Origin of the sequence: Devosia sp. RR2S18 (assembly GCF_030177755.1) — a bacterium.
Taxonomy (GTDB): Bacteria; Pseudomonadota; Alphaproteobacteria; order Rhizobiales; family Devosiaceae; genus Devosia; species Devosia rhizosphaerae.
Window position 1 is genome coordinate 2,034,646 of the sequence record NZ_CP126539.1, and the last position, 115,343, is coordinate 2,149,988.

Sequence of the window (115,343 nt, forward strand, 5' to 3'; positions counted from 1 at the left end):
ACGAGATGGGGTTTGCGCGTCAGGTAGCCAACCGGGTGATTTTCATGGACCAGGGGCAGATAATCGAGCAGAACGATCCCGACGCATTCTTCTCCAACCCGCAGCACGAGCGCACCAAGCTCTTCCTCAGCCAGATACTGCACTAGAACCGAGCGCCAGCCGCTTCCAGCTGGCGCCGCGGGCTTGTCGAAAACACCAATTGTTCAGCAGGCCCGGCTTGACCGGCGATGCATGCCTGCCAATATGCGCCGGCGAGTTAGGAAGGCCGGGTTGACTAGGCGTTTGATGAGAGTTTTGGCCGGTGCGACCGCGCTGGGGCTTGCCCTGGTGTTGCCCGCCCTGGCGGCAAATGGCGATACGCTCCAGGCGGTGCGCGAGCGGGGTTTCCTTGTTTGTGGCGCCACCGATCCATTGCCGGGATTTGCCCAGCAGGATGCCGATGGCCGGTGGTCGGGATTCGACGTTGACCTCTGCCGGGCAGTGGCTGCAGCGGTGTTCGGCGACCCCAATCTGATCGAGTTCCGGGCGCTGCGAGGTGAGGGTCGGTTCGCGGCCCTGCAGAGCGGGGAGATCGACGTGCTGGCCCGCAACGGGCCTTGGACGCATCGGCGCGATACCTCCTATGGTGCCACCTTCGTGGCAGCCAGTTTCTTTGACGGGCAGGCCTTCCTCGTCCCGCAATCGTTGGGGCTGGTCTCGGCCTATGAGCTCGATCAGGTCAGCATCTGCGTGACGGATGCGACCGGCGATCTGCAGCGTCTGCGGGAGTTCTTCTTCGAGAACCAGGCGGCTTTCACCAGTGTCGTATATGAAGACGTTGCCGATTTGGCGGTGGCCTATCAGGCGGGGCGTTGCCAGGTAATATCGGCCGCGGGGCGCCAGCTGCAGGCGATCCGGCGACAATTGCCCGATCCCAATGTCCATCGCATTTTGCCCGAGCGGATTTCAAAGGAGCCACTGGGGCCAGTGGTGCGGCAGGGCGACGATCAGTGGTTCAACATCGTCGAATGGACGCTGTTCGCGCTGATCGACGCGGAGGAGGTGGGGATCACTTCGCTTAACATCGAGTCCCTGGCAGCAACGCGCACGCCCGCAGTGCAGCGCATTCTAGGGCTGAACGAGGACTACGGATCGGCACTCGGGCTGCCGCCCGACTTCATGGCTGATGCCATCCGTGCAGTGGGCAATTACTCCGAACTCTACGACCGCCATTTTGGGCCGCAGACCGGCGCGGCGCTGCTGCGGGGGCAGAATGCCCTGTGGTCCAATGGTGGGCTGCTCTATGCCCCGCCAATCCGTTAGCCCTCAGCAAAGAGCAGGCTGACACGCCGGTTCTGCTTACCCTTTTTCTCGATTTTGCCGAGCTTTAAGCGCCCGATTTCAGCCGTCGACTGCACATGCGTGCCTCCGCATGGCTGCAGGTCCACATCGCCGATGCGGATGAGGCGCACGCGGCCATGTCCCATCGGAGGCTTCACGTTCATGGTCTTCACCAAGTTCGGATTGGCCGTCATTTCTTGATCGGTGATCCACTCCTGACTGACTGCGTGATCTGCCGCGACAAGGTCATTCAACCGGCGCTCAAGTGCTTCGGTGTCTTCCGGAACGTCCGGCATATCAAAATCCAGCCGCCCCTTGTCCTCGCCGATAGAGCCGCCGGTGACGGGAAACGGCAGGACGACGGAGAGGAGGTGAAGTGCTGTGTGCATGCGCATCAAGCGGTGGCGGCGGTCCCAGTCGATGCTCGCGATGACCTTCTCCCCAGGTGGCGTGGCGGTAGAGTTGCCGTCCACTACATGGGCGATGCGCGCCTTGTCGCCTTCCGGGTGGATGGCCGTTGTCACAGTAAGCATGGTCCCATCCGCCAGTGTGATGGTGCCGCTGTCTCCGGGCTGCCCACCGGAGGCTGCGTAGAACACGGTGCGATCCAGCACGAGGGCGCCGTCGGGAGTGACCTCCAGGATCGTGGCATCTGTTGATTGCAGGTAACTATCGTCGCGAAACAAGAACTGGGTCATCATGGCCTCAGAGTAGGGGAGAGAGCAGGCGCGCAGCCTGAGCGATAAAGCGCATGGGAACCGAGCGATTTTCAACTTCCTCCTGCGTCACCACACGGCAGCCAGCGAAATCCTTTTCGAGCATCTCTTCCACCGATTTCAGTGTCTCCTGATCGGTGAACCACAGCGTGATTTCGAAATTGATGGCGAACGAGCGGTTGTCGAAGTTGACGCTGCCGATCGAGGCGATGTGGTCGTCCATCAGCACCACCTTCTGGTGCAAAAAGCCATCCTGGTAGCGGTAGACAGGGATGCCGTGCTGAACCATCGAGTCCGCATGCGCGATGCTGGCAAACCAAACTACCTTGTGGTCTGGCACGTTGGGCAGCATCAACCGCACGTCCACACCGCGCAGCTTGGCGGCGAAAAGTGCAGTGCGGATGTCGGTGTCGGGCACGAAGTAAGGGCTCACGATCCAGATGCGCTCGCGTGCCCGGCCGATCAGGTCAGTGTAGGCAATAGCGCATTCTTCGAGCTTATCAGCCGGACCGGTCCCCATGACCAAGACAGATTTGTCTCCTGGTGTATTGACGGTTTCGGGCGGGGTGGAGGGCAGGACTTCCCCGGTGGCCCATTCCCAGTCCTCGCGGAAGAGCAGGGCGCAGCCGAGCGCAGCCGGGCCCGACACCCGAACATGGGTGTCACGCCAGTGGCCGAGGCGCGGGTCCTCGCCGAGATATTCCACGCCGACATTGTGGCCGCCGGCCCAGGCATGTTCGCCGTCGACGACGACGATCTTGCGGTGATTGCGGTAGTTGATACGTGTCGGGCCGAAGATGCGCAGAAACTTGTGGCGCTGGTTGAACCCGGCGACTTTGATGCCCGCTGCCCGCAATTGCGTACGATATGCCTTGGGCAGAGCCGTGCTGCCAACATCGTCATAGAGCAGATAGACACTGACGCCGGCATTCGCCCGCTCGATCAAACGATCAGCAAGCTCACGACCCAAGGCGTCGTCGCGGATAATGTAGAACTGTACCAGCAGGTAGGTCTTGGCCTGAGCTATCCCTTCAAAGATCGAGTCGAAGGTGGCTTTTCCGTCGACCAGGACCTCGACTTCGTTGCCACTCAGAAATGGAACTTCCGAGACCTTAGTCTGGACCGGCCAGGAATGGCTGGTCTCCCGATCAATAAGCTTGAGGTCCTTGGCGCGCAGCGGACGTGCGGCCCGGCCGTTCCGGATGCGGTCGGTGGCGTAGTCGTCGAACGCCTTCCAGCCGAAGACGAGATAGAGAAAGGCTGTCGGGAAAGGCAGCAGGGCAAGCGACAGCAGCCAGGCAATTGAGCCTTGGGAGGTGCGCGAGTTCATTACCTCGCGGACGGCACACACCATGGCCAGCAGGTAAACCAAGGCCATTGCCCCGGCGAGAAAATGTAGCTCGGCACCAAAGGCGCGGAGGATGTCGTCTATGCCGAACAAAGAACAAGCCCATGACGCTGAAGGAGCCGCACTCTATCAGCGTCGGCGAGATGGACAACTCTCTCGCGTTAGTCGGGATCTCGGACCAGTACGTCGGAAATGTCGATTGCTTCCCGATCACTCATCCAGGGTGGGACCGGCAAGCCCTTGCTTTGGAGGAAAGCCGGGTTGAACAGCTTGGAGGCGTAGCGATTGCCGTAGTCGCACAGGATCGTGACAATGGTCTTGCCTGGACCCAGATCCTGAGCCATGCGAACGGCGCCAGCGATGTTGATGGCGCTGGAGCCCCCCAAGCATAACCCCTCATGCTGCAGCAGATCGAAGATGTAGGGCAGCGCCTCGGCATCTGGAATCTGATAGGCATTGTCGATCTGCAAGCCTTCGAGGTTAACGGTAATGCGCCCTTGCCCAATGCCCTCGGTGATGGAATTGCCTACCGACTTGAGTTCGCCCGTCTTAAAATAGCTGAAGAGAGATGCCCCTTCGGGATCGGCGAGCCCGATCTTTACGTCAGAGCTGCGGGCGCGCAGTGCCTCTGCTACCCCCGCCAATGTGCCGCCGGAACCGACTGCGCAGATGAAGCCGTCGATGCGACCTCCAGTCTGCTGCCATATCTCTGGACCGGTGGTTTCGACATGCGCGCGGCGGTTGGAAACATTGTCGAACTGGTTGGCCCAGACTGCACCGCCGGGCAACTCACGGTTGAGCTTGTCGGCAAGCCGGCCAGAAATCTTGATGTAGTTGTTCGGGTCTCGATAGGGCTTCGCCGGCACTTCAATCAACTCGGCGCCATAAAGCCGAAGGGCATCCTTCTTTTCCTGGCTCTGCGTCTCAGGGATCACAATGACCGACTTGAACCCGAGTGCGTTGGCGACCAAGGTTACGCCGATCCCGGTATTGCCAGCGGTGCCTTCCACGATGGTGCCGCCAGGCTTGAGAGCACCGCTTTGCACCGCATCATGAATGATGTAGAGCGCCGCCCGGTCCTTCACCGACTGGCCGGGATTCAGGAATTCCGCCTTGCCCCAAATCTCGCAGCCGGTGAGTTCAGAGACCCGGTTGAGACGGATGAGAGGCGTGTTGCCGATGGCGGAGAGGAGATCTTTGTGCTTGGCCATATCGCTGTTCTGGGACTTCCTGGAGGTGCTCAATGGTATGGATGGGGTGCGGAGGCGGCAAGCCTAAAGCCTCATGACAGCAGGTCTTTTCTTCGCGAGTGCTTCGCGGGCAATGTAAGCGCGGGGCTGGGTGAGGCTGCGCAAGTCTATTCCGATTTTACGAGCGCCGCCGCAGCCTCAAGCGCACGTGAGCGGCTCGTTCGCAGGTCCACAAGGGGTGGCGGATAGTCTCTTCCGTGTACAATTCCGGCACTCCTAAGAACGTCAGCAGGCGCTTCACCCGGCCGATGCAGCCACCTGTCAGGAAGTCTTGAGAGCTCGGGCACCCAGTGGCGGGTGTAAGCGCCGTCGGCATCGAACTTTTCCCCTTGGGTGACGGGATTGAATATGCGGAAGTATGGCGCCGCATCCATGCCGCTACCGGCCACCCACTGCCAACTTGCCGGATTATTGGCGGGATCGGCATCCACTAGACAGTCCCAGAACCATTCTTCGCCCAGGCGCCAATCGATCAGCAGGTTCTTGGTAAGGAAGGATGCAGCGAGCATGCGCACGCGGTTCTGCATGAACCCGGTGGCCCACATTTCGCGCATTCCGGCGTCCACGATTGGAATGCCGGTTTGCCCACGCTGCCAAGCGGTAAGCTCGCCGGGAGCTGAGCGCCACTGCATGCCCTCATATTTCGGCTGCATGGGCAGCTTGCCGATATCGAGGCGGTGGAAGAGCTGGTGGTAGCTGAAGTCTCGCCAGGCAAGCTCGGAGAGGAACTTCTCGATGGCCCCTTGCCGGTCCGGTTCCGCTTGCGCCAGAGCAAGGGCTGCATGCCAGATTTGCCGCGGGCTGATCTCGCCGAAACGTAGGTGGGGCGACAGGCCCGATGTCGCGCGCCGGTGCGGAAAGTCCCGGCCCTCACTGTAGGAGGCCAGGAGCTGATCGAAAAACTCCTCGAGCCGGCGGAGGGCTGCGACTTCTCCGACGCGCCAATGAGAGGTTAGTTTCGTGCTCCACTGTGGTGGGCGATAATCGCCGTCGACCGCAGGGGTGGCAATCGCCGGCAAGTTCTGCAAGGCGGGCGGTTGGGGAGCAGAAATTGGCTGCTGGCGGAGGGTTTTCCAGAAGGGTGTGAAGACGGAATAGGGCTTGCCCTGTCCGGTCGCGATCTCCCAAGGCTCCACCAGTACATTGCCGGGGAGGGAGGACGCGCGTACGCCTAGTGCTTGGAGCTCTTCCTTGATCAGGTGATCTGTCTCACGCTCCCCAGGAGCGTAGCGACGATTCCAGAAAACCGTGGCGGCGGATAGCTCTTGGGCAAACGCCGGCAACAGAATACGGCTGTCACCGCTCTCCACCAGGAGCTCGACCCCGTTCTCTGCCAGATCAGCGGCAAGCGACCGGAGGCTTTGGTGAAGCCACCAGCGACCTGCAGCGCCAGTCGGGCGCACGCCCTCGGTCTGCTCGTGCACGTAGAGTGCTACGGTTCGCCCGGGCTCAGCTGCCGCTGCGCTCAGGGCGGGATTATCAGCGACGCGAAGATCGTTGCGGAGCCAGACTATGTTGGTTGCTGCCATGGAGCCCTCCGGGGTCGGTACGCGCACAGCGGAGGAGCGGTTCAGCTATTCCATGACTTCGGCGAGGTGCTCGAGGGCGGCGCTCCAAGCTTCCATGGAGAAGATGCGCGACTCTGGGTCGGTATGGGCAAGGCCGCGCTCGGTGAGGGTGACGCGGGTCTGGTCTTCGCCGACGGGCTTGAATTCGACTTCGAGAACAAAGATCAGATCGTCGTCCTCTTCTTCGTCCTTGTGGACCCAGGACATGACAAGCTTCTCGTCCTCGACAAATTTGAGGATCTCGCCGCTCACCACGTGTTCTTCGGGGTCCTCATCGTCGCCGAAGGTCGTGAACTTGTATTCACCGCCCTCGAACGGGTCCAGTTCGGCTTCATCGGCCTGCCACTGCTCGATCAGCGCAGGATCGGTCCAGGCGGAGAAGACGTCGCTGACATTGGCGTCGATGGTTCGCGTGAGGGTGATCTGACTTTCGCTGTCGAAATCCATGCCGTTGCTCATGCCGGTGCCCTTTGTGGATGAAGTTCCTTGCTGCCGGGCAGGAAGATGGTGAGAAAGCCCAGCACAGGCAAGAACGCGCAAAGCTGGAAAACGGCTACGATGCCGATGCGGTCGGCGAGCGCGCCCAACACCGCGGCCCCAAGAGCCCCGATGCCAAAGGCAAAGCCGAAGACGAAGCCGGCAACCATGCCGACTTTGCCGGGCACCAATTCCTGCGCATAGACCACGATGGCCGAAAAGGCGGAGGAGAGAACCAAGCCGATCAGCACGCTGACCACCGCAGTGCCCAAAAGATCCATATGCGGCAGGAGCAGGGTGAAGGGCAGGGCGCCAACGATCGAGCCCCAGATGACTGCCAGGCGCCCGAAGCGGTCGCCTATCGGGCCGCCAATAAAGGTGCCGGCAGCGATCGATCCGAGGAATAAAAACAGGAAGAACTGCGCGTCCTGGGCCGAGAGCCCGAACTTGTTGATTATGTAGAAGCTGTAATAGCTCTTGAAGGTCTCGATATAGACGTACTTGCTCAGTAGCAGCGCCGCGATGACTGCAAAGGCAATGATGAGGCGGTTGCGGGTGAGTTGTGGCTTTGCGATGACGGGGCGCGGCTGGGTCGCCAACTGGCGCTGCCGCTCGGCATACCAGCGTGCCACCTGGCTGAGAATCAGGAGCCCCAGGAGCGCTGCCAGGCCGAACCAGGCCGTGCTGATCTGCCCCAGCGGCAGGAGGAGCATGGCTGCCGCCAGCGGACCAAGCGCCGTGCCGAGATTGCCGCCGACCTGGAAAAGAGACTGAGCGAAACCCAGCCGTCCGCCCGAGGCCAAGCGGGCCATGCGCGAGGCTTCCGGATGAAAGAGCGCCGAGCCGGTTCCCATAACCATTGACGCCAGGAACAGCATGCCGAAGCCGTGGGCGGTCGCCAGCATCACCACGCCGATGCCCACAATTGCAAGGGAAAGCGGCAGCCAGAAAGGCTTGGGTTTGACGTCGCCATAGAGACCGAAGGCCGGCTGCAGCAGGCAGGCGGTGATTTGCTGCGCCAGCGTCAGGAGCCCGATCTGCAAATAGCTGAGGCCGTAGGTCTCTTTGAGCAGCGGGTAAAGCGCTGGCAGCAGGAACTGCATCAGGTCATTGAGAAGGTGGGAGCCGCTGATGCCGAATAGGACAGCGAGGGAGGTGCCGTGCACCGGGCGAACTGGGGGGCTGGCGACGGCAGTCATGGCTCTCGGTCACTGGCTCGGACGCATGGACCAGTGTCCTGTGCGAGGCACAGTTGAGGCTGGATAATGCAGGAAAAAGCCTGCTTCTTGAGCAGGTTACGAATGGCTCCGCGAGCTGGACTCGAACCAGCGACCATTCGATTAACAGTCGAACGCTCTACCAACTGAGCTATCGCGGAACACATTCGGAGGCCCTCGTTTCCGAGAGCGAGGTCCGTGTACCGAACTTGTTTGGGTTTGCCAAGCCCCAATTGCCGCCATGTGAAAAACTCGTGACGTTAGCGGCTGTTGGCGCGGCCTTGCAGGGCGGTGAGATCGACCAAGGTGTTGAGATTGGTGAACGGATCGACAGCGGACTGTTGCACCCAATCACAGCATTTCGCACCCAATTCCGCCAGAAGCGCTCTCGGGCCGGGAGGAGCCGTGCTGGCGGCGAGGCGTTCGGGCAGATCAGCAATGGTCGCGAGGGACCACGCCGCGTTGGTGGGGTAGAAGTTCTCGCCATGAGCGGCGTAGCAGGCGGAGGCGCCCTCGCTACTCTGCGCCATGGTCTCGGCGAATCGCGAGGGGAGAAATGGTGTGTCGACGGCGACGGAAACTAGAATGCCCTCGACTACTCCACTGGTGCGAAGGCTCGCGACGGCTGCAGCGAGGCCAGCGAGGGGACCCGCATGCGGCAGGGGCAGGTCGGGCACGGCGAGTGCGCCATCTGGGAGCTTAAAGCGGTAGCCGTCGGGACCGGTGGAGACCAGCAGCGGTTGCGCGACCGGTCCGAGCGCTGCGGCAACGCGGTCGAGGAGACGGATGCCGCCGATGCGGAGATCGGCCTTGCGAACGCCGCCGAGCCGCTCGCCCCGCCCGCCAGCGAGAATCACCGCATGGGGCAGTGTCATGGCTGGGGAAGTGGCCGGACGCCCAGACGCATCATGGCGAGCATGGCGATGCCGCCGACTAGGCCCCAGAACGGCGCGCCGACACCGATGATGGTTATGCCCGAGGCGGTTGCCACAAAGGTCAGGATCGCCGGCAAGCGTGTTTCCTCCACCGCCAGGGCACCCGCGAGTGCTGCTGCAAGGCTGGAGAGCAGGGCGAGCCCGGCAACGGCCTGGATCAGAAGCGGCGGGGAGGCGGCGATGAAGGCGGCTGCCAGCGCAGCGCCGGGTGCCAAAAGCAGGTAAACCGCTCCAGCGGCAATGGGGGCAGGCCAGCGCTTGTCCGGATCAGGATGCGCCTCAGGCCCCGCGCAGATCGCGGCGGTGATTGCTGCCAAATTGCTGCTGTGTCCGCCGAAGAATGCCGTCGCGGCACTGCCGAGGCCAGTGAGAATAAAAAGGGGCGCAGGGCTGGGCGTGAAGCCATTGGCTTTCAGCACCGCGATGCCGGGCAGGTTCTGGGAGGCCATGGTGACCACATAGAGCGGCAGGCCGATGCGGACGATCGCATCCAGCGTGAACGCCGGCATCACCGGTACGAGGGTAGGCCAGGTGCCGTCGAGGGCGCCGGCGGGCAGATGGGTGGTGGTGGCTAGAAGGATCCCTGTAACCACGACCGCAATGGGAACTGCGTAGCGCCGGGCAAAACGCAGCCCGATCACCCAGGCCAGCAGGACCGGAATGGCCAGTGCCGGCATCTCGGCGACGGCGGTGACCGGCGCCAGACAGAGGCTGAGCAGCATCCCGGCGAGCATGGCATTGGCGATGGCCGCAGGGATGGCGGCGATCAACCGAGCGAGCGGCTTGATGAGTCCGGTCAGCACGATCAAGCCCGCAGCAAAGAGGAACGCGCCTGCAACTGCGGGAAAGCCTCCAACGGGTTCGCCTACGGTCAGCAGGAAGGCGACGCCCGGTGTCGACCAGGCAAAGCTCACCGGCAGTCTGATCCGCGCGCTGACGATGATGTTGAGAATGCCGATGGCGATGCAGACCGACATCAGGCCCGAGCCCGCCTGCTGCGGCGAGGCGCCGGCAGCCGTAAGGGCCGCAAGCACCAGGGTGAAGGTGCTGGCGTAGCCAACAATTGCGGCAAGGGCGCCGGCGATAACGGGTTGAATGTAGTTGGTGCGGCTGGCTGTGCCGGTGGCCTCGGACTGGCTCACGCGTTTTCCTGCTGGCTTGGTAGCAGCTCAGGTACTGAACCGCTCATGGTGCTCTCTTACGAGTGCCACCTCGCGACCGCAACAGAGCACCAGCTGACGCAGTCGGTATTCCGATCAGCCAGTGGGGTTTACGAGCGCATAACCGTTGGACGCAATCTCTGCCTCGATCTCGCTGGAACTGGCGCCGAGCAGCTTGTCATCGGTACGGGTAATGACGAAATGCTCCCAGTCGAGCTCCGTTAGGTGCTTGGGGATGGCTGCCATTGGGCCAAATGGCAGCACAAGCAACGAGTGCGGAGTTTTGCCGTCGTCGCGTGCAATGAAAACATTCACCTGCATATCATGCCTCAAGTAATCGGGCCCGCGCGGTCAGCGGCTGGAACCGAGCGTAGCGACAAAGGGGCGATGCCTCACTGCTCGGTGATTTCAGCGTGTCTACATTGGTGTGCTGGCGCGTGCGACCCGCCAACAACCTCAAGACAGTCGACCGGGCGCATAGATGCTTCATTCCGTCTCCTCGTCGGCTCTATTGAGCCACGCAAAGGAGTTTTGTGCAATTGTTCTCCGCATCAGCAACAATGGACAGTGATTTTTCGGTTTACGACTGGTGTTCTTCAATCTCGAACCGGATTTGCCGAGCAGCCGCCTCGCAACGGGCATCAATCCAGGTGAGCATGCGATGTTCCCCTGCAAGAGCTCTCTCATGGAGCTCCGCAAGCCCGATGCGCAGTTGGTACGCTGCAAGCAAAGACGGCCTATTGAAAAGCTCAGGGTGATGCTCCTCCAAATGCCGCGCCTGAGCCTCCATGCAGGGCAACCAAGGGCGCCAGAAGAATATGTTGGCGATGTCATAGAGCGGGTCACCAAACATTGCCTCGCTCCAGTCGATTACGGCGGTAACCTGGCCTTGACTGACGATCACATTGTTGGAGCCGAAGTCGCCATGCACCAGGTGACGTTTTTCCGGGAACAGAGACCCGCAGTCTCGCAGCAGAGACAAATGAGAGGCCGTGCGCGCCTGGAGTGAGTGCGGTAGCGATTCCCAACGGTAATGGCTTTTGTTAGCGATACTGAGGATGAATGCGCGCCAGCTTGGAAATGCGGCTTCTCCAGCGGAGTTGAAAGGGCCGAAGCCACTGGTCTCTCCTAGAGGAGCGCTGGCGAGCACCTTCATCGTTTGCGCAACAGGACCAACGATGCTGGATAGTTCGGCAGGTCGCAGATCCTGAAGCGTGCAGCCGATGGCGCGGCGAGACATACAGAACGCATGACCCATTAGCTCGCCAATGCGCACAATCGCCGGGATGGGCAGAAGGGCTGAAGCAAAGCGCTCGTGGCAGAAAGCATCTTTCTCAAGCCAGCGGCCCGAGCATTGATGCGCAGGATGAAGTCGTCGGTGCCAAGCCGCACAGAAAGCGTTTGGGAGTCTTCGCCGTCCGTCACGGTTCTCCAGCCGGAGATCGTGCCTAATTCCGCTTCTACGGCAGCAAGAACAAGAGCAATATCGAGCTTGGGCTTCATTGCCTCGGTATCCCAGGTGACCACGTAAATAGCTGTCGCGTCTGTGATAAGCCAGCTATCAGTATGGCCGGCTTCTCGCGGAGGGGGATTCGTGCAGCCTGTCATCATCGCCGAAAATGCCAGCAAGACGTTCACGCAACGGCTCCGGTCGACCGGTTTTGGCGCGGGGATGCGTGATTTCATTTGGCCCAAGACGCGCCCGGTGCACGCGGTGGAGGACATCTCCTTTGGCATAGGGGCAGGCGAGGCGGTGGGCTATCTGGGGCCGAATGGCGCTGGCAAATCCACCATGATCAAGATGCTCACCGGCATTCTGGTGCCATCGAGCGGTCGCGTCGAGGTGCTGGGCCGCAATCCGAGTGCCAATCGTATCGCCAATGCCCGAGATATCGGCGTCGTTTTCGGCCAGCGCAGCCAGCTCTGGTGGGACCTGCCGGTACGCGACAGCTTTGATTTGCACGGGCGCATCTATCGCGTGGAGCAGGGGCGGTTCCAGGCGCGGCAGACCATGTTGGTCGAGATGCTGGAGATCGGCGATTATCTGGATCGTCCAGTCCGGCAATTGAGCCTGGGCCAACGCATGCGTGCCGAAATGGCCATGGCGCTGCTGCATGAGCCCAAGCTCCTGTTTCTCGATGAGCCGACGATTGGCCTCGACGTCATGGCCAAGGATGTGGTGCGGCGGTTCCTCTCCGAGGTGAACCGGCAAGATGGCGTCACCATCATCCTCACCACCCACGACCTGCAGGACATCGAGCAGATCTGCCCGCGGCTGATCATGGTGGACGAGGGCAAGCTGCTATTCGACGGCCGGACCGATAAGCTGCATTCGAGCTTCGGTGCGCGGCGCCGGCTGACCCTGCACTTCGAGCAAGATCCTGGGGAGCTGGGGCTGCTGGGGGTAGAACTTGTGGAGGCTCGCGGCAAAACGCGGGAGTATCTGGTCGATGATCCGGATCGCTCGCTGGTAGACATCATCGGGGAGATTGGCAGCCGCGGCCAACTGCGGGACGTGCGGCTGGAAGAGCCAGACATTGAGGAGGTGATCCGCACTTATTTCCGCGCTCGCCGGGTCAGCTTGGGCTAGCCGATGTTCAGCGCATTGGCACGCATTACCTTCCGGACGCAACTCGCCTATCGCTCGCAGCTTTGGGCGCTGTTATTCAGCGGTTTTATCGGCGTAGTTGCCCGCGTGTCCATCTGGAGCGCGGTTTATGGTGGTCCGGGCGAAGTCGCGGGCGTGACGCTGACCGAGATGATCACCTATGCCATTATCGGTGGGACCGTGCTCAGCAGCTGGGATGCAACGCAGGTGGTGCGCGAAGTGGGCACACTGATCCGCAGTGGAGACATCGCCGCCCACTTGCTGCGGCCGTTCCATTATCCCATCGCACTGCTGGCGGAACAGGTGGGCATACGACTGTTCAATCTGCTGCTCGTGGCCTTGCCGGTGACGCTCGTTTCTATGCTGGTCTATGGCATCGTGCCACCGGCAAGCCCTGCCCATGCGCTGATATTCCTGGGGCTTGTTGCCATCTCGGTGCTGATCATCTTCGCCACCGGCATCATCTTTGCGCTTCTCAGCTTTTGGGTGCTGGATGTGCTGACATTGGAATGGTTCATGCGCGGCATGCTCGCGGTCTTTTCCGGGGGGCTCGTGCCGCTCTGGTTTTTTCCGCCGGTACTTGCCCAATTCGTTGGCGCCTTGCCTTTCGCCTACATCACCTATTACCCCATGGCCGCCTATTTGGGGGTGGAGAGCGTGGGCGACACGGCGCTCATGCTGCTGGGTGGCGTGGCGTGGGTGGTGGCGCTCTCGGCCTTTATCGCCTGGTTGTGGTCGCGGCTGACCCACCGCCTTGTGGTGCAGGGAGGCTAGCCATGCTGCAGACGCTCCCAGTTCTCTGGCATCTCGCGCGGCTCAAGGCCCGCACTAATCTTGAATATCGCTCCGGACTGGTCATCGCCTGGGTGGCACAGGCCTTCGGCTATGCCGGGGTGTATGCCGCAATTTGGATCATCACGTCCCGGTTCGAACGCCTGGGCGGTTGGGTGTGGCCCGAGATCGCTCTGATGTTGGGATTTCATGTGTTCGCTTATGCGCTGGGCGCGTGCTTCACGCTCGTCCAGCTGCGCGGCATGGACGAACTGGTGCGCCGGGGCGGGTTCGATGCCCTCCTGGTACGGCCGATCCATCCCTGGCTCTATCTCGTGTTTTCAGGGTTCAACATCGAATATGGCGGCCATTTCGCGCTGGGCCTGCTGTTGATGTTCTGGGCGATGCCGCTCTTGGACGTGACATGGTCGCTGCCACTGGTGCTGCAGTTTGTCGGCAGCATCATCAGCGCGGCACTGCTGACCGGGGCTCTCCTTACCATGTTGGGGGCGAGTGCGATGGTGCTTGGCCGATCGCGATACCTCTTCGGCATCTATTTCGATTTCTGGGAAATCGCACGCTATCCGCTGACTATCTTCGCGCCGGCGCTGCAGTTGGTTCTGCTCACGGTCGTGCCGCTGGCCTTCATGGCCTATGTGCCCGTCGCCGTGATCCTCGACAAGCCAGTGCCGCTGCTCGGCGGGTGGGCGTGGCTTGCAACCCTTCTGGCGGGACCGGTGGTGGCGCTGCTGGCCGCCTTCTACTGGCGCGCCTGCGAAGGGCGCTACCAGAGCGGTGGCGGCTAGCGTCGGCGCTTCTCGTAGAACTCGTTGCCGCCGGCCATCAACACATAATGCATGTTGTTGTAGGGGAAGCGCAGGCCCGCCGTGTGGAAATGCTGGGCATTGCGCACGCCGGGATGGCGAGCGCCGCGCAGCACTTGGTCGGCCATTTGCGAGGCCAGCAGGGCGCCGCTGTCTGTCATCTTGCGCGTCAGCACGCCGCTGGCAAACTGGTTTTTCTGGCCCACCACACCGCAGACGCTCTTGGGGTAGCGCGGATCGTTGAGGCGGTTCATCACCACCGTGCCCACCGCCAGCATGCCATCAGCGCTGGAGCGGTTAGACTCGAAATACATGGCGCGCATCAGGCATTCCTTGTCGCTCATCTGCACCATGCCGAAATTCATGCCGAAAAAGCTGCACCCGCCCAACGAGGTCGCGACCACAGCTAGTGCGGCGAGGCGCAGGAGAGCGTTCTTGGGAAGAGCCATGGTTCGTCTCCGGTCTGTTGCAGGTGTGCAATAAAGACTGAAAATGGCCCAACAGGCTTAAGGAAGGTCTGATGGAAAGGGTTAGCGAAACGTTAGGGCCGCGCGCCTCTGCTGCCAGGTGCAAAGCTGCTGCTTGCCAGAATGGGGCGGCACTGGAATAGTGGCGCTCAAGTCTTTGTTTCTTGGGCAGTTCACCCTAGTTCCGCCCGAAATTACGAGCAATGCACTTGGAGTGGGGTTTGGCAGTGCCTAGATCAGCCGGAGGTGCTGTTTTGGAGGGTGTGGTGGCGCGCAAGAGTCGGGAACGTCTCAATCGGCAGTTCGACCGGTTGCAGCGCCGCGTGCCGGGGTTCGCAGCCGGCTTTCTGGCGCGTATCCGTCGTCCCGAGGCGCGTTGGGTGCGCATTCCCCTCGGTATCCTGCTGATCTTGGGCGGTGTCTTCAGCTTCCTGCCGGTGCTGGGCATCTGGATGCTGCCGCTGGGGCTGCTGCTGTTGGCGATCGACCTCGTGTTCCTGCAGGGCCCGGTCAACATGGCCGTGGTGCGGGGCGCGCGCAAATGGTCCACCTGGAGCCGCGAGCGGCGCGCCAAAAAGAGCAAAACTCGCTAGCACTCAGACCAGTTCGCCGGCGCCGTACTCGGCTTCGATGCGGTCCACGGCTGCGGCCAGCTTTTCGTCGATGATGTCGAGGTAGCGCGTCCAGTCCTCGACTTGGTGCAGGTCCGATGCGCCATCGGAGATGCCGCGCAGGGCGATCAGCGGAATGCTGAAGGACTGGCAGGCCCGCAGGACGGCGTAGGTCTCCATGTCCACCATCTCGGCTTCGATGCTGTTGTAGCTCTCGCCGGAGACGACATTTGCGCCGGTTGATAGCGTTGCGGTGGGAAAGTCCGTCAGCAGTGGTCGCAGCGGTATGACTTCGGGGATATCGGAGAACGGCACCTTCCGGCGTGGCACGCCGAAGGCGGTTGCGTCCATATCCCGGTAGTCGACCGAACTCGCCTGATAGATCTCGGTCTGCCGGAGCACACGCGAGCCAGCCGAACCGAGCGACACCACGAGCCGGGGCAGGGCTCCGCCACGGGTGGCTTCGGCCAAAGCACGGGTGACAGTCACCGCCGCCTCGACCGGACCGATGCCGGTTATCAGCGGGGAAATGCGAGCGCGCAGGTGCCGGCCGTATTCGGACGGCGAAGCCATGACATAGAGGATAGTCATGCCTGCAGCGTTAGCATGCTATAGGCGCATGCAAAACGAAATCGTTACCCCTTCGGTAAGAGAACCATGTCAGTCTTGTGACACTGGTCGACGCCACCGTGGCGCGGCCGAGATGGAGATCTGGAAGTGCGGTTCGCGGTCATCGAGGGCGGTCTGGGGCAGGCAGGCGCAGAGGCGCCAGGCAGCTTCAGGAGACAGGCGCTTGACGTGGAGGATATCGAGGCGGAGGCCCGCCGTCGGCTCAAGGCAATCAAACTGGACGAGTGGCGGACACGCGAATTCGTTTCCGGCTATCCGATGCCCGCCGATATCAAGCACCTCGCCCTGCAGATCGAATTCGCCGCCCAGGCATTGGCACGGCTCTCTCCCATCCCCGCAGATTTTGACAGCGACGTGTACTGGCCGCAGGTCTGGTAGCGCGCCCGTTCAGGCTGGCTCCACGGCCATGAGGCTGGCTTCCTCGGCGTCGAGCTTGTCCTGCAGGGCAGGCACAAGGCCGAAGCGTTCGGCGACGTCGGGGGCGTAGCGGATCAGATCGGGCCGCAAGCGCACGAGCGCCAGATCCTTCATCTTGGCTTCGAGCATGACGTCGAACTCAAGGCCTGCTGCGGTGCGCATGAAGGTGGCGAACTCGAACGGATTGACGAAGTCGGCGTGGCCGGTCCAGACCGGTGCCATCGGCACGGTTGTCGCCTTGCCGGTCTTGCGGTCCTTGCGCGTGAGTTGGCGCATCTCGGTGCGCGGCGAGGAGAAATGAACCTTGGGCCGCACGCCATCGGGCCAGGTGCCGAGCATCTGGGCCACTGCCTGCCGCATCGGCAGGAGTTCTGGGTTGAAACACCAGAAGTGCTGATGGTCGAAGATCAGCCGAACCCCGGTGTGCTCGCTGATCCACACGACGTCGGCGCAGGAGAAGCGCAGATCGTCGTTCTCGAGCACTAGGCGGCGCCGGACCGGCTCAGGCAGTGTCGGCCAGGTTTCAACCCAGCGGGCGCGCGACGCTTCCTTGTCGCCATAGACCCCGCCGACATGCACGACCACCACGGCCTCCGGGCCCAGTTCCATGGCGTCCAGCATCTCGCATTGGGAAGTTAGGTCCCATACGCTTTTGCGCACCAGCTCCGCATCGGGGCTGTTGAGCACGATGAACTGGCTGGGATGAAACGACAGGCGCAGGCCCAGATGGCGCGCCTTGGCACCGATTGCGGCAAGCTCGGACGCGCTTTCCTGCACCATGGAGTGGAACATGGGCATGTCCGGATGGGTCGCATAGGGCGCAAGGTCCGAGGACATCCGGTACATATGGATGCCGTGCTCAGCCAAATAGTCAAAGATTGTGTCGAGATAGCCCAGTGACACCTTGAGGTGTGGACTGGATTGCGCCCGCCGCGCGTCATGGCTTTTGAGATCAGGCTTGCCCAGGATCTTGACCGGCACGCCCAGCTTTAGGGGAAAGAGGTCCATCCAAGCTTCCAAAGAAAAGCCCGGGCGATGCCCGGGCGGTAAGACTTATTCGGAGCGGTTCTTGTGATGCTCGCTGGCCTGGTTCGCACCGCGCTGGATGGAGCGGTCGCCGGTCGAAATCTCATATTCGCCACCCACTTGGGCTGAGGCAGGTGTTGTTTCGCTGATCGGCTTTTGATTGGTGGGCACATCGGCGCCCTTGGTGTTTTCCCGCTGCTCGAAGATCGCCTTGTCCTGCTCGCGGGTCTGCGAACCGCGGGTGTTCGGTGTTCCTGGAGTGCTGGAGTTCGACTGCTGTTGCGTCATGATGGTGGTCCTCCTTGCTGAGAGGAACCAACGCGAGGCTGTCGCCGTGGTTTCCGATTGTGATCAGAAAACGGGAGCTTGGGCTGACAAAGTGGAAGGGTGTCGTTCTCAACGACACCGAGGTCCACCGGAGCGGCGGTCCCTGGTAAATCGGGCGGACCAATCATTGACCGGTCCGCACCGGTAAAGCTTGCGCGCTCCGCAGAGCGGGGCGCGTTTTCGTCCTAGGCGGCCTTCTTGGTCCGCGTCGTCCGGGTGGCACGCTTGCGCGCCGGCTTGATATTCGCAGCTACGGCTGTAGCCATTTCAGCAACTGCCTTGAACCAGTAAGACTGGTCCTGACCTGCGGGACGGCCATCGGCCTCCCAGAGTTCATAGGCACGGCGCTTGATCTGGTCTTCCATCATGATCCTCGCTGGTGACTTGCCCGGGTGATCGTCCGCGAGCGTGGTTACCGAAAGGTAAACAAGCGCTCGCCAACCCGATCACTTTAATCAAGGGTAACCTGCCGGTCGGTGCCAATGGCGGTCAGGAAGTCGGCATCGTGGCTGACCACGAGCAAGGCGCCGTCAAAGCCGCGAAGCCCTGCTTCCACGGCTTCTATAGCCGAAATGTCGAGATGATTAGTGGGTTCATCAAGGCAGAGTAGGGCCGGGGGATTGTCGCCGCCAATGGTCACGGCAAGGCCGGCACGCATGCGCTCACCACCACTAAGACTGCCCACGTGTTGCATTGCGGCCTCAGCTCGAAACATGAAGCGGGCGAGGGCGGCTCTCACCGTGTTCTCGTTTGAGTCCGGATTGAGCCGGGCGAAGTTCTCGCGAATCGTCTGTTCGGGATCGAGCAGCGAGACCGACTGATCCAGAAAGGCCATGGAGCCTCCTAGTCGTACGGTTCCTTGCAGACACGGCAGGTCGCCGGTGAGCAAGCGCAGCAGGCTCGTCTTGCCCGAACCATTGGGACCGGCAATTGCTACCCGCTCAGGGCCGGTAAGCGTAAGCGAGAGGTTGCGAATGATCGGGTGCTCAGGATCGGGACCTCCGGTTATGCCTGTGGCGGAAAGAACAATCCTGCCGGCGGGAAGACCCGTGGAGTTGAGCTTGACGCTCAGCGGCGTCAGCACTTCCACTTTCGCGCGAGCCGCCGTGAGTTGTTCGGTTGCTTGCGAGCGTTGCTTGTCGGCGAGGTTTTCCACCGCGCCCCCAGACTGTTCCGCCCGGTTCTTCATCATGCCCAAAAGGATGCGCGGTGTTCCGCCCTTCGCGCCCTCCCGCTTGCCCCGTCCATCGCGACGGGCCTGTTTCTCGCGCGCTTCCTGGGCCCTCCGTGCGGCATCATGTTCCTGCCGCTCCGCCGTTGCGAGATCGTGCTGCGCTGCCGCAAGTTCTCTCGCCTTGGCATCCTGGTAGTGGTCCCAGTTGCCGCCATAGGTTGTGGCGCCCAAGGTGGTCAATTCCACTATGGCATCCATCCAGCGAAGCAAGGTGCGGTCATGGCTGACGACAATGGCGCCGCCGCGCCACTGATGCAGCAAGTGCGCCACCGCGGCACGACCGCCGGCGTCGAGATTGTTGGTCGGCTCATCCAGGAAGATGAAGTCCGGCTGCTGCAAAATAAGTGCGGCAAGCGCCACCCGTGTGCGCTGCCCGCCGCTCAGGGTGGCTAGCGGCCTATTTGGCTCCAGGGCCGGCAAGCCCATTTGCGCCACTGCCGCGTCAATGCGGCTTGGCAGCGTCCAGTCGGCGGAGAGAAAATCCTCCTCTTTACCCTCGCCCCGCTCCAATCGATCCAGACGAGCAAGAGCATCGCCGACGCCAAGCAGATCCGCCACTTGGCATACTGTGTCGATATGCTGGCGTAGCATAGCGAAGGTGCCACTGCAGAGCACGGAGCCGCTGGCTGGCTGAACCTCGCCGGCGATGATGCGCAAAAGCGTCGTCTTGCCCGTCCCGTTGCGTCCGGTCAGGCCCGTACGGACCGGGCCGAATGTCAGGTCTAGATCGGAAAAGAGGGTGTGGCCGTCAGGCGTTGAATAGGAGAGTTGCTTGAGCGTAACCGAGGCAGGCATGGGCAGATTCCAGATGAGCGATGCGGATGAGGCAGTCGTTCATCGTGAAATCCATTAGGTACCGTCCGGTCCGTGCTGCAGGTGGGCCAAACAATAGGGCGGCGACGAACGTTGTCAACTCACCTCTGGCTTTTGTGGGGACAGACCGTCTGAGAAGCGAGTGGGTGACAACCTTTATCCGCTTGTGCCGTTTTGCTGCTCATGGAGGGCAGCATGCCGCAAAGTTGGACCGCGTTCGGCAACGCGCTCGAGCGCATCGGGCAGGATCTGGTCGAGCTCTATTGGTCCGAGTGGACGGTAGCGCAGCTCGGCCTGGTGCTGGTAGCCTGGCTGGTCGCGCAGATTGTCGGGCGGTTCGTCGAGAAGCGGTTGGAAGCTCGGGCCCGCTCGATCAAGGGCAATCCGTATCTTCTGCGGCTCATCATTGCGATGATCCGCCGGTCCCGGCTGTTGGTGCTGGTGGTGCTTCTGTTCATCATCCGTCTTGCACTGGTCGCCTCAGGCGTGCCGGATGATATGGTGGCGCTGGTGCTGATGCTGACCGGCGCGTGGCTGGTCCTGGCAGTCCTCACCCGGGTGATCCGCAACCGCGCCCTCGCCAAAACAGTGGCGACGATCGGCTGGATTTATGTGGCTGTGCAAGTGCTGGGATTGAGCGCACCAGTTTCGCAGGCACTCGACTTCCTCGCCTTCAATGTCGGCGAAGTTCGCATCTCGGCGCTGCTGATCCTCAGGGCGGCGGTGGTGACGGCAGGCGTCATTTGGCTGGCACTCTTCATCTCCCACATCATCGAAGGGCGGTTGCAGCGCTCCAATGATGTTTCGCCCTCGGGCAAGGTGCTGTTTTCCAAGCTGGTGCGCATCAGCCTCGTGGTCGCTGCGGGGCTGTTTGCCCTTACGGCGACGGGCGTCGACTTGACGGCGCTGACGCTGGTATCGGGTGCCGTTGGCGTAGGCATCGGCTTTGGGCTGCAGAAAGTCGTGTCCAACTTTATTTCCGGCATCATCATCCTGCTCGACCGCTCAGTGAAGCCGGGCGACACCATCGCGCTGGGCGACACTTTCGGCTGGATCGTCGATCTGCGGGCGCGGTTCGTTTCGGTGATGACACGGGACGGCAAGAAGTACCTTATTCCCAATGAGGACTTCATCACCCAGCAAGTGATCAACTGGTCCTACTCGGACCAGAATGTTCGCCTCGATGTGGATTTCGGCGTCAGCTATAAAAGCGATCCACACCAGGTGATCGAATTGGCCATAGCGGCGACCCGCGGGATAAAGCGAGTGAGTACCTATCGGGAGGCGGTGTGCTGGATGACGGAGTTCGGCTCATCCTCACTGGATTTCAAGCTACGCTTCTGGATCACCGACCCCCAGAACGGCCTCACCAATGTGCGCGGACAGGTGCTGCTGGCGCTCTGGGATGCGTTCAAGGAGAACGGCATCGAGATCCCGTTCCCTCAACAGGACGTACACTTCCGCACCCCGCTTGAGGTTCGCCACAGCGCGCCCGAAAGAAGGCGGACAGATCCTGACTAGTTGGAGGCTGGAACCAAGTGCAACAAAGCTCGTTGGAAACCCTGTGTATGTAGGAGTAAATGCATGAAAAACAAAGGGTTTCCTGCACTTGTCGCCGCGCCTTTAGGTGTGCTCGCTGCCTTCCACAGACACCGCTTCCGAACTTGCCACGGCCGCCCCTTTGTTCCCCCTCGAGCGCAGTGAAGCGCTCCGACCCGCCGGAAGGCAACTGAAGTCGAGGCCCCGCCCAGCGGGGCCTTTTTCCTGTCAGCGCCAATGGCGCAGCTTGGCGAACACGAGAAAGACCGTCGGCCAGATGACCGTATTGAAAATGTCGGTCACCGCGTCGGAAATATCCGGACGTAAATCGCGCACGAGAGCGGCGCGGGCGTCGAGCAGTTCATTGCCGAGCGCTGCCGCTACCACCAGCAGCCAGGCCAGGATCAGCCAGCGTGTAATACCCAGAAACCAGGCCGCACCCACCATGATCAGCAGGCCGATGTGGATATGCAGCGCATCCCGGGTAAGACCCGTCGTCTCCTGCATGGTGTCCTTGAGCAAACCCCACATGTGCCGGTCCTAAAAGCCGTGCATGCGCTGCGCCCATTGCATGCCCACGATCGCGCCCTTGATCGAAGGCAACATCACGAGCGGCAGGACGATGGCGAGCGGCACCAGCCAGGCGAGGTAGACCCAAGGGGCAATCTCGGTTTCGCCCATCTGGAAATGCATGAGGCCAACCACGAGGATGTGGCCCACAATGGTGATCGCCACGTAGGCGGGCAGGTCGTCAGCGCGGTGATGGGAGTAGTCGAGCCCACAATTGTCGCAGCGCTCCGCCACCTTGAGATAGCGGCGGAAGAGCTTGCCCTCTCCGCAACGGGGACAGCGGCATTTGGCGCCGTTCAGCATTGCGTGGCCGAGCGGCCGGTCGACCTGTTCGCTCATGGGGAAGTCTCGGATAAGAAGTAGGCTGGTGATTGCATTGCTAGGCTAATCCGGCAGGCCGCGCCAAGGTTGCGTCGACCCGCCGGAAGCCCTGTGGGATAGCCTCAGGTTGAGATGACGAAGGGCAGATCGGTGTCGCCCGTCTGCTCGCCGGCGCGGGTGATCAGGGCGTGCACCTGGCCGCGATGATGGGTCTGGTGGTTGAAGAGCTGCATGACGCAGAGCGCCCTGGACTTGGACATCTCCTTGCCCACCGCGGCGCTATACCAACGCAGGTCGCCGTCCAGCGCGCTTGGCGGCAGGTTTGCTGCCCAGTGCTCGATGTTGACGTCGAGCTGCTGGCGCTCACGCCAAAGCTCGTCGAAGTCATCGAACACAGTGTCGCTCTGGCTCAGTTTCAGCGCCAGGGGTTCGCCATGGCCGAACCGGGAGAGCCAGGTGCGATCGGCCCAAAACACATGGTTGAGGGTTCCGTGGATGGATTTCCAGAACACCCCGCCATCGGCGCGCCGGGTTTCGTCGGACAAGCGCAGCGCGGCCCCAAAGACGCGGCGGTTCAGTTCGGCGTTGTAGGCGGCCATGGTCTGGACGTAGGCGGAAGTGATCATGTCGAAGGGACTCGCTCAAATGATGGAGCGAGGCTGACGCGTGAACCGGTCAAGATCAAGAGTGCAAAGGCTAATTGCTCCTTTACAGCAACAGCAGCAGGGCCGCGTAACCAGCGGCACCCAGGGCGAACGCCCAGAACCGGCTCTCCCGCTCCTCGGGCAGTTCTTCTTTCATGACATTGAGCACCACGCTGCCGGCGAGCAGGGCAAAGAGTGCGCCAATTGCGAGCTGGGGCAATTCGATGAGCACCCCACAAACCCAGCCCAGCACTGGCGCAGCAGCCAACAGCCAGCGCCCGCGATGATCGTAGATCCGGCCGTGATGATCCCGCAGCGCGTGGTCGTTCACTACGAAGTGCAAGGCCATCGCGACGGCAAAGATAACGAGGCTCTGCAGTCCCGCATCCTCGCGGTGGACCAGCAGATAGCCGATAAGGACGTTGTAGATGGCGAAGGACGCCAGATGCACCCAAAAGGTAGACTCACTGGGCTGGTAGCCCTCGCCCTTTTTTTCCTGGCGCCGGGAGGAATTATGCGCCAGGCGATCCAGCCCGTAGAAGGTGGCAAGTCCGACCAAGGCTACAAGGTAGCTATGGCTTTCGAGGGCAGCGAGGAAGCTGCCGTCCTGTGCGGCTTCGCGGAAGCTCTCCTGGTGGTCGGCGAGTTCGGGCAGGATATGCACGAACACATAGGCGACCGAAACGCCGCCAGCGATCGATAGCCAGATGCTCCGCGGGGTCACCCGGAGAAAGGCGAGCCTTGATCCGAATATGTGCACGGTCGCCAGCAAGAGAGCGATCGCCAGAGAGAGTACCGTCTGCGACATTGGTAGGCCAACGCAGAGCGCTCGGCTTGGTTCGCTCCTGCACTCCTCGAGGTCAGCTATTGCAGTTGCGGCTTTTGCAGGAAGTCCTCGCGGTCGGCGGTCTTGACGCGCACCCAATTCTCGCGGCCGCCCCGGATGAGCCGGAGCGAGAATTCCGAACCGGCGGGGGAGCGGGCCCAAAGCTTGCGATAGAAGTCGCTTAGCCCCTCGACCTCGTCGCCATCCAGTTCGCTGATGATGTCACCGCCCTGCAGGCCTGCCTGTTCGGCGGGGCTGCCGTCGGCGACGTTCATGACGACGACCCCATTGCTGTTCTCGGCTGAAAAGACCCCGAGCCAGGGGCGTGCCTGACGCTGCGCCCGTCCGGTCGTGATCAGATCGTCCAGGATCGGCTTCAGCAAATCGATCGGCACGATCATGTTGATGTCGACGGTGTCGCCGACCTGCAGCATTTGCAGTCGCAGGGAGCCGATCCCGATCAGCGCATTGTTCTCGTCGAGCAGGGCCGCACCGCCCCAGGATGGATGGAAGGGAGCGGTGAAGATCGCCTCATCGAGCATGTATTCCCAATAGCCGGCGAACTCCTGCTTGGCCACGATCTCGGTCAGCACCTCGTCGCCACGACCGTTGATGATAGTGCCGACATCGCCCCGCCGGGCGGCATTCGAGCTGCCGAGGCGCAGGGCAGGCAAGTCGAGTTCACCGAGGGCCTGTACCAGCCCAAAACCGGTCTCCTGGTCGTATCCGACCACATGCGCAGGGACTACCCGCTCATCATGAGTGGTCAGCCAGACTTCTTCGGCTTCGGTGATGAGGTAGCCGATGGTAAGGATCAGCCCATCATCGTTGATCACCGCACCACTGCCTTCGCGGATGGTGCCGAGCGTTGCGGCGGTGAACGCCGTGTCGGGGACGTGCGCGCGTAGGGAAACGATGGATGTCTTCGGATCGGACATGTGTGACCTGGGTCTAGTTTCTTGACCCCTTAGATATGCGGCGCTCAGGGTGATGCAAGGCCGGCATCCGTCACGCTGGGGAGAGGGGCGGCACTTGCGCATCGTCCCGCTTATTGATGGCGCGCCCACCGCTCTTCTCAAACGCAGGCTTCGCCGGCCACTTGTCCAGTTACCCGGGTCGAGACTGAACCTTAGATGCTGCCGCTCCGTTGCTTTGAAGTGAGGCCACGGAGTAACTGAACCTAAATGTTAGATTGGGAAGCCGACCCCTATATCGTGGTTATGACCGGCAGTGGCTTGCTCATCGCCTTAGTGGCGTGGTTGCCACTCGCCTTGCGGCGCCTGTGGATATCTCTTCCGATTGTCTGCCTGGTGATCGGCGGGGTGGTCTTCAATCTCCCCCGCATTGGCACCAATGTTTCGCCCGTCGACTTCCCGGTCATCACCGAGCGAGTGACGGAGCTAGTGGTGATCATTGCGCTCATGGGCGCTGGCCTCAAGATCGACCGCATCTTCAAGTTTTCCGATTGGCAGGTCACCTGGCGCCTGCTTGGCATCACCATGCCCCTGGGCATTCTTGCCATCACAGTCTTGGGCATGAACCTCCTTAACCTCAGCGTTTTCGGGGCGCTTCTGCTCGCGGCGTGCCTTGCCCCAACCGACCCGGTCCTCGCCTCGGACGTGCAGGTTGGGCCTCCTCACGAGGGTGGAGAGGATACGGTTCGTTTCGCCTTGACCTCAGAAGCTGGCCTCAATGATGGACTGGCATTTCCCTTCGTGCACCTGGCAATCGTCCTTAGCGCCGTGCTCGCTACCGGTGAGCCATGGCTCGTCCATTGGACGGGCTACTACCTGATCTGGAAGATACTGGCCGGCATCTTTTGCGGCTGGGTGGTAGGCCAGGTCTTCGGCTGGCTGACCTTCAAGATGCCGGGGGATTCGCTCGCCAGAACGGGAGACGGCTTGATTGCCATCGCTGCTACCTTCGTCTCCTACGGGGTTTCCGAACTGCTGCAGGGTTACGGGTTCCTGGGTGTTTTCATCACCGCTTTGGCATTGCGCCAGGTCCATCACGACCACGATTTCCACCGGGACATGCACGACATCACCGAGCAGGTGGAGCGCCTCGTGATGATGGTCTTGCTGCTGATGTTTGGGGGAGCGCTTGCCGCCGGGTTGCTGCGAGATGTGGGCTGGGTGGAGGTGACCGCTGCTGTGGTAATCTTACTGGTTATCCGGCCGCTGACCGGACTGGTGGCCATGATCGGGATCAAGGCCACGCTCAGCGAAAAGCTCGTGATCTCGTTTTTCGGGATTCGGGGTGTCGGCTCGTTCTACTACCTCGCGTATGGGCTCAACCACGGTGAGTTTCTGGAAGCGAACCGGCTCTGGACTATTGTGGCTCTTGTGGTGGTGCTCTCGATTCTCATTCACGGGCTTGCCGTCACACCGATCATGCATTGGGTGGATCGGCTGCAGGGCAGGGACCCCGACGCCGAAGGAGCAGTGCCCCCTCCTGGGCTTCAGGGTCCTGCTGCCCCGAACAACCATGAGGAGCAATGAGCGGAACTGGGCTCCGGCGGTGATCCGAAGCCCAGATTGGTGCAGCCGGCTTAGTTGGCCGGAAGCTCAGGCGCAGGCCGCTCGTATCGACCCACAATTTGACCCTTGGCGAGGACATGGCCTTCCATGCCCGATAGAACTGTCTCGCGCGGGGAGCCCGGGTCGAGCTCCAGGCTAGCCACATCCAGTGCGAATATCTGAAAGTGGTAGTCGTGGGGTCCATTCTCCAGCGGCGGACGGGGGCCCATGTAGCCGACCTGGCCACGGCTGTTGGTGCCCTGCAGCACGCCTTCGGGCTCCTGCAGGATTAGGTCGGGCGGCAAGCCTTCGCGCAGACGGGTCACATCGGCTGGAATGTCATAGGCGATCCAGTGGGTGAATGGCGTGGGGTTGCTGGCATCGGGGTCATCGACGATGACGACGAAGGACTGCGCTTCCTCTGGAGCACCCGACCATTCCAGTTCCGGCGAGGCGTTGTGCCCCTCCGCAGAGTGAGCCACCGGAATCATCTCGCCTTGCGCGAAGCTGGCGCTCACCTCGAGACTGTTTTCGCCCTCGACGAGATCAAAGGCAATGTTGGAGTCCTGTGCCTCGGGCACCTGACTCTCTGGTTCTCCCATAGCGGCGCCATCGGACTGCTGTTCTCCGGTGTAGCTGATGCGGTAGAGAATGCCGTTGGCGTCATCGGCGAGGATCAAAGACCCGTCCGGCGCTTCGGCCAAGCCCGCAAGCCTGGCGAGAAAACCGTAGCCGCCATCCTCGTTCTCGATCAGCCAACCTTCGGCAAAGCGCTCCCAGCTCTGCGGCTCGCTCTCCTCGAAGTCTATTCGGGTGACCTCATAGCCACTGGGCGGACGGCGGTTCCACGAGCCGCGCATGGCGATGAAAGCATCGCCGCGATACTCTTCGGGAAAGGCGGTGCCGCTATAGAAAGTCATCTGCATAGGGGCGGCGTGCGCGATATAGCCAAGTTCCGGCTCGACGCTCTTTTCGGCCCAGTCCTCAAGCGTGATGTCGCCAGGAGGGCTGCGGTGAGGGCTGAAGTTCGAGAAGTCGTAGATGTAAGGCCAGCCATATTGATTGCCCTGCTCGACAAGGTTGAATTCTTCCTGCTGCTCCTCGTCGCCCAGCCAGTCGGTGCCGTGATCGGCGCCATAGAGTTCGCCGGTTTCGGGCTGCCAGTCGAAACCGATCGTGTTGCGGAGGCCGGTCGCGAAGATCGTGCGGCTCTTGCCGTCCTTGCTGGCGCGCAGAATGGTGGCATTCTCCGGACTGGACTCCTCGCAGGCATTGCAGGTTGAGCCCACGGAGATGTAGAGCATGTCGTCAGGCCCGATGGCGAGCGTCCGGTTGGGGTGCTGCCCGGCCTCTGGCAGATCGTGGATGATGCGCGTGAGTTCACCGAAGCTGCCATCTTCGTTGACCGGTGCGGTGTAGACATCATTGACCGTGGCCAGGAATACCGTGTCGCCGTCAAATGCAATGCCGTGCATGCCCGGGCGTGCAGCAAGAACGGTGTGGTCTTCAAAGACGCCATCCCCATCCACATCATCCAGGCGGATGACGTCGCCTTCGGTTCGACGGGTGACGTAGATGCCGCCATCTTCATGGACAGCCACCATGCGGGTATTGCCCATGTCGCGCGCGACGATTTCGACCTCAAAACCCTCCGGCACCCGAACAAGGGAAGTCAGCTGCTCATCATCGGTGACAATGATGGGTTCGGGCTCCACAACGGAGTTCTGAATAGTGACGTCGGAGAACTCGCCGATATTCCCCACGGCTTGGGCGAAGGCTAATGGGCTGGTGAGCATCGGCACCGTCAGGGCGACGCCCGACAGGAGAGTGCGGCGGATCTGGAGCATCGTTTGTCCTTGCTTGAATCGAGCCTGACAACACCTCAATTCTTCCGTTCAGGAGTCGTTCATCTTGGAGGTTGAACTTGGGAGCCCGGTGCGCCAAAGCTCAGCTACAACAAGGATCTATCAAAGATTTCTGTTGATGGGCCGCGATTTAGCCGGAATGTCATAGGTTACTGCCACACAGCTAACTGAGAAAATTGCTCAGGCGTAGTCGAAACCGAACGCCCTTATTCGTCACAAGAAAAGCTGCGGTAGTGTGAGCTAGAAGCGACTTCTGCGGAACTCTACTGACAGCAAGTGTCGTCGTTTGCGTTTATGATTATGGTTGCAGCGGCGCTTTGGCTCATTTTCGTGCAGGGGCTCGACCCATGAATCCGTTTCACCAGATCCTGGGCAACAATCTCGTTGCCAATGTCACCAATTTCACCGTGTGGTTCGCGGTGACGTTCTGGGTGTTTCTGGAGACGCAGTCGGTTTTCGCAACGGGCATGATCGCCGGCATCTACCTCGTTTTCACGGCAGGGCTGGGCTTCTGGCTAGGTGCCATTGTCGATCACAACCCTAAGAAACTGGCGATGTTGGGCTCGAGTGCGGTGTCGTTCGGCTTCTACGCGGTTTCGCTTGGCGTGCTGTTGCTCGCGCCGACGGGCGCTTTCGCTGATCCCTTTGGTCCTTACCTCTGGGTTTTTGTCTTGATCGTCATGATGGGCGTGATCGCCGGCAATCTGCGGTCGATCGCGCTGCCGACGCTGGTCACCATTCTCATTCCCGAGGACCGGCGCGACAAAGCCAATGGTCTGGTCGGCATGGTGACCGGCATTGGCTTTCTCACCACATCAGTGATCTCAGGTTTTCTTGTCGCCTATACCGGCATGTTGGGGGTGGTGATCGCCGCGCTGGTGTTCACGGCCCTGGCGTTCCTGCATCTATCCCTGGTGGCGATAGACGAGAACCGGGCGCCGTCGGAACCGGGCACGCCGGCTGAACCGAAGCGGGTGGACATCGCTGGAACGGTGCGGGTGATCGCGGCCGTGCCAGGTCTGTTCGCGCTGATCTTCTTTGCCACCTTCAACAATTTCCTGGGTGGTGTCTTCATGGCGCTGCTAGATGCCTACGGGCTGTCTCTGGTTTCGGTGGAGATGTGGGGCCTGCTGTTTGGCGGACTGTCGACTGCCTTTATTCTCAGTGGGATCATCATTTCTCGGCTCGGCTTGGGGAAGAACCCGCTCAAAACCCTGCTTTGGGTGAACGTTATCACGTGGTCGGTGTGCTGCGTGTTCACCATCCAGGCCTCTATCTGGCTGCTGGCGGCGGGGTGTTTCGTCTGGATGCTCCTCGCCCCCTATGCCGAGGCAGCGGAGCACACGACCTTGCAGAAGGTGGTGCCACTGGAGCGCCAGGGCCGCGTGTTCGGCTTTGCCCAATCGGTCGAGCAGGCGGCCTCGCCACTGACCGCATTTTTGATTGGCCCCCTGACGCAGTTCATCGTCATCCCCCTCATGACCGACGGGGCCGGGGCGGTGGCGATTGGCAGCTGGTTCGGCGTTGGGCCGGCGCGCGGGATCGCACTGGTCTTCACCATTGCTGGCCTGATCGGCCTGCTGGTGACGATTATCGCCTTCAACTCGCGCTACTATCGCCAGCTTTCGGCGGCTTACCGGACCGGACCGGATGACAGACCAAGCGACGGTGGCGCAGCGGAGGCGAACCCGGCTTGATCGTCATGCGGTGCGGCACCCCTGAGTGATTTCTTGGTCGCGGCAAGGTGAAGTCGAAAGTGTTGGCCGGAGCGGTTTTCTATTCTCGGACAAAGGTGTAAGCACCCATAGGCGCTTGGAGCGTGGGAGCTGAACTGATTGAGTAATCTCGAACAGACCGATCTTCTGACTGCCGAAGAGAACTGCGCGCGCGAGCCCATCCAATTTCCTGGAAGCATTCAGCCCACCGGGGCGCTGCTCTCGCTGGACCATGCGTTCAATATTCTCCAGGCCAGCGCCAATACGACGGAATTGCTCGGCCTGTCTCCCGATACCATGCTGGGAAAGACAATCCAGGACGCACTTGGGTTAGAGCTCGGTGAGCAGATCCAGCAAGAACTCGTCTCCTCGCGATTGGCCAACAGCAGCACCGCGCTCTTGCGTTCTGTGGTGATCGGGGAGAGCCGTTTCGATGTGCTGGCGCATGACAATGGCGCCCGGATCATCGTTGAGTTTGAACTCTCTTCCGCCGAGGGATCACTGGATTCAGTCTATCCCGATCTTCGCAGCTTCATCGAGATGATTCAGGAGCTGCCCGAGATCGAGCGCATCACCGCCGTCGCGGCAGAGGAGGTGAGGGCGCTTACCGGCTTTGACCGAGTCATGGTCTACCAGTTCGACAAGGACTGGAACGGGACCGTCGTAGCGGAGTCACGCAACGAACGATTGCCGTCCTATCTCGATCTGCGGTTTCCGGCCGCGGACATTCCGGCGCAAGCGCGTGCGCTTTACCGTTCCAACCGCCTGCGGCTCATACCGGACGCGGATTACGTGCCCGTTCCGCTGGTGCCCGCGTTTGATCCGCTCACCACAGGGCCGCTGGACCTCAGTTTCTCAGCGCTGCGCAGCGTTTCGCCCGTTCATCTGCAATATATGCGGAACATGGGAACCCCGGCCTCGATGTCAATCTCGATCCTGGTGGATGGGGAGCTGTGGGGGCTGATCTCCTGCCATCATGCCGAGCCGCGACGAGTGGCATCGCACATGCGAACCGCATGCGATTTCGTCGGACAGGTTGTCGCCATGCAGATCGGGGCGCGATCACGCAGCATGGCTGCCGCTGAACGCGTAGTGAAGCACCGGATTGAATCGCGCCTGCTTGCCCGCATGGCGGCTGAACCCGACTTTATTAGCGGGCTCCATGTTGCAGAAGAGGAACTGCTGTCGCTCGTCAATGCCGATGGCGTAGCATTGCTGCTCGACCAACGGATCATGCTGATGGGCAAGACACCACCTCTCGCGCAAGTGCGGAGCCTTGCCAACTGGATCGCCACGGAACGCGCGGACCAAGAAGTCCTCTGGACGGAAAGCCTTAGCTCTCTGGTCCCGCAGCTGCAGATTGCCACCGAGACTGCCTCGGGTATTCTCGCCGTTTCGATGTCCAAGCTACATCCCAGCTATATCATCTGGTTCCGACCCGAAGTGGTGCAGACCGTTCGTTGGGGCGGTGACCCTCGCAAGACCGCTGATGCGGAAACGGGGCGCCTCAATCCCCGCAAGTCGTTCGAGACTTGGAAGGAGACAGTCAGCGGTCAATCCCTGTCCTGGTCGGCAACCCAGATCGATGCCGCAAATAGCCTGCGCCAGGCGATTGTCGGTATCGTCATGCGCAAGGCCGAGGAGATGGCGGCCGTAACCGACGAGCTACGCCGCTCCAACAAAGAACTCGAAGCCTTCTCCTATTCGGTCAGCCATGACCTGCGGGCACCGTTCCGGCATATCGTCGGCTTCGCAGAGCTGCTCAAGGAGACCGGCGGCATCGAAGCGGATGCGCGGGCGCAACGCTATATCGACACCATCATCGAGGCCGCACACTCCGCCGGCCAGCTCGTCGACGACCTTCTCGGTTTCTCGCAAATGGGACGCTCACAGCTTACTCCCGTGCTCATCGACATGAACAAGCTGGTGGAGGAGACGCTTAGAACACTGCACATGGACACCGAAGGGCGGAAGATCGAGTGGAAAGTGGGGCGCCTGGAGCCTATTTCCGCCGACCTAACCTTCATGCGCTCGGCCTGGCAGAACCTGTTGTCCAATGCGGTCAAGTATACGAGGGGTACGGATCCCTCCACCATCGAGATCGGATGTGATCCGGGCGAGAACGAAGTGACGTATTACGTCAAGGACGACGGTGTCGGCTTCAACATGGACTACGTCGACAAGCTGTTTGGCGTTTTCCAGCGGCTCCATCGAATTGAAGACTACGAGGGTAGCGGCATTGGGCTGGCCAATGTCAAACGTGTCGTGGAACGGCACCAGGGACGTGTTTGGGCAGAGGGCGAACTGGGCAAAGGCGCGACCTTTTTCTTCGCCCTGCCACGGAATCTAGCGAGCGAAGCATGAGCAATATCAACCCAATCCTGCTTGTAGAGGATAATCCCAAGGACCTTGAACTAACGCTTGCGGCCTTGGAGCGGAGCCAATTGGCCAATGAGGTCGTTACTGCCCGCGATGGCGCGGAGGCGCTCGATTGGCTGTTCGCGCGAGGACCGCATGAGGGTCGTAATAGCGGAGATCCGGCAGTGGTATTGCTCGACCTGAAACTGCCCAAGGTCGACGGGCTGCAGGTGCTCGAAGCGGTGAAGCGCGATGCCGACCTCAAGCATGTCCCTATTGTGATGCTTACCGCATCCAAGGAGGAAAGCGATCTGGTCAAGAGCTACCAACTTGGCGTCAACGCCTTTGTGGTCAAGCCGGTGGACTTCAAGGAGTTCTTCAAGGCGATCCAGGACATCGGCATGTTCTGGGCGATCCTCAACGAACCCCATCCGATGCGGCCGCGTTCAACACCCATGAAGGTGACCGAAGCTTGAACCAGGCGCTAGGCGTAATCCGCGTCCTCCACCTGGAGGACAGCGACCTTGATGCCGATCTCATCGATGCGCATCTGCGCAAAGGCGGGGTGATGCATAGTTCCGACCGGGTGTGGACGCGGGAGGACTTCGAGGATCGCGTGACCTCCGGTACCTACGACCTGATCCTGGCCGACTACAAACTACCGACCTTTGACGGCATGCGGGCGTTGGAAATTGCTCGAAGCAAAGCGCCCGATATTCCCTTCATCTTCGTCTCGGCAACGCTGGGGGAAGAAATCGCCATTGAGTCACTCAAAAAAGGGGCGACCGATTACGTCATCAAGTCGCGCCTGGCGCGGCTGGCCTCCTGCGTCGAGCGGGCTGTTGTCGAAAAGCTCGAGACGACCGCCCGGCGCAAGGCCGAAGCGGGGATTGAGGACGCGCAGAAGCGCCTGCATGCGGCGCTGTCGGTGGCTCGGATGGGGTCTTTTGAGTGGGACCCGATCCACAGCGAAGTGCTGCTCGATGCCCGGAGCTGTGAGATCCTGGGCTTGCCCGAACCCGAGCAAATCCGGGTGAGCAGCATCATTGATTTGGTGATCGAGGAAGACCGGGAGCGTTTCCGGGCTGCCGCTGTGCTCAGTGCACGATCCCGGGAGCGGGGTGACATCGAATTTCGGGTGCGGCGAGCCAACGGGCAGACCCGCTATGTGACAGCGGCCTGCGACTGGTTCCAGAAGGCTCCGGGCAAGTTTGTCGGCATCGGGGTGTTGCGCGATATCGATGATCGGAAAATGGCCGAGCATGACCAGAAGCTGGTGGTGCGGGAACTCCATCACCGGGTGAAGAACTCGCTGGCGACGGTGCAGGCGGTGATCAATGCCACGCTGCGGCACGCCGACACGCTGCAGGGCTTTCGCGAGTCCATCGTGCCGCGGGTCGATGCCCTGGCGCGCAGCCACTCGCTTCTGACCGACAATGCCTTCGGCAGCCTATTGCTCAAGGATATGCTGATTTCCGAGCTGGGCGCGTATGACGAAGGCGACCGGCTCGAGCTCAGTGGACCCCAGACCTATGTGTCGAGCGATCTGGCCATGACGTTCAGCCTGGCGCTGCACGAGCTGACTACCAACTCGGCGAAATATGGGGCGCTCTCGACCGCTAGCGGCCATCTGGCCGTCAGCTGGGAAACCGAGAAGGTGGATGGCGGGCGGCTGCTGAAGCTCGCCTGGTGCGAAACCGGCGGGCCACCGATCGAGCATCCGCCCGAGCATATGGGTTTTGGCTCGGTGCTGCTACAGCGCTTGTTGGGCGGATTGCCGGGGGCCAGCGTCGATATTCGCTACGAGCGGGAAGGGCTGTGTGTCGACGTGCAGCTGCGCATGGCTCACGACTAAACGTGCCGCTCATCCTCTTCAACAAGCCCTATGGGGTGCTGACGCAGTTTACCGGCGGGCCGGGCGAGCGGACGCTGGCCGAGTTCATCGACGTGCCGGCTGTCTATCCGGCGGGGCGGCTGGACAAGGACAGCGAGGGGCTGCTGGTCCTGACCGATGACGGGCGGCTGCAGGCGCAGATTTCTTCGCCCCGGTTCAAGCAGCCCAAAACCTACCTGGTGCAAGTAGAAGGGGTGCCGAGCGAAGCGGCGCTCGCCCAATTGCGCAGCGGCGTCGAGCTTAGGGACGGCATGACGCGACCGGCCAAGGCGCGGCAGATAGAGCCGCCGCAACTCTGGGAGCGCGATCCACCGGTGCGGTTTCGCAAGAGCGTGCCCGATAGCTGGATCGAGCTCATCATCACCGAAGGGCGCAACCGCCAGGTGCGGCGCATGACGGCGGCCGTGGGGCTGCCGACGCTGCGGCTGGTGCGATGGGCGGTGGGGTCATGGACATTGGACGGCATCGCGCCGGGCACCTGGCGGGAAGCTGGGCAAGCCCGGTCATAGGGACGTGCCAAAGCGCCGCGTGGGAGCGCTTGGCCTGCACGTCTGTCGCCAGGCTGCGACATGGGGCAAGGTTCACCTCGGTGCCGGTCGTCCGGCGGATAAAAATGAAGCAAGCCTTGCCCCATGCTCCGGAGGCTCGTCGGGTAATGCTGGATGGCGGTTGGTCCCTGCTCCGTGCCGTCGCCGCTTCGTCTTCGCCCTGCTGGCGACGTGGCGGGTGCCGTACCGGTGCAGCCAGTAGGGCTCGACATGCAGCCCGCGGATCACGAGCCCATCCAAACACTCCGCCGACGGAAGCAGAGCGACCGCCGCTTCATCCGGCTCCCCGCACCGACCGTTCGTCGCGACCGCGCAGCATGTGCGGAGATGGGAAGCATCATAAAGGCGCTTGGGGTGCCGGGGATAAGTTTTTGCGGCACGCGCGGGAGCCTTCCGGCCGAACCGATGATAAGCATGGTCATTGTGCCCGGCGGGCAGCACAGCGCCAAGTGCAGCAGGAGACAGTTGTGAGCGTAGCCTTCACCAAGGAAGACAGTGCCCAGACGGCATCGGAGACCATGCTGCCGGATCGGCCGATCCCGCCCGGACCAAACCTGGTGACAGCCGAAGGCCTTGAAGCGTTGGAACGGCAGCTTGCCGAGGCGCGGGCCGCCTATGATGCGGCCATGACCATCGAGGATGTCAACGAGCGGCGGCGCGAGGCCGCGAACCCGTTTCGGGACCTGCGCTATTTCGGCGAACGCGTGCGCACGGCGCAGCTGGTGGCGCCGCCTGCCACAACCCAAACGGTCGCCTTTGGCAGCACGGTGACATTCGAGCGGGCGGACGGGCGCGTCCAGACCTATCGGATCGTCGGCGAGGACGAGGCCAACCCCAAGACGGGGTCGATCTCCTTTGCGTCGCCGGTAGCGCGGGCGCTGATGGGCAAGGGCGTCGGCGATGTGGTCAGTGTCGGCGCAGCCGAAGTGGAGGTCGTTGCCATCGAATAAGCCGGCGCCGGGCGCGGAGTGTCCCTTCAGGTCACGAACGGCATGATGTCGATGGTTTCTCCGGGAAAGGTCTGGATGTGCGGGTGGTCGGCAAAGAGCTGGGCTGCCGCTTCGATGGTCTCAGCCTCGACCACAAGGTAGCCGCAGATAGTGTTGGTGGCGGGGGCGATGCCGGATTTGGTGACACGCAGCGTCTTGCCGACCATGCCGCCGCGCTCGGTGATAGAGGGTTTGGTGCGACTCTCCCACTCGCCCCATTGTCGGATGCCCAGGGCGTCTACCGCGTCCTGATCGGCCTTGGGCATGGCGCGGAACCGGGCGACATTTTCGGCCGGCATGGTGTAGACGGCGAGAAAGCGGGGCATGGAACACTCCCTTACGTGAGAAGAGCCTATGCCTCCCACCGGGCGAAGTCACGCGGCTGTTGCGGGTGCAGTGGCGGCCTAGCGGCAGTGGGCGAGAATGGCGTCGACGACCTCGGGGAGGGGCCGGGTAGCATCGATCGGAATGGCATCGGTGGGGAGATCCTCGCGGCTCGCGTGGAGACGCAGGATTTCGGCGCGTTCAGCGGGTTCGGAGCCCCATTCGTCGCGGCGGCTGTCGATCCGACGCAGGAGTGTTTCCCGGTCGAGCTCCAGGAGAAACACGGCGTCGAACAGGTGGACAAAGTGGTGGCGGTTGCGTGAGGCGCCGCAGAAAAATGTGACGGGATGGGTCTGGACGGCAAGGATGGCCTGGACCTGCGCGACGTCCCAGATGTGATGCGCGTTGATAAAGGCAGGCTCAGTGGAGCGCCGTTCAGGCGGCAACCTTTCACCAGTCTCCGGATCCCCCTGAAACGCGAGCACACGATCTCCATGGATGACGTGGTAGCCACGGCGTTCGAGCTCGGTGGCGACGGAGGTCTTGCCGGAGCCGGAGATCCCTTCGATGAGGTAGTTGCGGTGGGGCATGGAGTGACATCATTACGAGCGCACGGGCTTCAGTTTAGCGACATGGCGCCACACCCACCAGCGTCACCCTCGGGCTTGACCCGAGCGCGTTTCACTTGAAACTACGGCCATGGGCGGCATTGTCTATATCCTGGCAAATATTCGGCGCGGACGGACCTATATCGGGGTGACCAATAATCTCGTCCGGCGCGTGTACGAGCACCGCGAGGGGCTCGCGGACGGCTATACCAAACGAAATGGCATCAAGCGGCTGGTGTATTTCGAGGAACACGGAGAGATCGGGACTGCCATTCAGCGCGAAACGTCGCTCAAGCGCTGGTACCGGTCCTGGAAGATTGCGCTGATCGAGGAGAGCAATCCGGAGTGGCGGGATCTGTGGGAGGACATTGCCAGTTGAAGGTAACGCGCGGTGGGGTGGGGGACGCGGGGACTCTGAGGGGGTCGCTGGGCCATTTGCCGTGGGTTTGTCCCGCCCCCGGCCGTCACCTTCGGGCTTGACCGAGGGGGTTTCACTTCGCGGGTTGAGCGGGTGGCCGCTGGGTGGAAGCGCTTGTGGCGGGCGCTCCTTGGCGTGGTGGGCTATGGGGAGGTTCGCCAGGGAAGTGCAGAGCCCTCGGGTCAGGCCCGAGGGTGACGCGCGGTGCGTGTGGTGGCGGGGCGAGGGGCCTATGAGCGGGTCGCTGTGTGTTTCGTTGTGGGTTCGTCGAACCCGGGTCGTCACCCTCGGGCTCGACCCGAGGGTGTTGCACTTCGCCGGGTGTGAGCGGGTGGCGCTGGGTGGAGGCGCTTGTGGCGGGGCGCTGTTTGGAGCGGTGGGCTTTGGGGAGGACCGTCAGGGAAATGTAGAGCCCTCGGGTCAAGCCCGAGGGTGACGCGCGGTGGGGGTGGTTGGGATGCTGCGCTGCGGCAGCATCGGGGCTGCCCCCTCGTGGTTCAGGCTCCGCTGCGTTCCGCACCTCACCATGAGGGCTACGCCGATGTGCTCGTTTTTCGGAGGAGTACGTGGATTGTCGCGAGATAGAAGTAGAACATCCAAGACAGCCACAAAGCGGCCTCGTATCCCGTCTTCTGCTTGGCATTATGATGTCTGATACCGAAGTTGTTGGCAATGTTGAACAAGTCGTCCTCGTCTTTCCTGTCTAGTATCTCCTTCATCTTGGGGCGGAGATACTCAAGGACATCGGCCAACTCCCTGACAGCTATCCTCCTCTCTTCAACAGAGGAGCCGTGCCGGCGGTACCGTAACACAGCGCTAGCGATGCGAGACTGGATGTTCTCATCATCTGTAGGAGCAGTAGCTTCGAAGATGGGTTGGAAACCCTCCTCTGCGCCTCGAAGGACTTCTCCCGTTGCGGTTAGCTCAAATGGCTCACAATAAAGACTGAGCACCTCGTTCATTCTGCGGACGTAAACGTTCTCGCCTTCGCTCTTGTCGAAGGTGTCCCAATGCATGCCGCAATCGCTGAAGGTATGATATTCTCCGCTTACTGGCTTAGACACGCAGGTATGGTGGTCTGCCCCGCATTTGCGGTCCAAGGTCATTGTTAGTGCATAGTTGGGTTTGATGTCACCACAGGCGGAGTTGATCCGCTCTGGGTTGGCGGCCATCAGATGACCTCTGGCGCCGGCGGTCTGTACCCAAGCGAAGAGTGCGGTCTGGCCACGTTGTAGTGGCACCGCCATGCTTCGATGACGATCCTAGCTTCCTTGAGGGTGTAGAAGATTTCGCCATTGAGCAGTTCATCACGGAGCTTGGAGTTGAAGCTCTCGCAATAGCCGTTCTCCCAAGGGCTACCTGGCAGGATGTAGGCGGTCTTGGCGCCTATGGCAGCGATCCATTCCCGCACGGCCTTGGCGACGAACTCGGGGCCGTTATCTGAACGAACATGTGCCGGGGCTCCGCGCAGGATAAAGAGGTCCGTGAGCACGTCTATGATGTCGACTGCCTTGAGCCTACGATTAACCCGGATGGCCAGGCACTCCCTGGTAAACTCGTCGATCACGTTGAGCATGCGGAACTTTCTGCCACTGTGGGTTCTGTCCTCGACGAAGTCGTAGGACCAAACATGGTTGGGATGCTCAGGCTGCAGCCGGATACAGGACCCGTCGTTGAGCCAGAGTCGCCCGCGCTTGGGTTGCTTTTGTGGAACCTTGAGCCCCTCTCGTCGCCAGATCCGCTCCACTCGCTTGTGGTTCACCGCCCAGCCGGACCGATGCAGCATCGCCGTGATCCGGCGATAGCCATAGCGGCCATATTGGGTAGCGAGGGCAATGATGTCGGCAGTCAGTGCCGCTTCATCCTCGCGGGTCTTTGGGAGCTTGCGCTGAGTGGATCGATGTTGTCCCAGAACCCGGCATGCGCGTCGCTGCGAGATGCCGAACTGGGTGACAACGTGCTCCACGCACGCACGGCGACGAGCGGGGCTCAGTAGTTTCCCCGGGCGGCCTCTGCCAATATCATCTTGTCCAGCGTCACGTCCGATACGGCTCGTCGCAAGCGAGCATTCTCAGCCTCCAGCTCCTTGAGCCGCTTCACCTGATCGCCCTTGAGCCCACCATATTCCTTGCGCCAGCGGTAGTACGTCACCTCCGTCACAGCTATCGCCCGCACCGCCTCCGCAACCGTCTTCCCCTGCGCGGTCAGCACGTCAATTTGACGAAGCTTGGCGACTATCTCTTCAGCCGTAGGCCGCTTCCTGGGCATCTGTGTATCCTTTCAAATGGGACCATTCCCATACTTCAAAAAGGACCCCTTCTGTGGGGGCAGACCACGTTCTGAACAACGCCTTGAGCCTCGTGGGTACCAGCACCCGACTCTGCGAACACAACCAACCAATCAACGCCCTGCGCGGAAAAGTGCCCGAGTTCCAGAAAGCTGCCGTCACTAGCTACCGCATGCCCCAGGTGTTGGGCGTGAGCGCGGACCGCCCTTGTTTCAAGAGGCAATGCTGTAACGATTAGCGCGCGACGCCAACCATTGGCATCCGCCTCGACAAAAATTTCGGTCGCGGTCAACTTTGGTGATGTCATTGGCGAAGTATAGAGGGCGTTTTTGGTTACGCAAAACAATCGGAGCATTTGTGCACGGGCTTGTCGGAATTGTCATAGCGAGCGCAGAGGTTTGCCTCTGCTCGCGGTCCAGCTGCGCGATGGAGCTGGTCGATGGGGCGGGAGAGCTAAAATCTCCCCTGCTCGATGAGGTCCAGGGCAGAGCCGAAGTCTCTCCTGCGTCGTCTTCAGGCGCGAAAGCCTGATGCAGGGGGCCAGGGCGGCATACGGCCTTGGTTGCGATCCAGCGGCGACCGCTGCTCTCCAGGCAAACATCACAGTGTCGCCGGCGGACTCGCAGGGCTAATCTGAAACCGCTTAGCCTCGGGATAAACGTCCGCAATCGCTTCGCGTGACCCAAAGGCTGCCAGGCCGCTACCGGCCCCCTTCAAGTCGTGAGGGACCGGAGGTTCTCCGCTCCGCGGCATGCCGGCACCTGTGCAAAAACAAAGGCCCGGAAATCCGGGCCTTTGTGAGCAGATGGATAAGCCATGCGTCCCAGAATGGAAGCGTTTGCACCCATAATGGAAATTCTACGGGGTACCTCTCAGCATCAGCTGGCTGGCGATCATTTGAGGCGACTAGCTGTCGTCGTCCCCCACCTCTCGCACTTCAAGCAAGCTCCTATTTAGCCAATTGGACCCCGGCGATCATTCAACCGGAGGAGGTGAGGCAAACATTGCCCCGCCTTTCTGCGTCTGATGCCAGGAATCTGGTCAAACCTAATGGGCAGCGACAACCAGCCAGTTCCGCACTCGATTAGCTCAACTACACCCGGTCGTCGTCCCACACGTGTCGCACTTCAAACACGTGCCGTTCCGGACCATCGTAAAATTGTGGCACTCGGTGCACTGGTCGCCCGTGTAGCCTTTCATCTGGGCTTCGGCGCGCAGGACGCCGCTGTCCTTCTGGGTCGGCGGGTTGGGCAGGGGATCGACTTCGGCGACGTTGAGGGCCGTCGGTGCCGGATCGATCTTGAGGGCGGCGGCACTGCGCAGGGCGGTGACGCTCGAGGTCGCGGCGGTGTAGTTGGCGGCCTCGGCCGTGGGCACCAGCATCAGTGATGCATTGGCCGTCTTGCCGCGAGTCATGCCGCGGGAGACAAAGCGCTCGGCGGGCACCGGGGCGGGCGCGCCGGCATTGCTGCGGGCGCCGTGCTCCTCGGCAACGCCCTTGCCGAGCGAAGTGGGGCTATCGGGATTGACATGGGCGAGGTCGTTCCGGTCGAGATAGGAGACGGCCAGTTCGCGGAACACATAGTCGAGGATCGACGTGGCGTTCTTGATCCGGTCATTGCCCATAACCATGCCGGCGGGCTCGAAGCGGGTGAAGGTGAAGGCCTCCACATATTCGTCCAGCGGCACGCCGTATTGCAGGCCCAGCGAGATGGCGATGGCGAAATTGTTCATCATCGCCCGGAAGGCGGCGCCTTCCTTGTGCATGTCGATGAAGATCTCGCCCAGGCGCCCATCATCATATTCGCCCGTGCGGACATAGACCTTGTGGCCGCCCACGACGGCCTTTTGGGTATAGCCCTTGCGGCGGTCGGGCATCTTTTCGCGTTCGCGGGTGCGCTCGATGATGCGCTCGACGATCTTTTCGGCGACCACGGGGACGCGGGCGGCGGCGGGCTGGGCGACCAGTTCCTCGACAATGTCCTCGTCTTCCTCGTCATCGGCAGCAGCCAGCACCGATGAATTGAGCGGCTGGGAGAGCTTGGAGCCGTCGCGATAGAGCGCGTTGGCCTTGAGCGCCAGGCGCCAGGACAGCATGTAGGCTTCCTTGGCTTCCTCGACGGTGGCGTCGTTGGGCATGTTGATGGTCTTGGAGATGGCGCCCGAGATGAAGGGCTGCGCCGCTGCCATCATCAGGATGTGCGATTCCACCGATAGGTAGCGCTTGCCGACCTTGCCGCAGGGGGTGGCACAATCGAAGACGGGCAGGTGCTCGTCCTTGAGGTGCGGGGCGCCTTCCAGCGTCATGGCACCGCAGACATGGATATTGGCGGCCTCGATGTCCTTCTTGCTGAACCCCAGGAAGGCGAGCAGATCGAAGCTGAAATCGTTGAGCTGCTCATCGGTGACGCCAAGCGATTTCAGGAAATCGACGCCCAGCGTCCACTGGTTGAAGACGAACTTGATGTCGAAGGCAGAAGCCATGCCCTTGTTGAGGGCTTCGATCTTGTCGTCAGTGAAGCCCTTGGTGCGCAGGGTCGAGGGATTGACGCCCGGGGCTTGGTTGAGATTGCCGTGGCCAACGGCATAGGCCTCCATCTCGGCGATCTGCGATTCGGAATAGCCGAGGGTCCGCAGGGCCGGCGGCACGGCGCGATTGATGATCTTGAAGTAGCCGCCGCCGGCGAGCTTTTTGAACTTCACGAGGGCAAAGTCAGGCTCGATGCCGGTGGTATCGCAATCCATGACGAGACCGATGGTGCCGGTGGGGGCGATGACCGAGACCTGGGCATTGCGGTAGCCGTGCTGTTCACCCAGCGCCAGGGCATTGTCCCAGGCGAGCTTGGCGCGCTCGGAGAGTGCATCGTCCTTGAGGTTGGCATGGTCGAGCGGCACGGGGGTGATGGACAGCCCCTCATAGCCCTCGGCATTGCCATGGGCGGCATTGCGGTGATTGCGGATGACGCGCAGCATGTGCTGGCTGTTGCGCTCATAATCCTTGAAGGGGCCCAGCTCCTTGGCGATCTCGGCAGAGGTCGCATAGGAGACGCCGGTCATGATGGCGGTGACGGCACCCGCAATGGCGCGGCCTTCGGCTGAGTCATAGGGAATGCCCGAGGTCATCAACAGGCCGCCGATATTGGCGTAGCCGATGCCCAATGTGCGGTATTCATAGGAGCGTTCGGCAATGGAGCGGCTGGGGAACTGCGCCATCATTACCGAGATCTCGAGCACCAGCGTCCAAAGGCGCACGGTGTGCTCATAGGCGGCGGTGTTGAAGGTGCCATCCTGATTGCGGTAGGGCAGCAGGTTCACCGAAGCGAGGTTGCACGCAGTGTCGTCGAGGAACATGTATTCCGAGCAGGGGTTCGACGCGTTGATCGGCCCGGCTGCGGGGCTGGTGTGCCACTCGTTGATGGTGGTGTGGTATTGCAGGCCCGGATCGGCCGAGGCCCAGGCGGCGTAACCGATCTGTTCCCACAGGTCACGCGCCTTGAGGGTCTTGATGGTCTTGCCGGTCTGGCGAGCTGTCAGGTTCCAGTCGCCGTCATTCTCGACTGCGGCGAGGAAGTCATCGGTGACGCGGACGGAGTTGTTCGAATTCTGGCCGGAAACGGTCAGATAGGCTTCGCTGTCCCAATCGGTGTCGTAGATGGGGAATTCGAGATCGGTATAGCCCTGCTTGGCGAACTGAATGACGCGGAAGATGTAGTTCTCGGGCACCAGCGCCTTCTTGGCAGCGCGGACTTCGCGCTTGAGAGCGGGGTTCTTGGCCACGTCGAAGCAGTCATCGCCTGAACCTTCGCAGTTCACGGCGGCCTTCATGATGGCCTTGAGATGCTTGGAGACGGTCTTGGAACCGGTGACGAGGGCGGCGACCTTCTGCTCTTCCTTCACCTTCCAGTTGATGTAGGTCTCGATATCGGGGTGGTCGATATCCACCACCACCATCTTGGCGGCGCGGCGGGTGGTGCCGCCCGACTTGATGGCCCCGGCAGCCCGGTCACCGATCTTGAGGAAGCTCATCAGGCCGGAGGACTTGCCGCCGCCCGAGAGCTTTTCGCCTTCGCCGCGCAGCTTGGAGAAGTTGGTGCCGGTGCCCGAGCCATATTTGAAAAGGCGCGCTTCGCGGACCCAGAGGTCCATGATGCCGTTCTCGTTGACCAAGTCGTCGTCGACGGATTGAATAAAGCAGGCATGCGGCTGGGGATGCTCATAGGAGCTCGTGGACTGCACCAGCTGATGGGTGAAGGGGTCGACATAGAAGTGGCCCTGGCCGGGGCCGTCGATGCCATAGGCCCAATGCAGGCCCGTATTGAACCATTGCGGGGAATTGGGAGCCACGCGCTGGGTGGCGAGCATGTAGCAGAGCTCATCAAAGAAGGTGCGAGCGTCCTCTTCGCTGTCGAAATAGCCACCCTTCCAGCCCCAATACGTCCAGGTGCCTGCGAGACGATCAAAAACCTGGCGCGAATCCATCTCCGAGCCGAAGCGCTCGTCTTCAGGAATGCTGGAGAGTGCTGCTTCGTCGGGAACCGAGCGCCAGAGCCAAGAGGGAACGGCGTTCTCCTCGACCTTCTTGAGCGCCTTGGCGACGCCTGCCTTGCGGAAGTACTTTTGCGCAATAATGTCGGCCGCTACCTGGCTCCAGGTGGCTGGGATGGCGATGTTCTCGAGCTTGAACACCACCGAACCATCGGGATTGCGGATCTCGCTGGTGGCCGAGCGGAAATCGATGCCGGCATAGCGGTCTTCGTTGGCGGTGGTGAAGCGACGTTCGATGCGCATGGGTTTAGTCCCGAAAAGGCTGCTACAGGTGATGTCCTTACCATCGCTCCGATTCCGGTCGGGACACAAGCAATGGTATTTTAGGCCTGGCGACGAACTATCCCTAGTAGATAAGTCCTTTTTATGTGCATTCAAGCGCAAGCGATTGAGCCAACAGCGGTTTTCCCGGAATAACTATGTGGAAACCATGTTTGGCGTCCCGACGGTCACCCCAGCGGAATCGGGCGAGACTCGGCGGAAATCCACGTCAACAGGATTTGTTGCGTCACGCTGATGACGGTTGCGGGGATATCCACAACCCCTAGCACCAGGTGTGCCAAGACGTGCTCACCACGACGCGACAAAGCCAGTTTGGTCTAGGCTCGCGTGGACCTGCATGTTAAACCCGGCGCAAATCGCCTATCCCCATTCGCGGAATCGACAAGTGGCCCAGTCCGGTATCAAGAAATTCCTCTCCGAAATCTTCGTTTGGTGGCAGGGGCAGACCTGGGGCACCCGGCTCTGGATCAAGCGCTTTGGCGTGTATGTGGGTAGCGACGAGTTCGGCAACCGTTACTACCAGGATAAGAAGTCGAACCGCCGCTACGTGACCTATGGCGGGTATGCCGATGCCTCGAGCATTCCCCCGGGTTGGTATGGGTGGATGCACGGTCGCACGGACACGCCGCCCACTGAAGACAAGTATGTGCCGCGTGCTTGGGAAAAGCCCCACCTGCCGAACCTGACGGGCACCGCCCAGGCCTACCGCCCCGATGGCAGCCTGCTCAACAAGGGTGAGCGTCCCCGCGTCACCGGAGACTACGACGCCTGGTCTCCCGAGTAAGGTTCGCTTGAATTTGCCCTGGCGGGCTCAACTTCTACGCAAGCTTTCACGCTTGATGCCTCTTGCGGCACTGGGCCTGCTTGCGGCTGCCGCTCCCGTGGCGGCGCAGCCCGTTGCCAATCCAGTTGCAACCTTGGCCGGACTAGACAAGATCACTGGCCGGGTTACTCGGTTCGATGTCTACATCGACGAGACCGTCTTGTTCGGCGCGCTCGAGATCACGCCCCGTGCCTGTTACAATCGCCCGCCCACCGAAACGCAACGTACCTCGGCTTTTCTCGAGGTTGATCAGCGCAGCTTGACGGGCACATCCCGGCGTATCTTCACTGGGTGGATGTTCGCCGATAGCCCCGCGCTCAATGCCGTCGACCACGCGGTCTATGACGTCTGGCTTATCGAGTGCAAGACGAGCACCGAAGTTCCACCGCCAGACCAGCGGTAAAAGTTTCCATCATTGTCGAAGAGCATCTGTTTCGTGCGTCGAGGCAGGACGCAAGTACGTCCACTGCCAAAAGGAACACGACGATGATGACCTTACCGGAAGTCCAGACCCGGACCGCAACGCCCTATATCTATGTCCCCTTCACGGTCCGCATGGATCAGATGCAAAGACCCGCCGAAGAGGGCTTTCCGCAGATATTCGCGCATATCGAGAAACACGGTCTGAAGCCGGTCGGCTCAGCGTTCTACAATTACCGGCGTATCAACATGGAAGACACGCTCGATGTGGAGGCCGGCATTGCCATCGAGGAAGCGGCACCAGAGGAGGGGAATGTCAAAGCTGGTATTCTCCCCGCCGGGCGCTTCATGGTGCTTGCCTGGCATGGCCATCCGGACCAGTTGATGACCGTCACCGGAATGCTGGTGGGTTGGTCTCGACTGACGGGTCAGGGGTTCGACGTCGAAGAGAAGGCCGATGGTGATCACTTTGCCTGTCGCCTGGAGATCTATGAGACCGATCCAGCCGATGAGCCCGATATGAATCAATGGGTGACCACCTTGGCCTTCAAGCTGCGAGACGGAGCCTAGAAGAGATTATCCAGGGCGCCAAAGTAGCGGTAGCGCTCCTCGTCCCAAGCTGTTCCATACGCATCTAGGAAGCCTTGCACATGCTCCTGGCCACAATTTCGAATAAGACTGCGGCAGGCAAGGGCGAGGTCCTGCCAAGGATCGGCGACGCCCAGGCGTGCGCAATCGACGAAGCCACTGAAGCGTTCGTCTCGTGCGATGATGTTGGGCACACAAGCGTCGCCGTGAGTGACCACTAGGTTGCCCAGGGGAGGCTGATGCGTTTGCACCCAAGCCAGCACCTCGCTGGCGGTCCAGCCGTGCCTTTCCTCGTCGAACTGGTCCTCTCGAATGCGGCCTGCAGCCACGTTGGCCGCAGCGTCGGCCAGGCGTCGGTCCAGACGGTGGTCGAAGGGGCAGGCGGACACTTCCAGCGCATGCAGACGCCGGAGACTGCTGGCATAAACACGGCAAAGTTCAGCGGGTCGATCAGCCATGTGGGTTAGGTCAGATCCGGGGACCGCAGTCATGAGCAGCCAGTACCGGTCCGCTGAAGGTACGCAGTCGATGACCTTGGGCGCCGGGATGCCCGTCTCTGCAAGCCACTGCAGTCGACTTACCTCAGCCGGTATTTCGCTGAGCGGGTGCCGGCGCTCAGCCTTGAGGAACACGACCGAGGAACCCAAGTTGATCCGCCAGACGGCAGCGTCTGACTCTCCAATCGTGAACTCAGTCCAATCGCCTCCCGAAAGCTGCTGCAGTTCTATTGGAAGGTCAGGTGGTGCGCTCACGCGGATTGATCCCACGCAAGCCAGTCTCCTTCAATGAGAAGCGCCTCTGCCAGTCGCTCCTCATACTGCTCGCGAGGAATGTCGATCCCACCAAGGGAAGCAAGGTGAGGGGTGATGAACTGGGTGTCGAGCAGCATGAAGCCGCCGGCATTCAGACGATCGACGAGATGAGCCAAGGCCATCTTGCTGGAGTTGGTGGCGCGATGGAACATGGACTCGCCGAAGAACGCGCCGCCGATCGCTAGTCCGTAAAGCCCTCCCACGAGATCAGTGCCATCCCAGACCTCAACCGTATGGGCTACGCCCCGGCGGAACAGCTCACCATAGACCGACCGGATGGTGCCATTGATCCAGGTGGAGTGGCGGTCTTGACCCACAGTGGCGCAGCCTTCGATGATCGCGTCGAAGTCGGTGTCCACCTTCACAGCAAAGCCAGACTTGCGGATCGCCTTGCGCAGGCTGGTCGAGAGGCGGAAGGCATTGAGGGGAATGATGCCGCGGCGCTCTGGGCTCACCCAAAAGAGACCCTCGTCGGAGGCATCCTCGGCCATCGGGAAAATGCCGGCCCGATAGGCGCGGATGATCAGCTCGGGAGTAATCTCGATATCGAAGGGGCCGGGACGAGCCATGGCAGTTCCTGGAAAGACAAGGGGCGCCAAATGCGCCCCCTGCTGATTAGACTTTGTTTTCCGCCAGATATTTTTCAAGCCAGTGGATGTCGTAATTGCCCGACAGAATATCGGGCTCTTTGATCAGCCGCTGGAACAGGGGCAGCGTGGTCTTGATGCCGTCGACGACGAACTCGTCGATCGCCCGACGCAGGCGCTGCAGGCACTCTTCGCGCGTCCGGCCGAAGACGATCAGCTTGCCGATCAGCGAGTCATAATAGGGCGGGATCTTGTAGCCCTGATAAACCGCCGAATCGACGCGCACACCAACTCCACCCGCCGGGTGGTAGAAGGTGATGGTGCCCGGCGAGGGCGCAAAAGTCTGCGGATCCTCGGCGTTGATGCGAACCTCGATGGCGTGACCCTGGAAGTTCACCTGGTCCTGCGTCATCGACAGCGCCTCGCCCGACGCCACGCGAATCTGCTCGTAGACGATATCGATGCCGGTGATCCGCTCCGTGACGGGGTGCTCCACCTGCAGGCGCGTGTTCATCTCAATGAAGTAGAACTCACCGTTCTCGTAGAGAAACTCGATGGTACCCGCGCCGGCATATTTCAGCTTGCGCATGGCGGCGGCGCAGATTTCCCCGATCTCGTCGCGCTCCTCGGGCTTGATCGTCGGCCCGCCGGCCTCTTCCCAAACCTTTTGATGGCGGCGCTGGAGGGAGCAATCGCGGACGCCGAGATGAACAGCATTGCCTTGTCCATCACCGAGAACCTGCACCTCGATGTGGCGCGGCTTGCCTAGGTACTTTTCCATGTAGACGGAGTCGTTGCCGAACGCGGCCTTCGCCTCAGTGCGGGCCGTGGACCAGGCAACCAGCAGGTCCGCCTCTGTCTTGGCGACCTTCATGCCGCGACCACCGCCACCAGCCGTCGCCTTGATCAGGACGGGATAGCCGATCTCGCGGGCTGTGCGCAGTGCGTCTTCGTCGGTTTCGACGGCGCCTTCGGAGCCGGGCACCACGGGGATCCCGAGTTCGACGGCCGTTTTCTTGGCCGTGATCTTGTCGCCCATGATCTCGATATGGTGCGCGGAGGGGCCGATGAAGGTCACCTTGTGCTCGGTCAGGATCTTGGCAAAGCGTGCATTCTCGCTGAGGAAGCCATAGCCAGGGTGCACGGCATCAGCCCCGGTGATCTCGCAGGCTGCAAGGATCGAGGGAATGTTCAGATAGCTGTCTTTGGCGGCGTTGGGGCCGATGCAGACGCTCTCGTCGGCGAGGCGCACATGCATGGCATTAGCGTCGGCCGTGGAGTGGACGGCTACCGTCTGGATGCCGAGCTCCTTGCAGGCGCGCAGGATGCGCAGGGCGATTTCGCCGCGATTGGCGATCAGGACCTTCTGGAACATGAAAGCCCCCTTATTCGATGACGACGATTGGCTCGCCGTATTCCACCGGCTGCGCATCCTGGACCAGGATGCGGGTCACGGTGCCCGACCGGTGCGCCGGGATCTGGTTCATGGTCTTCATCGCTTCGATGATGATGATCGTCTGGCCTTCGGTGACCTTGGTGCCGACCTCAACGAAAGCGGGTTTGCCCGGTTCAGGCGCGCGGTAAGCGGTGCCAACCATTGGGGAGGTCAGCGTGCCTGGATTGGAAGAGAGATCTTCGCTAGCTGGTGCAGTGGCCGGGGCAGGGGCGCTCGACGGAGCCGGAGCATGCGCCTGTTGAGGCGCCGCCATATACTGCATGGGCTGGGCGGCGTAGGTGACGCCCTCATTGGCATAGGACCTGGTAACGCGGACCCGGAAATCCTCCTGCTCGATCTCGATCTCGGCGAGATTTTCCTTGTTGAGGAGTTCGGCGATGGCCCGGATCAGATCCTGATCCACTTGCGATGACTTGGTCATTCTTGTCTCCCGCGCCTGGCGCGTTGATCGTTATTGCAGTTTCTCGGCAAGGGCTTGCAGCGCCAGTCTATACCCGCTGGCGCCAAAGCCGCAAATGACACCCACAGCAACGGCCGAGACAAAGGAATGGTGCCGAAACGGCTCCCGTTGGTGGATATTTGTGAGATGCACCTCGGCTACCGGCAGAGCGACGGCGCGTAGCGCATCGTGAATGGCGACGGAAGTGTGCGAATAGGCCGCCGGATTGATGAGGATCGCATCGGCAGTGTTGAGGGCATCCTGAATCCAGGTCACCAGCTCGCCCTCGTGATTGGACTGGCGGAAATCGATGCTGAGATCGAGCGCGTTAGCCGTGTCGCGACAGAGCGCCTCGATATCATCGAGCGTGTCCGACCCGTACTTTTCAGGCTCGCGTGTGCCGAGCAGATTGAGGTTCGGGCCGTTGAGGACGAGAACGCGTTTTGCCATGATCTTCGCCTTGTGCACCGGCACTTGCCGCCGGCGCAAGGGCGGTTACACGAAATGCACGGAAAAGCAAAGCACGCGCCGGGTTAGCCGTCGCACTGGGTCTCGCCACAGGCGCGCATATTGGCAATCCGGCTGCGCAATTCGTCGACGCCGATCGCGCCGGGGATGATCTCGTTGCCGATGATATAGGTGGGAGTGCCGGTGATATTGAGCGCCTGGGCGATCTCATAAGAGTTCTGGATGACCTCTGCGACCTTCTCGGTGCCCATTTCGAGTTCAAGGCTCACCGGGCTGAGCCCCAGGCTGCTTGCAGCGGCAAGTGCCGCGGCCTTGTCCACCTGGCCGCGGCTGGTGAACAGGGCCTCGTGAAAGTCCCAATAGTCGACATCGGACTGGCCGACCAGCACGCCTATCCGGGCCGCGTCGATGGACTCGTTGGAAAGGATGGGGAACTCCTTGAGCACGATGCGCAGGTTTGGATCGTCGGCCAGGAGCGTTGCCATGTCGGGCAGGGCAGTGCGGCAGTAGCCGCAATTGTAGTCGAAGAACTCCACGAGGGTGACGTCGCCTTCTGGGTTGCCAAGGACCACCTGGTCAGGCGCGTTGAAGATGGCATCGTGCATGGTGGCAATCGCCGAGCCTGCCTGCACCCGCTCCTCTGCACGTAGCGTGGTGTCGAGCGCAACGGACATGCGCTGCAGGATCTTTGGATCACCCATAAGATAGGATTCGATCATGGGGTTGATCACTTCGGGGTCGATGGCGGCAGCCTGAGTGACCGGAGGCTCCGAGGCCCTGCGAGCATCGTACGCGCTCAGCGCCTCCTCGATCATCGCCTGCACGGTCGCGGTATCGGTTTGCGGTTGTGGACGATCGGCCACCGAATAGCCGAGGGCGCCGGCGAGTATCCCGACCAGGGCAACGAGGACGATGGTGACGCGCGACATTCTTGGATGCTCCGGCAGGGACGTTTCTCGGCTTCTAGCAGAGGTCTCGGGATTCGAGCAGATGTTGGTGAACACCGCCCTGCCGCTAGCGTCAATTGTTGTTGAGGTCGCGCGCCGATCCGTTTAGGCGGGGCGGACGGAAGGAATTGCCATGATCAAGCCCGCAACTGACGGACTGATGCCGTTTTACGCGATGGACATCGCGCGCAAGGCGCAGGCTCTCGAAGCCTCCGGCCGCACCATCTGCCACCTCGAAATCGGTGAACCGGGCTCGCCGCCGGCGCCCAAGGTCATTGAGGCGGTATCGAGAGCGTTGCCCAACCCTCAGGCCTATACGGCTGCCAAGGGCATGCCGGAACTGCGCCTGGGGCTTTCGGCCTATTACTCCGCCCAGCATGGGATTAGTGTCGATCCGGACAACATTGTTGTGACCATGGGGTCGTCGGCGGGCTTCATCATTGGCTTCCACACCGCTTTCCGGCCGGGTGACCGGATCGCGATCACGCGTCCGGGTTATCCCGCCTATGTGAATACGCTCCTGGGCCTGGGGTTCTCGGTGGCCGACATTCCGCTCTCGGCAGAGAATGGATGGCTGTTGACGGGGGCTGCCATTCACGCGGCCTATCGTGAGCAGCCATTCGCCGGCCTGCTGTTTGCAAGCCCCGCCAACCCCACTGGGGCGACGATAGATCGCGAGCAATTGGCCGACATCGTCGAGACCTGCGCCACACTGGGCCTCACTCTGATCTCGGACGAGATTTATCACGGGCTGGACTATCGCGGGGCGTCGGTAAGCGCGCTGGAGCTCTCCCGTGACGTCATGGTGATCAATAGCTTCTCAAAATATTATTGCATGACGGGTTGGCGCATCGGCTGGATGGTGCTGCCTGAGCACCTGATCCGCCGCGCCGAAATACTCCAGCAGAACCTCTTTATATCCGCGCCAACATTGAGCCAGATCGCGGCTATCGCGGCGCTTGGCGAACGTGACTACAGCGAGCAGCAGAAAGCGCACTATGCGGGCAACAGGCTGTTGCTCAACGAGGGCCTCCGTTCGCTGGGCTTCGACATCGGCGCGCCTGCCGATGGGGCTTTCTATGCCTATGCGGGAATAGCCAACTTCTCCAACGATTCCCTGGCCTTCTGCGACCGTATGCTGGAGGCGGGAGTGGCGATTACACCTGGCGTCGACTTTGACCGGACCGATGGCAACGGCTTTGTGCGGCTGAGCTATGCCGGCAAGCGGGAAACCGTTGAGCTCGCTCTGGAGCGGCTGAATAAAGCTCTGAAATCATAGATTGAAACGACGTCCAAAGAAAAGGCGGCCCGCAGGCCGCCTTTTTGGGTGTTAGCCGAGACCGAGCCGGCGCTGCCACCAGCCGACCTTTTTCTTTTCCGGTTCGGGCGCAGCCTCTTTGCTCTCCGGCTTGGGCGTGCTCGAAGAGACCACGATGCCTTCAGCAGGTAGCTCCTTCTTTTCGCGGCGAGGGCGAGAAGACGCGTCGGGGGCGGCGGCTTCAGCGGCCTGTTCTTGCGGAGACTCTACCGGCGCAGGCGCGGTGGCCTCAGGGGCAGCAACTGCCTCGGGGGCTGCCACCGCTTCCGCCACTGCCGCTTCAGGAGCAATCTCCGCCGCTTCTGCCTTGGGCTTGCGAGTGCGCGGCTTGCGCTTCGGCTTCTCTTCCTCGGCAGGGGCTTCTGCCGCCACTGGAGCGGCCTCGAGCGGAGCGCCTTCCTCGGTCTCGATGACCTTCTTGCGGCGACCGCGCTTGGGCTTCTCGACAGGTGCTTCCGCGAGGGGTTCTGAGGTTTCCGGAGTTGCCGAGGGTTCGGCTGCAGCCTCCTCGCGGGCGACGATCTCATCCTGCGCCAGCAACACTTCGGCGACTTCGCTGGCTTCACTCATGGTGAGTTCGGCTTCGCCATCCGCCTCGACTTCGCCCGTGGCAGGGCGCTCGGCGCCTTCCTCGATGTCGCGGCGATTGCGGCGGCCGCCACGGCGCCCACGACGACGGCGGCGACGCGGCTCGTCATCGCCAGACGCCTCGCCCTGAGGACGTGCTACACCCTCTTCGCTCTCATCGCCTTCCGAGTCACTGTCACCGACAGACTCGCCCTCGGTCTCGTTCACCTCGGCGGCGGCTCGCTGTGGGCGATCTTCCCGGTCGGCCCCGCCGCGACGACGGCGGCGGCGGCGGCGGTTGCGGCCCTCTCCGTTCTCGGCAGTTGCGGTACGCTCTTCGGTTTCTTCTTCGGCTTCAACCTCGATCTCATCGGCGACGTCTTCGTCGTCGGCATCCTCGATGATAGCGCTGTCGACGCGCACATGTTCAACAGTGCGCTGCTCGACATAGGTCGCGACGCGGGCCTCGCCCTTTTCGATGGCGAACTGGTGCCCGGTCATCTTGCCGTCGGCAGTGATGGTGATCGAGAGCGCGTTGCGCTGCTCGAGTGCAATCAGCGTCTCGCGCTTAAAGTTGAGAATGTAGAGGGCGACTTCGACCGGCACCTTCACGTTGATCGACTGGCCCTGCTTGCGCAGCACGTGATCTTCGATGTGCCGCATGATCATCAGCGCCATGGACTCGGTGGAGCGCACGAGACCTGTGCCCTCACAGATCGGACACTTGTGCGTGGAGCTTTCCACCACGCCGAAGCGGATGCGCTGCCGGCTCATTTCCATCAGGCCAAAATGGCTGATGCGGCCCACCTGGATGCGAGCGCGATCGTCCTTGAGGCATTCCTTGAGCTTGCGCTCGACTGCCCGGTTGGAACGGTTCTCCATCATGTCGATGAAGTCGATGACGATCAGTCCAGCGAGGTCGCGCAGGCGCAACTGCCGCGCGACTTCCTCGGCCGCTTCCAAATTGGTCTGGAGCGCGGTGTCCTCGATGTTGTGCTCCTTTGTGGAGCGACCTGAGTTCACGTCGATCGAGACCAGTGCTTCGGTCGGATTGATGACGATGTAACCGCCGGAGGGCAGAGTTACAGTCGGGGAGAACATCTGGTCGAGCTGTGCTTCGATGCCGTATTTGGAAAAGAGCGGCTGCTCCTCGTCATACGGCTTCACGTTCTTGGAGTGCGACGGCATGATCATCTTCATGAAGTCTTTGGCTTCACGATAAGCGTTCTCGCCAGCGACCAGAACTTCGTCGATGTCCTTGTTGTAGAGGTCGCGAATGGTCCGCTTGATCAGCGAGCCTTCCTCGTAGACCAGGCACGGTGCCTGCGACTTAAGGGTTAGGGTGCGAACACTCTCCCAAAGGCGCATTAGATATTCGAAATCCCGCTTCACTTCCGCCTTGGTGCGCGAAGCACCGGCCGTGCGCAGAATGACGCCCATGCCCTGCGGCACTTCCAGATCGGAGGTGATTTCCTTGAGGCGCTTGCGGTCAGCAGCATTGGTGATCTTGCGGGAAATGCCGCCGCCGCGAGCAGTGTTGGGCATCAGAACCGAATAACGCCCAGCGAGCGACAGATAGGTGGTGAGAGCCGCGCCCTTGTTGCCGCGCTCTTCCTTGACCACCTGCACCAGCATCACCTGCCGGCGCTTGATCACTTCCTGGATCTTGTAATGCCGACGATTGGCAGAGGATCTCCGCCGCTCGGGAACTTCCTCGAGTGCGTCGGCGCCGCCGACCGATTCAACCGGCTCGGAATTGGCCGGCGCCTGTTCGATGTGGTTGCCCTCTTCGGTGTCGTGCGCTTCGGCGTCGCTGTCGTCTCCGGTGCTTTCGCCCTGAGCAGAAGCGTCAGGGGTGTCCTCAGTCTCGTCTTGGTGCTCCTCGGCCTCTTCCTCGCGCAGCAAGGCTTCGCGATCAGCAACCGGGATTTGGTAGTAGTCCGGGTGGATTTCGCTGAAGGCGAGGAACCCGTGGCGATTGCCGCCATACTCGACGAAGGCCGCTTGTAGCGACGGTTCTACGCGCGTGACCTTGGCGAGGTAGATATTGCCGCGCAGCTGGCGACGTGTCGCCGATTCAAAATCGAACTCTTCGAGCCTGTTACCCGCTGTGACGACAATCCGTGTTTCTTCCGGGTGGATGGCATCCACCAGCATTCTCTTGGTAGCCATTATGAACTCCGCGCACTCGCGCGCCGCTGAGGCGGAGCCGTGGGAACGGCTGGCCTGAAATGGCGCAATGCGAGGCGTATGGTTTGGGGGTAGGGGCACGCGGAAGCTCTGCCTTAGGCGCGCCGGTATATGTGGCCATGGCCGGAAGTTGCAGCGTGGCAAAACGGCAATCGTTTAACTCGATCGCGTCGCGCTCTGTCCGCCTGCGGGCCATATGACCTCTTCCTATTGGGCTGCTGCGTCCAATGGAGTGGCTGCAGCCGTCCGGCCTGAAGGGCCGAAATTCGTCGCGAAGCGCAGGATTTGCCGCTTCTGAACCGCAGCAGGAAGACACTGGCTTCTTGCCGGGCTCACTTTCCGCGCCGCTGTTTCTCGCTTTGGGCGAGCAGTACAGGTTCGGCAGAAAGCTTGCGCCTCATCTAAGCGTGTAGGGATGTTGCGGGGGAATGGCAACAAGAAAAGCGAACCGTAGCGTACGCTCCGCCTCTCCAACCCTTTATTGGCCGCGCAGACAAATCGCTGCATAAGTGCCTCGCGCCGCAGAATCGCCCGAAGCGGATGAGACATGCGGCTGCACTAGATTTGGGGATTGTTCTGCGCTTGTTCAAACTCGTTCGTTGTTTTTTGTTCACCTTGGCGTTGCTGCTGCCGGGAATGCTGTCGGTTTCAGCTCAAGATGCGCCCGAGAGTGCACCTGTGGCGGCTGCGCCACTGGCTTTGCCCAACGTCATGGACGTGCGGGTTACGACGGCGCCAGAGCGGGCGCGGCTCGTGGTGGACCTCGCGGATAAGACTGATTTTGCCCTGGTTTCGCTGGCAGAACCGAATCGCCTGGCGATCGATGTTCGGGCAGCGACCTTTTCGGTTCCTGAGCCGACTGGCGAGCCGGCAGGCGAGGGAGGCATCGTCTTGCAATATCTGGTTGAGCAAGCGGCGCCCGACCGGGTCCGAACGACGCTCACACTCGGCGCGCCTGCCCAGGTGCAACAGGCCTATGTGCTCGACGCCTTCGAGGACCAACCCGCGCGGCTTGTCGTCGACATCATTCCGGCAACTGAAGAGGAATTTGCCGCCAACGTAGCCCGCGCGCTCGCGCTCTCCAGCGGGGCGGCCGCTCCTGCGGTGGCGGACACTTCTACCCCGGCAGGCGGATCGGAGATTCCGATCGACTCGCGGCCGCTAGTCGTGATCGATCCGGGGCACGGCGGCATTGATAGTGGCGCCGAGACCGCCGACGGGGTCAAAGAGAAAGACATCGTCCTCGCCTTTGCCCTGAAGGTGCAGCAGTTGCTGGTGGAGTCGGGTCGCTTCGACGTGGCATTGACCCGAGAAGACGACACCTTCCTGCGCCTTGAGGAGCGCGTCGCACTGGCGCGCGACAACAAGGCGGACCTCTTTATTTCCATTCACGCCGACAGCTTCCAGCAGAACGACATTCGCGGCGCCAGCGTCTACACGCGTGACGAGAACGCCACCGACGTGCTCGACAAGGTGCTCGCAGACCGTGAGAACAAGACCGACATCATTGCAGGCTTCGCCATGCCGCAGATGGCGCCTGAGGTTGTCGATATCTTGCTTGACCTTATGCGGCGCGAGATGCGTCACCAGAGCTATATGGCAGCGCAATCCATCGTTCATCAGCTCGAACCAAGCGTTCAGCTACGACGCTTTCCGGTGCGCCAGGCAGACTTTTTTGTCCTCCAGGCGCCAGATGTTCCCTCGGTGCTGCTGGAGTTGGGTTATCTTTCGAACGCGCAGGACCGGGCCAACCTTTTGGAAGGTGAATGGCAGAACCGCACCGCAAACGCACTTGCCCGTGGCATATCGAGCTATTTCGATAGCCTGGAACCCAAGCAATGATGTGACATTTGTGGTTCGCCAAGTGCAACTCACCTCCAGGGATGGCTGCTGGCGCCGACGTGATCCAAACTTAGCCGCAGTCTCTGCTATGATTCTGCACAAGATAATGCGTCGGAGCGGCGGCGCGGCATTCCGGGAAGACTAACTATATGCTGCGTTTGCTGGGGTGGCTCTTTGGCTTCGGTATGTTCATGGCCTTGGGCGCAGTCGGCGCCGGCGCTATCTATCTGACAACCGTTTCGGCCCAGTTGCCCGACTACACCGTGCTGAAGGACTACCAGCCGCCGGTAACGACGCGCGTGCACGCCGCGGATGGTATACTACTCGCCGAGTTTGCCCGCGAGCGCCGGCTGTTTCAGCCCATTGAAACCGTGCCGCCGCTGCTGGTCCACGCCTTTCTGTCGGCCGAGGACAAGGATTTCTATTCGCATGGCGGGCTTTCGGTCGATGGTATCGCTCGGGCAGTGCGCGACAACGTGATGGCGCGTATGGACGGCATTTCCGGCGTGCAGGGAGGTGGCTCCACCATCACACAGCAGGTGGCCAAGAACTTCCTCCTATCGAGCGAGCAGACTTGGGACCGCAAGATTCAGGAAGCGCTTTTGGCGGTTCGCATAGAATCTACCTTTTCCAAGGACCGGATCCTGGAGCTCTATCTCAATGAGATATTCTTAGGCCTTAACTCCTATGGTGTGGCTGCGGCGGCGCTCAACTATTTCGACAAGGCGCTCTATGAGCTTACCCTAAGCGAGGCCGCCTACATTGCGGCACTGCCCAAGGGCCCTAACAACTACCATCCGTTCCGACGCACCGAAGCTGCCATCGAGCGCCGCAACTGGGTGATCGACCGCATGGTCGAGAATGGCTACGTTACGCGGGAGGAAGCGGAATCTGCAAAGGCGGAGCCGTTAAACGTCGTACCCCGAGCTGGCGGGAGCCAACTCTATTCGGCCGAGTACTTTACCGAAGAAGTCCGTCGCGAGCTCGCCAAGCTCTATGGCGAGGACCAGCTTTATGGTGGCGGACTTTCCGTCAGAACTACGCTGGAGCCACGGCTTCAGGAATATGCCCGTAAAGCGTTAATGGACGGCCTGATCTCCTATGACCGTACCAAGGGCTTCCGTGAACCGGTCGCCAGCATCGAAATAGGCGAGGACTGGGGTGCCGCCGTCTTCGAGATCATCCCGCTCAGCGATGTGCCCGAATGGCAACTCGCGGTCGTGCTGGAGATGAGCAACAACGAGGCGCGGATCGGCCTTCGGCCACCCAGCACCATGGACGGTGCTGCTGGCTCCGAGCGCGTGGAAGGGGTGCTTGCGGGGGCCGAGATACCGTGGGTCTCCAACCCTTTGTCGCAGTTTCTTGAGATGGGGGATGTGGTCTATGTATCCCCGGTTTCCGGCAAGGACGGCGTCTATACCCTCCAGCAGGTGCCGGAAATCGAAGGCGCCCTAGTGGCCATGGACCCGCGGACGGGGCGGGTTTTGGCGATGGTGGGTGGCTTCTCCTATGCCATGAGCGAGTTCAACCGGGCCACCCAAGCGTTGCGCCAGCCGGGCTCGTCCTTCAAGCCGATCGTCTACGCGGCAGCCCTCGACAATGGCTATACGCCCGCTTCCGTGGTGCTGGACGCTCCCGTGGAAATCCGCAACCCAGACGGCTCTGTGTGGCGGCCGGAGAACTACGCCCAGGAGTTCTATGGACCTCAGACTCTGCGCCGCGGCATCGAGCGTAGCCGCAATGTGATGACGGTGCGGCTTGCACGCGATCTCGGCATGCCGCTTATCGCCGAATATGCGCGGCTGTTCGGCATCTATGATGACATGCAGCCAGTGTTGGCCATGGCGTTGGGCGCCGGCGAAACGACCAATCTGCGGATGACTGCCGCTTATGCCACCATTGCCAATGGCGGTCGCAAAATCGTGCCCACGCTGATCGACCGGGTGCAGGATCGCTATGGGGCTACCGTGTTCCGGCATGACGAGCGGCTCTGCGAAGGGTGCGAAGCCGGGCAGTGGCAGGGTCAGGGTGAGCCGTTGATCATGGACAACCGCGAGCAGGTCCTCGATCCCATGACCGCTTACCAAATCACCTCGATGATGGAAGGTGTGGTCCAGCGCGGCACCGGAACTGCGGCCAAGGCCCTTAATCGGCCCGTGGCCGGGAAGACTGGTACCACCAACGACTACAAGGATGCCTGGTTCGTCGGCTTTACGCCGGAGTTGGCCGTCGGGGTCTACGTGGGCTACGACCAGCCACGGTCCATGGGTTCGTCAGTGACTGGGGGCAGCTTTGCGGTGCCCATCTTCACTGATTTCATGGCGAAAGCTCTGGAAGGAACGCCGCCAACGCCCTTCAATGTGCCGCCCAGCATGGCGACTGCTTGGATCAATCCAAGTTCGGGAGCGCAGGCCTATGAGGGGGAAGCCTCCATCCAGGAGGCGTTCAAGCCTGGAACTGGGCCCAACGCAATGACGTCTGTGATCGGGCTAGATGCCAACGCGTGGGACTCGATCCAGCGCCAGCAAAGGATGCAGCAGGAGTATGGGGGCGGTTACAGCAGCCAGCCCGTTGCTGAAGCGCCTTCCCGGTGGGAAGAAGCCGACGATGATGGTTGGGGTGGCGGTGGTTGGATCAGCCTGACGGATTAACCCTAGAAAGTGTGGGCTCCTGCCGCAGGGACACTTGGCTGCTGACCCGTTTTCAAGGGCACCTCAACTAACCCAACTCTGATGCCCCTGTCGGTATTTCGTGCGCCGCCGGGGCATCCATGATCCCCGACGGCATTTGCATACTGTACTTTAGGCGTTCTCGAGCCAGTTCACCTGCTCGGGAGTCAGTTGGATCTCGAGGGCCAACAGGCTGTCGTCGAGTTCTTGTAGTGTGCGCGGCCCGATCAGCGGAACGCTGGGGAACGATTGCGCTAGCACATAGGCCAGGGCGAGGTGGATCGGGCTTTTGCCGAGTTGCTTCGCGAGTTCCACAGCGCGATCTCGGCGATTAAAGTTCTGCTCATTGTACCAGACGCGGACCAGTTCCTCGTTGTCGGTCTTGTCCCGCCCAGCGCGGTCGGTGAAGAAACCGCGTGCCTGGCTCGACCAGGAGAAATTGGTGACCTGCCGCTGCTTGAGCCACTGCTTCCACTCCGGCGTAGAGGCGGTGATACAGCCCGGCCAGATCGGGTCCAGCATCTCGGCGAGGGCGAAATTATTCGACAGGGCGCTGGGCTTGATCTTGCCGGTGCGCTCGGCATAGGCAATCGCTTCATCGAAGCGCTCGCGGGTCCAATTAGAGCCGCCAAAGGGTCCGCGGATGCGACCCTTCTTGACCTCGGCGTCCATGGCATCAACGAACTCGCCGACCGGGACATCAAGGTTGTCGCGGTGCATGAAGTAAATGTCGACATAGTCGGTCTGCAGCCGATCGAGCGATTGGGTCAGCTGTTTAGAGATCACGTCGGGATAGCAAAGGGGCGAATGAGCACCCTTGCCGATGAGCACAGCCTCTTCCCGGACGCCACGGCTGCGCTGCCATTCCCCGAAGAGCTGTTCGGTGTAACCGGCACCGTAGACGTAGGCGGTGTCGAAGATATTCCCTCCTTTTTCCCAGAAAGCGTCCATCAGGATGGCGCCGGAGGCAAAGGTGCGGAAGTCCTCAAAGCCAAGGGCCACGACCGATCCCTGCTTGGGTAGATCAGGGATACTGCGCTTGGGAATAACGCCCTGGTTGATGCCCAGGGAACGGTTTGCCAGCGTCTTGGTGCGGCGCGAGGACTTCTCGGGTTCGAACTCGATGCCAGCATCGGCGCGCCACTTGTCGAGCACGCGTGCGTTGCCGATGCTATCGGCCCAAGTCATGCCTGGGGCCGCGAGTTCCTGGCGGCCGTCCTGGATAGCCTGCGAGGCTGCGTCTACCTCGAATGAGTAGACATGGCGTTCTTCGCCCACGCTGATCGTCTCGCGCGATCCATCCTTGCTGATGATGTCGATCTGGCCGCGGCCCTTGGTCCGGTCGCCGCCGGCAAACCAGAACGCAGGAACTTCGATCCGGCCCTCCGAGCCGTGGATGCGCAGCACATTGTCGAGGTTCACATAAACGGCGCACGACACCTGCGCGACAATGCCGCTCTCAAAGGTTAGCACGGCGGCCGCCCAGTTGTCGGTGCCTTGCTCATTAAGGCTCGCCGTACCAGATACTTTGAGGGGATCCGCAAAGGGCTTGCCCTCGGCGGCGCCCGCAATGAAGCGTGCCATGGAAACGGGGTAACCGCCAACGTCGAGAATACCACCACCGGCAAGCTCGGACGAGAACAGCCGGTGTTCCGGCATGAAGCGGGGCATCTGGAAGCCGAAGCTGGATTGGATCATGCGCACTTCGCCAATAGCGCCGCTACCAATCAGCTCGGCGATCTTGGCGGTTTGCGGATGCAGTCGGTACATGAACGCTTCGGCGGCGAAGGTGCCGGCCTGGCGATGGGCATGAAAGACCGCGTCGATCTCATAGGACGACAGGGCAAGCGGCTTTTCCACCAGCACGTGCTTGCCGGCCTCTGCCGCTTTGATAGCCCATTCGGCGTGGCCAGTATGCGGAACGGCGATGTAGACGGCGTCGATCTCGGGATCTGCGAGCAGAGCATCATAGCCGTGGACGACGCGCACGTCGGGGAAGTCGGTCGCCAGGTTCGGCTTATCGGGATTGCGCGTGGCAATGGCGGTGAGTTCGCCATGTTGGGAGCCCAGCACCCCGCCTCGGAAAGCCTTGGCGATATCGCCCGGCCCGATAATGCCCCAGCGGATTTTCTTGTCAGACATGGTTGGTCCTTTTGAGGGAAAGTTCGACAGGGCAGGTCAGCGAATGCGCTGGCCGGCGCCATCAAAGAGGTAGGATTTCGCCGCACTTATGGAGACGACCAGTTGATCGACATCTTCGCGACGCTGTTCCTCGCGTTCGATGATCAGCGGTTCGCCATTCGCAGTGTTGACATAGACATAGCTCGTGGAGCCGAGATGCTCGGCGACATCGACTTGAAACGACACGTCGGTGTCGCCGGCGCCGGGTTCACCGAAATGCTCGGGGCGTATCCCAATGGTCACTCGATCACCGATGGCGGGTGCGGGTCCACTGACCGGCAGGGCGAGGCGCCCGCCGCCGGGCAGCAGTAGCTCGACCCTGATAGCGCCGTGGCCGGTCTCCACAACATCGGCAGCGATGAAGTTCATCTTGGGTGAGCCGATGAAGCCGGCAACAAACTGGTTCGCTGGGTCATCGTACAGATCGAGCGGTCGGCCGGTCTGCTCGATGGCGCCATCGCGCAGTACCACGATCTTGTCAGCCAGTGTCATGGCTTCGACTTGATCGTGCGTCACGTAGATGACAGTGGTCTGCAGTTCCTTGTGCAGGCGCGCGATCTCGATGCGCATGTGGACGCGCAACTCGGCGTCCAAATTGGACAGCGGTTCATCGAAGAGGAACACTTGGGGGTCGCGAACGATAGCGCGGCCGATGGCGACCCGCTGGCGCTGTCCGCCCGAGAGCTGCTTCGGATAGCGGTCAAGAAGGGGCTCTAGGGCGAGGATGCGCGCAGCCGCAGTGACCTGCCGGTCAATCTCGGCCTTTGAGACCTTTGCAAAACGCAGGGCGAAGCCCATGTTCTGGCGCACGGTCATATGCGGATAGAGTGCGTAGGTCTGGAAAACCATGGCGATGCCGCGCCTGGAAGGATCGACATCGTTCATGCGCGCGCCGCCGATCTCGAGGTCACCATCGGTGATCGCCTCCAGTCCGGCAATCATGCGAAGGAGCGTGGATTTACCGCAGCCCGATGGCCCCACGAACACGACGAACTCCTTGGCCTTAATATCGAGATCGACGCCCTTGATGACCTCGACGGCACCGAAGGATTTGCGGACGCCACTTAGCTTGACGCTGCTCATGGAGAAGGTCCCTATTTGACTGCGCCCAGCATGCCTTCGACGAAACGGCGCTGGAGCAAGAAGAAGATAACGAGTGTGGGAAGCGTCGCGACGATGGCTCCGACCATAACCATCCCGAAATCTGGCGTGTAGCCGGCGCTAAGCGCCGCGACAGCTAGAGTGAGGGTGAACATGTCGTTGGTTTGCAGCACGATCAGGGGCCACAAGTAGTTGTTCCAATAGGTCATGAAGACGATGATCGTGGCGGCCGCATAGGTCGAGCGCATTACCGGCATGTAAACAAAGAAGAAGATCTGCCACTCCTTGAGACCATCGATGCGAGCGGCGTCACGCAGTTCGTGCGGGAAGGCCTTGGTGGTCTGGCGGAAGTAGAAAATGATGAAGATCGAGGCGACGGTTGGGAAAATCACAGCCTGGTAGGTGTTGATCAGCTTGAGGTTGGCCATCATCACAAAGAGCGGGATCATCAGCGCCGCGAAGGGGATTGAGAGCATCAGCAGCAGGCTCCCGAAGATGCGCTCCCGCACCCGCGAGCGGAACATTTCAAAGCCATAGCCTGCGAGCGAGGAGACCAGGAGCGTCAACGCCGAGCCGACACCAGCAATCAGGAACGAGTTGAAGAGTATTCGGGGCAGATCGACCGCCGCAAGGAAGTTCGCGGTGTTGGGCAGGAGCGCAGAACCCGGTGTGACTTTGCCCCGGATGATGTCGGGCGAGGTGTTGGTTGCGCCAATCACCATCCAGAGGAACGGAAACACCGAAACGAAGGCTGCGATCGAGAGCAGCACATACTGCGCCGTACGCCCCAACAAGGCGAGGTGATTGCTCATGCGCGGCGATCCCTTGCGGCAAGAAACTGAAGGAAGCTGAGGATGGCGACGAGGATTACGATCACATAGCTGACGGTCGCCGCGTAGCCGAAGCTAGGCATGAAGCGGAAGCTCAGATTGTAGATGTACATGGACAGGGTCAGCGTCGAATCCGAGGGACCGCCCTGCGTTAGCAAGTTTGGCTCGTCGAAGAGTTGAAGCGTGCCAATAGTCGAGATGACGGTGGTAAACAGGATCACTGGCTTCAGCATGGGGACCGTGATGTACCAAAAACGCGCCCAGGCGGGGACGCCATCGATGCGCGCCGCTTCATAGATGGAGCGGTCGATGTTCTGCATCGCCGCCAAATAGAAGATCATGTTGTAGCCGGTCCACCGCCACGTAATGGCGGAGATGACCACGACCTTGGCCCAGAATGGATCGGCTAGCCATGGGATGGGCGCCGAGATGACATGGAGCGTCATCAAGAAGTGATTGATGATGCCGTCGGTCGAGAACATTGACTTGAAGACGACGGAATAGGCCACAAGCGAGGTGACGCAGGGCAAGAAGATCGCGGTACGGAAGAAGCCGCGTCCCCAGAGCGCACTGTTGTTGAGGGCATTGGCAAAGAGCAGCGCCAGCACCAGCATGACTGGGACCTGAATGGCCAGGAAGATGAGCGTGTTGGTGAGCGCCCTCAGGAAGACTGGGTCTTGTGTGAGGCGACTGATGTTTGCGAGCCCACCAAAGCTGAGCTGCATGCCCCGCCCCGTTTGGAAGCTCATCCAGAGCGACCATAGGATCGGGTAGATCATAAAGACGCCCAGAAGGGCCAGGGCAGGCATAACGAACAGCCACCCGTTGACCTGTTCACTTCGAGCCAACTTAGATTGCGCCAAGCGTCGATCCCCTTGCGTCATCCGGTCCGGAACACGTTCTGACCATTTGCGCCGCCCGCGCACAGCTGTGGACAAGCAGCCGAACGGCATGCCCCCTCAGAGCTCCGACGATCCGCCAGAACCTTGAGGGCCGGGGCAGCCAAGGCTGCCCCAACTTGTTGGCTTATTGGGTCTGTTGGCGAACCTGCTGGTCGATGGCGGTAATGATCTCGTCGACATTGCCGCCGCTCGCCAGCGCCGGGATTTGCGCAACCACAGCCGCGTCGGCTTCTTCGGTGAAGATACCGTAGTTGACCGATGGGATCTCAGCGAGCCACCCGGAGAAGTTCTGCCAAACCGGCGCGCCGCCGAAGAACTCGTCGGTGGCTTGGTAGGCTTCCCCTTCACGGGCTGCTAGCAGGGAGCCTACCGCCCCCTGATTGACCAGAATGTCTTGATAGAAGTCGACGTCCTGACCCCATACCGTAGCAAGGAAATCGATTGCTGCTTCTTTGTCTGGAGCGGAGGAAAGCACATACCAGCTCGAGCCGCCCAAATTGGACGCATTAACCGAGTCCACGCCTTCGAGGCGCGGGATGGGTGCCACTGCCCACTGACCCGATTGATCGGCGTTGGCCTTAATGGTGGCGGTCATCCAAACGCCCGTAAACGTTGAGATCGTGTCACCAGAGGTGAAGCTGCCGGTGTAGTTGGACCAGCCTGAAACAGGCTTGCTGATGTCCGCCTGCAGCAGCCGCTGCCAGGTTTCCAAGGCGTCTTTCACAACCGGGTTATCGGCGATCGTTACATTGCCTTCAGCGTCGAAATACCAGGTACCGGCGGACTGCATCATGATGCGGAGCCAGCCCGCTTCATTCGGATCAAGGGGGAGTAGCGTCTCACCCGTCTTTTCTTTGACATCCACGCCTATCTCGATGAGGCGGTCCCAGGTGATGTCCTCCAGATCGGCCGCAGTATAGCCAGCTTCCTCCAGAATGTCGGAGCGGTAAAAGAGGCCAGTCACGCCGGAGTCGAAGGGCATGGAATAGGTTTCGCCATCGACGGTAGCAACTTCCACCTTGTATGGTGCAAAGGCGGAATAGTCGATGTGATCGGTAAGTGGCTCGAAAGCGCCCGGGAACGACAGCAAGTACTTCTGCGCGCGGTAGTCCTCGATCAGCACGATGTCAGGAAGGCCGTCCGTTTGGCCTGAAGCGAGCTGCGCCTGTAGCTTCTGCTCCATGGCAGCTTTGTCGAAGATCTCGACGCTCAGGGTGGCATCTGGATGCTCGGCTTGATATCGCGAGAAGGCCTCTTCCATCGCGGCGCCGTTGAAGTTCTGGTCCCAGGCCCAGACGTTGATTTCCTGTGCAGTTGCGGCGGTGATGCTCAGAGCGCTGACACCGGCAATTGCCAGCCCAAGCGTGCGGAGTCGCAGCGCGATCGTGCGTGTCATGAATAATCCTCCCATTTCATTTGCTCATCGTTGGAGCGATGCCTAGACTAGCTCAGGGCGCAGACGCGTCGCTGCTAAATGGAAGCTGGAGTTGGCCGATAGTAAGAAGCCGCAGAAGCGGTTCTGGGAGCCGCAAAAGAGCGGTGTGGAGGAAATACCCAACCAGCTGTTCGTCGCATATGAGCAGCCGGGGATCATGCGGCGTGCGCACTGGCACGCACAGGTCGAGGTCAATTTCGTCGTGCGCGGCTACGTGCACTACCAGATGAGCGGCCACCGGGCGATGCTGCGCCAGGGCGATATGGCGCTGTTCTGGGGTGGCCTGCCGCACCAAGTGATCGACACTGACGATGACAGTTTCTTTATCGCCATCCATGTGCCGCTGGTTCACTATTTCCGCCTACGTTTGTCGGCCGAACTCACCAGCAAAATAACTCATGGCGCAACCTTGGTGACGCGCTCCCCGGACGGCACCGACACGGGTAATTTCGAGCGCTGGGCCAACTACATGCGCTCAGAAGAGGTTGCTAAACGTGACCATGCGGTCGAGGAGCTACTGTTGCGGATCGACCGTATTCAGTTCGATCCATTTGTGCTCCATCAGCCAGCTGGCAAAGCGTTCGGCCAAACCGAGCAGCCGGACCAGCAGAGCTTTTCCAACATCTCCAATATCTGCGAGTTCATCGCGAGTAATTTCCGGCACGATATCGATTCGAGTGCCATTGCCTCGTCGGCCGACATTCACCCCAAATACGCGATGAGTGTTTTCAAGAAATCGACTGGAATGACGCTCAACGAGTACGTCAACCTGCTGCGGCTTTCCTACGCTCAGGCATTGCTGATGAAAGAGGAGATCAACGTTCTCCATGTTGCCATGGAGAGCGGCTTCGGCTCGCTCAGCGCCTTCAACAAGTCGTTTCGCAAGATTGCGGGCATGTCGCCGACTGACTTCCGACGAGAGCTGCGGACACGGCCGAGCCTGGTGGGCCAGACCCTTGGTATCGATGAGCCGCTGAACTAACCGAGGCTTTCCCCTCGCGACAGAATGTGTGGCCGATCCCTCACTAGCTGCTGCGCGGCCGTTCGTTGGAGAGCATCTGGGTAATCGAGACGAAGGCCGATGCTGACTTTATCTCTTCCAAATCAAGCTCAAGCTTCCGCTGCCAATTGGGATAGGCATCAACCGTGCCCGGCAGATTCACCGGCAGTCGTTCTCCAGCCAAGTCTTCGAGGCGAACTGCGAGGAGGCGGGACGGCGTGCGGGCAAGAAAGCGGTGAACGGCGTCGACGAGGGAGGCGGGCAGGGGAGCGTGGTGGGCCGCTGCTTCTTCAAGCGCCTCTGCTTCCTCGGGAAAGATGAGCTTTGATGCCCTCAGCACAGACAGGAGACTACGCCGCTCTTCCTCCCGCTGTTTGAGCTGCTGTTCAGCAGCGTCAGCCTCGATCAACCCGTGCTCATGACGTAGCTCCACATCCTCGCCACGCCACCACCCCTCAATGGTGGGAAGGTCATGTGTCGACAGGCACGCCATGGCGTTTTGCGGATAGTCTTCCGCGGCAATGAAGCTGCCGTCCCTCTGTTCGAAATAGAGGATTCGATACGACAGGATTGCTGCTTGTTCCATGACATCGCGAAAGCCCACGGGAACATTCCCCAGATCTTCCCCAATCAGCAGGGATTGGTGATCATGCGATGCCGCCGCCAGGGTCTGCACCATCCGCTCCAGCGGATAGTGGATGTAGGTTCCTTCTGAGGCCGGCTGCCCCTCAGGGACCAGGAACATCTGCTGGATACCCATGGCATGGTCAATCCGCATCGCTCCGCCATAGGCCATGGTAGCGCTGATCAGCTCACGGTACGGGGCCAGATCCTGCTCCACCAGCGCCGCCGGGGACAATGGTGCCAAGCCCCAGTTCTGACCCGTTGTCGAGAAGTAGTCCGGCGGGGCGCCGACATCCACCCCGCGCATTGTCAGGATTGGATCTGACCAGGCAGCCGATCCGTCCGGCGCTTCGCCGACCGCAAAGTCGAGGTAAAGCCCAATTCGCATGCCGGCACCGAGGGCTACCCGATGGGCTTTCTCCAGCTGCACATGGGCCAGCCACTGTAGCCATAGCATGAATTCGACGTCCACTTGATGAGAGGCGGCGAAGCGTTGGCTGCCGCTGGCGGTCGGAGCTTGGTATTCCTCCGGCCAAGTCTTCCAACCTCCGCCATGCCCTTGTTGCGAGAGCTCGAGCGACAGCGCGTCGAATAGACAGTGCAGGTAGAGGCTTTCTCCCCCTTTGCTGCAAAAGTCGGCGAAAGCCTGCTGTGAATAGTTCTTCGGCACGTCGGCATTCAGCCATAGCGGCCACAGGCGTTTAAGGGTGGCGAGCTTGAGACGAGTGACCGCCTCGTAATCCACCAATTCGGCCTCCCTCAGGAGGGTGGCGGAACGCAGTTCCGCATCGGACGGCTCGTAACCCGGGATTTCATCTACTGCGATATAGAGCGGGTTGAGGAAGCGGCGATTGGAGGGAAAAAACGGGCTGCGTCGAGAGGGCTCTGACAGGAACAGGGCATGCAGTGGGTTTGTGCCGACGAAGTCCGCTCCAGCGGCTGCGGCGGTGCTCGCGAAATCGGCCAGGTCGCGGAAGTCGCCTATGCCCCAGTTCCGATCTGACCGCAGCGCATAAACCTGCAGGGCAATGCCCCAACTGCGCCCATTTTCTAGCCAGTCCGGCAAGTGGCATCGGGGAACAGCACTTATGTGGGGTGTGCCAGTGTCCGCTTTCCTCCCGGGCGCGGCAGAGCTGTCGCTTGCATCCACCCCCATGGCGCCCAGGATCGCTCGCTTGGTGCCCTCGGGAACAATGTGCGTGCTCCCATCGAGCCCCGTATATTCGGATGCGATCCCGAACCGCCTGGCCAAGTCGTCCAGGTTGCCGGTCATGGCAGCACGATCATGCGTTGTGGCTCATCCTGCAGCGCAACAACGATGTTGTGCGGCGGCAATTCGCCGCTTTCGGCGAGCGAGCGGCTGGCTTCTTCGGAGCTGGCATAAATGACCATGCCCGATATCGCCCGTGCCGGCCTCAGATTGTTGTCCAAATTGGCTGCCATGTGGAGTACAGCGCCATTGAGGCGCCAGCTCACCGAAACCAGTCCATCCTCGGCTTGTTCGATCTTGCCGGCATAGCCGCGTGTGTCAGCCAGTAGCGGGATAATGTGTTCCCGGCGTCGCTGGAGGAGCTGCCGCACAAGTTCCAACCGATCCTGCCCATCTCCTGATTCTACCGCCGCCCAATTGAGTTTGCAGGCTTGAAAGGTGCTCTCCGCATTGGGATCGGGAACGTTCTTGAGACTTTCCTCGCCTCCGCTGAAAGCCTCGAAGCCGGCGAACTCCTTGCGTCGACCTTCCCGTACTGCATCGGCGAGTTCGCCGTGGAAGTCGGTGAAGAAGGTGAAGGGGCGGGTTTCTCCCCATTCCTCGCCCATGAAGAGGAGCGGAATGTGCGGCGAGAGAAGGAGCATGGCGAGCAGCGTCTCAACCATGCTGGCTTCCGCCAAGTCGGTCAGGCGTTCGCCGAAAGCGCGATTGCCCACTTGGTCATGGTTCTGGATGAAGTCCACAAAGGCGGTAGGCGGCAAGTGGCCGCTCGGGACACCCCGTCCTTCCTGTTCGCCCGCCGTTGTCGGCTCGCCCTGGTAGACGAACCCCTCGGCGAGGGCACGCGCCATCTTCCACCAGTGCCGCTCCACAAAGTCGGCGTAGTAGCTCTCGCTCTCGCCGGTGGCGATCATATGGGCGACGTTGTGGAAATCGTCATTCCACTCGCCGCTATAGAGCTTGATCCGCCCGTCCTCGTCGCGCTCATGCAAGGACGTGATGTTGCGGTTGTCCTCGGTGGTGAGATGGATGCGGCGGTCAGGCCAACGCTGGCGTATCCGCTGGCCAATTTCGACCAGGAGCTCAGGATCGGACGCCTCGTCACGGATATGGTCAACAGCGTCGAGGCGCAGTCCATCCAGATTGTACTCTTCGAGCCAATAGAGGGCGTTCTCGATAAAGAACTCCCGCACTGGTTCCTTCTCGTAGGCAATGGCTGCGCCCCAAGGAGTATGGCGCTCAGGATGAAAGAAGTCCGGGGCGTAGGTGGGGAGATAGTTACCCTCGGGACCAAAGTGATTGTAGATGACGTCCAGCACGACGTTAAGGCCAAGGCCATGCGCTGCGTCGATGAAGGCTTTCATGTCCTCAGGCGTGCCATAGGCGGTATGCGGCGCATAGATCAGCACCCCGTCATAGCCCCAGCCGCGCTCACCGGCGAACTGTCCCACCGGCATGATCTCGATTGTGGTGATGCCTAGGTCGCGAAGATATTCGAGCTTTTCGGCTGCCGACGCGAACGTACCCTGCGGGGTAAACGTACCCACGTGGAGCTCGTAGTAGACGGTCTCTTCCCAGGGGCGGGCCTGCCAATCAGTATGGCGCCACTGATATTTCCCAGGGTCGACGACGACGGAAGGTCCGTTGACCGCACCATGCTGGGCCCGCGCTACCGGATCAGGGCACTCCAACTCGCCATCGATGACATAGCTGTAGGATGTCCCCGGTAGGATGCCCTCGAGCACCCATTCTCGCCACCCTTCCTGGTCTGGTGTGCTTTCCAGGTCCTGACCCTTAATGCGGAGTTTGATGGACTTTTCAAGCGAGCCCCAGATACGGAAGCGGACCTGATTGTCAGGGAGCAGAACGGCTCCCCAACTCGTATCGAATTTGCGCGTTGCGCTCACGTTTACCCCACGAGATATTGCTTAGGCTCAACAGGCGAGAGTGGGGCAGGGTTGCCGAAACGGTCGGCAACTTACCTGCATCAACTCTGCTCATCCTGTCAGCTTTCATCCGGCGCCACCACCAGTGTGCCCAAGGGCGGCAGGGTGAGACGCAGTGACGCCGGGCGGCCATGCCACGGCTCGTCTAGGGCATTCAAATGTCCGCCATTGCCCACATTGGACCCGCCATAGATGTCGGCATCGGTGTTGAGGATCTCGCGCCAGCGGCCGCCATGCGGCACCCCGACCTGGTAATCCGAGCGGACCACGGGCGTCATGTTGCAAGCCACGACCACCGGCTTTCCATCTTTCCCCTTGCGGGTGAACAGGAAGACGCTGTTGTCGGCGTCGTTGTGCTCGATCCACTCGAAGCCAGACGGATCGCAATCGAGTTCATGGAGTGCCGGTGTATTCTGATACAGCCGGTTGAGATCGCCGATGAGCTTACGCAGGCCATCGTGCAGTGGGTCATCGAGCAGGTGCCAATCGAGCGATTGATCGTGGTTCCACTCGCGCTCCTGGCCGAACTCGCCACCCATGAACAGCAGCTTCTTGCCCGGGTGCGTCCACATGAACCCATAATAAGCCCGCAGATTGGCGAACTTCTGCCAACGGTCGCCTGGCATCTTGCCGAGCATCGAGCCCTTGCCGTGCACCACTTCATCGTGGCTCAGCGGCAGCACGAAGTTCTCCGAAAACCCGTAGTGGATGCCGAACGTCATCTTATGGTGATGATAGCGGCGATTGATCGGGTCTTCCTGCATGTAGGACAGGGTGTCGTGCATCCAGCCCATGTTCCACTTGTAGCCGTAGCCAAGTCCGCCATTGTAGATCGGGCGGCTGACCTGCGGCCAGGCGGTTGATTCCTCGGCGATGGTCTGCGTCCCCGGATGGCGTTCATAAACCAATTCGTTGGTGCGCTTGATGAACTCGATCGCCTCCAGGTTCTCGTTGCCGCCATGCTTGTTGGGGATCCACTCACCTGCCTTGCGGCTGTAGTCGAGGTAGAGCATGGACGCCACCGCATCCACGCGCAGGGCGTCGATGTGGTACCGGTCCAGCCAGAACAGCCCGCTCGCCACCAGGAAGTTCAGCACTTCGTTGCGGCCAAAATTGTAGATCAGGGTATTCCAGTCCTGGTGGAAACCGAGGCGCGGGTCCTCATGCTCGTAAAGGGCAGTGCCATCGAAACGAACGAGGCCGTGTGCATCCGACGGGAAGTGCGCGGGGACCCAGTCGATGATCACCCCCAAACCAGCTTGGTGCAGGCGGTCCACGAAGCCGGCGAATGCTTCGGGCGTGCCAAAGCGACTGGTGGGCGCGAACATGCCAATTGGCTGATAGCCCCAAGACCCGGCAAACGGGTGTTCGGTCACCGGCATCAGCTCGACATGGGTGAAGGCGAGGTCCTTGAGATATGGGATCAAGTGATCGGCGATGGCGTCGTAGTTCAGGGGCGTGCCGTCGCCCGCGGTGCGCCATGAGCCGAGATGCATTTCGTAGATGGCCATCGGCGCATCTAGCGCCTGGCGCTGCTGCCTCTGGTCCAGCCAGTCCTGATCCTTCCAGTCGTACTCTGGCAGGCCATGCACGATGGAAGCCGTCGCTGGGGCAACTTCCTGGTAGAAGGAGAACGGGTCGGCCTTAAGCGGCAGCCGCTCGCCATGCGCGCCGATGATCTCGTATTTATAGACTTCGCCGCGCTTCAAGCCAGGGATAAAGAGCTCCCAAACGCCGGCGCCGAGGCGCTTGCGCATCGGATGGCGGCGGCCATCCCAGGCGTTGAACTCCCCTACGACGCTGACGCGCCGGGCGTTCGGGGCCCAGACGGCAAAGGCGACGCCCTCGACCCCTTCCATCGCGCGCGGGTGAGCGCCGAGCTTCTGGTACTGATCGTGGTGACGGCCCTCTCCGAGGAGGTACTCGTCCAACTCGCCGAGCACAGGCGGAAACCGGTAGGGGTCTTCGATCTCCCAGCTCTGGTCGCCCGATTTCATCCGCAAGCGATAGTCGAACCGCTCCTTGCGGCCTTCCAGAACGGCAGAGAAGAAGCCTTCAGGATGAATACGCGATAGCGTGCCTGCCACTTTACCGCTCTTGCGGTCGAGCACTTCGATCTCGGTAGCCTGCGGTGCGAAGGCGTTCACGGCCACAGGCTGGCCATCACCACCCTGCATGCCCAGCACAACGAAGGGGTTGCCGTGCTGACCGGCGACGATCGCGTCTATATCTGCGGGGTATGCGGCGGGCCGCTCAGTATTTGCAACGTTCACTGTTCGCTACCTTCCGGTTGCAGCAGGTTTCGGATGCCCTCCAGCGGCACGGCCAACCATGTCGGTCGGTTGGCGAGTTCATAGCCCACCTCGTAGAAGGCTTTCTGGAGGAGAAAGAGGTCGGTCAGCGCCCGAGCGAAGTCGGCATCCTGTGGATAGGTCGACGTCTCGGCGCTGTGGGCTCGGTATTCTTCAAGGAAAGACCGGGCAAAGGTATCGTGCCAGAGCTGAGCCCTTTCGCGCGTGTGATCGCTGATCGTGCCAATCGCGTCCCGACGCAGATTGAGGGCCGTAGCGGCAGCATATTGGAACGACCGCAACATGCCCGCGACATCGCGCAGTGGCGATGACTTAGCGCGACGCTCCGAAAGCGGTCGACGGGGCTCACCTTCGAAGTCGATGATCATGAAATCGCCTTGGGCGACGAGCACCTGACCCAAATGGTAATCGCCATGAATGCGAGAGATCGCACCCGACGGCTGCTGCCGCGATGCAGCCTTCATGCGGTCGAGTAAGGACTCGCGCGCCGAGAGCACTTCGTCGGCCAAAGCAGCAACCTCCTCGGACAGACCGGAGCGAGCGCTCTTGAGGCTTTCAAGGACTGTTTCGGCTTCGTGGACGGCTTCATCAACCCAAGTCTTGAGTTGGTCCTGCGTGAGGTCTTCAGTCTTGAAGTCAGCTTTGTCGGTCTCCACGGCCAAGGCTCGATGCAGTTCCGCTGTGCGCTGGCCGAGCAGGCCACCCATGGCAAGGGAAAGCTCGAAATCTTGCTCACCCTCTGGTTCCTGCGGATCGCCGGTTCGGAGATCCTGCTCTTCAAGATCACGCACCAAGGCATCGGTGATCACCGCCCAGGCATCGCCCTGATTGGGGACAAAGGCGAATGCGGCCGCCAATGTGGTGAGCTCGTTATTGCTGGAGTTGTGCTCAATTGAACCCAGGAACGCAGGCGTGTTGGCAAAGCCGGCTTCTTCGGTCAGGAAGCGTGCGACCTCTACATCGGGCTGTTCGCCAGCGCGCAGCCGGCGGTAGAGCTTGAGAATGACCTTGTCGGCAAAGGCAATCGACACGTTGCTTTGCTCGACGCCAAGCGGCCGAGACTCCCCGAGATCCTCGATTTCGGAAAGGAGTGGGCCGCCACGGAAAACGACTTCTCCGTCGCTGCTGTCGAACGAGCCGCCTTGCCGCATAGTGGTTAGCAGCGTTTCCGCCAGCGCTTCATCATAGACGCCGTCGACCAGCGCGCCCACACGGGGGCCACGGCGAATCTTGGCAAGCGTATAGGAAAGCTTGGGTGCGCCCGTCTGCAGGTTTTCTTCGCCCCAGCGGGCGGTGATCGGCAGGAAGTAGCGCTGCGTTTCGCCACCGAGCTCAACATCGATGAACACCAGCGCGTGTTCGCTTTCCTTGAGCTCGATCAATGGCGTGATGCTCACACTCTCGATTGGCGTGTCCTTGGCGCCGAACCAGCGCTGCAGAGGCAGGAATTGCGGCAGGGTGTCCTGCTCAAGCTGTTTGCGTTCCCGACCCGTCAGCGCGGTCATCAGGCGCCCATCACGCGTGGTAACGGTGATGAATTCAGGCAGGATCTCCGGCAATTGCTCATGCCAGCGGGGCGCTTCACCTTCCTCGGTCAGCAAGAACCAATAAAAGCCGAAGGCGGGTAGGGTGAGCATGTAGGGCAGATCACCAATCGGCGGGAAGGGGGAACGACCCGTCAGCTCGATGGGAACCGCGCCCTTGTAGCGCGAAAGGTCAATTTCCACAGCCTGAGCCGTACGCGAGAGGTTGGCGACACAGAGAACTTTCTCGTTCTCTGTTTCGCGGACATAGGTCAGAACCTTGCGATTGCGTGGATAAAGCAGGGTCATCGTGCCCCGGCCAAAAGCCGGATGCTGCTTGCGCACTGCAATCATGCGTCGCGTCCAGTTCAGCAGGGAGGAGGGGTCACCCTGCTGGCTCTCCACATTGATGACCTGATAGCCGTAAACTGGGTCCTGGATGGCGGGCAGGTACAACTGCTGGGGATTGGCGCGCGAGAAATCGGCGTTGCGGTCCGCTGACCATTGCATGGGCGTGCGGACGCCGTCGCGGTCACCGAGATAGTAGTTGTCCCCCATGCCGATCTCATCGCCATAATAGACGATGGGCGTGCCGGGCATGGACATCAGGAGCGAATTCAGCAGCTCGATCTTGCGCCGATCGTTCTGCATTAGCGGGGCCAGACGTCGGCGGATGCCGAGGTTGATACGGGCTCTCCGGTCATCGGCATAAGTGCGCCAGAGATAATCGCGTTCCTGATCGGTTACCATTTCGAGCGTGAGCTCATCATGGTTACGCAAGAAAATGCCCCACTGGCAGTTCTCTGGAATTTCAGGCGTCTGCCGGATGATGTCGGTGATGGGGTGCCGGTCTTCCTGTGCCAGCGCCATGTACATGCGCGGCATCAGTGGGAAGTGGAACCCCATGTGGCACTCATCGCCCTCGCCGAAATAGGGGCGAGTGTCTTCTGGCCATTGATTGGCTTCGGCCAGCAGCATGCGGTCCGAATAGTTGCGGTCGAGTTCGGCCCGGATCTTTTTGAGGACGTCGTGCGTCTCGGGCAGGTTCTCGTTGTTAGTGCCGTCCCGTTCGATCAGGTAAGGAATTGCGTCGAGCCGCAGCCCGTCCACACCCATGTCGAGCCAATAGCGCATGACCTTGAGCACTTCGTCCAGCACGCGGGGATTGTCGAAGTTGAGGTCAGGTTGGTGCGAATAGAAGCGGTGCCAATAGAACTGCCCAGCGACCGGGTCCCAGGTCCAATTCGACTTTTCGGTGTCGGTGAAAATGATCCGGGTTTCCGGCCACTTCGCGTCGCTGTCACTCCAGACATAGAAGTCGCGCGCCGCAGAGCCGGGCTTGGACTCGCGGGCACGCTGGAACCAGGGGTGCTGGTCGGAGGTGTGGTTGATAACCAGTTCGGTAATAACCCGCAGCCCACGCCGGTGGGCTTCTGCGACAAAGGCCTTGAACTCCTTCATCGTACCGTAGGACGGGTTGATGGACCGGTAGTCCGAAATATCGTAGCCGTCATCACGCAGCGGCGAGGGATAAAACGGCAGCAGCCAAATAGCTGTGACGCCCAGCTCCTGCACATGGTCGAGCCGGCGCATCAGGCCGGCAAAGTCGCCAATGCCGTCGCCATTGGCATCCTGGAAAGCCTTGACGTGCAACTGGTAGATGATGGCATCGCGGTACCATTCGGTGTCCGCGCGATCGATCATGCCGTCTACCCGAGCATTGCCCCGCAGCTTATTCCGTCCGCTGCTGTCATTGGCTAGCTTGTCCATCATGTAGTCACTCCGGGCGCGATCAGGCGCCAAATGGCGTAGGGCTTATAGTAGGGGTCGAGCCGAATGCGGTGGTTCTTGCCGTACCAGGTCGAGCGGTAGCCGGTTACGACGTCCTCCACCTCGACGGCGGCATCATCGGGCAGGCCTAGTTCCCAAAGGGGCAATTCGTAGTCGGCTTCGTGGGCGTTGTGCGGATCAAGGCACACATGAAACAGCAGGAAGTCGGACATGTCGGCCGTCCGCTTGCCGTAGTAGAGGATGTTGTCGTTATAGGCCTTGTAGAACTGTAGGCTGGTGAAATCCTGCAGCGCCTTGTGCTCGCGGCGCAGCTTGTTCATCAGCTTGATGTCCCAGCTGATATTGTCGGGATGATCGAAATCCCAGGCTCGGATTTCGTATTTCTCGGAGTTGAGGTACTCCTCCTTGCCCGGCACGCCGGCCGCATCGCAGATCTCGTAGCCGTTGTAGAGGCCGTAATTTCCGCCCAGGGTCGCTGCCAGTACTAGCCGCGTTTGGAAGGCGGGGCGCCCACCATATTGCAGATAGAACGGGTTGATGTCGGGCGTGTTGGCGAAGAAGTTCGGCCGCATATAGTGCCGGCACTCCTCGGTGGTGAGTTCGGTCAGGTACTCCTCGATTTCCCACTTCACGTTGCGCCAGGTAAAATAGGAATAGCTCTGCGAGAAGCCGACCTTCGCCAAACGCTTCATGACCTTGGGGCGGGTGAACGCTTCGGCCAGGAAGATCGCCTCGGGATGGCGGCTCCGCACTTCCCAGATCATCCACTCCCAGAAGGGGAAGGGCTTAGTGTGAGGGTTGTCGACGCGGAAAATCGTCACGCCCTTGTCGATCCAGAACAGCACGATATCGCGCAGGGCGTACCAAAGGCTGGGTATGGCATCGCGGTAGAAGTGAACGTTGACGATGTCCTCGTACTTCTTGGGCGGGTTCTCGGCGAACTTGATCGACCCGTCCGGCCGCCAGTCGAACCATTCGGGATGCTGCTTAATCCAGGGGTGATCGGGGGAACACTGAATGGCGAAGTCGATCGCGACCTCAAGCCCATGGCGGCGCGCCGCCTCCACCAGATTGGCGAAGTCCTCGAAGCTGCCGAGTTCAGGGTGCAGCGCGTCGTGGCCACCTTCCTCGGAGCCGATGGCATAGGGGCTGCCAGGATCATCGGGCCCAGGGGTTAGTGTATTGTTGCGGCCCTTGCGGTTGGTCTTGCCGATGGGATGAATGGGCGGGAAATAAAGGACGTCAAAGCCCATGTCCTGCACATAGGGCAGTTGCTTGATGACGTCGTTGAAGGTGCCGTGCTTGCTTGCACTGCCCGATTGCGAACGCGGGAAAAGTTCGTACCAGGCGCTGAACGCAGCCGCCCGACGGTCCACATAAACTTCAAGCACCCGCTCATAGCGGCTGAGATTGGTGCGGCGGCCGGCCTGCTGCATCACCGCCATCAGATCGGAAGTGGTCAGCAGCCCTAATCGCTCCTCATCGCTCCGCGCAGCACCGAAATCGGCGACGCAGCGCTCGATAGCCCGGCAGTGCTCGGCACTGGGGGTAGGTGTCTGATTGAGCGCAGCCTCGATGAGGCGCTTGCCCTCTTCGAGCTCGAGCGAGATGTTCTGGCCAGCCGCGTGCTTCTTGGCCACCTCCTTGCGCCAAGTGGTGTAGAGGTCGCGCCAGGCAATGATCGTGTAATTGAAAAGACCAAGCTTGTCGGGGGTGAACGACGCCTGCCAGCGATCATTGACGATGAACTCCATGCGCACTTCGCGCCAGCGATCCTCATCGGCAGCCCGATAGAGCAAGGCGGCATCGATGGTGTCGTGCCCGTCGCCGAAGATGTCGGCCTGGATCTGGAACGCCTCGCCGACGACGCATTTCGCGGGAAAGCGACCACCATCGATTTCGGGATCGATGCCCTCGATCGCGATGCGGTTTTCCGCGAGCTTGGCGAGCAGCCCCAGCTCCTGCGCCTTGTTGGCGGGTAACTGGTAACTCGACAGGCCGGCGTCTTTGTCCGGGCCAGGTCCATTGCTGTGCATTGGGCAGTCTCCCCTCGTCTAAGTTGCCAACGCAGGGGAGCAGGTTTGGTTTCCCTTCTTGCGGGCAGGTGGACAGGCGCCGCGGTAAAGCAGCTCTTACGGCCTGTTTCTAAGGCGGTCCTGCTGCAACCGTGTGTAGGAAAGTTCGTTGCCTCTGCGCACTAGCCGGGAGCAAGACAATGACAGAACACACCGACAAGCGCTCACACCAAGGGGAAGGCCGCGGCCGTGGGGCGGAAAGTCCGCAGCAGATCCCTGCGAAAGGCTGGAAGGATGTGCTCTGGCGAACTTATCACGAGATCAGCGAGGACCGCGTGACGATGGTCGCCGCTGCCGTGACGTACTTCCTGCTCCTGTCCATGGTTCCTGCCCTTACGGCGCTGGTCTCGATCTACGGCCTCTTCACCGATCCGGCTACCGTAACCCAGCACATTCAGTCGCTCTCATCTTTTGTGCCCGAAGACGGCATGGCGATCATCGAAGAGCAGTTGACGCGTCTGAGCTCGACCGGTGGGACGACGCTCGGGTTCGCCTTGTTTTTCTCGGTTGGCATAGCGCTGTGGAGCGCCAGTGCCGGGGTGAAGAACCTCTTTGAAGCAATGAACATTGCCTATGAGGAGCGCGAGAGCCGCAGCTTCATCAAGCTCAACGCGACCGCACTGCTGTTCACCCTCGCCGGCCTGCTCGCCATCATCGCCATGATTGGCGTGGCCGTTGTGGTTCCTGTGGTGCTGAACGTCGTGGGGCTGGGCAGCGGCTTGGAATGGCTCGTTCAGATCGGGTCCTATGTTGTGCTGGCCCTGTTCCTGCTCGCCGGGATCGCGGCGCTCTACCGGTACGGACCAAGTCGTCAGCAGGCCGAATGGAAGTGGATCACCCCCGGCGCGCTGTTCGCCGTGGTGGCTATCATCGTGATCTCTATTCTTTTTTCTTGGTACACCAGCAACTTCGCCAACTACAACGAGACCTATGGATCGCTGGGTGGGCTGATCGCTCTATTGACCTGGATCTGGATCACCATGACGGTTCTCATCATCGGGGCCGAACTCAATTCCGAGACCGAGCATCAGACCCGCCAGGACACCACCATTGGCACCGACGATCCAATGGGTAGGCGAGACGCTACCGTCGCTGACACCCTCGGACGTACGGCCGGTGAGGACGACAGCAACGACCAGCACACCGAGGAATGGCGCGCCGGCTACAAGGCCGGTGCCAGCAAATACAAGCCTGAACGCCGCCGGTTCTCCGCCAGTTCGTTGCTATTCGCACTCCCCGCTGCGCTTGCCGTGTCACTCGTCGAACGGCGCAAGAAGCAGCAGCGCTGAGCCATCGGGTTCGCTCAATCGGCACCGGCTACATGCAACTTCGCAGCCTGGCCCGTGTTTGCCTCAGAGAACGGAGACTTACCGAAATGAAGATCGCCTCACCATTCCTCCTTGCGCTGCTGCCTGTTCTGGCTGTCGGCTCCACCCTGCCTGCTCAGGCACAGGAAGCCGTCTATGCCTGTTCCAGCCAGCAGGAGCTCGAGCAAACCATCGCCAGCGACGGCTCAATCCTACCGGAGAACTGTTCCACGCTGACGGTGACCTCCCTCGAAAGCCAAGGTGAGTCGCTGTGCTTGCTGCAGTTGGAGGCCTCCGAAGAGGATCTGCTGGGATCGCTCCGCGATGCCGCCTTGTCCTCGGAATGGTGGGTGCGCTGCGATGCACTCGGCGCGGCACTGGTCCGCTAATTCTTGAAACCTACCAAAAGGAGCTCGACCATGGCGAACGATCCTAAGAATACCGGCCGCCCAATTGACCGCCTCAAAAGGGAAGCTGGCCGCGAGAGCCAATCCGGCAATCCGGTCGATGAATTCGAACTCTCATCCGACGTCCAGGGCAAGAACTCGCTTCAGGGCAACGATCAGGAGTCGGTGAACAACGAGCGTCACGCCCAGGCGGAAGGCAAGGGCGAAACCGACGGCATCATCGAGAGCCACGAGAAGCTCGACAAGGATGTGCGCGCCGAGCGCGACCTCGGCAAGGGCAATCGCTCCAGCTGATCGGAATACGGGGCGCTCAGCGCCCCGTTTCACTTACGGCATGAGTTGTCCGCCGTTCACCTCAATCGTCTGACCGACGACGTAGCTCGACAGCGTCGCGGAGGCGAGAAAAAGATAAGCCCCCGTACATTCATCCGCCACGCCCAACCGACCGGCGGGGATTGTCGCACGCTGCGCTTCCAACTGGGCTTCAGTGGAATAGCGCTCGTGGAACCGGGTCGTGATCACCCCAGGCGCAACCGCATTGACCCGAATACCGAGCGGGATCAGTTCCTTGGCCATTCCCCGCGTCACATTGGCGATAAACGCCTTGGATGAGCCATAAAGGCCAGCGCCGTTGCTGGCGCCGTTCCGAGCGGCAATGGAGGTGGTGTTGATGATAAACCCGCCCCGTTGCTTGAGGTGGGGAACTGCCGCACGGCACGCGGCAAGCACCGAGCGCGCATTGAGATCCATGATCTGGTCGTAAAGCTCGTCGGTCCAGTCCTGGTAGAGCTGTCGAGCCACCATTCCACCGGCATTATTGATAAGCCCATCCAGTCCGCCGAGCACTTCAGCGGCTTGTTCCACGGCGCGGCTCATCGCAGCAGAATCGGACGCGTCAGCCCGCACCAGTTCAACAGTGCCGCCGGAACCGCGTATGTTCTCGGCCAAGGCAGTGGCCGCATCCTGGCTGGAATTGTAGTGCAGTCCCACCTTGGCTCCTTGTGCGGCGAAGGCGCGCGCCAAGGCTGCGCCAATGCCGGTAGAGGCGCCGGTGATCAGTACCGCCTTGTCGGCGAGATCGGGAATGGTGAGTTGAGGCATGTGCGAACCTGGGTTCATGATGTGCAATCATGGCTATTGGTCGCAGGTGGCGGTGTCAAACTCGACGTGTAGGTGTGGCTAGGTTCATCCTCCGGCGCATCCCTCTCCGCACAGTTCCGCGCGGCCGCGCCCACGGCAGATGGGGTGCTGTCGCTAATGTGCGAGTGCCTGCCACGCGTTGGAGTGGCAGGTAGATAGGGCCGATACCCAGATCGTCATCGGCTGCGGTTCATCGCCGTCGCAACCGCGATCCGCGAGGATCGACTTAACGTTGTCAGGTCCCACGCTAGTGATTTCCTCGTAGACCCAGGGGGCGATCCTCGGCAGTTCGTTCAAGGCGAACTTGTCCGTGAGCGGGTCGGGTACGCGGTCGATGCTCGAAGCAGGCATAGCAAATCTCCCCATTGTACTAGGTCCAATGCCGCGCGTTCACACTCAGTTCCGCCCTCCGGGAGTTGTGACCGTGCTGCCAACTTGCTTTGCTCGCGTAAATCCTTCTTGCTAGCCGAATGGATTTCAGTCGTGAGTTGGTGAAATGGTCGAAGTGGTAAAGCCGGTGGTAGGCGGTGGCCCTAAGAAAGTGCTCTATACCCTGGCCACCATCGGCCGAATGGGAGTCGGCAAGGCAGCCAAAGCACTGACAGCCAAGAACGCCTGCAAAGCCTGCGCCTATGGCATGGGCGGGCAGCGCGGCGGCATGACCAATGAGCTCGATGAGTTTCCCTCGGTCTGCAACAAGTCGGTGCAGGCCCAATCCAGCGACGTGCAGCCTGCAATCCCGCTGCCGATCTTTGATCACCCGCTGACCGACCTGCAAGAGCTGACCGGCAAAGAAATGGAGCACCTCGGGCGCTTGGGGACGCCGCTGTTCAAACCAGCCAATGCGGACCGGTTCACGCCCGTGTCATGGGACTTTGCTCTTGAGCATGCCGCGGGGAAACTGCGGGAGACACAGCCCAGCCGAAGCTTCTTTTATTCCTCCGGCCGTTCCTCCAACGAGGCGGGCTTCGTTTTTCAACTTCTCGCGCGTGCCTATGGAACAAACAACGTCAACAATTGCTCGTATTACTGCCACCAGGCAACGAGCGAAGGCTTGGCGACCACGATCGGCAAGGGCACTGCCACAATCGAACTCGAAGACCTCACCGGTGCCGACTTGATCTTCGTGATTGGTGCCAATCCATCCTCAAACCACCCGCGCTTCATACATATGCTCAAGAACTGTCGCGAGAGCGGCGGGCAGGTGATTGTCATCAATCCGGCCAAGGAACCGGGATTGGTCAAGTTCGCCGTACCAAAGTCGCCCAGTTCGATGCTCAAGGGCGGTAGCGATATAGCCTCGGATTACCTGCAGCCCAGGATTGGCTCGGACATCGCTTTGCTTAAGGGACTGGCCAAGGCTGTTCTGGAGTTGGGCTTGGAGGATCGAACCTTCATCGCAAACCACACCCAGAACTTCGACAGGTTTCTAGCCGATCTGGCGGAGCTCAGCTGGGATGATATCACAGCCACATCCGGGCTCGGCCGCGACGAGATCGTCCGGGTCGCCGCAAACTACGGACGTGCGAAGAACGCCGTCTTTGCCTGGGGCATGGGCATGACTCATCACGTGCACGGCGTGGAGAACGTGGAGGCAATCGCCAATCTCGCCATGCTGCGCGGCATGCTTGGGCGGCAGTTTGCAGGCCTGCTGCCCCTCCGCGGCCACTCGAATGTGCAGGGTATCGGCACCATCGGTGTTAAGCCGGTGCTTGCCAAGGATGTGCTGGCGAAGATGGAAGCAAGCTTCGGCGTGAGCTTTCCGCAAGAGCGCGGCTACGACACCATGGCCTGTCTCAAGGCGGCCGAGGCCGGCGAGATCGATAGCGCTGTGATCATGGGCGGCAACCTTTGGGGGGCTACGCCCGACACAGCCTTCGCCACGCGCGCGATGAGCGCCGTCGGTTTCAAGCTGTTTCTCACCACCACGCTCAATATGGGGCATGTGCATGGCCTGGGTGACGGGGAGGTGCTGATCCTGCCGGTCACTGCGCGAGACGAAGAGTGGCAGCCCACGACGCAGGAGTCGATGTTCAACTATGTGCGCCTCTCCGATGGCGGCATATGTCGGCTGGAGAATACGCGGCCGGAAAGCTGGATATTGTGCGAAATCGGCCAGCGGTTGCTGCCGCAATCGGCCATCGATTTCAAGGCGTTCAGCGGTCATAGCCGCATAAGGGAAGCCATCGCCGCGGTGGTCCCGGGAATGGAAGACCTTGCGGATATCGATGTCGCCAAGCGGGAGTTCCACATCAAGCAGCGGGTCCTGCATACGCCCCAATTCGGTACTGCGGACGGCAAGGCCCACTTCGTCGTGACCCCCATGCCAGTCCTGCCACAGGAGCGCCTGACGCTCGCCACCGTGCGGAGCGAAGGCCAGTTCAACACGATCATCTACGAAGAGAAGGATAGCTATCGCGGCAATGCTGGGCGCCACGCCGTCTTCCTCAATCGCGGTGACATGGAGCGCTTTGGCGTGGAGGAAGGGCAGAGCATAACAGTCGCGTCGGCGGCAGGTCGCATGCCGGGCGTCGCGACGGCCTTCGATCTCCCTCCCGGCAGTGCCATGGCCTATTACCCGGAGGCCAATGTGCTTGTGGGCACCGAAGTTGATCCCCGCAGCAAGACGCCAGCGTTCAAGTCAGTTTCCGTCTGGCTGGAGAGCGCTTAAGGCAGGGCTAGCTGACGGAGCCCGGCGGCATTTCCTGACCCGCTAGCGTCGAGACGAAACGCTTGGTGCGCTCCTTCACGGGGGCGACAAAGACCTCACGCGCGGGACCACTCTCGATGACCTCGCCGCCATCAAGGAAGACCACTTCGCTGGCGATCGTTGCGGCAAGCCGCAGGTCATGCGTCGCCATCAGCATGGTGGTGCCTTCGCGCGCGAGTTGAGCGAGGACCTCGACCACTTCGACGGCGAGTTCCGGGTCCAGCGCTGAAGTCGGTTCATCACAAAGAAGTACTTTGGGGGAGGGCGCCAGTGCCCGGGCGATGGCCACGCGCTGCTGCTGCCCGCCCGAAAGATTGGAGGGCCAGGCGTCGGCCTTGGGCGACATGCCCACCTTTTCCAGCAGCTCTAAAGCGCGAGCACGCGCCTTCTCCCTGGGCCAGCGCAGTACGGTCACGAGGCCTTCCATGACGTTCTCCACAGCAGTCAGATGCGGGAACAGTTGGAAATTCTGGAACACCATGCCGGTCTTGCGGCGTAAGGCCAGAACTGCCTTGCGATCAGCCTTCGCTCCGGGACGGAACTCCAGCACCGCATCATCGATTTGGACGCGCCCCGATTGCGGCAGCTCGAGCAGGTTGACGCACCGCAACAACGTGCTCTTGCCGCTGCCGGATGGCCCAATCAGCGCCGTCACGCCACCTTCGCGGACGGTGACGCTCACTCCGTTGAGAACGCGTACGCCACTAAAGCTCTTCTCGATGTTTTCGAGCGTGATCATGACGAGGCCTCGATATAGCCGCCATAGCGCGACAGGCGCTTCTCAAGCCTGCCTTGCAGCCCCGATAGCACTGAACTCACCACAAGGTAGATCAGTGCGACCTCGATATAGAGGATCAGCGGCTCATAGGTGGTGGCCACGATCCGCTGCCCCGCACGAAAGAGCTCCGGCACCGTAATGGCGGCGGCAAGGGATGTGTCCTTCACCAGGGAAATGAACGTATTCGACAGCGGCGGCACGGCGATGCGGCTGGCCTGGGGCAGGATCGTGCGGCGCATAGCCTGCGGCCACGTCATGCCGATCGAATAGGATGCCTCCCATTGCCCTTTTGGCACCGAGCTCAGCACGGCGCGGATGATCTCGGAGGAATAGGCGCCCACATTCAGCGTGAAGCCGATCAGGGCCGCCGGAAAGGCATCCAGCACGATCCCCAAGCTCGGCAGGCCATAAAAGATCAGGAAGAGCTGCACCAGCAGCGGCGTGCCGCGGATGATCCAGACATAGAACCGCACAATGGCCGCGAGCGGAGCGGGTGCAAAGAGCCGTGTCAGCGCGGCGAAAAAGCCGAGGCCTAGGCCGAGCACAAACGAAAGCAGGGTCAGCGGCACGGTGAAGACGAGACAGGCCCACAGCAAGGAGGGCAGAGACTCGATCATCAGGGAAAGCCAGTGGGGCATCGCGCGCTTTCGTCAGGTCAATAAAAAGGATCGGCCGAGGTCTCGGCCGATCCTGCAGTCGAGTTGTTCAGATGAGCTTACTGGGAAACGTCTTCCCCGAAGTACCGCTCCGAGATGTCGGCATAGGTGCCATCTTCCTTGATCTCTGCCAAGGCTTCGTTGATCGCCTCGAGCAGTTCGGGCTTGCCCTTGGCGAGCAGGACACCAGAGAAGTCTGCATCCTCCTGCGTTGCGGCGATCTTGACGCCGGCATCGGGCTGCTGCTTGCGGAAATCATAGAACGAGAGGCTATCGTTGATGGTGGCGTCGGCGCGGCCCTGCAGCACCAGCGCGATCGACTGGTCGAAGCCCTCGGTCGGCACAACCTCGGCCCCATATTCCTGGGCCATCTTGCCGTAATTGCTGGTCAGCGTCTGTGCAGCACGCGTGCCGGCGAGGTCCTCGAAGCTTTCGATGTCCTGATTGTCTTCGCGCACGACCAGGGCAGCCTTGGAGGCGATATAGGGCTCGGAGAAGTCGTACTTGGCCTGGCGTTCCTCGTTGATGCCGACCTGGTTGATCACGACGTCATAACGGTTGGCGTCGACACCGGCGATCAGTCCGTCCCACGGACCTTCGACGAACTCAGCCTCAACCCCGATGCGCTCGGCGATCTCGCGGCCGATCTCCACATCGAAGCCGACAAGAGCGCCGGTGCTGTCGTGATAGGTGAATGGCGCATAGGTGCCTTCGGTGCCGATCCGCAGCACGCCTGCGTCTTGAACCGTCTCAAGCGCCGACTGCGCGAGGGTCGGCGTCGCCAGGGCAAGGTTCAGGAGGCCGAGAGCGAGCAGTGACTTTCCGAGCTTCATTTGTTTCTCCGTATCGGTTCGGCTGACCGCCGATTGTTGCGCCAGAACCTGCGCTTCCGCAGCGTCGGTTTCAATCGGCTGGGAAAGTGTTTCCTCCAGCAGCGAGTTCCTGCACGTGCATGCCTATTTAGCTTTCCATTCGAGACGGCTTTTACGCGGGTTGAGGAGTTCGAAGCAAAAAACCACCTCGGTGATCCGGCAATCCACCTGCGCTCTGGCCCCTCACCGACGGGTTGATCCGGGACAGCGCCTTCGCTACATGGGGCGCAACCGAAGAGGACAAGTCCATTGCGTGCGGAAATCGAAAAGACCGTCGCCGAAATCGAGCAGGTTCTGACCCTGCTGAGGAGGCATCTTTGACTGGGATACTGCTGAACTCCGTCTCGATGCGCTGACAGCGCAAACCGAATCTCCCGACTTCTGGAACGATCCGGAGAAAGCGCGCCAGGCCATGCGTGAGCGCGACGAGCTGGACGTCGCCGTTAAGTCGGTGCGCGAACTTGAAGCGGGCATCCGCGACAATGTCGAACTGATCGAACTGGGCGACGCCGAAGGCGACGCCGAAGTCGTCAAGGACGCCGAAGCAGCGCTTGTCGAACTCAAGGCAACCGCCCGGCGGCGGCAGATCGAAACTCTTCTCTCCGGAGAAGTCGACAGCAACGACTGTTACGTCGAAATCCACTCCGGTGCCGGTGGCACCGAGAGCCAGGATTGGGCGAACATGCTCCTGCGCATGTATACGCGTTGGGCTGAACGCCGGAAGATGAAGGTCGAGACCATCGAAATGCACGATGGTGAAGAAGCTGGTATCAAGTCCGCGACCATCCAGATCAAGGGTCACAATGCCTATGGCTGGTTAAAGACCGAAAGCGGTGTTCACCGTCTCGTGCGCATCAGTCCCTACGACTCGGCTGCGCGCCGTCACACCAGCTTTTCCAGTGTCTGGGTTTATCCGGTGGTCGATGAAACCATCGACATCCAGATCAACGAAAGTGATCTCAAGGTCGACACCTACCGCGCGTCCGGTGCTGGTGGTCAGCACGTGAATACGACCGACTCCGCCATCCGTATAACTCACGTGCCCTCTGGCATCATTGTCGCCTGTCAGGCCGAGCGGAGCCAGCACAAGAACCGCGCCACGGCCATGAACATGCTGCGGGCTCGTCTATATGAGATGGAGTTGCAGAAGCGGGAAGAAGCGGCCAACGCACAGGCGGCCAGCAAGACCGATATCGGCTGGGGGCACCAGATCCGATCCTATGTTTTGCAGCCCTATCAGATGGTCAAGGACCTGCGGACAGGCGTCGAGAGCGGCCAGCCCGCGGTGGTGCTCGATGGCGACCTAGACGCTTTCATGGAATCGGCTCTGGCCCAGCGCGTCGGCGCGGCGACAGATACAGGCGCGGACGACTAGCGACCGCTACCCCAGCCAGGCGATCAGGCGTTTACCGGCCTCGAGAAACTTCTTGGGATCGATTGCAGTGTCAGAGCGACGGACTTCGAAATGGAGGTGGGGGCCGGTGGACCGACCGGTCGACCCCACTTTGGCGATCGGAGTTCCAGTGTTGACCTGCTGTCCCTTGTCGCTGAGGAAAGCCGACAGGTGCGCATAGCGCGTTACCAAGCCGTTCGCGTGTGTCACCTCAACGATATTGCCATACCCGCTGCGTCGCCCCACGTAAGTCACGATGCCTTTGCCAGCACTGAGGACCGTAGTCCCGTTCGGTGCAGCGAAGTCGAGTCCGGAGTGGAAGGCCCGGCCGCCCGTGAAGGGGTCCTTGCGATTGCCGAAATTTGAGCTCTGCCGAAAATTGCCGGCAATGGGCATATGGATCGGTGCGCCATCGATGCTCTCGCGCGCCGCCTTGTAGCGGGCGAGGGCGGCCATCACGGCATTGGCATCCTCAACCATTGGCGAGGTATCGGCACCAGATGTTGGTGTGAGCAGCGGGCCACCCATGCTGGTTTGGTCGTCTGGAAGCGACACCGGGATGCCAAGCTGCGTCAGTTCGGCGACGATGTCGTCGGTCCGCTGGGTGGCTGCTTCGGCAATTGCGGTCATGGCGTGCTGGGTTTCACCCATCATTTGGGCGATCGCCGCTGATGTGGAGTTTATGTCGGGATTGCCGCTCGGCCGCAGCGCGAGCCGAAGACTATTCGGCTCGCTGAGGTCGCCTGTTGCAACCGCACCGATTCCGAGTTCCCCAGCCTTGTCCACAAGGGCGCGAACGAGCTGGTGCTGTTCCAAGAGCACCTCTTGCTGCTGCGATAGCTCCTGCAACTGCAGGTTTATATCGCCGGCCTGTGCATAGCTGCGCGATTGGAGGCGATCAATCTCGACCCGCAGCTGCGCGATTCTGTCCTCATAGGCCTCGACGACCTGCTCGCTCTGGCGATTGAGGAGGCGGGAGATATCTGGTGCGAGGAGAAAAGCCGTGCCCAGCATGGCATTGCCTGCAAGGAGCAGCGCGAACATGCTGTAGAATAGCGCCGGGTGCACACCGTGTCGGGCGGCTGGAGCAGAAGCGGCAACACCAAAACCGGCCTGGTTGCGCATCCCTCACTCTCCAACGCGAAACAACAACATAGTGAGCAGACAATGAGCGAGTTTGGTTAATAAAGCCTATGAGCCGTGCTCGGCTTGGTGCGCCGTAGCTCTCTCCAGCATTATTTCGGCGTGACCCCGTATCCGGGTGGCTCGTACGATGCTGGCAATTCGCCCCTCCCGATCAATGAGGAAGGAGGTGCGAACGAGGCCCATGAATTCACGACCATAGAGCTTCTTCATCTGCCAAAGACCAAACGCCTTGATCGCGACAAGGTCCGGATCACTGGCGAGCGGAACGGTGAGGCCATGCTTGCTTCGAAACTTGCGATGACTTTCAACCGTGTCGGGCGAGATCCCGACCAAACGGGCGCCCAAGGCCGTGAACTGTGGAAGTAGGGCCGAGAACTCCTGATTTTCCTGCGTGCAGCCCTCTGTGTCGTCCTGCGGATAGAAAAACAGCACTACGGGAGTACCCCGCAGGGCGGAGAGCTTGCAGACGCCGCCCTCATCAAGAGGCAGTTCGAAATCAGGGGCGAGGTCGCCCTCCTTGAGGTCTGTCAACCGCCTCTCCACCACTAGGTTGTTGCTCCACGATGTTGTGGGCTGTTGGTGCCATATTCCAGCCGGTATCATTGGGCAAGGGACCGCTTTCTGCGGTTGATTCTTGGCACCTGCCTCTCGAATGCCAGCAGTGCCCCCATTGGAACGAAGTGAGCGCGTCAACCATCTCCGCAGACAATTCCGGCTCGCTCCCTGCGCCTGATGGACGGAGGCCAGCGCGTCTCGCTCTCAAAATCGCGGTGTGGGTTCTTGGGATCCCGGCGGCTCTGTTGCTGCTGCTCTATCTCGTTCTTCTCGTCACCCCCGTGCCATTACCCTTTGGCAGCAATGCTGCTGCCAGCTTCGCTCGCTCGGCCATGCCTCCTACGGGTCGGTTGGAGCTAGGGCAGATGGCGCTGGCGCTGGAAAACGGCGTCTGGCCGGTTTTGCGCTTTGCTGAGGTGGAAATGACCGACAGCAAGAGCGGCGCCAAGATCGGCATGGACGCACTCGAGGTGGGTTTCTCGCCGGCGCGCGCATTGATCGGACAACCGGGTGCCAGCATCACACTGGTCGAGCCGCATATTCAGATCGTGCAGGATCTTTATGGTCCGCGCGTGACTACGCTTGAGATAGTGGAAGATGCGGCTGGAGGGCCCCCTACGGTTCGCGTGCTCGAAGGTCAGGACAGTTTCCCAACGGTCGGAATTTCAAACCAGGGCCTCGCATTGGGGGACACTCCTGCGACCGTCACCATGCGCTCCGACAACGATTGGCTGGTCTACAATCTGGAGGCGGCAGAGCAGGCCGTGGCCGACATCCTGGTGCAGGCTGCACAGGGGCGGTTCTCCAAACTAGTCATCCGCGGCGGCACTCTGGACATGAGCGACTCCGTCTATGGACTGTTTCGCCGCTTCGACGACATCGACGTGACCTTACGGCCATCGCGGGACCTGCGGGAGGTGCGCGGAACCTTTGCCGCGACGTTCGGCGGGGAGGCCATGACCGGCACCTTCGGCCGAACGCTCGGCGAGGATGGCGGTTCGCGGCTCGAAGCGGACATCACCAATATCGACTTTTCGGCGTTCCTCCCCTTCATCGACGACGCGACGAGTGTCGCCGCAGTGAGAGGTGCTGGAGCGCTTTCCATTGATGTCAACTTCAATCCTGCCGGTGGCAAGCTGGTCGGCGGGCGCTTCAAGGTCGATATGACCGGACTTGATCTGCGCATTCAGGACGATCACTTCCCTATTGCCAGCTCCATCATGGACATCGAGTGGACACCGGACACAGGGCGCTTCCTGCTGGAGGAAACAGCGTTGCAGATCGGCCAGAGCTCGGCTCGGATATCGGGCATCTTCGGCATGGGGCTGGACCGAACTTTCGGCCCGACCGTCGGGATCAAGCTCGATGCCAGTGATGTCCATCTTCATCCCAACGATGTGGCAGCGCCTTCCGAACCGTTTGACCAGATCGAGTTCTCGGGGTGGTCAGCGCCGCTGTACGGCGCTTTGGGGATCGATCAGTTGGTAGCCCGCAAGGGTGATGCAACGGTGGAGACGATGGGGCGCATCGACATGCTTCAGGCTGGCCTCGGCATCGAGATGACCTTAGCCGGCCAAGGAGCGAGTGCCGACGACGTCAAGCGCCTGTGGCCCTATTTTCTGGGGACAGAAAGCCGTGATTGGTTTGTGGCCAATGTGACGGAAGGCGAAGTCGCCAGCGCCCTCATGGAATTCAACTTTCCCGTGGGCTCGCTTGGTCTCGAAGGCGAGGACAAGCCCATTCCCGATGGCGCCATGCAGATCGAGATGGTCGGGATTGGCGTCGCCGTCAAACCAACCGCCGCCATGGCGCCAATCGCCATTGATGGCCGGACACGCTTGCAGGTCGATGATGCCGATGTGACCATCTCTGCCGGCGGCGGCAGGCTTACAACTGCTGATGGCGGCGAGATCGTGGTGCGCAATCCAGCGCTGATCATGGACAATTCGACTCCGGGCGAAAACCTCATCGAGATCTCGGGAGATATTACCGGGTCGATACCCGCCATTCTTGCACTTGTTGAGGAACAGCAGCCCGAAGCGCTCGCAGGCGCGGATCTGCCCCTCGATCTCAATGGGCTCTCTGGGGTGGTTGATCTGGGTCTGGTTGCCACCATCAAGCCGCCTGACGCGGCGAGTGGGCGTCCTCTGGACATCGGTTATGTCCTCAATGGCACAGTCGAAGACTTTGGGAGCGCTGCACCCATTCAAGGTCGAACCATCGACAACGGGCAGCTGGTTTTCAGTGCTTCCCAGCAGGGTTATCAGCTCAGCGGCACCGCCGAGATCGATGGCATGGAGGCGGCCATCGAGGTGGCGGGCACACCCACTTCCGAGCCCACGTTCCGCCTTGCTTCCACGGTTGCAGTGGAAGACCTCGCAGCGATGGGCTTTGACGCTTCGGAGTTCCTGGACGGCGAGGTGGCTTTTGTCGCTCAGCCTATGGCCGATGGAGCCCTCCAGATGGAGGTCGATCTGGAAAACGCCTCTTTGAACATCAAGGACTTGGGCATCAGCAAGGCGCGCGGTACGCCGGGCACCTTGTCCGCGACCATCCGGCAGGATGAGGAGGTCACGGCTTTGGAGGATATCGAGCTGGCCTTCGGGACGGTTCGTGCCGAGGGAGCGATCGATTATCATGCCACTGAAGGCCTGCAATCGGCCGAGTTCAGCCAGTTCGGCCTGAGCGAAGGCGACAGCGCGCAGATCACGCTCAGCCCCATTGATGGGGGATACAGCGTCCAGGTCCGGGGCGAGCAACTTGATTTAAGACCAATGCTCCGTCAGTTCTTCGGCCTCAATCAAGGCTCTGGCGGTGTGCAGGCCACGCAGATCGAACAAACACTGGCACTCGATGTGCAGCTCGAACGGGCGCTCGGGCACTACGCCACCACCGCCTTCAATCTTGACCTCGATCTGCTGCTGCGCGGCAGCGATATGCGCCGGGCCAATCTCACGGCCCAGTTCAGCGAGGGCAACAGCATCTCGATCACCACCAATCCGGCGCCGCGCGGGCGCACGCTCAGCGTCGCCTTCAACGACGCCGGGACAATCCTGCGCCTGCTCGGGGTCTACTCCCAGCTAGCAGGTGGTTCGGGCAATCTCGTCATGACCACCGACCGCGATGCGGATGTGGAGGCGGGCAAGCTGGTGATGCGCAACTTCTCGATCGTCGACGAGGCGAATGTGGCAGAAGTCCTCGGCAATCACTCCGATTCCAGAGCGGCGATCGCGCGGGAAAACCGGCTCGACTTCAATGTTGCCGAGGTTGACTTTTTACGACGGTCAGACCGGGTGGAAGTAACGAATGGGATGCTGACCGGTGCAACAGTGGGTGGCACAATGCGGGGCTTCATCTACACCAATCAGAGGCAGTATGACCTCACCGGCACCTATGTCCCGCTGTTCGGGTTGAACAACGCATTCCAGCAAATTCCCCTTTTGGGCCCGCTACTTGGCGGCCGCAACGGGGAGGGCCTGGTCGGCATTACCTTTGCCGTGCAGGGCCCACTCGACAATCCCCAGTTCCGCATAAACCCGCTCTCGGCCCTGGCTCCAGGATTCTTCCGGGAATTGTTCGAATTTCGCGCCAAAGAGCAGCCGCAGGCGGAATAGCAAAGAAAAGCCTCCGTTATGAACGGAGGCTGAATGGATTTTTCTGAGGTTTTTGCTGCTCTTTAGCTCGGCTTAATGAGTGCGTGACGCTTCTTGCCCACTGAAAGCTTGATTACCCCCTCGCTCAGCAGGGCATTGTCGCCCAGGACCAGCTTGTCATCTTCGATCACCGCATCATTGACCCGAACGGCTCCGGACTGCACGTGCCGACGGGCTTCGCCGTTGGAGCCAGCCAAGCCGGCCGTCACGAGGGCTGACAGAATGCCGATGCCGTTTGCCAGTTCGGCGTAGGATACCGTCGCGGTGGGCAGCGACAGGTCGAGTGCACCGGTCTCGAACGTAGCACGAGCGGTCGCCGCAGCTTCTTCGGCTGCGGCGCGGCCGCGGATCATGGCCGTTACTTCGGTGGCGAGACGTTTCTTGGCGTCGTTGATGTCCCCGGCGACCACACGGGCGATCTCGTCCAGCGGCAACGTGGTGTAGAGCTTGAGGAAGCGCTCGACGTCGGCGTCCTCCGTGTTGCGCCAGTATTGCCAGAAGTCATAGGCGGAAAGAAGGTCTGGGTTGAGCCAGATGGCGCCGTTCATCGACTTGCCCATCTTCTGGCCCGATGCCGTGGTCAGTAAAGGCGAGGTCAGGGCGTAGAGCTGTGGGGTGCCCATGCGGTGCCCCAGATCGATGCCGTTGACGATATTACCCCACTGATCCGAACCGCCCATTTGCAGACGCACACCGTAGCGCTTGTTGAGCTCCACGAAGTCGTAGGCCTGCAGGATCATGTAGTTGAATTCGAGGAAGCTCAGCGACTGCTCACGATCCAGGCGCTGCTTCACGGAATCAAAGCTCAGCATACGGTTGACCGAGAAGTGCTGGCCAACATCGCGCAGGAACTCGAGATAATTGAGCGGCAGCAGCCACTCGGCGTTGTTGAGCATCAACGCGTCCTTGGAGCCATCGCCAAAGGTCAGGTAGTTGGAAAAGACTTGCTTGATGCCGTCGATGTTAGACTGGATGGTGTCGACGGTCATGAGCTTGCGCGCCTCGTCCTTGAAGGACGGGTCACCCACCATGCCGGTGCCACCACCCATGAGAGCGACTGCGCGGTGGCCGGTCTTTCCCAGCCAGTGCAGCATCATGATCTGGATAAGGCTGCCGACATGCAGGCTCGACGCGGTGGGATCGAAGCCGATATAGGCGCTCACCGTCTCGGTGGCGAAAAGCCTGTCCAAACCTTCAGGGTCGGAGATCTGATGGATGAAACCGCGTTCGGAGAGGGTGCGGAGGAATTCTGATTTGAACTGGGTCATTTGATGCGATCCAAAGGTCGTCCCCGTCACAGGGTCATTCTCGCGCATGCGGGAACCTCTGTTTGAAAGGACCACCAGAAAGAAAACGGAGGTCCCCGCCTGCGCGGGGATACCGTGGTGGTTTCAATCGCCTCAGTGCGCTCTAATTAGCGCCCGCCGCCGGCGGCGATCTCTTGCCGGCGACGGTCGAGATAATCGGCGCAACGGGTGGTCAGTTCATCGATCTGGCCTTCGAAGAAGTGGTTCGCCCCGTCGACGATCTGCTGCTCGATGGTGATGCCTTTCTGCGTCTTCAGCTTGTCGACCAGCTTCTGAACCGAGGTGGGCGGGGCCACCCGATCCTTGTCGCCATGGATAATAAGACCGGAGGAAGGGCAGGGGGCCAGGAACGAGAAGTCGTAGAGGTTCTCGGGCGGAGCCACCGAGATAAAACCTTCCACCTCGGGGCGCCGCATCAACAATTGCATCCCGATCCAAGCACCGAAGGAGAAGCCGGCGATCCAGCACCCGCGCGATTCGCGATTGATGGTTTGCAGCCAGTCGAGCGCCGATGCGGCATCCGAGAGTTCGCCGATCCCGTGATCGAACAGGCCTTGCGAACGGCCGACGCCGCGCGAATTGAAGCGCAGCACGGCAAAGCCACGCTCGGCGAACATATAGAAGAGATTGTAGACAATCTGGTTGTTCATCGTCCCGCCGAACTGCGGGTGTGGATGCAGCACGATGGCGATAGGAGCGTTGGGCTCCTTGCCCGGCTGATAGCGGCCTTCCAGACGGCCTTCGGGCCCGTTGAAAATCACTTCTGGCATGGTGTTGTTCTTCCGGCCATTTGGCTCTGTTCGTGTGGCTTTGCCGAGCCCTCAGGGTTGGCGGGCATCCGCTTGACTAAGCGCGTCCCGCTCCCTAAAACATGGGTCGAAAAACCAGTTTAGAATTATTCGAAACTTGGTTTTGCGGCCGAAACCGGCCTGAGAGCGCCCCTTGTAATGAAGTTGGACGCCAAATTTCAAGAAGTGTTTGGAGTCGGCGGCCCGCGGGGCAGTTCGGTTCAGGCATGGACGGTATGAGCGGCGCGCATGCGCCACCTTGGAAACCATGATGGCGCGACAGGCGGTCTATCTCGATCACAATGCCGCAGCCCCGCTTCTTCCTGAAGCGCGGGCGGCGCTCCTTGCTGCTTTGGAACTGACGGGCAATGCGTCGTCTGTTCACAGCCACGGTCGCGCACTGCGCGATCTGATCGAGACCGCGCGAGGAAAGGTAGCGATCTTAGCGGGCGCCGATTCCAAGCAGGTGGTTTTCACCGGCTCGGCAACAGAGGCAATTACCCAGGCTATCGTCGGCGGCGCCAAGACCTTTGCCGCGGACGCGGTTGTTGTTAGCGGCGGTGAACACGCAGCGGTAACCAAGGCCGCAGAGGCAACGGGCTTGCCCGTAACAGCTATTGGCCTTCTGCCCGACGGGAGTGTCCATCTTGATCAATTGTCAGCGCGTCTGGTGGAAGCGGATGAGAAGGGGGAAACCCTTCTGGTGGCCCTGCATTGGGTCAACAACGAAACTGGTGTGGTGCAGCCTATCGGTAGGATCAACGCCATAGTTGGCCCTACCCGTCACACGCTGTTTATCGATGCGGTGCAGGCCTTGGGCAAGCTACCCCTCGAATTTGCCGCATCCGCTCCCGATATGATGGCTGTGAGCGGCCACAAAATTGGGGCTCCAGCGGGTGTAGGTGCGCTGCTGGTCAAGGGGCACGCCGACACGGTGCTGCTCATTCCGGGTGGTGGACAAGAGCAGGGACGGCGTGGTGGCAGTCCGGCCGCAGCGTTGATCGCTGCCTTCGGCGCAGCTGCGGCGGCATACCCCCAGCACTACGAGGCAGCTGGGGTGCCAGCTTTGTTGGAACGGCTGGAAGTCGGGTTGCGGAGTATTGCAGCCGCAACGGTTTTTTTCGGCGCGGATCGGATTGGCAATACGACCAACTTCGCCGTGCCAGGAGTGCAGAATACGACGGCCATGATGGCGCTGGATCTGGCGGGACTTTCCGTGTCCTCAGGATCGGCGTGCTCATCCGGCAAGGTCGGTCCGAGCCATGTGTTGGCAGCCATGGGCGTTGCTCCCGAGCTTGCACAGTGCGCATTGCGGGTCAGCCTGGGCTGGTCGACTACCGCAGAGGACGTCGATGCGTTCCTTGCTGGTTACCAATCCATTCTCTCGCGGCAGCGTGGCCGCGAAGGTGAAGCCGCCTAGCGGCATATAAGTTTTTGAAGGCTCGCGGCGACCTTGAATCGCCGATGGGTGATAAGGAGAAGCCGAAATGGCGTACGATATTCCGACGCTCAAGGAGAACATCGACCGCGACACGGTCGACCAGGTGCTGGCGCTCGATGTCGACAAGTACAAGTATGGGTTCGAGACACTCATCGAATCCGACGTTGCGCCTCCCGGTCTCAACGAGGATATCGTGCGTCTCATCTCGGCCAAGAAGGGCGAGCCTGAGTGGATGCTGAACTGGCGTCTGGAGGCTTTCCGTCGCTGGCAGACCATGCAGGAGCCCAACTGGGCCAAGGTGCACTACCCCAAGATCGATTTTCAATCGATCAGCTATTATGCAGCCCCCAAGACGACGAGCGGCCCCAAGAGCCTCGACGAAGTCGATCCCGAGCTGCTGCGGACCTATGAGAAGCTGGGCATTCCGCTCAAGGAGCAGGCAATCCTGGCAGGTGTGCAGGGCGCTGGCGAGCCGACGGGCGCGCCATTCAGCAGCAATGTGGCGGTTGACGCGGTCTTCGACTCGGTTTCGGTCGTAACGACATTCCGCAAGGAACTGGCCAAGCAGGGGATTATCTTCTGCTCGATCTCGGAAGCCATCCGAGAGTATCCGGAGCTGGTGCAGAAATATCTCGGGTCGGTCGTGCCGGTGACCGACAACTTCTACGCCACGCTGAACTCGGCTGTCTTTACCGATGGGTCCTTTGTCTACATCCCCAAGGGCGTGCGCTGCCCGATGGAGCTCTCGACCTATTTCCGCATCAACGAGAAGAACACTGGGCAGTTCGAGCGGACGCTGATCATCGCAGACGACGACAGCTATGTGAGCTATCTCGAAGGCTGCACCGCGCCGATGCGTGACGAGAACCAGCTGCACGCTGCCGTGGTGGAACTGGTGGCGCTCGACAATGCCGAGATCAAGTACTCGACCGTTCAGAATTGGTACCCAGGCGACAAAAACGGCAAGGGCGGGATCTACAACTTCGTTACCAAGCGGGGCGATTGCCGCGGCCACCACTCCAAGATCTCCTGGACGCAGGTGGAAACCGGCTCGGCCATCACCTGGAAGTACCCTAGCTGCATCCTGCGGGGCGACCATAGCCGGGGCGAGTTCTACTCAATCGCCATTTCCAACGGCTATCAGCAGGTCGATAGCGGTACCAAGATGATCCATTTGGGCAAGAATACGTCCAGCCGCATCATTTCCAAGGGTATTGCTGCCGGCTTCTCGGACAACACCTATCGCGGTCAGGTCTCGGCCCACGCCAAGGCGAAGAACGCCCGCAACTTCACGCAGTGCGATTCCCTGCTGATCGGTGACAAGTGCGGTGCCCACACCGTGCCCTATATCGAGAGCCGCAACGGTACGGCGGTGTTCGAGCACGAGGCAACGACGTCCAAGATTTCGGACGACCAGATGTTCTACTGCCAGCAGCGTGGCCTCGATGAGGAAGAAGCGGTGGCCCTGATCGTCAATGGGTTCGTGCGCGACGTGCTGCAGCAATTGCCGATGGAGTTCATGGTGGAAACCCAAAAGCTGATCTCGATCAGTCTCGAAGGCAGCGTCGGCTAACACAATCAAGCATCAATGCGGGCGGCGCTCAGGGCGACCCCGGCACAGTGGAGAAACAGATGACCACCCCAATTCTTGAAATCCGGAACCTGCACGCCCGTATAGAAGATCGCGAGATCCTCAAGGGCGTCAACCTGACCATTCCTGCCGGACAGGTGCATGCTGTGATGGGCCGTAATGGCTCGGGCAAGTCGACTCTGAGCTATGTGCTCGCCGGCAAGGAAGACTATGAAGTCACCGAGGGCGAGATCCTGCTCAACGGCGAAAACATTCTCGAGATGGAGCCCTCCGAGCGGGCCACTGCCGGTGTATTCCTGGCCTTCCAGTACCCGATCGAGATCCCCGGCGTTGCCACGATGACCTTCCTCAAGGCGGCCATCAACGCCCAGCGTAAGGCGCGCGGCGAAGGCGAGCTCTCGACGCCGGAATTCATGAGGGTCGTCAAGGAAGCCGGGTCGCAGCTCAATATCGATGCCAGCATGCTCAAGCGGCCGCTCAATGTCGGTTTCTCGGGTGGCGAGAAGAAGCGTGCCGAGATCCTGCAGATGGCGCTGCTGAAGCCCTCGCTCTGCGTACTCGACGAGACTGACTCTGGCCTCGACATCGACGCTCTGCAACTGGTCTCCAAGGGCGTGAACGCTCTACGCGCAGAGAACCGGTCGATGCTGGTCATCACCCACTACCAGCGTCTGCTCAACCACATCGTGCCGGACGTGGTGCATGTGTTCAGCGATGGTCGCGTCGTGGAAAGCGGCGATAAGGACCTGGCGCTGCAGCTCGAAGCCCGCGGCTACGCCGAATTCGACACGACGGCGGCCTGACCCATGCGCCAGAGTTTTCCCGTCCGCCTCGGCCCCGCCGAGGACGCCCTTATCGCCCAGCTCAAGGCGGCTGGCGCCGATCCGGTAGCCGAGCGCATCAGTGTGGCCGGCCTGCCGACCCGTCGCGTCGAGAGCTACCACTATACCGATCTCAAGACATTGCTGCGAGCAGTGCCGCCGGTAGGCGCACCGGCCAACCAGTCGGACGTTCCAGCCCTCCCTATCGACGGCGCGTTCAACCTGACATTGGTCAACGGTGTGGCTCAGCAGCAGGGGGAGGCCCCGGCCGGCCTCGCGCTCGATACCGTCAAAGGTGGCGTGCTCACCACGCGCGATGATATCCTCGTGCAGGTCAACAATGGCCTCGTGCGAGAAGCGCTGTCCCTGAATGTCTCTGCCGGCCTTAAGCAGGTGGTCCAGATTGCGCGCCGGATCGAGGGCGACGCCGCCCATGTCGCCGATGCGGTCAAGATCTTCGTGGCAGATGGGGCCACTGCCACCATCGTCGAGACCTTTTCGGGCTCGGACGCAGCGCATGTGGGTAACCACGCCAGCTATGTGGCCCTGGGCAAGGGGGCGGTCTTGACCCACATCACGGTAGATCTCAGCGCCCGGTCGGCCTCGCATTTCGCCAGCAACGAATACCATCTCGCCGATGGCGCGAAGCTGCGGACGCTGGTGATCCATGCGGGTGCAGGGCTCGCTCGGACCAATCTCTTCCCGCAAATGGGTGGAGCGGCGGCGCATGCGGACGTCACGGGGCTCAACCTCGTGTCGCCTGGTCAGCACGCCGACATCACCATGGAAACGCACCATGCGGTGCCCCACACCTCGTCCCAGCCGCTGTTCAAGTCGATTGCCCGGGGGCGTTCAACGGCGGTGGTGCAGGGCAAGCTCGTGGTTGCTCGTGACGCGCAGAAGACCGACGCCAAGTTCATGCATCAGGGCCTGATGCTCTCCGACGAGGCGGAGATTTTGTCCAAGCCCGAGCTCGAGATCTATGCCGACGACGTGGTCTGTGGCCATGGTTCGACCTGCGGCAAGCTCGACGAAGACAGCCTTTTCTATCTCCTCAGCCGCGGTATTCCGAAGGCGGAAGCCGAGACCATGCTGGTGCGCGGCTTTATCGCCGAACTGCTCGATCCGATCGAGGACGAGGCGCTCAATGCATCGCTGCAGGACGTCGTCGACGCCTGGCTGTTGGGCAAGTGAACCCGAGATCCTCGTGGTCAACGGCGCACCGCACGCCTGACCATGAGGGTTTCTCCGCGTCACCTTCTGGTGGGACATCATGACCTTCGATCTCGAAAAAGTCCGTGCCGATTTCCCGATCCTTTCCGAAGAAATCCACGGTAAGCGGCTGGTCTATCTCGATAGCGGTGCATCGGCGCAAAAGCCGGTGCAGGTGCTCGACCGCATGGATCACGCGTTCCGGCATGAATACGCCAATGTGCACCGCGGGCTGCATACGCTCGCCAACCGCGCGACCGAAGCCTATGAGGGCGGCCGCCTGGCGGCTCAGAAGTTCCTTAATGCTGGGCGGTTTGAGGAGATCATCTTCACCAAATCGGCGACCGAGGCGATCAACCTTGTGGCGCAGTCTTTCGCTGTGCCTCGGATCGGGGAAGGCGATGAAATCGTCACCACCGTGATGGAGCACCACTCCAACATTGTGCCCTGGCATTTCCATCGCGAGCGCAAGGGTGCGGTGATCAAGTGGGTCGATGTGCGCGAAGATGGTAGCTTCGACCTTGATGCTTTCGCGGCAGCGCTGAGTGAGCGCACACGTATCGTCGCGATTACCCATATGAGCAACGTGTTGGGCACGGTGACCCCCATCAAGGAGATCATCGAGATCGCCCATGCGCGGGGCATTCCCGTTCTGGTGGATGGCTCACAGGGGGCGGTGCACACCAAGGTGGACGTGCAGGATCTCGACGCCGACTTCTACGTGATGACCGGTCACAAGCTCTATGGGCCCACCGGCATCGGCGTGCTCTATGGGAAGTATGACCTGCTTGCGGAAATGCAGCCCTACCAGGGCGGCGGCGAGATGATCGACACGGTGTCCCTGGATGGCGTCACCTATAACGAACCGCCGCACCGTTTCGAAGCCGGTACGCCGCCGATCGTGCAGGCGATCGGGCTAGGGGCCGCGCTCCAGTACATCGAACAGCTCGGTCGTGAGAATATCGTGGCGCATGAACATGCCGTGGCCGAGTATGCGCAGGAGCGGCTGAGCCGCATCAACTCCCTTCGTCTGATCGGCACGGCTCCGAACAAGGGCGGCATCTTTGCCTTCGACATCGAAGGGGCACATGCGCATGACGTCGCCACCATTCTTGACCGCTATGGCATCGCCGTTCGGGCGGGGACCCATTGCGCCATGCCGCTGCTCAATCGTTTTGGCGTGACCTCTACATGCCGGGCCTCCTTCGCCCTATATAACGGCAAGGACGACGTAGACGCGTTGGTGGACGGCATCGAGCGCGCCCAGAAATTTTTCGCGTAAGCCGCGGGGATCCAAATGACTGATGAAACTGAAACCGCCATCACGCCCGCTACCGACACCCGCATCGCTCCCAGAATTGGGCAAGGGATCCCCGAAGGAGACGTCGAGCGCATCACGACCGATCTGATCGGTGCCCTCAAGACCGTCTATGACCCGGAAATCCCAGTCGACATCTATGAGCTCGGACTCATCTACAAGGTCGACCTGGATGATGACCGGAACCTCACGATCGACATGACGCTCACCGCCCCGGGTTGTCCGGTCGCCGGCGAGATGCCCGGCTGGGTGGAAAACGCGGCTCGCAGTGTCGAAGGCATTCAGGACGTGACCGTGAACATGGTCTTTGATCCGCCTTGGGATGCCTCTCGCATGAGCGAGGAAGCTCAAGTTGCGCTGAACTGGTGGTAATCTTGGACGTTCACGCCTATATATCGTGAAACGCCGATAGAAAGACACTGCTCATGGCCTTCAAGATCATGTCGCTGACAGATGCCGCCGCCGACCGCATCAACGAGATCATGGAAGACTCCGACAAGCCGGTCATTGGCGTGCGTGTGGGTGTCCGGAATGCCGGCTGCGCGGGCATGGCCTATACGCTGGATTATGTCGCTGAGCCGGTAGCTGGCGATGACCACGTCAGCGACAAAGGTGTCGAGGTTTATATCGAGCCCAAGGCGACGATGTTCCTCCTCGGAACGATCATGGATTTTGAAGAGACCAAGATGACGTCCGGGTTCACTTTCAAGAATCCGAACCAGACCGGCGCCTGCGGCTGCGGTGAGAGTGTTCAGCTTAAACCCGCAGACCTCAAGGCGATTGCCGAGGCGCGGGCAGGGGCCTAGTTCACGGTCTTGAGGGATCGTTTTTGGTTCCGCGCAGTGCCATGCCGTCGGCTTCCGCAGTTGCAGAAGCCATGTGGCTAGTGCATTGATCGGGCATCATGCCACACTCCCTTCCTGACGCTCTCACCATCGTTCCGCCCGGTCGCCCGCTCGTGGGCCGCGTAGCCCCTCCTGGGTCGAAATCGATAACGAACCGTGCGTTGTTGCTGGCCGCCCTCGCGCATGGCACCAGTCGGCTTTCCGGTGCTCTCAAGAGCAAGGATACGACGCTTATGGCGGCCGCCTTGCGGCAGATGGGCGTGGTTGTCGAGGAGCCGGATGCCACGAGTTTCATCGTGACGAGCTCGGGGCGCCTTCAGCCGCCGACCGAGCCGCTGTTCCTGGGAAATGCTGGCACTGCCACCCGCTTTCTCACCGCAGCGGTCGCCACCGTGGCAGGCGAAGTCGTGGTCGACGGCGACGAGGATATGCGCAAGCGTCCCATCGCTCCGCTGGTGAGTGCACTTCGAGCCCTTGGCGTCGATGCCGATGCGCCAACCGGCTGTCCACCGGTGACCATTCGCGGCAAAGGCACCTTTGCGGCCGGACGGGTTGAGATCGATGCCGGCCTCTCCAGCCAATATGTCTCGGCCCTCCTGATGATCTCGCCGCTCGGAGAGGGGCCCATAGAAGTCGCATTGACCGGCACCGAGATCGGCGCGCGGGGCTATGTGGACCTCACTCTCTCTGCCATGCGGGCGTTTGGAGCTCAGGTGGACCAGGTCGATGCCGGCACTTGGCGGGTCGATGCCAAAGGCTACCGCGCGACCGACTATGCCATAGAACCAGATGCATCGGCCGCAACCTATCTGTGGGGCGCCGAAGCACTTACGGGCGGGAACATCGACCTCGGGGTGGCTGCTGACGCCTTCACGCAGCCAGACGCCGCAGCTCAGGCCGTGCTCGCACAGTTTCCGAACATGCCGTCGGTCATCGATGGTTCACAGATGCAGGATGCGGTTCCCACTCTGGCTGTGGTTGCCGCGTTCAACAATCATCCAGTACGCTTTACCGGCATCGCCAATCTTCGCGTCAAGGAGACTGACCGCGTTCGCGCCGTCGCAAACGAGCTGAACCGCATTTTGCCAGGATTGGGAACCGAAGAGGGCGACGATCTGCTGGTGGCCTCTGATCCTGAGTTGGCGAGAAAGCTTGCTGGCCGCAATAGCCGGATAGAGATTGAGACCTATCACGACCATCGCATCGCCATGGCCTTCGCCCTGGCAGGGCTGCGCATACCCAATATCGTTATCCTCGACCCGGCCTGCACCGGTAAGACCTATCCCGAATACTGGGACATGCTGGAGGGCTTGGGCGTCACGCTCCAGCCCGAGCGTTAGGCCGCGGATGCACTTTCGGCGCTGGGCAGATCTGTCTCGCTGATGACCTTGTTTCGACCAGCCGATTTCGCTGCATAGAGGCAGCGGTCCGCTCGTTCGATCAGGGCTGCAGCTGTCTCGCCCAGCCGGTACTCAGCGATACCGAAGGACGCCGTGATCCGTCCGAGCTTCTCGTTGGTCGAACGCTTCAGCAACTCCTTGGCATGCACAGCGCGACGGATATTCTCCGCTACGATAGTTGCGCCGATCAGATTGGTTGAAGGCAGGATGGCGGCAAACTCCTCCCCGCCGAAACGCGCGGCGAGGTCGTTGCTGCGGATGTTTGATTTCAATGTCATAGCGACAAGCCGCAACACCTGATCCCCGGTCTGGTGCCCGAAATTGTCGTTGAAAGTCTTGAAATGGTCGATATCGGACAGCATCAGGCAGAATGGTGCACCGCCGCCTTCGGCGGTCTCGATGGCGTTGGCGAGTTCCTGCTCGAAGCGCTTGCGGTTGGCAATCTTGGTCAACGGATCCAGGAGTGACTCGCGCCGAACGTCATCAAGGTCGCGCTGCAGGGAGGCAATGTCGTCACGCGAGGATTCGAGTTTTCGCTCGAGTTCAGTATTAGTATCCTGCATGTGACGGGTTTCTGCGAGAAGCCGCGCAGCCAGTGCCTTCAATGCTGACTCGGAGGCATCGTTCTCGAGGTCATCCGTCACCGACTCAAGTGAGCCGGAATAGGCATGTGCGGTGTTCATCGCGGTTTCGATAGCGAGATGCATCGCGTCGATGCGCTCGTTCATGCGCTCGGATACGCTCGACATGCGATCCTGCACGTTGGCTTTCAAGAACTCGTTGTAGAGGCTTTGAGCCGCCGCCTCCGAAAAGGCAGTCCCGCTTCTGAACAGGGAATTGAGGTGCTGGTTGAGAGTCGGGTTCACACCCGTCGCATAGGTGAACAGCAGCTCGTAAAATTGGGGGTAGGGGGGAATCCCGCTGCGCTTCAGGAGTTCCAAGGCGGTGTCGGCATAGCCGACCGCCCGATCAAAGTCCTCTTCGGCCACAGCTTCCCCCGCGCTTCGTTGCGCCCTGAACCGCACGCTTGCACCGCGCGATTCATTCCGTCGTGGTGTTTATCGCCGCAAACGATCTGGAAAGCAAAGTACCTATGAGAGTTTTAGCGGCTCGGAGGTATGCTAGCAGTCGCTAGTTACTGATCCGTGTCGGACGCAGCAGGAATGCCGGAACCGGCCCGTCATTGCCAAATGGCGTCCCATCGCTCTCCACCTCCTGCAGATCGGCGGGCGGCCGCCCACGCGGTGGTCTGCCGCGGGCCGGCCTCGCTGGCTTTGCTTCCGCAGGCGGGTTGGGCGCTTCGGCCGCGAGCACAGGTGCTGCTTCCGCCACTTCCGGCGCTTCAGCCGTCCGGCGACCGCCACGCGCACCCCCGCGCGTTGCACCGCGTCTGGAGCGGGCTGGCCGGCTGGGTGCCTCTTCCTCGCTGCTGGTCGCTGGCGCAGCAGGGACACCTGCGGGCTCAAGATATTCGATTGGCTTCTGGATGAGCTTCAGGATCGCGTCCAAGTGCTTGCTGTCGGCAGATGACACCAGCGTATAGGCAGCACCTGTCCGGCCAGCACGGCCTGTTCTGCCGATTCTGTGGACATAATCCTCGGCATGCACCGGCACGTCGAAATTGAAGACGTGGGTGACGGCCGGAATATCGAGGCCGCGGGCAGCAACATCGCTGGCCACCAGAAGTGTCAGCTTGTCGGCCTTGAAGGCGTCCAGGGTTTCCGTGCGGCTTTTCTGGTCCATGTCGCCATGGAGGGCGCCGGCATTGTAGCCATGGCGCTGCAGCGACCGTGCCAACGTGGCCACGTCCCGTTTGCGATTGCAGAAGATGATGGCGTTGGTAAGCCCCTCGGAGGCGTCGATTGCAGCCCGCAGGCCAGCCCGCTTCTCGTCTGGCTTGTTCGATACGCGGATGAGCTTCTGGTCGATGGTCTCGGCCGTCGAGCTCTGGCGTGCCACCTGGACGCGCACCGGATCGTTGAGAAATTTCTTGGTGAGGCGCTCGATCTCAGTCGACATGGTTGCGGAGAACAACATGGTCTGGCGTCGCGCCGGCAGGCGCGAACAGATCTTCTCGATGTCATCGATGAAGCCCATGTCCAGCATGCGGTCAGCCTCGTCGATGACGAGGATGTCCACGCCATTGAGCAGGATCTTGCCGCGATCAAACTGGTCGAGCAGGCGACCTGGGGTGGCGATCAGCACGTCGACGCCACGATCAAGCTTCTTGTTCTGCTCTTCGAAGCTGACGCCGCCAATGATCAGAGCCATGGTCAGTCGATGGTTCTTGCCGTACTTTTCGAAGTTGTCGGCAACCTGGGCGGCGAGCTCTCGGGTTGGCTCGAGGATGAGCGTCCGCGGCATGCGTGCGCGCGCTCGGCCATTCTCAAGGAGCGTCAGCATGGGCAGAACGAACGAAGCCGTCTTGCCGGTGCCGGTCTGGGCGATGCCTATGATGTCCTTCTTGTCGAGGACGTGCGGGATGGCCTGCGCCTGAATCTCGGTCGGCGTCGTGTATCCGGCGGCAACGACCGCCTCGGTTACTTTGCTGGATAGGCCAAGCCCGGAGAAGTTTTCAGTCAAATTCGATTAACCCACTCGTGGTGTTGCCCAGCGCCAGTCCCCTCCGAGACATTCGGATGGGAGCGCCGAGGTGGTGCCGCGCCGGCACATGCCAAGACATGCGCCTTGCCGCAGTTGCGGACTGCAAGGAAGTCAAACAACGCGTCCGCTCTGGGGCGGCCACCGGGCGGAAGTGCAAAGTTCGCAGAGCGAGGAATTAGCCCTGAGGCAGCTTCAGCAAAAAGCGAACGAATGCCCGCCAACCGGATGCTCCAGCGGCGCGGACCTTAACGCAAAGGCCTTGTCTGTCAACGGCTTTGCCGCAGTTAGTCTTAATTGGGGACTGACTGGCTAGATATCAAGATCAGTAACAAAGGCGGCATTCTCCTGAATGAAGTCAAACCGTGCTTCTGGCTTGCTGCCCATGAGCCGATCGACGCTGATGCGGGTGGCATCGAGATCATCACGAATCTTGACCTGAAGCAGCGTCCGCGTCTTGGGCGACATCGTGGTTTCCCGCAGATGTACGAACGGCATCTCGCCCAAGCCTTTGAACCGCGTGGTGTCCACTTTTCCTTTGCCGGTGAACTCGGTGGCCATCAACTCCACCCGGTGGGGCTCGTCGCGTGCGTAGAGCGTCTTGCCACCCTGGGAGATGCGGTAGAGCGGCGGAAGGGCCAAAAACAGATGACCGTTGTCGATCAGCTTGGGCATTTCCTGGAAGAAAAACGTCATCAGCAGCGAAGCGATGTGAGCGCCGTCGACGTCAGCATCGGTCATGATGATGATCTTGTCGTAGCGCAGGTCTTCCTCGCGATAGCGGTCACGGGTGCCGCAGCCGAGTGCCTGGATCAGGTCGGAAATGGCCTGGCTGGCCGCCAGCTTTTCACGACTGGCGCCAGCTACGTTCAGGATTTTGCCGCGCAACGGCAGCACGGCCTGGCTGGTGCGATTGCGCGCCTGCTTGGCGCTGCCGCCAGCCGAGTCGCCCTCAACGATGAAGAGTTCGGCGCCTTGTGCTGCGCTCTGCGTGCAGTCCGCCAGTTTGCCCGGCAGCCGCAATTTGCGGGTGGCGCTGGCACGGTCGATCTCTTTTTCCTTGCGCCGGCGGAGCCGCTCCTCGGCGCGCTCAACGGCCCAGTCGAGCAGCTTGCCGGCTTGGTTTGGCGATGCCGCCAGCCAGTGGTCGAAAGCGTCTCGCAGGGCGTTGTCGACAATCCGCGTGGCTTCTCCCGAAGCCAGCTTGTCCTTGGTCTGCCCGACGAACTCAGGCTCGCGCACGAAGACCGACAACATAGCCGAGCAGTGTGCAAACACATCCTCGGCCGTGAGGATTGCTGCGGCCTTGTTCTTGGTCAGTTCAGCATAGGTCTTGAGACCACGCAGAAGCGCGGTGCGCAGACCCTGCTCGTGGGTCCCGCCATCGGGCGTCGGCACAGTGTTGCAATAAGAGGAAACGCCACCATCCCCCAGTGTCCAAACAATGGCCCACTCGACGGCGCCATGGGTACCCGCCTTGCCGTGAAGACCTGAAAAGATCTCATCAACAATCCGGGTTTCACCCTCGACGCGGGCAGCCATGAAGTCCCGGAGGCCCGCGGGATAGTGGAACACGGCCTTGGCTGGCGCATCGTCGTTGGCGAGGCTCTCGTCGCAACTCCAGCGCAACTCCACGCCACCGAAAAGGTAGGCCTTGGCGCGCGTCATGCGGAAGATCCGCGCGGCGGAAAAGCGAGCGTTCTCGCCGAAAATCTGGGCGTCGGGGTGGAAGCGGGTGGTGGTGCCCCGGCGATTATTGACCCGGCCGATCACCTCGACCTTGGTCAGCGGTTTGCCGCGTGAATAGGTCTGGCGATAAAGGGTCTGATCGCGGGCGACTTCGACCACCAGATCGTCGGAAAGGGCGTTCACGACCGAAACGCCGACGCCATGCAGCCCGCCCGAAGTTTCATAGGCCTTGGAGTCGAATTTGCCGCCAGCGTGTAGCTTGGTCAAAACTAGCTCAAGCGTAGATAATTCTGGTTGTTTCGGATGCGGCTCCACAGGGATGCCGCGGCCGTTGTCGGAAACGGTAACGTAGCCGTCGGCGCCGAGATGGACCTCGATCCGGGTGGCGTGACCGGCTATGGCCTCGTCCATGGAATTGTCGATGACCTCGGCGAAGAGGTGGTGCAGGGCATTGGCGTCGGTGCCGCCGATATACATGCCAGGGCGCCGGCGCACCGGCTCCAGACCTTCAAGAACCTCGATGTCTGCAGCCGTGTAACTGCCTGCCAAACCCTGCTTTTTTGGCATTGGCGCGGGTTCCCGCGAAGGCTGCTCGGCACGGTCGGGGGCGGCGAAAAGATCTTCAGCTTGCGACATTGATTTCCGTCTTTGCACCCGAATCGGGCGTTTTCACGTGTCTTCACCATAACGCAAAGGCAAGCCGCCCAGAGGGGCAGGGGGCGCTTAGGCCGTGATTTCCCCACAAACCTGAACGGAAGATGAACGTGGCTTACCGGCCCGGTTCAAGCCCCGGGTTAAAATATCACCAGATCGGCGACGGGCAGCCATGGAGACCAAGATGACTACGACGTTGACCCGCTTCAAGACCGCAGCTTCCGCTTTGTGCATCGGCATGGCTTTAGCAGCGGCTACTCCGGTTGCGGCGCAGGAGAGCCTCTCCCCGACCACAGGCTCGGATTATGCCCGGGGTAGTTGGGGCAACGGGTTCGGGCCGCGGCACTGGCAGCATTGGAACGACGGCGGCTGGGATAGGCCAGAACATGGTCGTCGTTGCCTTCGCGATCGCGAAGTGCGCCGCGGCATCGGCGACTATGGCTATCGGAATGTGGAGATCGTTGGCGAGCTGCGCCGAGATCGCGTTGAAGTGCGGGCGGTCAAGCGAAACTGGCTCTACAGCATGCGCGTTGACCGCTGCACGGGGGAGGTGGACCGGGTTGAGCGTCTGCGGCGCATGCGCGGCGGCTATGCCGACAGTCACGGTGGACTAGACCTCGACGGTGGGTTCCATCTCGATTTCAACTTCGGCAATTGAAGCCGCCCGCGAGTAAATGGAGGACGGAATGCGCAAGGCTGCAGCCCTGATGTTGACCGCGACGCTCCTAGCGTCGAGCGCCGTTGCCCCGGCTCAGGCGCAGCGCTTCGGCATCTTCTTTGGAGATGAACCTAGCGACTTCTACCCTGAACGGATCATCTGCATGACCGACCGGCAGATCCGGGATGCCATTGCCAAGGCAGGCTACTCAAACATCGCGCTCAACGTACCGCACGAAGAGCACGTTCAGGTGCGAGCGACCCGAGGCGGCAACGTCTATCTGCTGGACTTCAACTACTGCACGGGCGTGATCGAGGGCTGGCAGATGTTGCGTCCCGCGAACTGAGGCGTAGCAGAGCAAGCGTCCCAAGATCGGTCGGCAGGTTTACCTTCCGTTTGCTTCTTGAAAGCACTTTCTTAAACGCGGGCCGCTAAAACTATGTGCATACGGTTTTTGTTTGGAGTTGCCGTATGCGAACCCTTCGGGACCGCAGTATTGCGTATCCGGCCCCGCTTGGTTCGGACTTCTTCGGTGTTTGGCCGCAAGCCGGATTTGTTGGTATTGCGTACCGGCTGGCCAAGCTCTCGATGCCTCGCTCTGTGACAGTAGCCGCTGTTGCCCTGCTTTTTTACTTCGCTTGAGTGCTCGGCATTGATTTCCGGCACCGCCATTGCTATCGCTTCCGCATTCGAGAAAGCCAACCTAGGGAGGGCTCAATGACTGTCTTGTTCGAGCATCGCTCCCGCGGTCCCGTCTTCGCCCTGTGGCTCAAGCTGCAGGGCTGACCAGGTACTGGTACGGACTTCTGTCTCCCATTCTGGTTTGCCCGTCCTTGCGGTTTAGTGGTGCGCTGCACCCTAACCGTATTCCAGGCATAAGCGCCGATGCGCGCTGAACCAGTGAGACTAAGATGGGCTCGATCAGCCTTCAGAACGCCGGCATAACGGCAACCGACACCCTCTTTTCCAATCTCAATCTCGTCGTCGCTGACGGCGACCGCGTGGGGTTGATCGCCGGCAATGGCCGCGGCAAGTCCAGCTTATTGCGGGCAATTGCGGGGTTGAGCGAGCTTACCCAAGGTGAGATCGTCAGGTCACGTGGCCTGCGCATCGGCTATATCGAACAAGACCTGCCACAGCAGGTCAGGGATATGACCTTCTACGACACAGTGCTGGAAGCGCTACCTTCTGCCGATCGCGATTTTGAGAGTTGGCGTGTCGACGTGGTGCTCGATGAGTTTGAGACACCGGCTGGTATGCGTAACCGTAAGCTGACCGAACTGAGCGGCGGCTGGCAGAGGATAGCGTTGATCGCTCGCTGTTGGGTGCTGCAACCCGACGCCCTGCTGCTCGACGAGCCGACCAATCACCTCGATCTCGGCAAGCTCTACCAGTTGGAGAACTGGATCAGTCAGTCTGCCCACAATATTCCGATGGTCGTGGCCAGCCATGATCGACAGTTCCTCGACGCCACCACGAACCGCACGCTGTTCCTGCGCCCCGACCAATGTCACTACTTCAGCCTTCCCTATAGTCTCGCGCGTGTAGCCCTTGCGGAGACCGACGAAGCGGCGGCGGCCAAGCGGGAGCGCGACCTCAAGGAAGTCACTCGCCTGCGCAAGCAAGCAGCCAAGCTGACCAATGTGGGGATCAACTCAGGAAGCGACCTGTTGGTAGTCAAATCGAAATATCTGCGGGAGCGCGCAGCCAAGATCGAGAGCGCCGTTCTTGCGGTCTACAAGGAGCGTTCCGGCGACATCCAACTGGGCAATAGCGGTGCGCAAGCCAAGGTCATGCTGGCGGTCGAGAACGTGACGGTGCAAGCGCCGGCAGGGGAGAAGCTGTTTACTGTCGACAAACTGCACCTTTTTCAGGGTGATCGGGTGGTGATCCTTGGTCGCAACGGGGCTGGGAAGTCGCAGTTCATGGGGCTGCTGCACCGAGCCATGCGTGGTGAGGAGCAGTCCGGTGTTCGTGTTAGCCCGCAGCTCACGGTCGGCTATGTCGACCAAGCGATGAGTTTCTTGCCTGAGAGAGTTTCACCGCTGAGTTACATCACCGATCGGTACAACGCCGGAGACCAAAGGAGCAAAAGCCTGCTCGCCGCAGCGGGGTTTCCGGTGGAGAAGCAGGAGCGGCCCATCGCCGAATTGTCCTTTGGTCAGCGGGCGCGGCTAGGCCTCCTCGCTATTCGGCTCAGCGAACCCAACTTCTACCTGCTCGACGAGCCGACCAACCATGTGGACATTGCTGGCCAGGAACGGCTGGAGGATGAAATCCTGACCCATGGAGCGAGTTGTATCCTCATTTCGCATGATCGCAGTTTCGTTCGTGGACTGGGCAGTCGCTTCTTTGTCATTGAGGGCAAGAAGCTCAGGGAAGTGGATAATCCGGAGCTATTCTTCGCGCGAGCAGCGCGTGGCGAGACTTAGATGAGTAACTGCGAGGTGTTTGCGCCTTCCAAGCAGCATCTTCTTAACGCCTCCAGCCTAGATTTCACCGGTATGTGAATGGGAACGGGAGTGCCCATGTTTCAGGAGGCGGATGAGGGCCTGTCTCCACGGCGGTCGGAGTTCGACTGGCATGACGTGCGCTTTATCGGCGCCGCCGCCGGACGCTATGCGCTGCCTGATCGCCGGAGCGCCCAAGGCGGCAAGGCACCAGTTTATGCCTGCCGGCTCAGCTCGATCTCAACGAAGCTACTGGTTGCGGTCGGGCCAGTACTCGGCAAGACCGGAGAACTTGTCAGCGCCTTTTTCGACGAGTTCGGCATGATCAAGGGCCGGATCCACCGCAGCCTGCCGGAGGGCTTCGTGCTGGAACTGACGCTCTCGGACAAGGAACGCGACAAGCTGGGCGCCAAGATCGCCTGGCACAAAAAGAAAGTCCACGAGCAGGTGCCGGACAAGCGGGAGGCCAAGCGCTTCCTGCCGCGCGATCCGCGGACCCTCATCACCCTAGGGGACGGTGCCCGCGTCCCCGGCTTCATCATCGATGTGTCGTGCTCGGGAGTTGCCGTCTCCGCAGACCTCGAGCCTTCGATCGGCACCCCCATGGCCGTCGGCAAGCTTGTGGGCCGAGTGGTCCGCCACCTGGATGTCGGTTTCGCCATCCAGTTCCTGCAGGTACAGGAGCGCGAACGGGTCGAAGCTCTCCTCGCGCCGCCACAAGACTGACTGGCTAATCCTCCCGGGCCAGGTCCGCGAGCAGCCCCGCGGCAACCGATAGCCGCGACACAGTCAAGGTACCCTGCGTCAGGTCGGCAACTGCGGCCGCAGTGCGCTCTACCCCGGCTTGGCGAGCCCCGGTCCAATGGGCCAGCCGCTCAGCGACGTTGCCATCGCCACTCCGGAGCACATCGACGGTCAGATCCCGCTGTGCCCGCACCAAATTGGCTAGTGCCCTATCCAGCGCCATCCGTTCGAACCGATCGGTCAGTTTGAGGCTGCGGCCCTGCTCGATGACGTTCATCAGATCAAAAGCCGCAAGAACGCCGAAGAAGGCAGTGGCGCCATGCTGCACGGGAACGCCCACGCGCTCGCTGACAGCGACCACGTCGCTGGCGAAAGACAGCAAGGGGAGCTCAGCCACGCGACGGGCTAGCTGGGGTGGTACCGAGCGGGCCACGAGACTATCGACGGTGGCGGCAATTCCGCGCTGCAGCTCTGGACGCAGCGTGCCAATCTGCTCGCGCAGAAACTCGGCGCCGGCGCGGTGTCGCTGCACCAGTTCGGACAGGCTTTGCGTAACATCTTCGTTGCGCAAGAACCAAAGCACTTCCTGACGCAGGAGCGCCTGGATGGCGGCATAGAGTTCGAGCTGGACTGTGCCGGAAACTTCATTGTCCAACGCATCGACCATGGCGTTGAGTTCGGGCAGGCCGAAGACGTCCCGAGTTGCGGCATAGGCGAGGGCGATATCACCTGGTCCCGCGCTCGTGCCGGCGATCAGCTCGTTGGCGAAGGCAGGGCCGCCGCGATTGATCATGGCATTGGCCAGCACGGTGGCGATCACCTCGCGCTTGAGCCGATGCTGCTGCACCGCTTCGGGGTAGGTCTGGTGCAGCTTATCGGGGAAATAGCGGAAGAGTTCCCCGGCCAGATAGGGATCGTCGATTGCCGTGCTGTCGAGCAAGTCGGCGTAGAGGGTCAGCTTGGCATAGGCGAGGAGGACGGCAAGTTCGGGCCGCGTCAGCGCGGTCTCGCGCTGGTCGAGTGCGGCGGCGGTCGGCAGGAACTCGACCTTGCGGTTGAGGAGCCCACGCTGTTCCAATGCGTGCATGAGTTCCCGATGGTCGGGCAGGGCCCCGAGGCCCTCGCGCTCGGTCAGGGACAAGGCAAGCCCCTGGAGATAGTTATTGCGCAGGCAGAGCGCCGCAACCTCCTCGGTCATACCGGCGAGAAACCGGTTCCGCTCTTCCAGGGTCAGCCTGCCATTGGCGAGCAAGGGCGCAACGGCGATCTTGATGTTGACCTCGAGATCGGACGAGTTAACGCCCGCGGAATTGTCGATAGCGTCGGTGTTGATCCGGCCGCCGCGCAGGGCAAATTCCACACGCCCCCGCTGGGTCAGGCCCAGATTGGCGCCTTCGCCTATCGTAAAAGCGCGCAATTGATCGGCGGCGACGCGGATGGCGTCATTGGCCCGGTCGCCCACCTCGGCATCGGTTTCGGTGCTGGCGCGGATATAGGTGCCGATGCCGCCGAACCAGAGGAGGTCAACCCGGGCCCGGAGAATGGCGGACATGATCTCGGCGGGCGTGGCATGCTCGCCTTCAAGGTCGAGCACAGCACGCATCCGCGGGCTGAGCGCGATGGATTTCACGCCGCGGGAAAAGACGCCGCCGCCGCCCGAGATAAAGCTCTTGTCGTAGTCCTGCCAGCTGGAGCGAGGTAGTTTGAAGAGCCGCTCACGCTCGGCGAAGCTCTTTGCCGGATCGGGATCAGGATCGATGAAGATGTCGCGGTGATCGAAGGCGGCGATCAGTCGTATCTCGCGCGAGAGCAGCATGCCATTGCCGAAGACGTCGCCGCTCATGTCGCCCACGCCCGCAACGGTGAAGGGCTGGGTTTGGATATCGCGATCGACTTCGCGGAAGTGGCGCTTGACCAGTTCCCACGCGCCCCGGGCGGTGATGCCCATTTCCTTGTGGTCGTAGCCGGCAGAGCCGCCCGACGCAAAGGCATCGCCGAGCCAATAGCCGCGGGACTGCGCGATGCCGTTGGCGGTGTCGGAGAAGCTGGCGGTGCCCTTGTCGGCGGCCACCACCAGGTATGGATCGCTGGCGTCGCGGCAGACCACCTCCTGCGGCGGCACCACCTGACCGTCGACCAGATTGTCGGTGACATCGAGAAGCGAGCCGATGAAGATCTTATAGGCGGCTAGCCCTTCGGCCTGGGCGGCCTCGCGCGGCATACCGGCCTTGAGGTGTTTGGGGACGAAGCCGCCCTTGGCGCCGACCGGCACGATGACGGCGTTCTTGACCTGCTGCGCTTTCACTAGCCCCAACACTTCGGTGCGGAAATCCTCGGGCCGATCCGACCAGCGGATGCCGCCACGGGCAATGGCACCGAAGCGGAGATGAATTCCCTCGACCCGCGGCGAATAGACCGAGATCTCACGATAGGGCCGCGGCTCGGGCATGCCCTCGATCTGGCTGCTGTCGAACTTGATGGCGAGCGCGGGGCAATAGTTGCCTTCGGCGTCGTTCTGGAAGGCGTTTGTGCGCAGCGCCGCTTCGATCAGATTGAGGAAGCGACGCACAATGGTGTCCTCATCCAACGAGGTCATGGCGTCGAGGCAGTCAGCGATGCGCGCACGGGCTGCGTCGGCCTTGGTTTCGCGGCCGGTAGTCGAGGGATCATGCAGTGCGTTGAAGAGCTCGACCAAGGCCGAGGCGGCTTGCGATTGCGTGACGAGGACTAGCGCGATGTACCGCTGTGAATAGGAGATGCCGACCTGCCTAAGGTAGCGGGAGAGCCCGCGGAGGAGTGCCGCGTCGCTCCAATCGAGGTCAGTGCGGGTTACGAGAGAATTGAGCTGATCGCTTTCGGCGCGCCCGTCCCACACGGCCAGAAGCCCGTCTTCAACCGCTTCACGTCGGCCCGCAACGTCGAATGGCTGGCCATTAGCGAGTTCGACGCTCATGTCGTGGACGTAGTAGCGAGTGCGATCGCGCGGGATGACGGTGTCGGTCCTTTCCTCGATCACACGGAAGCCGAAGGCCTCGAGCATGGGCACGCGCTCGGAGAGCGGAATGGCGTTGTGGCGCTGGTAGTATTTCAGGCCGATCTGGCCATTGCCGCAGTCGCGGAGGCGGACCGCAATGCCTTCACCCAGAGACTGCAGGACGGCGATGTCAGCCGCCGCGTCAG

97 protein-coding genes, 1 tRNA gene and 2 pseudogenes (2 of these 100 only partly in view) are annotated in these 115,343 nt (G+C 61.1%); 41 read left to right on the forward strand and 59 right to left on the reverse strand.

Going from position 1 to position 115,343, the window contains the following annotated elements:
- Together QOV41_RS10195 and QOV41_RS10200 are read left to right on the forward strand one after the other, a co-directional pair.
- A protein-coding gene (locus QOV41_RS10195; RefSeq protein ID WP_284576364.1) for an amino acid ABC transporter ATP-binding protein crosses the window boundary here: on the forward strand, positions 1-146 show its end. Its footprint begins 655 nt before the window's first position; the window shows 146 of its 801 coding nt (coding positions 656-801); its start codon lies beyond the left edge, outside the window; the stop codon is at positions 144-146.
- 139 nt (positions 147-285) lie between these two features.
- Positions 286-1,302: an amino acid ABC transporter substrate-binding protein gene (locus QOV41_RS10200; RefSeq protein WP_284576365.1), complete on the forward strand. Its 1,017-nt coding sequence runs from the start codon at positions 286-288 to the stop codon at positions 1,300-1,302.
- Here QOV41_RS10200 and QOV41_RS10205 read toward each other — a convergent pair.
- The 12 genes from QOV41_RS10205 to QOV41_RS10260 form a co-directional block, all read right to left on the reverse strand.
- Complete coding sequence (locus QOV41_RS10205) at positions 1,299-2,018, reverse strand: alanyl-tRNA editing protein (RefSeq protein ID WP_284576366.1); 720 nt, start codon at positions 2,016-2,018, stop codon at positions 1,299-1,301. The two genes, QOV41_RS10200 and QOV41_RS10205, sit on opposite strands and share 4 nt — an antisense overlap.
- Positions 2,019-2,025: 7 nt before the next feature.
- Positions 2,026-3,477 (reverse strand): cardiolipin synthase, encoded by a 1,452-nt coding sequence (gene cls / locus QOV41_RS10210; RefSeq protein ID WP_284576367.1) that lies wholly within the window; start codon positions 3,475-3,477, stop codon positions 2,026-2,028.
- A 68-nt stretch (positions 3,478-3,545) separates the two neighbouring features.
- On the reverse strand, positions 3,546-4,595 hold the full coding sequence (locus tag QOV41_RS10215; protein ID WP_284576368.1) for a cysteine synthase A: 1,050 nt from the start codon (positions 4,593-4,595) through the stop codon (positions 3,546-3,548).
- Between the two features lie 146 nt (positions 4,596-4,741).
- On the reverse strand, positions 4,742-6,163 hold the full coding sequence (locus QOV41_RS10220) for a cryptochrome/photolyase family protein (RefSeq protein ID WP_284576369.1): 1,422 nt from the start codon (positions 6,161-6,163) through the stop codon (positions 4,742-4,744).
- A gap of 45 nt (positions 6,164-6,208) precedes the next feature.
- Positions 6,209-6,661, reverse strand: coding sequence for an SRPBCC family protein (locus QOV41_RS10225; RefSeq protein ID WP_284576370.1), 453 nt, complete (start codon positions 6,659-6,661; stop codon positions 6,209-6,211).
- Positions 6,658-7,878, reverse strand: a complete 1,221-nt coding sequence (locus tag QOV41_RS10230) for an MFS transporter (protein ID WP_284576371.1) — start codon at positions 7,876-7,878, stop codon at positions 6,658-6,660. The genes QOV41_RS10225 and QOV41_RS10230 overlap by 4 nt, the downstream gene beginning before the upstream one ends.
- A gap of 103 nt (positions 7,879-7,981) precedes the next feature.
- A tRNA-Asn gene (locus QOV41_RS10235) sits at positions 7,982-8,057 on the reverse strand.
- A gap of 99 nt (positions 8,058-8,156) precedes the next feature.
- Entirely contained in the window at positions 8,157-8,771 is a 615-nt protein-coding gene (mobA, locus tag QOV41_RS10240; protein ID WP_284576372.1) for a molybdenum cofactor guanylyltransferase, read from the reverse strand.
- Positions 8,768-9,973: a benzoate/H(+) symporter BenE family transporter gene (locus QOV41_RS10245; protein WP_284576373.1), complete on the reverse strand. Its 1,206-nt coding sequence runs from the start codon at positions 9,971-9,973 to the stop codon at positions 8,768-8,770. Before QOV41_RS10245 ends, mobA begins: the two co-directional genes overlap by 4 nt.
- Positions 9,974-10,087: 114 nt before the next feature.
- Entirely contained in the window at positions 10,088-10,306 is a 219-nt protein-coding gene (locus QOV41_RS10250) for a hypothetical protein (RefSeq protein WP_284576374.1), read from the reverse strand.
- A gap of 265 nt (positions 10,307-10,571) precedes the next feature.
- Entirely contained in the window at positions 10,572-11,249 is a 678-nt protein-coding gene (locus QOV41_RS10255) for an aminoglycoside phosphotransferase family protein (protein WP_284576375.1), read from the reverse strand.
- Complete coding sequence (locus tag QOV41_RS10260; protein WP_284576376.1) at positions 11,249-11,494, reverse strand: hypothetical protein; 246 nt, start codon at positions 11,492-11,494, stop codon at positions 11,249-11,251. Before QOV41_RS10260 ends, QOV41_RS10255 begins: the two co-directional genes overlap by 1 nt.
- A gap of 91 nt (positions 11,495-11,585) precedes the next feature.
- On the opposite strand from QOV41_RS10260, the gene QOV41_RS10265 reads away from it, so the two are divergent.
- The 3 genes from QOV41_RS10265 to QOV41_RS10275 are packed head-to-tail and all read left to right on the forward strand — an operon-like array spanning position 11,586 to position 14,176.
- Positions 11,586-12,581: an ABC transporter ATP-binding protein gene (locus QOV41_RS10265; RefSeq protein WP_284576377.1), complete on the forward strand. Its 996-nt coding sequence runs from the start codon at positions 11,586-11,588 to the stop codon at positions 12,579-12,581.
- Between the two features lie 3 nt (positions 12,582-12,584).
- Complete coding sequence (locus tag QOV41_RS10270; RefSeq protein ID WP_284576378.1) at positions 12,585-13,373, forward strand: ABC transporter permease; 789 nt, start codon at positions 12,585-12,587, stop codon at positions 13,371-13,373.
- A 2-nt stretch (positions 13,374-13,375) separates the two neighbouring features.
- On the forward strand, positions 13,376-14,176 hold the full coding sequence (locus tag QOV41_RS10275; RefSeq protein WP_284576379.1) for an ABC transporter permease: 801 nt from the start codon (positions 13,376-13,378) through the stop codon (positions 14,174-14,176).
- Here the strand turns inward: QOV41_RS10275 and QOV41_RS10280 are convergent.
- Positions 14,176-14,559: pseudogene (locus tag QOV41_RS10280) on the reverse strand (cell wall hydrolase); the annotation flags it as partial. The gene QOV41_RS10275 and the pseudogene QOV41_RS10280 sit on opposite strands and share 1 nt — an antisense overlap.
- A 368-nt stretch (positions 14,560-14,927) precedes the next feature.
- Between QOV41_RS10280 and QOV41_RS10285 the strand changes: the two are divergent.
- Complete coding sequence (locus QOV41_RS10285) at positions 14,928-15,254, forward strand: hypothetical protein (RefSeq protein ID WP_284576380.1); 327 nt, start codon at positions 14,928-14,930, stop codon at positions 15,252-15,254.
- A gap of 3 nt (positions 15,255-15,257) precedes the next feature.
- On the opposite strand, the gene QOV41_RS10290 is transcribed toward QOV41_RS10285, so the two are convergent.
- Positions 15,258-15,863 carry a 5'-methylthioadenosine/S-adenosylhomocysteine nucleosidase gene (locus QOV41_RS10290; RefSeq protein ID WP_284576381.1) on the reverse strand — a complete coding sequence of 202 codons (606 nt, stop codon included), beginning with the start codon at positions 15,861-15,863 and terminating at the stop codon, positions 15,258-15,260.
- A gap of 126 nt (positions 15,864-15,989) precedes the next feature.
- On the opposite strand from QOV41_RS10290, the gene QOV41_RS10295 reads away from it, so the two are divergent.
- Positions 15,990-16,280, forward strand: a complete 291-nt coding sequence (locus QOV41_RS10295) for a hypothetical protein (protein ID WP_284576382.1) — start codon at positions 15,990-15,992, stop codon at positions 16,278-16,280.
- Between the two features lie 9 nt (positions 16,281-16,289).
- Here the strand turns inward: QOV41_RS10295 and uvsE are convergent, their stop codons facing one another.
- The 4 genes from uvsE to QOV41_RS10315 form a co-directional block, all read right to left on the reverse strand.
- Complete coding sequence (gene uvsE / locus QOV41_RS10300; protein ID WP_284576383.1) at positions 16,290-17,327, reverse strand: UV DNA damage repair endonuclease UvsE; 1,038 nt, start codon at positions 17,325-17,327, stop codon at positions 16,290-16,292.
- Positions 17,328-17,372: 45 nt separating this feature from the next.
- The gene (locus tag QOV41_RS10305; RefSeq protein WP_284576384.1) at positions 17,373-17,633 is read right to left on the reverse strand and encodes a hypothetical protein; all 261 of its coding nucleotides are present in this window, start codon (positions 17,631-17,633) and stop codon (positions 17,373-17,375) included.
- Between the two features lie 224 nt (positions 17,634-17,857).
- The gene (locus QOV41_RS10310; RefSeq protein WP_284576385.1) at positions 17,858-18,040 is read right to left on the reverse strand and encodes a DUF2934 domain-containing protein; all 183 of its coding nucleotides are present in this window, start codon (positions 18,038-18,040) and stop codon (positions 17,858-17,860) included.
- An 83-nt stretch (positions 18,041-18,123) separates the two neighbouring features.
- On the reverse strand, positions 18,124-19,701 hold the full coding sequence (locus QOV41_RS10315) for an ABC-F family ATP-binding cassette domain-containing protein (RefSeq protein WP_284576387.1): 1,578 nt from the start codon (positions 19,699-19,701) through the stop codon (positions 18,124-18,126).
- Between the two features lie 213 nt (positions 19,702-19,914).
- Between QOV41_RS10315 and QOV41_RS10320 the strand changes: the two genes are divergently transcribed.
- Entirely contained in the window at positions 19,915-21,240 is a 1,326-nt protein-coding gene (locus QOV41_RS10320) for a mechanosensitive ion channel family protein (protein ID WP_284576388.1), read from the forward strand.
- Between the two features lie 246 nt (positions 21,241-21,486).
- Here QOV41_RS10320 and QOV41_RS10325 read toward each other — a convergent pair whose 3' ends face one another.
- From QOV41_RS10325 to QOV41_RS10345, 5 genes are all read right to left on the reverse strand, one after another.
- Entirely contained in the window at positions 21,487-21,789 is a 303-nt protein-coding gene (locus tag QOV41_RS10325) for a hypothetical protein (protein WP_284576389.1), read from the reverse strand.
- Between the two features lie 9 nt (positions 21,790-21,798).
- Complete coding sequence (locus tag QOV41_RS10330; protein WP_284576390.1) at positions 21,799-22,167, reverse strand: DUF983 domain-containing protein; 369 nt, start codon at positions 22,165-22,167, stop codon at positions 21,799-21,801.
- A gap of 104 nt (positions 22,168-22,271) precedes the next feature.
- Positions 22,272-22,775, reverse strand: a complete 504-nt coding sequence (locus tag QOV41_RS10335) for a DinB family protein (RefSeq protein ID WP_284576391.1) — start codon at positions 22,773-22,775, stop codon at positions 22,272-22,274.
- 82 nt (positions 22,776-22,857) lie between these two features.
- Positions 22,858-23,601: a hypothetical protein gene (locus QOV41_RS10340; RefSeq protein WP_284576392.1), complete on the reverse strand. Its 744-nt coding sequence runs from the start codon at positions 23,599-23,601 to the stop codon at positions 22,858-22,860.
- 56 nt (positions 23,602-23,657) lie between these two features.
- On the reverse strand, positions 23,658-24,557 hold the full coding sequence (locus QOV41_RS10345; RefSeq protein WP_284576393.1) for a S1C family serine protease: 900 nt from the start codon (positions 24,555-24,557) through the stop codon (positions 23,658-23,660).
- A gap of 246 nt (positions 24,558-24,803) precedes the next feature.
- Between QOV41_RS10345 and QOV41_RS10350 the strand changes: the two genes are divergently transcribed.
- Entirely contained in the window at positions 24,804-26,120 is a 1,317-nt protein-coding gene (locus tag QOV41_RS10350; protein ID WP_284576394.1) for a cation:proton antiporter, read from the forward strand.
- Between the two features lie 50 nt (positions 26,121-26,170).
- Here the strand turns inward: QOV41_RS10350 and QOV41_RS10355 are convergent, their stop codons facing one another.
- Complete coding sequence (locus QOV41_RS10355) at positions 26,171-27,985, reverse strand: YbhB/YbcL family Raf kinase inhibitor-like protein (RefSeq protein WP_284576395.1); 1,815 nt, start codon at positions 27,983-27,985, stop codon at positions 26,171-26,173.
- A gap of 365 nt (positions 27,986-28,350) precedes the next feature.
- Here QOV41_RS10355 and QOV41_RS10360 point away from each other — a divergent pair, with 365 nt between their 5' ends.
- From QOV41_RS10360 to greA, 6 genes are all read left to right on the forward strand, one after another.
- Complete coding sequence (locus QOV41_RS10360; protein ID WP_284576396.1) at positions 28,351-29,700, forward strand: MFS transporter; 1,350 nt, start codon at positions 28,351-28,353, stop codon at positions 29,698-29,700.
- A gap of 138 nt (positions 29,701-29,838) precedes the next feature.
- On the forward strand, positions 29,839-32,082 hold the full coding sequence (locus QOV41_RS10365; protein WP_284576397.1) for an ATP-binding protein: 2,244 nt from the start codon (positions 29,839-29,841) through the stop codon (positions 32,080-32,082).
- Entirely contained in the window at positions 32,079-32,552 is a 474-nt protein-coding gene (locus QOV41_RS10370; RefSeq protein ID WP_284576398.1) for a response regulator, read from the forward strand. Before QOV41_RS10365 ends, QOV41_RS10370 begins: the two co-directional genes overlap by 4 nt.
- Positions 32,549-33,931, forward strand: coding sequence for a sensor histidine kinase (locus QOV41_RS10375; protein ID WP_284576399.1), 1,383 nt, complete (start codon positions 32,549-32,551; stop codon positions 33,929-33,931). The genes QOV41_RS10370 and QOV41_RS10375 overlap by 4 nt, the downstream gene beginning before the upstream one ends.
- Before the next feature lie 2 nt (positions 33,932-33,933).
- Entirely contained in the window at positions 33,934-34,479 is a 546-nt protein-coding gene (locus QOV41_RS10380; protein ID WP_284576400.1) for an rRNA large subunit pseudouridine synthase E, read from the forward strand.
- Between the two features lie 506 nt (positions 34,480-34,985).
- Positions 34,986-35,468, forward strand: coding sequence for a transcription elongation factor GreA (greA, locus tag QOV41_RS10385; RefSeq protein WP_284576401.1), 483 nt, complete (start codon positions 34,986-34,988; stop codon positions 35,466-35,468).
- 26 nt (positions 35,469-35,494) lie between these two features.
- Here greA and QOV41_RS10390 read toward each other — a convergent pair whose 3' ends face one another.
- Positions 35,495-35,833, reverse strand: coding sequence for a hypothetical protein (locus QOV41_RS10390; protein WP_284576402.1), 339 nt, complete (start codon positions 35,831-35,833; stop codon positions 35,495-35,497).
- A gap of 78 nt (positions 35,834-35,911) precedes the next feature.
- Complete coding sequence (locus QOV41_RS10395; protein ID WP_284576403.1) at positions 35,912-36,421, reverse strand: AAA family ATPase; 510 nt, start codon at positions 36,419-36,421, stop codon at positions 35,912-35,914.
- A 109-nt stretch (positions 36,422-36,530) separates the two neighbouring features.
- On the opposite strand from QOV41_RS10395, the gene QOV41_RS10400 reads away from it, so the two are divergent.
- The gene (locus tag QOV41_RS10400) at positions 36,531-36,818 is read left to right on the forward strand and encodes a GIY-YIG nuclease family protein (RefSeq protein ID WP_284576405.1); all 288 of its coding nucleotides are present in this window, start codon (positions 36,531-36,533) and stop codon (positions 36,816-36,818) included.
- 572 nt (positions 36,819-37,390) lie between these two features.
- Here the strand turns inward: QOV41_RS10400 and QOV41_RS10405 are convergent.
- The 3 genes and pseudogenes from QOV41_RS10405 to QOV41_RS10415 all read right to left on the reverse strand — a co-directional run bounded on the left by QOV41_RS10405 (position 37,391) and on the right by QOV41_RS10415 (position 43,932).
- On the reverse strand, positions 37,391-38,029 hold the full coding sequence (locus QOV41_RS10405; RefSeq protein ID WP_284576406.1) for a hypothetical protein: 639 nt from the start codon (positions 38,027-38,029) through the stop codon (positions 37,391-37,393).
- Positions 37,966-39,125 (reverse strand): annotated as a pseudogene (locus tag QOV41_RS10410) (IS3 family transposase). The gene QOV41_RS10405 and the pseudogene QOV41_RS10410 overlap by 64 nt, the downstream one beginning before the upstream one ends.
- A 1,108-nt stretch (positions 39,126-40,233) precedes the next feature.
- Entirely contained in the window at positions 40,234-43,932 is a 3,699-nt protein-coding gene (locus tag QOV41_RS10415; RefSeq protein ID WP_284576409.1) for a vitamin B12-dependent ribonucleotide reductase, read from the reverse strand.
- Positions 43,933-44,371: 439 nt separating this feature from the next.
- Here QOV41_RS10415 and QOV41_RS10420 point away from each other — a divergent pair, with 439 nt between their 5' ends.
- From QOV41_RS10420 to QOV41_RS10430, 3 genes are all read left to right on the forward strand, one after another.
- Positions 44,372-44,755: an NADH:ubiquinone oxidoreductase subunit NDUFA12 gene (locus QOV41_RS10420; RefSeq protein WP_284581266.1), complete on the forward strand. Its 384-nt coding sequence runs from the start codon at positions 44,372-44,374 to the stop codon at positions 44,753-44,755.
- A gap of 55 nt (positions 44,756-44,810) precedes the next feature.
- Positions 44,811-45,197, forward strand: coding sequence for a DUF2155 domain-containing protein (locus tag QOV41_RS10425; RefSeq protein ID WP_284581267.1), 387 nt, complete (start codon positions 44,811-44,813; stop codon positions 45,195-45,197).
- An 83-nt stretch (positions 45,198-45,280) separates the two neighbouring features.
- Complete coding sequence (locus tag QOV41_RS10430) at positions 45,281-45,784, forward strand: GyrI-like domain-containing protein (RefSeq protein WP_284576412.1); 504 nt, start codon at positions 45,281-45,283, stop codon at positions 45,782-45,784.
- Here the strand turns inward: QOV41_RS10430 and QOV41_RS10435 are convergent.
- The 6 genes from QOV41_RS10435 to QOV41_RS10460 form a co-directional block, all read right to left on the reverse strand.
- Positions 45,781-46,554 (reverse strand): APH(3') family aminoglycoside O-phosphotransferase, encoded by a 774-nt coding sequence (locus tag QOV41_RS10435; protein ID WP_284576413.1) that lies wholly within the window; start codon positions 46,552-46,554, stop codon positions 45,781-45,783. The two genes, QOV41_RS10430 and QOV41_RS10435, sit on opposite strands and share 4 nt — an antisense overlap.
- Complete coding sequence (aat, locus tag QOV41_RS10440; RefSeq protein WP_284576414.1) at positions 46,551-47,183, reverse strand: leucyl/phenylalanyl-tRNA--protein transferase; 633 nt, start codon at positions 47,181-47,183, stop codon at positions 46,551-46,553. Before aat ends, QOV41_RS10435 begins: the two co-directional genes overlap by 4 nt.
- Before the next feature lie 46 nt (positions 47,184-47,229).
- Positions 47,230-48,576, reverse strand: a complete 1,347-nt coding sequence (gene accC, locus QOV41_RS10445; RefSeq protein WP_284576415.1) for an acetyl-CoA carboxylase biotin carboxylase subunit — start codon at positions 48,574-48,576, stop codon at positions 47,230-47,232.
- A 10-nt stretch (positions 48,577-48,586) separates the two neighbouring features.
- A complete protein-coding gene (accB, locus tag QOV41_RS10450; protein WP_284576417.1) occupies positions 48,587-49,078 on the reverse strand; it encodes an acetyl-CoA carboxylase biotin carboxyl carrier protein in 492 nt (163 codons plus the stop codon).
- 30 nt (positions 49,079-49,108) lie between these two features.
- Positions 49,109-49,546 (reverse strand): type II 3-dehydroquinate dehydratase, encoded by a 438-nt coding sequence (gene aroQ, locus QOV41_RS10455; protein ID WP_284576418.1) that lies wholly within the window; start codon positions 49,544-49,546, stop codon positions 49,109-49,111.
- A gap of 83 nt (positions 49,547-49,629) precedes the next feature.
- Positions 49,630-50,493 carry a DsbA family protein gene (locus QOV41_RS10460; RefSeq protein WP_284576419.1) on the reverse strand — a complete coding sequence of 288 codons (864 nt, stop codon included), beginning with the start codon at positions 50,491-50,493 and terminating at the stop codon, positions 49,630-49,632.
- A 151-nt stretch (positions 50,494-50,644) separates the two neighbouring features.
- Here QOV41_RS10460 and QOV41_RS10465 point away from each other — a divergent pair, with 151 nt between their 5' ends.
- On the forward strand, positions 50,645-51,790 hold the full coding sequence (locus QOV41_RS10465; protein ID WP_284576420.1) for a pyridoxal phosphate-dependent aminotransferase: 1,146 nt from the start codon (positions 50,645-50,647) through the stop codon (positions 51,788-51,790).
- 51 nt (positions 51,791-51,841) lie between these two features.
- Here the strand turns inward: QOV41_RS10465 and QOV41_RS10470 are convergent, their stop codons facing one another.
- Positions 51,842-54,568, reverse strand: coding sequence for an Rne/Rng family ribonuclease (locus QOV41_RS10470; RefSeq protein ID WP_284576421.1), 2,727 nt, complete (start codon positions 54,566-54,568; stop codon positions 51,842-51,844).
- Between the two features lie 600 nt (positions 54,569-55,168).
- On the opposite strand from QOV41_RS10470, the gene QOV41_RS10475 reads away from it, so the two are divergent.
- Both QOV41_RS10475 and QOV41_RS10480 read left to right on the forward strand, forming a co-directional pair.
- Entirely contained in the window at positions 55,169-56,428 is a 1,260-nt protein-coding gene (locus QOV41_RS10475; RefSeq protein WP_284576423.1) for an N-acetylmuramoyl-L-alanine amidase, read from the forward strand.
- A 149-nt stretch (positions 56,429-56,577) separates the two neighbouring features.
- The gene (locus QOV41_RS10480; protein WP_415926703.1) at positions 56,578-59,079 is read left to right on the forward strand and encodes a penicillin-binding protein 1A; all 2,502 of its coding nucleotides are present in this window, start codon (positions 56,578-56,580) and stop codon (positions 59,077-59,079) included.
- 150 nt (positions 59,080-59,229) lie between these two features.
- Here QOV41_RS10480 and QOV41_RS10485 read toward each other — a convergent pair whose 3' ends face one another.
- The 5 genes from QOV41_RS10485 to QOV41_RS10505 form a co-directional block, all read right to left on the reverse strand.
- Complete coding sequence (locus tag QOV41_RS10485) at positions 59,230-61,239, reverse strand: aldo/keto reductase (RefSeq protein ID WP_284576424.1); 2,010 nt, start codon at positions 61,237-61,239, stop codon at positions 59,230-59,232.
- A 36-nt stretch (positions 61,240-61,275) separates the two neighbouring features.
- Complete coding sequence (locus QOV41_RS10490; RefSeq protein WP_284576426.1) at positions 61,276-62,361, reverse strand: ABC transporter ATP-binding protein; 1,086 nt, start codon at positions 62,359-62,361, stop codon at positions 61,276-61,278.
- 11 nt (positions 62,362-62,372) lie between these two features.
- Positions 62,373-63,191 carry a carbohydrate ABC transporter permease gene (locus QOV41_RS10495; RefSeq protein WP_284576427.1) on the reverse strand — a complete coding sequence of 273 codons (819 nt, stop codon included), beginning with the start codon at positions 63,189-63,191 and terminating at the stop codon, positions 62,373-62,375.
- Positions 63,188-64,018, reverse strand: coding sequence for a carbohydrate ABC transporter permease (locus QOV41_RS10500; RefSeq protein ID WP_284581268.1), 831 nt, complete (start codon positions 64,016-64,018; stop codon positions 63,188-63,190). Before QOV41_RS10500 ends, QOV41_RS10495 begins: the two co-directional genes overlap by 4 nt.
- Positions 64,019-64,235: 217 nt before the next feature.
- The gene (locus QOV41_RS10505; RefSeq protein WP_284576429.1) at positions 64,236-65,507 is read right to left on the reverse strand and encodes an ABC transporter substrate-binding protein; all 1,272 of its coding nucleotides are present in this window, start codon (positions 65,505-65,507) and stop codon (positions 64,236-64,238) included.
- A gap of 85 nt (positions 65,508-65,592) precedes the next feature.
- On the opposite strand from QOV41_RS10505, the gene QOV41_RS10510 reads away from it, so the two are divergent.
- Positions 65,593-66,528, forward strand: coding sequence for a helix-turn-helix domain-containing protein (locus QOV41_RS10510; protein WP_284581270.1), 936 nt, complete (start codon positions 65,593-65,595; stop codon positions 66,526-66,528).
- Between the two features lie 43 nt (positions 66,529-66,571).
- Here QOV41_RS10510 and malQ read toward each other — a convergent pair whose 3' ends face one another.
- The 5 genes from malQ to QOV41_RS10535 all read right to left on the reverse strand — a co-directional run bounded on the left by malQ (position 66,572) and on the right by QOV41_RS10535 (position 77,988).
- Entirely contained in the window at positions 66,572-68,443 is a 1,872-nt protein-coding gene (malQ, locus tag QOV41_RS10515; protein ID WP_284576430.1) for a 4-alpha-glucanotransferase, read from the reverse strand.
- Positions 68,440-70,287 carry a malto-oligosyltrehalose trehalohydrolase gene (treZ, locus tag QOV41_RS10520; RefSeq protein WP_284576431.1) on the reverse strand — a complete coding sequence of 616 codons (1,848 nt, stop codon included), beginning with the start codon at positions 70,285-70,287 and terminating at the stop codon, positions 68,440-68,442. The genes malQ and treZ overlap by 4 nt, the downstream gene beginning before the upstream one ends.
- A 98-nt stretch (positions 70,288-70,385) precedes the next feature.
- Entirely contained in the window at positions 70,386-72,599 is a 2,214-nt protein-coding gene (glgB, locus tag QOV41_RS10525; protein ID WP_284576433.1) for a 1,4-alpha-glucan branching protein GlgB, read from the reverse strand.
- Positions 72,596-75,865 (reverse strand): maltose alpha-D-glucosyltransferase, encoded by a 3,270-nt coding sequence (gene treS, locus QOV41_RS10530; protein ID WP_284581272.1) that lies wholly within the window; start codon positions 75,863-75,865, stop codon positions 72,596-72,598. The genes glgB and treS overlap by 4 nt, the downstream gene beginning before the upstream one ends.
- A gap of 65 nt (positions 75,866-75,930) precedes the next feature.
- The gene (locus tag QOV41_RS10535; protein ID WP_284576434.1) at positions 75,931-77,988 is read right to left on the reverse strand and encodes an alpha-1,4-glucan--maltose-1-phosphate maltosyltransferase; all 2,058 of its coding nucleotides are present in this window, start codon (positions 77,986-77,988) and stop codon (positions 75,931-75,933) included.
- A 179-nt stretch (positions 77,989-78,167) separates the two neighbouring features.
- Between QOV41_RS10535 and QOV41_RS10540 the strand changes: the two genes are divergently transcribed.
- From QOV41_RS10540 to QOV41_RS10550, 3 genes are all read left to right on the forward strand, one after another.
- Entirely contained in the window at positions 78,168-79,316 is a 1,149-nt protein-coding gene (locus tag QOV41_RS10540; RefSeq protein WP_284576436.1) for a YihY/virulence factor BrkB family protein, read from the forward strand.
- A gap of 86 nt (positions 79,317-79,402) precedes the next feature.
- Complete coding sequence (locus QOV41_RS10545; RefSeq protein ID WP_284576437.1) at positions 79,403-79,723, forward strand: hypothetical protein; 321 nt, start codon at positions 79,403-79,405, stop codon at positions 79,721-79,723.
- Between the two features lie 30 nt (positions 79,724-79,753).
- The gene (locus QOV41_RS10550) at positions 79,754-80,035 is read left to right on the forward strand and encodes a hypothetical protein (RefSeq protein WP_284576438.1); all 282 of its coding nucleotides are present in this window, start codon (positions 79,754-79,756) and stop codon (positions 80,033-80,035) included.
- Between the two features lie 33 nt (positions 80,036-80,068).
- Here QOV41_RS10550 and QOV41_RS10555 read toward each other — a convergent pair whose 3' ends face one another.
- Both QOV41_RS10555 and QOV41_RS10560 read right to left on the reverse strand, forming a co-directional pair.
- The gene (locus QOV41_RS10555; protein WP_415926772.1) at positions 80,069-80,863 is read right to left on the reverse strand and encodes an SDR family NAD(P)-dependent oxidoreductase; all 795 of its coding nucleotides are present in this window, start codon (positions 80,861-80,863) and stop codon (positions 80,069-80,071) included.
- A gap of 132 nt (positions 80,864-80,995) precedes the next feature.
- Positions 80,996-81,232: a hypothetical protein gene (locus QOV41_RS10560; protein ID WP_284576442.1), complete on the reverse strand. Its 237-nt coding sequence runs from the start codon at positions 81,230-81,232 to the stop codon at positions 80,996-80,998.
- 145 nt (positions 81,233-81,377) lie between these two features.
- Here QOV41_RS10560 and QOV41_RS10565 point away from each other — a divergent pair, with 145 nt between their 5' ends.
- Complete coding sequence (locus QOV41_RS10565; RefSeq protein ID WP_284576444.1) at positions 81,378-83,552, forward strand: FdhF/YdeP family oxidoreductase; 2,175 nt, start codon at positions 81,378-81,380, stop codon at positions 83,550-83,552.
- Between the two features lie 7 nt (positions 83,553-83,559).
- Here the strand turns inward: QOV41_RS10565 and QOV41_RS10570 are convergent, their stop codons facing one another.
- The 3 genes from QOV41_RS10570 to QOV41_RS10580 all read right to left on the reverse strand — a co-directional run bounded on the left by QOV41_RS10570 (position 83,560) and on the right by QOV41_RS10580 (position 85,858).
- On the reverse strand, positions 83,560-84,330 hold the full coding sequence (locus tag QOV41_RS10570) for an amino acid ABC transporter ATP-binding protein (protein ID WP_284576445.1): 771 nt from the start codon (positions 84,328-84,330) through the stop codon (positions 83,560-83,562).
- Positions 84,327-85,007, reverse strand: coding sequence for an amino acid ABC transporter permease (locus QOV41_RS10575; RefSeq protein ID WP_284576446.1), 681 nt, complete (start codon positions 85,005-85,007; stop codon positions 84,327-84,329). Before QOV41_RS10575 ends, QOV41_RS10570 begins: the two co-directional genes overlap by 4 nt.
- Positions 85,008-85,084: 77 nt before the next feature.
- The gene (locus QOV41_RS10580; protein ID WP_284576447.1) at positions 85,085-85,858 is read right to left on the reverse strand and encodes an amino acid ABC transporter substrate-binding protein; all 774 of its coding nucleotides are present in this window, start codon (positions 85,856-85,858) and stop codon (positions 85,085-85,087) included.
- Between the two features lie 288 nt (positions 85,859-86,146).
- Between QOV41_RS10580 and prfB the strand changes: the two genes are divergently transcribed.
- Positions 86,147-87,272 (forward strand): peptide chain release factor 2 gene (prfB, locus tag QOV41_RS10585; protein ID WP_284576449.1). Its coding sequence is split into 2 segments (ribosomal slippage): positions 86,147-86,215 and positions 86,217-87,272, totalling 1,125 coding nucleotides; the frame shifts between segments, so codons are not numbered across the junction.
- A 6-nt stretch (positions 87,273-87,278) separates the two neighbouring features.
- On the opposite strand, the gene QOV41_RS10590 is transcribed toward prfB, so the two are convergent.
- Together QOV41_RS10590 and QOV41_RS10595 are read right to left on the reverse strand one after the other, a co-directional pair.
- Entirely contained in the window at positions 87,279-88,415 is a 1,137-nt protein-coding gene (locus tag QOV41_RS10590) for a M23 family metallopeptidase (RefSeq protein ID WP_284576450.1), read from the reverse strand.
- A 66-nt stretch (positions 88,416-88,481) separates the two neighbouring features.
- Positions 88,482-88,967 (reverse strand): peroxiredoxin, encoded by a 486-nt coding sequence (locus QOV41_RS10595; RefSeq protein ID WP_284576452.1) that lies wholly within the window; start codon positions 88,965-88,967, stop codon positions 88,482-88,484.
- Between the two features lie 269 nt (positions 88,968-89,236).
- Here QOV41_RS10595 and QOV41_RS10600 point away from each other — a divergent pair, with 269 nt between their 5' ends.
- Positions 89,237-92,605, forward strand: coding sequence for a hypothetical protein (locus tag QOV41_RS10600; protein WP_284576453.1), 3,369 nt, complete (start codon positions 89,237-89,239; stop codon positions 92,603-92,605).
- Between the two features lie 62 nt (positions 92,606-92,667).
- Here QOV41_RS10600 and tyrS read toward each other — a convergent pair whose 3' ends face one another.
- The gene (tyrS, locus tag QOV41_RS10605) at positions 92,668-93,912 is read right to left on the reverse strand and encodes a tyrosine--tRNA ligase (protein WP_284576455.1); all 1,245 of its coding nucleotides are present in this window, start codon (positions 93,910-93,912) and stop codon (positions 92,668-92,670) included.
- Positions 93,913-94,058: 146 nt separating this feature from the next.
- On the reverse strand, positions 94,059-94,721 hold the full coding sequence (locus tag QOV41_RS10610; RefSeq protein WP_284576456.1) for an alpha/beta hydrolase: 663 nt from the start codon (positions 94,719-94,721) through the stop codon (positions 94,059-94,061).
- 289 nt (positions 94,722-95,010) lie between these two features.
- Here QOV41_RS10610 and QOV41_RS10615 point away from each other — a divergent pair, with 289 nt between their 5' ends.
- From QOV41_RS10615 to aroA, 8 genes are all read left to right on the forward strand, one after another.
- Positions 95,011-96,159, forward strand: a complete 1,149-nt coding sequence (locus QOV41_RS10615; protein ID WP_284576458.1) for a cysteine desulfurase family protein — start codon at positions 95,011-95,013, stop codon at positions 96,157-96,159.
- A 67-nt stretch (positions 96,160-96,226) separates the two neighbouring features.
- The gene (sufB, locus tag QOV41_RS10620) at positions 96,227-97,753 is read left to right on the forward strand and encodes a Fe-S cluster assembly protein SufB (RefSeq protein ID WP_284576459.1); all 1,527 of its coding nucleotides are present in this window, start codon (positions 96,227-96,229) and stop codon (positions 97,751-97,753) included.
- Between the two features lie 71 nt (positions 97,754-97,824).
- Positions 97,825-98,574, forward strand: a complete 750-nt coding sequence (sufC, locus tag QOV41_RS10625) for a Fe-S cluster assembly ATPase SufC (protein WP_284581274.1) — start codon at positions 97,825-97,827, stop codon at positions 98,572-98,574.
- A gap of 3 nt (positions 98,575-98,577) precedes the next feature.
- Complete coding sequence (gene sufD / locus QOV41_RS10630) at positions 98,578-99,786, forward strand: Fe-S cluster assembly protein SufD (RefSeq protein WP_284576460.1); 1,209 nt, start codon at positions 98,578-98,580, stop codon at positions 99,784-99,786.
- Between the two features lie 79 nt (positions 99,787-99,865).
- The gene (locus QOV41_RS10635; protein ID WP_284576461.1) at positions 99,866-101,086 is read left to right on the forward strand and encodes a cysteine desulfurase; all 1,221 of its coding nucleotides are present in this window, start codon (positions 99,866-99,868) and stop codon (positions 101,084-101,086) included.
- Positions 101,087-101,101: 15 nt separating this feature from the next.
- Positions 101,102-101,494, forward strand: a complete 393-nt coding sequence (locus tag QOV41_RS10640; protein ID WP_284576462.1) for an SUF system Fe-S cluster assembly protein — start codon at positions 101,102-101,104, stop codon at positions 101,492-101,494.
- A 53-nt stretch (positions 101,495-101,547) separates the two neighbouring features.
- Positions 101,548-101,928, forward strand: a complete 381-nt coding sequence (locus QOV41_RS10645; RefSeq protein ID WP_284576464.1) for a HesB/IscA family protein — start codon at positions 101,548-101,550, stop codon at positions 101,926-101,928.
- Positions 101,929-102,026: 98 nt separating this feature from the next.
- The gene (aroA, locus tag QOV41_RS10650; protein ID WP_284576467.1) at positions 102,027-103,307 is read left to right on the forward strand and encodes a 3-phosphoshikimate 1-carboxyvinyltransferase; all 1,281 of its coding nucleotides are present in this window, start codon (positions 102,027-102,029) and stop codon (positions 103,305-103,307) included.
- On the opposite strand, the gene QOV41_RS10655 is transcribed toward aroA, so the two are convergent.
- From QOV41_RS10655 to parE, 3 genes are all read right to left on the reverse strand, one after another.
- Positions 103,304-104,356, reverse strand: coding sequence for a GGDEF domain-containing protein (locus QOV41_RS10655; protein WP_284576468.1), 1,053 nt, complete (start codon positions 104,354-104,356; stop codon positions 103,304-103,306). The two genes, aroA and QOV41_RS10655, sit on opposite strands and share 4 nt — an antisense overlap.
- Positions 104,357-104,498: 142 nt before the next feature.
- Entirely contained in the window at positions 104,499-105,950 is a 1,452-nt protein-coding gene (locus tag QOV41_RS10660) for a DEAD/DEAH box helicase (protein ID WP_284576469.1), read from the reverse strand.
- A gap of 330 nt (positions 105,951-106,280) precedes the next feature.
- Positions 106,281-108,293, reverse strand: coding sequence for a DNA topoisomerase IV subunit B (parE, locus tag QOV41_RS10665; RefSeq protein ID WP_415926704.1), 2,013 nt, complete (start codon positions 108,291-108,293; stop codon positions 106,281-106,283).
- A 202-nt stretch (positions 108,294-108,495) separates the two neighbouring features.
- Here parE and QOV41_RS10670 point away from each other — a divergent pair, with 202 nt between their 5' ends.
- From QOV41_RS10670 to QOV41_RS10685, 4 genes are all read left to right on the forward strand, one after another.
- Complete coding sequence (locus tag QOV41_RS10670) at positions 108,496-108,969, forward strand: hypothetical protein (RefSeq protein WP_284576472.1); 474 nt, start codon at positions 108,496-108,498, stop codon at positions 108,967-108,969.
- 28 nt (positions 108,970-108,997) lie between these two features.
- Positions 108,998-109,315, forward strand: a complete 318-nt coding sequence (locus tag QOV41_RS10675; protein WP_284576473.1) for a hypothetical protein — start codon at positions 108,998-109,000, stop codon at positions 109,313-109,315.
- A gap of 565 nt (positions 109,316-109,880) precedes the next feature.
- The gene (locus tag QOV41_RS10680) at positions 109,881-111,401 is read left to right on the forward strand and encodes an ATP-binding cassette domain-containing protein (protein WP_284576474.1); all 1,521 of its coding nucleotides are present in this window, start codon (positions 109,881-109,883) and stop codon (positions 111,399-111,401) included.
- Positions 111,402-111,497: 96 nt separating this feature from the next.
- Positions 111,498-112,145 (forward strand): PilZ domain-containing protein, encoded by a 648-nt coding sequence (locus QOV41_RS10685; protein WP_284576475.1) that lies wholly within the window; start codon positions 111,498-111,500, stop codon positions 112,143-112,145.
- Between the two features lie 4 nt (positions 112,146-112,149).
- Here QOV41_RS10685 and QOV41_RS10690 read toward each other — a convergent pair whose 3' ends face one another.
- Positions 112,150-115,343: the 3' portion of an NAD-glutamate dehydrogenase gene (locus QOV41_RS10690; protein ID WP_284576478.1), read on the reverse strand. 1,474 nt of this gene lie beyond the right edge of the window; only the last 3,194 of its 4,668 coding nucleotides appear in the window; the start codon falls outside the window, past its right edge; the stop codon is at positions 112,150-112,152.

Coding starts and splice junctions, on each gene's coding strand:
- accB (WP_284576417.1), bottom strand. CDS start 49,078: ATGACCAAGTCATCGCAAGTGGATCAGGATCTGATCCGGGCCATCGCC.
- QOV41_RS10670 (WP_284576472.1), top strand. CDS start 108,496: ATGACTACGACGTTGACCCGCTTCAAGACCGCAGCTTCCGCTTTGTGC.
- QOV41_RS10680 (WP_284576474.1), top strand. CDS start 109,881: ATGGGCTCGATCAGCCTTCAGAACGCCGGCATAACGGCAACCGACACC.
- QOV41_RS10230 (WP_284576371.1), bottom strand. CDS start 7,878: ATGACTGCCGTCGCCAGCCCCCCAGTTCGCCCGGTGCACGGCACCTCC.
- QOV41_RS10535 (WP_284576434.1), bottom strand. CDS start 77,988: ATGCACAGCAATGGACCTGGCCCGGACAAAGACGCCGGCCTGTCGAGT.
- QOV41_RS10675 (WP_284576473.1), top strand. CDS start 108,998: ATGCGCAAGGCTGCAGCCCTGATGTTGACCGCGACGCTCCTAGCGTCG.
- QOV41_RS10490 (WP_284576426.1), bottom strand. CDS start 62,361: ATGAGCAGCGTCAAGCTAAGTGGCGTCCGCAAATCCTTCGGTGCCGTC.
- QOV41_RS10685 (WP_284576475.1), top strand. CDS start 111,498: ATGTTTCAGGAGGCGGATGAGGGCCTGTCTCCACGGCGGTCGGAGTTC.
- QOV41_RS10305 (WP_284576384.1), bottom strand. CDS start 17,633: ATGACGCAACAGCAGTCGAACTCCAGCACTCCAGGAACACCGAACACC.
- QOV41_RS10270 (WP_284576378.1), top strand. CDS start 12,585: ATGTTCAGCGCATTGGCACGCATTACCTTCCGGACGCAACTCGCCTAT.
- mobA (WP_284576372.1), bottom strand. CDS start 8,771: ATGACACTGCCCCATGCGGTGATTCTCGCTGGCGGGCGGGGCGAGCGG.
- malQ (WP_284576430.1), bottom strand. CDS start 68,443: ATGACCGGCAACCTGGACGACTTGGCCAGGCGGTTCGGGATCGCATCC.
- QOV41_RS10580 (WP_284576447.1), bottom strand. CDS start 85,858: ATGAAGCTCGGAAAGTCACTGCTCGCTCTCGGCCTCCTGAACCTTGCC.
- sufD (WP_284576460.1), top strand. CDS start 98,578: ATGCGCCAGAGTTTTCCCGTCCGCCTCGGCCCCGCCGAGGACGCCCTT.
- aat (WP_284576414.1), bottom strand. CDS start 47,183: ATGGCTCGTCCCGGCCCCTTCGATATCGAGATTACTCCCGAGCTGATC.
- QOV41_RS10570 (WP_284576445.1), bottom strand. CDS start 84,330: ATGATCACGCTCGAAAACATCGAGAAGAGCTTTAGTGGCGTACGCGTT.
- QOV41_RS10575 (WP_284576446.1), bottom strand. CDS start 85,007: ATGCCCCACTGGCTTTCCCTGATGATCGAGTCTCTGCCCTCCTTGCTG.
- QOV41_RS10480 (WP_415926703.1), top strand. CDS start 56,578: ATGCTGCGTTTGCTGGGGTGGCTCTTTGGCTTCGGTATGTTCATGGCC.
- aroQ (WP_284576418.1), bottom strand. CDS start 49,546: ATGGCAAAACGCGTTCTCGTCCTCAACGGCCCGAACCTCAATCTGCTC.
- QOV41_RS10590 (WP_284576450.1), bottom strand. CDS start 88,415: ATGCGCAACCAGGCCGGTTTTGGTGTTGCCGCTTCTGCTCCAGCCGCC.
- QOV41_RS10200 (WP_284576365.1), top strand. CDS start 286: ATGAGAGTTTTGGCCGGTGCGACCGCGCTGGGGCTTGCCCTGGTGTTG.
- QOV41_RS10395 (WP_284576403.1), bottom strand. CDS start 36,421: ATGCCCCACCGCAACTACCTCATCGAAGGGATCTCCGGCTCCGGCAAG.
- QOV41_RS10370 (WP_284576398.1), top strand. CDS start 32,079: ATGAGCAATATCAACCCAATCCTGCTTGTAGAGGATAATCCCAAGGAC.
- QOV41_RS10565 (WP_284576444.1), top strand. CDS start 81,378: ATGGTCGAAGTGGTAAAGCCGGTGGTAGGCGGTGGCCCTAAGAAAGTG.
- QOV41_RS10355 (WP_284576395.1), bottom strand. CDS start 27,985: ATGCTCCAGATCCGCCGCACTCTCCTGTCGGGCGTCGCCCTGACGGTG.
- QOV41_RS10500 (WP_284581268.1), bottom strand. CDS start 64,018: ATGCCTGCCCTGGCCCTTCTGGGCGTCTTTATGATCTACCCGATCCTA.
- QOV41_RS10485 (WP_284576424.1), bottom strand. CDS start 61,239: ATGTCTGACAAGAAAATCCGCTGGGGCATTATCGGGCCGGGCGATATC.
- QOV41_RS10360 (WP_284576396.1), top strand. CDS start 28,351: ATGAATCCGTTTCACCAGATCCTGGGCAACAATCTCGTTGCCAATGTC.
- accC (WP_284576415.1), bottom strand. CDS start 48,576: ATGTTCCAGAAGGTCCTGATCGCCAATCGCGGCGAAATCGCCCTGCGC.
- QOV41_RS10560 (WP_284576442.1), bottom strand. CDS start 81,232: ATGCCTGCTTCGAGCATCGACCGCGTACCCGACCCGCTCACGGACAAG.
- QOV41_RS10315 (WP_284576387.1), bottom strand. CDS start 19,701: ATGCCTGCCTCGGTTACGCTCAAGCAACTCTCCTATTCAACGCCTGAC.
- QOV41_RS10220 (WP_284576369.1), bottom strand. CDS start 6,163: ATGGCAGCAACCAACATAGTCTGGCTCCGCAACGATCTTCGCGTCGCT.
- QOV41_RS10460 (WP_284576419.1), bottom strand. CDS start 50,493: ATGTCGCGCGTCACCATCGTCCTCGTTGCCCTGGTCGGGATACTCGCC.
- QOV41_RS10320 (WP_284576388.1), top strand. CDS start 19,915: ATGCCGCAAAGTTGGACCGCGTTCGGCAACGCGCTCGAGCGCATCGGG.
- QOV41_RS10415 (WP_284576409.1), bottom strand. CDS start 43,932: ATGCGCATCGAACGTCGCTTCACCACCGCCAACGAAGACCGCTATGCC.
- QOV41_RS10470 (WP_284576421.1), bottom strand. CDS start 54,568: ATGGCTACCAAGAGAATGCTGGTGGATGCCATCCACCCGGAAGAAACA.
- QOV41_RS10260 (WP_284576376.1), bottom strand. CDS start 11,494: ATGAAGCCCAAGCTCGATATTGCTCTTGTTCTTGCTGCCGTAGAAGCG.
- QOV41_RS10310 (WP_284576385.1), bottom strand. CDS start 18,040: ATGATGGAAGACCAGATCAAGCGCCGTGCCTATGAACTCTGGGAGGCC.
- uvsE (WP_284576383.1), bottom strand. CDS start 17,327: ATGGACCTCTTTCCCCTAAAGCTGGGCGTGCCGGTCAAGATCCTGGGC.
- QOV41_RS10255 (WP_284576375.1), bottom strand. CDS start 11,249: ATGGGTCATGCGTTCTGTATGTCTCGCCGCGCCATCGGCTGCACGCTT.
- QOV41_RS10615 (WP_284576458.1), top strand. CDS start 95,011: ATGGCGCGACAGGCGGTCTATCTCGATCACAATGCCGCAGCCCCGCTT.
- QOV41_RS10505 (WP_284576429.1), bottom strand. CDS start 65,507: ATGACACGCACGATCGCGCTGCGACTCCGCACGCTTGGGCTGGCAATT.
- QOV41_RS10390 (WP_284576402.1), bottom strand. CDS start 35,833: ATGCCCCGCTTTCTCGCCGTCTACACCATGCCGGCCGAAAATGTCGCC.
- QOV41_RS10340 (WP_284576392.1), bottom strand. CDS start 23,601: ATGTCGCAGACGGTACTCTCTCTGGCGATCGCTCTCTTGCTGGCGACC.
- QOV41_RS10290 (WP_284576381.1), bottom strand. CDS start 15,863: ATGACTATCCTCTATGTCATGGCTTCGCCGTCCGAATACGGCCGGCAC.
- QOV41_RS10325 (WP_284576389.1), bottom strand. CDS start 21,789: ATGTGGGGTTTGCTCAAGGACACCATGCAGGAGACGACGGGTCTTACC.
- QOV41_RS10645 (WP_284576464.1), top strand. CDS start 101,548: ATGGCCTTCAAGATCATGTCGCTGACAGATGCCGCCGCCGACCGCATC.
- QOV41_RS10405 (WP_284576406.1), bottom strand. CDS start 38,029: ATGGCCGCCAACCCAGAGCGGATCAACTCCGCCTGTGGTGACATCAAA.
- QOV41_RS10540 (WP_284576436.1), top strand. CDS start 78,168: ATGACAGAACACACCGACAAGCGCTCACACCAAGGGGAAGGCCGCGGC.
- QOV41_RS10345 (WP_284576393.1), bottom strand. CDS start 24,557: ATGTCCGATCCGAAGACATCCATCGTTTCCCTACGCGCGCACGTCCCC.
- QOV41_RS10400 (WP_284576405.1), top strand. CDS start 36,531: ATGGGCGGCATTGTCTATATCCTGGCAAATATTCGGCGCGGACGGACC.
- QOV41_RS10610 (WP_284576456.1), bottom strand. CDS start 94,721: ATGCCAGAAGTGATTTTCAACGGGCCCGAAGGCCGTCTGGAAGGCCGC.
- QOV41_RS10350 (WP_284576394.1), top strand. CDS start 24,804: ATGTTAGATTGGGAAGCCGACCCCTATATCGTGGTTATGACCGGCAGT.
- QOV41_RS10495 (WP_284576427.1), bottom strand. CDS start 63,191: ATGAGCAATCACCTCGCCTTGTTGGGGCGTACGGCGCAGTATGTGCTG.
- QOV41_RS10640 (WP_284576462.1), top strand. CDS start 101,102: ATGACTGATGAAACTGAAACCGCCATCACGCCCGCTACCGACACCCGC.
- QOV41_RS10550 (WP_284576438.1), top strand. CDS start 79,754: ATGGCGAACGATCCTAAGAATACCGGCCGCCCAATTGACCGCCTCAAA.
- parE (WP_415926704.1), bottom strand. CDS start 108,293: ATGTCGCAAGCTGAAGATCTTTTCGCCGCCCCCGACCGTGCCGAGCAG.
- QOV41_RS10465 (WP_284576420.1), top strand. CDS start 50,645: ATGATCAAGCCCGCAACTGACGGACTGATGCCGTTTTACGCGATGGAC.
- QOV41_RS10425 (WP_284581267.1), top strand. CDS start 44,811: ATGCCTCTTGCGGCACTGGGCCTGCTTGCGGCTGCCGCTCCCGTGGCG.
- QOV41_RS10275 (WP_284576379.1), top strand. CDS start 13,376: ATGCTGCAGACGCTCCCAGTTCTCTGGCATCTCGCGCGGCTCAAGGCC.
- QOV41_RS10335 (WP_284576391.1), bottom strand. CDS start 22,775: ATGATCACTTCCGCCTACGTCCAGACCATGGCCGCCTACAACGCCGAA.
- sufB (WP_284576459.1), top strand. CDS start 96,227: ATGGCGTACGATATTCCGACGCTCAAGGAGAACATCGACCGCGACACG.
- QOV41_RS10635 (WP_284576461.1), top strand. CDS start 99,866: ATGACCTTCGATCTCGAAAAAGTCCGTGCCGATTTCCCGATCCTTTCC.
- aroA (WP_284576467.1), top strand. CDS start 102,027: ATGCCACACTCCCTTCCTGACGCTCTCACCATCGTTCCGCCCGGTCGC.
- QOV41_RS10205 (WP_284576366.1), bottom strand. CDS start 2,018: ATGACCCAGTTCTTGTTTCGCGACGATAGTTACCTGCAATCAACAGAT.
- QOV41_RS10430 (WP_284576412.1), top strand. CDS start 45,281: ATGATGACCTTACCGGAAGTCCAGACCCGGACCGCAACGCCCTATATC.
- QOV41_RS10225 (WP_284576370.1), bottom strand. CDS start 6,661: ATGAGCAACGGCATGGATTTCGACAGCGAAAGTCAGATCACCCTCACG.
- QOV41_RS10215 (WP_284576368.1), bottom strand. CDS start 4,595: ATGGCCAAGCACAAAGATCTCCTCTCCGCCATCGGCAACACGCCTCTC.
- treS (WP_284581272.1), bottom strand. CDS start 75,865: ATGATCGATCGCGCGGACACCGAATGGTACCGCGATGCCATCATCTAC.
- QOV41_RS10330 (WP_284576390.1), bottom strand. CDS start 22,167: ATGAGCGAACAGGTCGACCGGCCGCTCGGCCACGCAATGCTGAACGGC.
- tyrS (WP_284576455.1), bottom strand. CDS start 93,912: ATGACCCAGTTCAAATCAGAATTCCTCCGCACCCTCTCCGAACGCGGT.
- QOV41_RS10545 (WP_284576437.1), top strand. CDS start 79,403: ATGAAGATCGCCTCACCATTCCTCCTTGCGCTGCTGCCTGTTCTGGCT.